The following is an 87,822-nucleotide window of genomic DNA, read 5'->3' as shown; positions in this document are numbered from 1 at the left end:
CTGCTGTCAGCTCTCTCCAGGCAAACAAGATAATTCCCAGTACTCCGATGATCAGGGAAGTAAGGACCGTTCCGCTGGTCCAGCCGTCACTTCCGGCTTCACTGAATCCGTACAATAGGAATCCGAAGCCAATCGTGGATAGGATCACACCAGGGTAATCAAATTTCGGCTTTGTAATTTTCGTAACGTCCTTCATCCACATCACAGCAAGAATCAAGTCAAGAACAGCAAATGGAATGACCACGTCGAACAACAGGCGCCAAGAATAATACTGTACAAGCCAGCCTGAAAGTGTCGGGCCTACTGCAGGGGCGAAAATCATGGCAATCCCCATGATTCCCATCGCTGCTCCGCGTTTTTCAGGAGGGAAGACCGTCATAAACACTGTCATCATCAATGGCATAACGATACCGGCTCCAGCTGCCTGGACAACCCGTCCGATCATCAGCATGGAGAAGGTGGTTGAAATGGAACAAATAACCGTTCCTAAAGCAAATAAGAGCATGGATGCGATAAACAAATTCCTCGTTCCAAATCTTGCGATCAGAAAGGCAACGAGCGGAATCATAATTCCATTTACGAGCATGTATCCGGTGGAAAGCCACTGGACCGTTGTAGCGGAGACACCCAAATCATTCATGATATGAGGAATGGCTACGTTTAAAAGTGTTTGATTCAGGATGGCAATAAAAGCACCGAAAAGCAGGACGCCAATCAGCCTTCCGCGATGGAGATGCTGAGGGTTTAAATCCGGTTCTTTTTGCCCTGGGGCAGAAGTGGATTCCTTAGCCTGCCCGATTTCTTCATTAACATATTCAACAGCAGATGCACTGTTTGGTGCTTCCTGCAAGGTTTCAGCGATAAGCTCACCGGCTTTTTCTTGGGGTTCAACTTCATCCTTTTTAACAGGTTTTCTGTCTGTCCCTTTTTCAACCATAGCAGGCTTCTCTTCATCTACTGCTGCAGACGCAGCTTCTGCTTTTACAGGAGTTGTGTCTATATGTGTTTCTCTTGCTTCAGCAGCTTGAAGGGTATTGCCTCTATCAATCGTGTTATTCTCTTCTACCTCGTTCTTTTGAGTCCGGCCTTTTCGAATGATTAAATTAATGATTACCAATAGAACAATGGCTATTAGAATATAACTAGCGATAAATTTTGTTGACATCTCATCACCTACTTATGAATTCGCACAGTCACATTCATACCTGGTACTAAGTCCACTCCATAGCTGTCCAATGAAATTTTTACAGGAATAACTTGTGTTTCTTTTGTATAGTTACCTGAACTGTTATTGCTCGGAAGTAAAGAGAATGTACCGGCAGTTGCTAAGCCAATGGTATCGACTTTTCCGCTGATCGTTGTATTTGGGAAAGCATCCGCATAAACATCAACGTCTTGTCCAACTTTCACGTCATTAATATCTGTTTCTTTAATATTTGCAGTTACATAAAGCTTCGTTAGATCATAGGAAACAGCTAGTGGTGAACCTGCAGCAACCATTGTGTTTTTCACAGCATTGTTTTGAACAATCGTACCATCTGTTGGCGCTGTAATGTTTATAGATGAAGGCTGTCCATTGGAACCCATTGTTTGAACTGTACCAATTTTGTCGCCTTTGCTGAATTTGTCTCCTTGTTTTGCATTCCAGTCGGTCAATTTACCCGCTGCAGGGGAAGCGATAGAAACCTGTTGTCCGGAAACCATAGCGTTGTCAGTAGATAAATAAGTAGCAGATTGATTATAAAAGTAGTATCCGGTAAATCCGCCGCCTACTAATATAATTAGTAAAATTACGTTAATTAAAATCATGCGTCTCGCAGTCATAGATGGATTAGTCCTCCTTGTTAATAAGTACATTTAATATTGTTTGGTGGAGAGTTAAAAGATGTCGTATTTCTTCTTCAGGCATCTCCAAAACCTTGTTTAATCGTTCAACCAGAACAGATTCAGAATCAATGAGGTTAGCTAGCTTATTACGCCCCTCATCCGTTAATTGCAGGGAAATAGCTCTGCGATCCTGCGGTGAGGTTACCCGGTCAACAAATCCGCCTTGAACCAGCCTGTCTATTACACCGCTAACAGTGCTATTTGTCAGCCTTAAATGCTCTGCCAGTTCTCCAAGCCCAATATTGGGACAGATAGAGATTTCATGAAGTACTTTAAGCTGGACAACAGTAATGCCGATACGATCAGCGTCTGATTTAACCAGCCTAAATATGGCTTTATTGATTGCATAAAAAGAATCTAACACTTCATTGCTCAATGCATTCATTATTCACTCCCCTTATTTTTCTAAATATTTACGATAATGAATATTTCCTATACGAAATATGTTAACGAGAAACATTTTCACATTTTTTTTTTAGTATGTCAATTAAAAAACATTAAAATTCCTTTTTAAATATTGCCCTATGAAAAGAACTTTTCATTTTCGGGCTTGAACTGCCTGAGTGTTTGCGTTTTCACATTCTCTCAAAAAAAACAAAAAAAAATACGCTGCTACGCGTAATTCTGTCTTTCTTTATAAGGCTTTGTTAAAAGAAGCTGCTGTTTTTCAGCTCATTCCGTATAGAAACTAAACTTCTAAAGGTTTATTTATCTAATAGATTTTGCCCTTCTTCACTTTCCAGCAATACTTTTTTACACCTTTGTGAATAGTAAAAGAAAAATGCCGCTGCACTTAATGTAATGATAGTTCCAGCCATTAATACATTTGTTTTATGATCTGTTTTCCCTGCAATTGGCATTACGGTGCCAAGATATAAGAATGCTGTTAATGCAAGAAGCATAAAGCCGAAACGTTTAAAGTCATTCATTTTCCCGTATAGGTTTTTAGCTGTATTCATCTAATCACCTAGCCTTTCAGTAATGTTCCCATACATACACTTTAACATAGAAACCAAGGAAATTTGGCATGTAAATAGAGCCAGTCATGGAAGATTGGGGAAACTACTAGGGGTCAGACCCCTTTAGCGCTTTACCGGTTAAAAGCTGTCTATTCCATGCCTGTCCTTCCACTGTTTTTAGCAATTACAGGACCATGGAAAAAGGGAAGTCTTTCCCCTTCCCTTTTTAGATAATCTTATTCAAGATGATTGACGATATCCATAACCAGATTGGCGGAATGTAATGCCGCTTTCTCTAAGTATTGTTCAAAAGAAATTCCGGAATCCTGGCCGGCAATATCAGATAATGAGCGGATAATGACAAATGGGACTTTGAACTGGTATGCTACCTGTCCAATGGCTACTGCTTCCATTTCAACAGCCTGTACACCCGCAAATTGTTTTCTGACAAATTCCACCCTTTCAGGATCGCTCATAAAAGAATCACCCGTTGCAATCAGTCCATTCACCACTTGGATTCCTTCAATTGATTTCGCACACTGTTCTGCTAGCTTAACAAGTTTTTCATTTGCCTTAAAAGATGGCGGCATTTGAGGAACCTGCCCATATTCATACCCAAAAACAGTAGCATCTACATCATGATGGATGACTTCTGTTGAAATGACCACATCGCCAACATTCAGCGCAGGATCGAATCCTCCAGCTGAGCCTGTGTTAATAATCACATCTGGGTGAAATTGTTGAAGCAATATAGCTGCAGACATTGCAGCATTTACTTTTCCAATGCCTGAACGCAATAGAATAACTTCTTTGCCATTCATTTTTCCAGTTGTAAACTCATAACCCGCAATTACTTCAACCTGAGGGTTCACAATATTTTTTCTTAATAAAGCGACTTCTTCTTCCATTGCTCCAATAATAGCTGCTCTCATTTCAATACCTCTTTCATGTTTTCTTTACAAGTAACCATTATAAAACAAAACTCGCTTAAATACTATTTGCCACTTGTCGATACTGTTTTGGAATAGGTACAATAAAAATGGAGGGATAAAAATGAATTTCCAATTTGAGATGATTGAAGATAAAATAGAATTTTTTGAGGGAACTGATTTAAAAATGATAGAAAAGAAAATAAATGACCAAATAGAATATAACAGGGCCATCATGCTTGGTGTCCATTCCGTTTCACACCAAATGCATATGGATGAAAATGGAAAAACCTATTATACAGCTGTTGTACACTTTAAAATCAAAAAATAGAGATGGGAATCCCATCTCTATTTTTAACCTTTGCTGGCTGTTTTTACATAGATCTACAAAGGTTTAAACCTTTGTCCATCTTCTCAGCATCTTTTCAGGAGAATTCACAGATATTACTGCAGGACCTGTAAATTATTTCGGTTAACTAGCTGTGAAAAGAGCATTACCTTTTATCATTATGATCGAGCACTTGTACCTTGCTTGGTTTCCAGCCCTGACCGTCCACCCAGTCCAGATACACTCTATATACCTTGTCAGGGTGATTTTTAGGTGTAATAGTCCCAATTGCCTGATTGTCGGAATCACCATGTTCCAAATACCAGACCGTCATTTGAGAAGGGGCCAGACCAACTGCATAGCCTAAAGCTTTCAACTTTTCCTGCCAATCCGGGGAACTGCTGTCTGATGAATAATTATGCCCCGAAGTTTGGGATGTACCAACAGGCTTCCAATCCGAATTCGTGATGGTTTCCTTCACGTTTGGCTCGCTGCTTTGTTGCACCGAAGCGTTTGGACCGTTAATACTGGCATCGCTACTGTTTGTATTGCCATTAGAATTATTTTGTGAATCATTATTAGAGCTGCTATTTGAATCACTTTTTTGATTAGCTGCACTATTTTTATTTGAGGAGGCATTCTTTTGAACGTTCTCCGTTTTCGGCTTATTCGCAGCGCTTTGGTTTGAATTTCCGCCTGCAATAAAGATAAAATAGGCAACAATTACAATGAGCAGCAATATCACAGCAATTAATGTGTTTAAAATAAGATTCGTTTTCCGCCGTTTTGATTTTCTCTCAGAACGGGAATTGGATTCGCTATTTAAATCTTTCGCCATGTGTACCCCCCATTTCATTGACCCTATCATAACATTTTATGATTATATGGGAAAGTCTAAATTAAGTTTTAGTGTCTGATAGGATTACTTTCTTATTTATTGGCTCTGTTAATGCTGCATGTTGATTTCCGATGAGGGCACACTCGCTTCCTGCGGGCGACAGGTGAACCTTCTCGTCACAGGCTCCTGCAGGGTCTCATTTAGCATGCTTTTCTCTTAAGAGTCTCGTGCCTTACTCTACTATCAACTTTGGGATCAAATTTACATTGGATGTGGCAGAGAATGGGAAGTGCCCTGGTCATCCTCCTGGTTGATTTCCACTACAGACACTCGCTTTCCGCAAGCTGGAGAGAAGTCCACCTGTCCTCCTGCAGGATTTTCGTGTATACTCTCTAATTAACATTGTTCTCTTACAGAAACTATTCATTAGCCTGTTTGTGGCTGTACTCGTAAACCATTTTTACTATATCAGAAAATAATGGGTTTATCCCCCGTGTTGCCTCAGGTACTTCAAGATTCACTACCACCAAGGCGTATTGCGGGTTTTCAAACGGAAAATACCCTGCAAACCATTTATTGTGAAGCTGTACATTTCCTTTATAAATGCCCGTTTCAGCCGTTCCAGATTTCCCCGCCACCTTAAATGGCAGTGTTTGAAACATATTCCCTGTACCTTTGCTGCTTGTCACCACTCTTCTTAGCATTTGCTGCAGCTTCATAGCTGTTATTTTCGAAATGGAATCACCCTTTATTTTTTTCATAGGAAAGGTCTCCATTGTCGAACCATCCTGATATTTTATCGCGGAAACAGTTCGTACCATGTATGGCTGCCCTCCTCGCGCAATGGAAGCCATCATATTGGCAACCCCGAGCGGAGTCACTCTTACCTCCTGCTGGCCGATTCCTGTGTGAGCAGCAAGATTATCATCTTTTTTGCTTTCACCTCTGATAAAAACCCTCCCTGAATCCATATTTAATTGCTGAAAGTCAGGAAAGTGATAAAGAGGTCCATGCCAGCCGATTTCCCCAATTAATCCAAGCTTTTCGGCAAAGCTCTCTAAGAGGACAGGATTTTTCTCTTTAAGCCTTTTAGCCAAATCTCCAAATGTGCGATTACAACTTTCGGCAAAACTCTCTTTAAAATCAAGAGTGCCTAGCTTTCTCTTATCCGGATTCCCATATAAATCTTCGTTACATGAGAATGAATCTGAATTTTCTACGCTTCCTGTTTGAATTGCCGCAGCAGCTGTCACCGTTTTAAAAATGGAACCAGGAATTTGCTGTGTCGTCATCATATTAGTAGCTGATCCGTTTTCAAATGGGTTGGCAGAATTTAATTGTGGACGGGATACACTTGCCAAAACCTCATTATTTTTAATATCTAATAAAACAGCCCCGCCTTTTTTTATGTGATAACGGTCAACAAGCGACTCCATCTGTATTTGCAAATTTTTATCAAGAGTTGTTTGAATCTTCACAGGATAATAAGGATTGGCAGGACCTTTATACTTTACATTAACTCCAAAAAGGGGATCGCCAAGACCGTCTACATGGTACACAAGCTTGGATTCACTATCAGGAAGCAAAAACTCGTCAAACTGTTTTTGAAGGCCTGTAATACCCATTTTTTCATTTTGCAATCCCTTTTTTTCAGGATACCTTTCTATAAAGGTATCCGCATCCTCCCCTGTTATGCCAATTAGCTGTCCAGCGATATCTGAGCGCATCTGCTTCTCCCTTATGCCAAAAACTCCTGGTATTTTCAATGTATTAATCTGATTGATCTGCCGCTTAGTTAGTAAGTACGGACGTGTCCCCCCAAACACGAAGGGTTTAGATGCACCTTTTACTGCATCCTGCAGGTTTTTAGGCTGAATGTCCAAAATGGCTGCTACCTTTTCCTCATTCCATTTCATATTTTTTAAAAAAGGAAATAATACAAGCACAGGTTTTTCAGAATAGTTAAGAGGCAGTCCAGTACGATCGGTAAATTGTCCTCTTCCGTCATCAATGACCATTTCTTGTGTACGCTGAGAAACACTGGATTTTAAAAGATTTACATGATGATTCGAAAAGTTTTCCGTATTGATTAATTGTATTTGAGCAAGTCGTCCTTCTAATGCAATAAATAATAGTAAAAGGATACAGGATATAAAAAAGTAGCGTTTCCTTCGAATAAATACTCCACCCTTCTTGCTCATGCCTGCTTTTCTTCTTATTTTAGACTCATCATGCTTATCTTAATCCTTGTGATCTTAAAACTTTTACGAGAGGAAACAGCCTAAAATACACCACACCCAGAAAAAAGACAAAAAAAATACCGAACCAGAGATTCGGCACTTTTGGAGACTATCCACTATTATTTTATAGATGTAATTCTTACTTTCATTTCTCCGCCTGGTGTTTGAACAACTACTTCTTCATTAATTTTGCGTCCAAGGAGGCTTTTCGCAATAGGTGAGTCATTTGAAATTTTCCCTTCAAATGGATCAGCCTCGGCACTTCCAACGATTGAGTAGGATTCCTCTTCACCATCTGGAAGCTCTACGAATGTTACCGTTTTCCCTAAGGCTACAGTATCTGTGCTTGTACCGTCATCTTCAATAATCTTGGCATTTCGGATCATATTTTCAAGTGTAGTAATACGTCCTTCCACAAATGCCTGTTCTTCTTTCGCTGAATCGTATTCAGAGTTTTCAGAGAGATCTCCGAAGCTTCTTGCAATCTTGATCCGTTCAACTACTTCTTTACGTTTTACTGATTTTAAATATTCTAATTCCTGTTCTAATTTCTCTTTTCCTGCATGGGTCATAGGAAATACTTTTTCTGTAGACATATCCCTTCACTCCTCATATTTTTCTATTTTTCTTTGGATAAAAGCATTTTCGAGATGTGAGGTTAAGGTTATAAAAATGCCGATAATTGGAACTTCTCAACCCTATACTCTTCCATTTGAGCCAATTTTATACTGCGAAGGATGATTTATTTTCAATCCATCAGGCGTTTAGCTAAAAATTCAACCTCAACTTCTTTTACTTTCTCCTCAAAATACACCATAGCGCGTCCTTAGGTCAGGGCGCGCTGTATGCTATATAATTATTATCTATGATATCGTATTACAAAATTGATTTTTGTTCAAGAATTGTTTGAATTTTAGTGACCACTAAATCAATGGCCACATGATTTTGGCCGCCTTCCGGAATGATTACATCGGCATACCTCTTTGTCGGCTCAATAAACTGATTATGCATCGGCCTGACCACATTGACATATTGATCAATAACAGATTGGATTGTACGGCCACGATCTTCAATATCACGAACCATTCTTCTTATAATCCTCAGGTCAGCATCCGTGTCAACATAAAGCTTAATGTCCATTAAGTCACGCAATCTTTCATCTTCTAATACCAGTATACCTTCTAATATAATGACATCCTTTGGTTCCACGTGGATGGTATTCTCTGAACGGGTATGAATTGTATAGTCATAAACCGGTTTCTCAATCGCTTCATATTTTAAAAGCTTTTCAATATGCTCAATCAATAAATCGTTATCAAAGGCGAGAGGATGATCGTAATTCGTTTTTAATCTCTCCTCAAAGGGAAGATCACTTTGGTCTTTATAGTAATAATCCTGTTCCAACACCAAAATGGAATGTCCTTTAAAATGCTCATAAATAGCATTTGTTACACTCGTTTTTCCGGAGCCTGATCCTCCGGTTACACCAATAATCGCTGGTCTTTGTTTCATTCTTGCCCAGTATCCCCTTTCCTATCGGATCCATGCCGTTATCGATGGATTTCAGCTTATATCTTTTGACTTATCGCTAGTCCATCACCTACTGGTAAAATGGCCGTAACATATGCCTCATGGCTCATTAACCACTCATTATAATGCTTAATTTTGCTGACAAGGTTTCGAATTCTCTTTGATTCAATTTGTTCCTCTGCTACTAATCCCTTGAATAATACATTATCTGTGTAAACAAATCCGGACACTCCCAGCATCGGAGTGTATAATTCAAAAAATTTCAAGTATTGTCCTTTAGCAGCATCAATGAAGAGACTGTCAAATGGTCCGTATTTTTCAATTGTTTCAGCAATATCCAAAGCATCCCCTTTAATTACTTTGATTTGAGATGCACAATTGGATCTTTCAATAAAATGCAATGCCTGCTGATAGCGTTCATCGTCCCTCTCAATACTCACAATACTACTGTCCGGCAAAGCTTCTGCCATCCGGAGGGCAGAATAGCCAATCGCTGTTCCAATTTCAAGAATTCTCTTAGATTTTTGTATTCGCAAAAGCTGTAGCAGCGCTTCAATACCTGCTAAATCCATAATCGGAACGTTATGCTCTCTAGCATATTCCTCCATCTCATTCAGCAGAGGATTTCTAGCTTTAATTAAAGAATGAATATATGAAATGACTTTTTCATTCATCGTATAATGCCTCCACTCATGTTAAAAGGAGCAGACAAGAAAAGAAGAAAGCTATTTGACCAGCTTTCATCTTCTCTGCCACTAATATCTTTATAAAAACTGCATAATAGGATTTATTTACTCTATTTCAAACACATACTTTTCCTATATTATCATATTTTCAACATGAAAGCGACTCTTCAGCAGAATCATTTCTTTGCCGTAATATATTTTTGTTTCAAAGCATTGTGCTCTGAGAGAGTCTTTGCAAAATACACCTTTCCCGTTCCCTTTGCTGCAAGGAAATATAAATAATCCGTTTTGGCTGGATGCAGCGCTGCTTCTATTGAAGCATTACCAGGACTTGCTATAGGGCCTGGCGGCAGTCCCTTATTTATATAGGTGTTATAAGGAGATTTCACTTTAAGGTCCTGATAAGAAACCTCTTGTTTATGCTTATTTAATGCATAAAGAACTGTTGGGTCTGTTTGCAAAGGCATTTTTGCCTTTATTCGATTATAGAATACGCTGGCAATATTATGGCGGTCAGCTTGAGCAGTCGCTTCCTCTTCTATTAGTGAAGCCATTGTTAAAAGCGTGTTGGGCTTAATTTTTTCTTTTTTCATATCTGTTTGATATTTAGTCATAACATAGTTGGTATGGCTTAGCACTGTTTCAATGGTCGTATCAATAGACGGTTTTTTATTATAAAAAGAATAGGTTGCCGGAAACAGATAGCCTTCCAGTGGATGCTTTACCTTAGGATTTAAGATCTCCGTGCCTAATATTTTCGGATATTTTTTTATCAGTATCTTTACAAATGTCCGGTCATCTAATCGATTTTCTATTTGTGCGCTGCTATAACCCGTTTCTTTTGAGATTATGGACGCAATCTGAACCAGCTGCCATCCTTCAGGAATGGTAAATTTCACCACTGCATTGTCAACAACTTTTCCTGTTTTCAAGCTTTTGATAATTTGATCAAAATTCATCGATGGATTTAATTCATATTCACCTGCTTGGAAGCCGGTTTCTTTTTTGAATTTGACGTAGTATTTAAATACAGACTGGCTTTTAATAATATGTTTTTCCTCAAGCGCCCGCGCGATTGTATTGATATTTGAACCAATCGGAATGTTAACTGTCCTAAGCCTATGATCATTTGGGTCAACGGGCTTAAGTGCAGATTTGACATAGAAATAGCCAGAAATTGCACAAATCAAAACCAGCAGAACGAATCCTATACATACAAATATGACAATTTTACGTATCGTATTTGTGTCATTCGGCTTTTCTAATAAGTTTATGTAACTTTGCTGATTTAATCTTTCCTTATTGTTTTTATCCTTATTTTTTGACAAACATCTTTCACCCTTTCAACAAACCGCAATCCAATAATTAAAATAAAGATAAAACATGAACCATCTTTATTAAAATGCGTTCCTTTCGGACAAATATGTAATGAAATACAAAAGTAAATATATCATTTTTCAAAACAATATACTACAAAATTCACCACATGTAGGCGTTTTGTAATATTTCAAGGGCACGTCATTCTTTTGTTTCTTATAAAATTTTTGATCTTATAGTAAAATAGAAAGGCTCTTTTCGTAACTTTGTTGCTATTGACCACAGTAATATCATTATAAATATGTGTTCAATAGTAAAACTTGTAATGAGCATACGAAAATATGCCACGAAGACAGACAACACATGGATAAATCCTTTCTACGTAAAGCAACATTTTATGCGAAAACAGACAACACAAAAAAACTGGCCCGAAATCTCAGGCCAGAAAATGTCCTACTTAGTTTTCCTCTTCTTCATCAAGGAAAGTATTAAGCATTTCTTCAATCATATCCCATTCTTCTTCCGTTTCAATCGGCTGAAGATCTCCTTCTTCACCATTTTCTTTTTGTGTATAAGAAGAAGCGTGAATTTCAATTTCTTCATTTTCGTCTTCATCTGCACCGATTGGATAGTAAAGCACATAGGATTTTTCGAATTCATCAGATTCAAATGTAAATAGAACCTCAAATAATTGTTCGTTTCCATCCTCATCTACTACTGTAATATGCTGATGATTTTCGTGTTCGTTTGCCATATTTTCCACCTCATTATTTTTGGCTGTCCAAAAAGCCTTGCAAAATCATAACGGCAGCCATTTTATCAATTACTTTTTTTCTTTTTTTTCTGCTGACATCCGCCTCTAAAAGGACTCTTTCAGCGGCCATTGTACTTAGACGCTCGTCCCACAAAATAACAGGCAGATTAAGCAGTTCTTTTAACATATTGCCATAGGATTTTGAAGCTTCGCCTCTCGGACCAACAGTATTATTCATATTCTTAGGGAAACCAACAACAATTTTTTCAACTTGATAGCTTTTCACAAGCTCTTCTACTCGTTTAAACCCAAATTGTCCTTTTTCTTCATTAATTGAAATGGTTTCGATCCCTTGAGCTGTCCATCCAAGTTCATCACTGATTGCGACTCCTACGGTTTTTGAACCAACATCAAGCCCCATTATTCTCAATTAGTATCCCTCACGATGCTGTTTTAAATACGACTTCACCAATTCTTCGATGATTTCATCTCTTTCTAATTTCCGAATAATGTTCCGGGCATCCTGATGCCTAGGTATATAAGCCGGATCTCCTGAAAGCAAATATCCGACAATCTGATTAATCGGATTATACCCTTTTTCCTGGAGCGCCTCATAAACCTGGAATAGCACTTCTTTTACCTCGTGTTCGAATGGTTCCTCCGAAAAATTAAATCGCATGGTTTTGTCATAAGAACTCATACTTCAGCACCTCTCTCTCTTTAGGGCTTGTCTAATAGACGAGCATTAATTCATATACATTCTGTTAGTTCCTAAATAGAGAGCCTGCTCCGCTTTGGGAGCCATGCAAAAGGCAGATGCCCATGAGACAAACGCCTAAACAGTGAAAAGAACTAACAGGGTTTTCACTTTTATTCATTTTACACTACTTTACGTAGGTTTTAAACGGATTTTATCCATTCTTCAACATAATTCAAAGCACTTTCCAATTTTTCCGGGTCTTTTCCGCCGGCCTGAGCCATATCTGGACGGCCGCCGCCGCTTCCGCCGCAGCGTAAAGCAACTTCTTTAATGAGCTTTCCTGCATGATAGCCTTTTTCAACAAGATCCTTCGTTACACCAGCAATGATACTTACTTTATCATCCTGAGCCATGCCCAGAACCACAATACCGGAACCTATTTTTTGTTTCAGCTCATCCACCATATTACGGAAGCTGTTCATATCCGCTGCCTGAACCGTACTAGAAATAAATTTAACGCCATTCACTTCTTGTACAGAATCGCTCAAGCTTCCAGCTTCAATGTTAGAAAGCTTTGCAGATAAAGATTCATTTTCTCTTTGTTTATCCTTTAATTCAGTAAGCAAACCATCTATACGTGTCAGAATATCCTTTGGATTGGCTTTTATTTTTTCAGCTGCTTCTTTTAACAGGTGTATTTGCGAACTCATCTCACGGTATGCTGCTTCTCCCGTTACCGCTTCGATCCTTCTTGTTCCTGCCCCTATTCCGCTTTCAGATAGAATTTTAAAGACTCCAATGGAAGAGGTGTTTGGAACATGGCATCCGCCGCATAATTCAAGGCTGTAATCACCCATTTGTACAACGCGGACGATATCACCGTATTTTTCACCGAATAAGGCCATTGCTCCCATTGCTTTTGCTTCATTCAGATTTTTATTCGTGATGGATACCGGTATGCTTGCCCAAATTTTTTCATTTACAATCGTTTCAATTCTTTCTAGCTCGTCCAGCTTAATTTGCCCGAAATGAGAAAAGTCGAATCTAAGACGGTTGGGTTCTACCAATGAACCGGCCTGATTAACATGTTGCCCCAATACATCCTTTAAAGCTTGGTGCAGTAAATGAGTTGCCGAGTGGTTTTTAATGGTTTTGTTACGCTGCTGCTGGTCCACAGACGCTATTACCTCAGCATTTTCTTTGAGTATACCCTCCTTGACAATCGCTCTATGAAGGTTCTGTCCATTAGGAGCCTTTTGAACATCCTTTACAGCAACAACCACTCCTTCTGCTGTTAATAGACCCTCATCTCCAATTTGTCCTCCGCTTTCAGCGTAGAAAGGCGTTTGGTCCAAAATGAATTGTACTTCCTGTCCCTCTTTTGCTTCTTCAGCTTTTTCACCATTAATCAAAAGTACTTTAACAGTTGCTGGCACGGAAAGTTTGTCGTAGCCTACAAATGTGCTTTCTACCTTGATATCCCCCAGTATACCGCCTTGTACATGCATGGAATCAACATCTTGTCGGGCACTTCTCGCTCTCTCACGCTGATTTTCCATTTCTCTTTCAAAGCCCTGATGATCAACCTTCATACCTTCTTCTTCAGCGTATTCTTCTGTAAGCTCCACTGGAAATCCGTAGGTATCATATAAACGGAAAACATCTTCACCCGGCAGTGTATCGCTTCCCTGTTCTTTGGTCTTTTTAATAAACGATGAAAGGATGGACAAGCCTTCATGAAGTGTTTCATGGAATCTTTCTTCTTCATTCTTAATAACTTTTTGTATAAAATCTGTTTTCTCCGTTACCTGTGGGTAAAAATCAATCATGATTTCACCAACTACCGGTACTAGCTTATACATAAACGGTTCTTGAATTGTTATGTATTTTGCATATCTTACTGCTCTGCGAAGAAGACGGCGGAGCACATAGCCCCGTCCTTCGTTGGAAGGCAGCGCTCCGTCGCTAATAGCAAAAGCGACTGTCCTTATATGGTCAGCAATAACCTTGAATGCCGTTTCCTTTTCTTTGTCATTGCCATACTTTTGCCCTGAAATTTCTTCAGTTGAACGGATGATCGGCATAAACAAATCTGTGTCAAAGTTAGTAGGAACTTCCTGGATAACAGAGGCCATCCTTTCAAGTCCCATCCCAGTATCTATGTTTTTCTTTGGAAGCGGTGTGTAGGTTCCATCAGGATTATGGTTGAATTGCGAGAACACAAGGTTCCATATTTCTAAATACCTTTCATTTTCTCCGCCTGGATACAATTCCGGATCGTTCTCATCATTACCATATTCCGGCCCTCTATCATAAAAAATTTCGGTATTCGGTCCGCTTGGGCCTTCACCAATATCCCAGAAGTTTTCTTCCAAGCGGATAATGCGGTCTGAAGGAAGTCCAATCTTTTTATTCCATAGCTCAAACGCTTCATCATCTTCCGGATGGATAGTCACAGATAATTTCTCAGGGTCAAAGCCAATCCATTTCGGGCTTGTAAGAAATTCCCATGCCCACGTAATGGCTTCTTCTTTAAAATAGTCCCCAATCGAAAAGTTTCCCAACATTTCAAAAAAGGTATGGTGTCTTGCAGTTTTCCCTACATTCTCAATATCGTTGGTACGAATAGATTTTTGAGCATTTACAATCCTTGGATTTTCAGGAATGACGCGGCCGTCAAAATATTTTTTCAGTGTTGCGACACCACTGTTGATCCAAAGCAAGGAAGGATCATCATGCGGGACCAGCGAAGCACTAGGCTCGACCTTATGTCCTTTTTCCTGAAAGAAGTCAAGATACATTTGGCGTATTTGTGCACCAGTTAATTTTTTCATATAAACTCCCTCCAATAATTATGTGTGATTTTTGCGATAGAGGCTAAAAACCGCTTTCGCTGTTCCTTATGTAGCTTCGGCTCCTTGCTTCTCGTGGTCACAAGCTAATCCCTGTGAAGGCTGAACTGCGCCTTCTCCGGGCTTCTTCTTGTGCTGGTCGAAGCAGAACAGTCGCCTCCGCTTTTAATCAAAAATCGAAGAAAACAAAAAAAGCCTCCATCCCTGGAACAGGGACGAGAGGCTTCTCGCGGTACCACCCTGATTAAAGGCAAACAAAATTTGCCCTTCTCTTGGGTGTCTGTAACGCGACAAAACGGCAGGAATTAGCTGCACTCAGGATTAGCTTTCTGTTATCCTTCATTTAGAATTTCTTTCAGCCAGGGAAATTCCTCTCTTCTGCTGCTGCAGATAAATGGACTATAACATACTCGATCCTTCTTCGATTTCCGATCTTTACTTATAGTGGCATTATAAAAATATTCTTATCGTTTGTCAATCTGTGTCCGTTTAAATGTTAAATGATTTTTTAAATGTATGATTAACACCCGCAGGACAGCCATTAACGGAACAGCAAGGATTAGGCCGACAACACCGCCAAAGGATTCTCCTAATAAAAGTGCCAGGATGATGAATAATGGGTGCATGTGCAGTGATCTTCCAACAATAAAAGGGGATAATAAATTTCCCTCAAGGAATTGAAGAACAAAGATTACAATAACAACATACACCACAAATTTACCAGATATCGCAGCTGCGATGATGACTGCCGGCACTGCCCCGATAATAGCTCCAAAATATGGAATGATGTCTGTGATACCAATCACAGCCCCAAGAAGCACAGGGTATTTCATCCCCATAATCCAGAAAGCAACTGTAGACATCAAGCCGATAACCAAGCAAACCAGTAATTGTCCTCTTATATAGCCTCCGATGGTAGCATCAACATCTTTTAAAAAATGCTGTATTCCTTTGCGCCATTTTTGAGGAGTAACGTACCATGCACTTCTTTTCACCAGTTCATAATCCTTAAGAAGGTAAAAGGAGATAAACGGTATGACAGCTAAAACAAAGACGAAATTTAACATCTTAATTAAATTATTAACTACTTTTGCCAAAAATTCATTTATCCAAACTTCAAAATGATCAATTCGTTCATCAATTTCCTCCTGGATTCCATCGGGCCAATGTGAGGTTGATGTATGCACATGATCCACCCAATATCGATATTGGGCAGCAAATGCCGGAAGATGATTCGATAAATCTTTAATCTGTTCAATCAGTACCGGAATCCCAAGGTAGAGGGAATAACCGGCCAGGCCAAAGAACGAAAGATAGATGATCGCTATGGCAATTCCTCTGTGCATCCCCTTCCTGTAAAGAATTTCAACAAGGGGGTGAAGAAGATAGGAGATAAATGCAGAAATAAAAAAAGGAATAAATGCAGCCTTAATAAAACCAAAGATTGGAATCCACAAAGGTTTTATCAGCATACAAACATACAGAATAGTGAGCAATACAAGTATTAAACCCAATCTAAAAAGCCATTGCCATCTATGTTCTTTCATGGAAGAACCCCTCCCCTTACTAGTATTACTGAGAAAGGGAAATATTATTAGCAGGTGCAAAAGAAAATGGCCTGCATACTAAATTGCTTCTGCAGGCCATTCATTAAGTTTTAGCTGTATTCAATCCCTATGAAGGGTTAAAGGAATGTTTTTCGTAAACGTTTTGCTGTCTTTTTCATCTGCCGTGTATCAAAGTATCCCTGTTTTTGATAAAAAGCAGTTGCGGCAACCCCTGCTCCAAATCCAAGCAGGGACACAATTGTTTTATTCAAAACAATCCTCTCCTTCCATCAGCTAAGTTTACGTGTGCTTTCGTCAAATAAGTCATCAAGAGAACTAAGAGTTCCATCCTCTTCGACTTGATGGGTGTAGATTGTTCCTTTTGAAACAGATAGCTCAATAAAACAATTCCAGCAATAGAATTGGTTAATGCCTATTTTACCGATATCCTTGCTTTGGCAGTTTGGGCATTTCATCATGGATTTTGCCACCTCGCATATTATTACTCACATACGATGATGGCAGCCTCCTCCATTTTAGGCGGAATAACGGTATTTATTACTTTTTTGCCTTCCGTAATGTCGGAAAAGAAGCCATCCGTTAGCTCGTACCCTACAATGGTGCCCAGTCCTTCCAAAAAGTATACATCTTCCAGTAAACCCAGCTGTTCTCCTCCTGGGGAGACAGCCATTTTTAATAGCAGCGGCCGGCAGTGTACCATAGTATATTCATCTTTGCCGCTCTTAAATCTCTCAAGGTCTTTTAAGGAACCTATGGAAAGGCTGCTCTCTCCATATGAAACCACTTTTTCCACAGGCAGCCGATACAATTTACCAAAGAAGCTATTTGTTTTTAAAAGAAAGCTGTTTAATTTCCCGCTATCAGAAATACAAATGTCACATATTGCACCTTGTGTTTCCCCATTACAATCCAACACCTGCATTCCTTTTAAAAGAGAAAATGTCCGCAAAAGCCACCCCACCTTTACTGAACATTTATAGTCTCTTCCTATTCAAGAAAATCATAAGGTGTAACGTTTTCCATTCCGATCATGGGGTCAACCTTCATCAGACTATCTGCTGTCATATAGGCGAAGTCCTGAGTTTCCGTATCCTCTTCATTTATCGGATGATTTGCTACTGTTTTACTTTCAACCAGTTTGTCATAGAGAGTCGTTTTTCTTTTTTGGTCATCCTCGCGTTCTACACCCATTCGGAACGCTGATTCTTCACCGCAGAGAATAAGAAATTCCTTGCTTCTTGTTATGGCTGTATACAGCAGATTGCGGCGAAGCATGCGATAATAACTTTTCACAACAGGTAAGATGACGATTGGAAATTCACTTCCCTGGGATTTGTGTATGGAGCAGCAGAAAGCATGCGTAATTTGATTGAAATCCTGACGAGTATACGTCACTTCAATGCCTTCAAAGGATACGATGATGAGATCCTGTTTTTCCGTATTTTCCTTGGCATAGAAGATAGAAATAACTTCACCAATATCCCCGTTAAAAACATGCTGTTCAGGCTGGTTTACAAGTTGGAGAACTTTATCGCCTATCCTGTATTTCACATCGCCAAATGTAAGTTCTTTTTTTGAACCTGTATTGGGATTAAAAATTTCCTGAAGCATCAAATTCAGCTTATCGATTCCAGCCGGCCCGCGGTACATAGGTGCAAGTACCTGTATATCCTTCGCCGTGTACCCTTTTCGTTTAGCACTGGTAACCACTTTTTCCACTACTTCTGCTATTTGAGCGGAAGAACAGCGGATAAATGAGCGATCTTCTTGCTGCTTAGCTATATCATCAGGAACCTTTCCATCTTTAATGTTATGAGCAAGGCCGATAATAGAAGAGCCCTCCGCCTGGCGGTAAATGTCGGTCAGCTGGACTTTAGGAATAACATTTGATTTAAGCAGATCCTTTAACACCTGTCCCGGACCGACGGAAGGAAGCTGATCTTCATCTCCCACGAATATCACCTGGATCTCGTCAGGAAGGGTTTTTAATAATTGATGAGCAAGCCATGTATCAACCATAGACATCTCATCAACAATCAACAGCTTTCCCTCAATTTTTTTCTCATCATCCAGTTCCTGATTGTCTTGTCCTGTCATTCCCAATAGCCTATGAATCGTCATTGCAGGCAGGCCAGTGGATTCCGACATGCGTTTTGCCGCGCGACCAGTTGGGGCAGCAAGCAAAATCGGAAAGACCTCCTCCTTTTTATAGGATTTTGGATCCAGTGAACAACCATGAAGCTCTGCGTAAATCTCTACAATTCCTTTAATAACAGTCGTTTTTCCCGTTCCGGGCCCGCCTGTCAGTATCATCATCGGCGACATTAACGCCTTCTGAATAGCTTCCTTTTGAGAGGGAGCATAATGCACACCAATTCTTTCCTCTAAAGAGCCAAGAGCAAGCAAGAATTCTGATTCAGGAAATTGATCCCGGTATTCATCCTGTGACAAGACCCTTTGAATGTTGGTAACAATGCCTTTTTCAGAGAAATACAAAGAAGGCATATACACTCTTTTTTCCTCGACCACGATTTTGTCTTCCTTTTCAAGTTTTATGATCTCATCTGCAATAGCTTGAAAAGGAATTTCTACCGCTTGATATTCTTCCAGAAGTTGTTTGACTTCAGGCAAAAGATCATCTGCATCGACATAAACATGCCCATTTTGCAGGCATTGCAGTTCCAGAGAGTATTTGCAGGCTGCTTTAATCCGGTCAGGATGATTGCCTATAATCCCAAGCTGCTGGCCCAGTTCATCCGCACGGCCAAAGCCAATGCCTTCAATATCTTCAACTAATTGAAAGGGGTTTTTTTGAATGGTTTCCAGCGCTTGTTCTTTATAAACCTGATAAATTCTCATAGAGATCTGCGGACCAAAGCCAAGTTCATTTAATCCAATCATCACTCTTTCTAAGCCCTGATGTTCAATAAGTGCCTCATAAATTCCTTTGGCTTTTTCAGCAGGCAGCTTTGGAACTTTATCGAGCAGCGATGGATCGCTCAAAATCTTTCCAATGGCGTTTTCACCCAGCGTCTCTACAATTTTTTCAGCCGTTTTTTTTCCGATGCCATTAAACAAATCGCTTGATAAATAGGTTACAAGCCCTTGCTTTGTATGTGGAATTTCTTTTTTAAAATGCTTCGCTTGGAATTGCATACCAAATTTAGGATGATCCTGAAAACCTCCATAAAAAATATAGGTTTCTTCTTCATGGATTTTAGGAAAATACCCCGTGATGATGGCTTCTTTATCCTCAATATTTTCATTTGTTTCCTGAATTCGGACACGGATAACGGAATATAAATTTTGTTCGTTATGGAAAATCGTAACGAGATGCTTGCCCTTTATAAATTTTTCTTCTTGCTCAAATAAATCCATTGAATTCTGGCGATCCATGCCTATACCCCCTTAAAAACGGGAAACTACTTTTCTTCATTTTCCAGCTTTTGAATCATTTGTTTACCATAGTGGGCTAATTGATGATCCGGCTGGGCATCAATGGCTTTTTCAAAAAAAACGAGGGCTTTTTCAGCATCATTATACATGCTTCCATAGGCAACCCCTAAATTATAATAAGCATCAGCATGGCCAGGATCCTGATTCACTACCATCTCCAGCTGTGCAATTGCCTGCTTGTACTCCCCGGATTTAGCCAGAGCCAATCCATACTGAAATCGCGCTTCTGTATCTTCTGGTCCAAGTTCTACACTTCTCATTAAATAAGGGATAGAAAGAAGAGCATTGCCAAGCTGAACAAAGCACATACCCAGCATAAAATAAACATCCTGATCCTGAAGCCCGTTTTTTAAAGCTTTTTCAAACATGGCTGCAGCTTCTTCATAATGCGCCTGCTCATAGAACAAACTGCCCAGCGAATAATAAGCCGCCGGCTGCTCTTCATTCAGCTGAATGGCTTTCTCAAAAAATTTGATAGCCTTTTCTGTCTCGCCAACAGCAGTCAAGACATTTCCAAAGTTTATATATGCAACGGCATCATTTGGTTTTTCTTCAATTGCTTTTGTAAAACATTCCAAAGCTTCTTCATATTTACCTTGTTGTAACAGTTCAATTCCTTTTTGATTATGATCCATATTTACACACTCCGAACTATAAGGTCTTATCAGCAGTATTCGGTCTTACTTTGCCGTAAGCCCAAAATATAAGGAAATTATACCATAACCGGTTAAAGGGCTAAAGGATTCTTGCTGGTGTTTGCTGATCTCTGTCTTGCAGCGGGAATTCTTTGCTTTGGATTAGTTGAGCTTACTTTATTGGCTGGTTTAAGAGGGCTATTTGGGAATTGTATTTTGGAAGTAAGCGTTATGTAATATCGGCATACAGCTCTGCAATAAATTATTTCAATCACAGCCTGCTTTTTCACACAGTTTAATCGTTTTAATACTACAAAGGCAGGAATTTCATATTGTAAACATGTAATGAAGTGGTTTGAAATGGAGAACAACAACTTGTACTGCCTTAATCCGGAGAAAACTGAACGTTTTCGGGTAAAACAAGAGTATAAACGGGTTAAAACGATGACTAATCGGGTTAAACAGGTAAAAAGAACCGATTCACTTAATTATTTTAGCCCATTAAAGCGCTAAAAGGGTCAGGCCCCTTTATTGCTTTAATGGGTTAAAACACAACAGAGACTACATTGGTTGCATCCTGTTTTCAATAAAAGCTTTTATACTTAACTGCATAAAAAAGCCGACTCCCGCAATCTGCGGTGATCGGCTTTTTTTGACCTACTTTGTTTTAGCCAACATACATAAGTTGTTCGTTTTTGCTAAACACTTTATCAATCGTTGCTCCGCCAAGACACTCGTCTCCGTTATAGAATACAACAGCTTGTCCTGGAGTGACAGCGCGGATTGGCTCAGCAAAGATGACTTCCACTTCGTTGTTAGGAAGAACCTTCACTGTTACGTTATTGTCTGGCTGGCGATAACGGAATTTTGCCGTGCATGTAAATTCCTGTGGTACTTCCCTGTTGGATACCCAGCTGGTATTTACAGCTGTAATGGAATCGGAATAAAGAGATTCATGGTCGAATCCTTGTTCTACGTATAGAACGTTTTCCTTTAAATCTTTTCCAACAGCAAACCATGGCTCTCCTGAACCGCCGATTCCAAGGCCGTGCCTTTGGCCAATCGTATAATACATCAAACCGTCATGTGTACCCATTGTTTTACCGTCTAATGTTTTCATCGTTCCTTGCTGAGCTGGAAGGTATTGGCTGAGAAATTCCTTGAAGTTTCTTTCGCCGATAAAGCAAATACCTGTACTGTCTTTTTTCGTTGCAGTGGCCAAGCCTGCTTCTTTGGCAATTTCCCTTACCCTTTTCTTATCCATGTCTCCAATTGGAAACATAACTTTTTCTAATTGATGCTGTTGAAGCTGATTTAAAAAATAGGTTTGATCTTTATTTTCATCAAGGCCTCTCAGCATTTTCACTTCGCCATCGCGTTCTTCCACGCGGGCATAATGTCCTGTAGCCAGATAATCGGCTCCAAGATTCATCGCATGCTCTAGAAATGCTTTGAACTTAATTTCTTTATTGCACATTACATCTGGGTTTGGTGTTCTGCCCGCTTTATATTCATCAAGGAAGTAAGTAAATACTTTATCCCAATATTGCTTCTCAAAATTCACGGCATAATAAGGGATACCGATTTGATTGCAGACCCGGATGACATCATTGTAGTCTTCTGTAGCGGTACAAACCCCAAACTCATCTGTATCGTCCCAGTTCTTCATAAAAATGCCGATAACATCATACCCTTGCTGCTTCAGCAAATATGCTGCTACAGAAGAGTCGACACCCCCTGACATTCCTACAACCACCCTTGTATCTTTAGGTGCTTTTGTCATTTATCTTCCCTACTTTCGATTCTTGCTTTGAAAACGCTGAACAATATTTGCCACTTGATTGGCAGCTGTTTCAATTTGATTCAATGTATTATTTAATCCGAAACTAAAACGGATAGAATTCCTTAAACGATCAGATTGCTTTCCAAACATGGCCACAAGGACATGTGATGGTTCAATCGAGCCTGCCGTACAAGCAGAACCGCTCGATACTGCTATTCCGGCCAAATCAAAATTGACTAGCAAAGATTCAACATCTGTACCAGGAAAGCTTACATTTAAGACATGAGGCAAGGACTTGCCGATATCACCATTAAGGAGGAACTCAATATCGTTCTGTTCAAAAATTTCTAGCATCCTGGCTTTAAAATTTCGGAAAATCTGCTGTTTTTCGCCCATCGTTTCTTGGGCAATTTTCACAGCTTCAGCGAAACCGGCTATGGATGCAATATTCTCTGTGCCTGCCCTCCGCTTCAATTCCTGTTCACCGCCAAAAATCCTCGGAGCTACTTTTGTTCCAGTCTTAAAGTACAAAAATCCAATTCCTTTCGGCCCATTAATTTTGTGGGCAGAGACAGATAGAAGATCCACACCTAAATCGTTCACATCCAGCTTTTCAATTCCATAAGCCTGGACTGCATCAGTATGGAAATAAGCCTGGTGACTTTTTAAAAGCTCTCCTATTTCTTTTATTGGCTGTATACTGCCTACTTCATTATTGCCATACATGACGGTTACCAGAACTGTATCTTCTCTTAAGGCGTTCTTCACATCTTCAACAGACACAAAACCTTTATCATCCACATCAAGATAGGTTACCTCATAACCCTGTTTTTCAAGATACTCACAGGTATGAAGAACTGCATGATGCTCAATGGCAGTTGTAATGATATGCTTTCCTCGGGACTCCGTCGCTTCCGCCACCCCCATGATGGCATAATTGTCAGCTTCTGTTCCCCCGCTGGTAAACACAATTTCATTGAAACTTGCTCCTATGCTTGATGATATGGTCATTCTGGACTCGTCCAACAAACGCCTTGCATCTCTCCCATATGAATGAATGCTTGATGGATTGCCAAATGACTCATTTAATACAGAAACGATTGAATCGATCACTTTTGGATGAACAGGCGATGTTGCCGCATGATCAAGGTAAATTCGTTCCAATCGGAATCACCTCTATTTCTAAATATCTTAAATGTAATTATCCTATCTTACTCCTATGCAGGTTAAATGTAAAACATATAGCCTTCTGTTTCACCATCATCCTGGTAGTTAGCCAGATCTTCTAGTGTCGTGCTGTCCAAAACGTCTTTTACAGCATCCCGTATCCGCATCCACAATGACCTTTTTACAGGCTCCTCATCCTCAATTCCTTCAACAGGACTAATCGGCCCTTCCAGTACTCTTATCACATCACCCGCTGTAATATTTGCGGGCTCATCCGCAAGAATATAACCGCCATATGCACCCCGTATACTCCTTACCAATCCTGCATTCCGCAATGGAGCAATAAGCTGCTCTAAATAATGCTCAGATAGATCGTGAATCTGTGCAATTGTTTTTAAAGAAGTAGGCCCTTCACCATATCTCTTTCCTAATTCAATCATAATTGTAAGCCCATAACGGCCTTTTGTAGATATTTTCACAACATTTCACCCCGATTGATAACTTTCTTTTCTTTTCGTTTTTCAGCCATGGCAATGCACGCATCTGTAGCCTTTTGGGATGCCGGCAGCGTATATCCAATAATAGTCCCTGTTACAAGAGAAACAATGATGGTTCCATATGAGACAGGTCCGCCCATGAGCCATCCAATCATCAGCACAATGATTTCCATACCGCGGCGGACATGGGAAATTTTCCAGCCAGTCTTTAAATGAACGGCCAGCATAAAACTGTCTCTCGGCCCTGCACCCAGCTGTGCTGAAATATAAATCCCCATTCCAATTCCATTAATGATCAAACCGGAACCAAACATAGCAAGCTTTCCCTCAAATGAAGGAGGTGTCGCCATGAAAGGTAATCTAAACAAGAGATCCATAAATATTCCAACAAGAAGCATATTTAAAAACGCGCCCAGTTTTGGCCATTCCTTCATTAGCGTAGCAGATAACACCAAAATAAAAAAGCCTGCAATAATCGACCAGGAGCCAATACTTAAACCGAAATGGTGAAAAAGACCAACGTGGAGCACATCCCATGGACTTGCACCTAAATCAGAGGTTATAAACAAGTCAAGACCAAATGCCATCACCAGCAGGCCAATTCCAAAAACAGAAAAGCGTATCCGTAAATTGCCCTTGTTTTTCATTTATCCCGCCCCGTTTTTCCTTTTATCATTCATCAATGTCCCTATCCCGAAAGGAAAAGCTCATCATATAGATATTTTCATTTATGTGCCTCTTCATGATTCTATCGTTAAAATGTTTGATAAATACTCTTTTTGTAAACTTTGCGCTAAAAAAGTGAGTGAAACAAAAGGTTCGTTTACGAAAAAATGCCACGAAGACTGATAGCATACTGATTTATCCAATGTACAATAAGCAACAATTTTTGCGAAAACAGCCTTAAAAATAATAATTGTAATGTACCCCCTCGTTTGAGGAATTCAATTAATATAAGCCATCTATATGAATTTTTAAATCACGGAAAAAACCATTCGTTCATTTCCATTTGCATGGATTTAACTTTTGACATTATAGCATAGAACACGAGTTAAATGCATAACGGCTCCCAATTTGATATGATGAATATACGATTAATGTTACAGTTTGGAGAGAACAAAATGAGTGTACAGCCATTGGCATACCGTATGCGTCCAAAATCCATTGAGGAAGTTGTCGGGCAGGAGCACCTGGTGGGAGAAGGAAAGATTATTCACCGCATGGTAAAGGCAAAACAGCTCTCTTCTATGATATTATATGGACCCCCTGGAATTGGAAAAACCTCCATAGCAAGCGCGATTGCAGGAAGCACGCAATATGCTTTTCGGAAATTGAACGCGGTGACCAATAATAAGAAAGACATGGAAATAGTAGCAGCTGAAGCAAAAATGTCAGGAAAAGTCATTTTACTGTTGGATGAAGTTCATCGGCTGGATAAGGGAAAACAGGATTTTCTGCTGCCTTATTTAGAGAATGGCATGATTATCCTAATTGGGGCAACCACCAGCAATCCGTACCATGCAATCAATCCGGCTATCCGCAGCCGCTGCCAAATATTCGAGTTATACCCTTTATCTACCGAGGATATGGAAAAAGCACTGGTCAGAGCGCTGAAGGATGAAGAAAGAGGCCTTGGAAAATATTCTGTAGAGCTGGAACCAGGTGCTTTGGAGCATTTTGCACAGGCAAGCGGAGGAGATGTGAGAAGTGCTTTGAATGCCCTTGAATTGGCCGTTCTTTCGACGGAACCAAATGATAATGGCTCCATTTATATTTCGGTTGAAATAGCAGAAGAATGTCTGCAGAAGAAAAGCTTTTCTCATGATAAGGATGGCGATGGCCACTATGACGTCATGAGCGCGTTTCAAAAATCGATTCGGGGAAGCGATGTAAATGCCGCCCTTCATTATCTTGGGAGGCTTGCTGAAGCTGGGGATCTGCCTACAATAGCCAGAAGGCTTTTGGTTATTGCGTACGAGGATATCGGCCTTGCCAGTCCCCAGGCAGGTCCACGTACCCTTGCTGCCATTGAAACAGCAGAAAAGCTTGGTTTTCCAGAAGCGAGGATTCCGCTTGCCAATGCAGTTATCGAGCTCTGCTTATCACCAAAATCGAACTCTGCCATTGTGGCCATAGACAAGGCGCTTGCGGATATCAGAGCAGGCAAAAGCGGTGAAGTTCCCCTGCATCTAAAAGATGCACATTATAAAGGGGCTAAACAGCTGGGGAGAGGAATCGAATACAAATATCCTCATGATTATGAAAACGGCTGGGTTGCACAGTCCTATTTACCAGAGACGTTAAAAGGAAAAGCCTATTATGAACCGAAGAAAACCGGAAAGTTTGAACAGGCTCTTGCGATTGTTTATGACAAACTGCTTAAAAATAAGAATCGATAAGCTTTTTTCCTAAGCTTTTAAAAAAGAAATATTACAGGATAAGGGGATTATAACTTATTGATTACGAAAAGATGCCACTAGTACAGATAAACATACGGATTTATCCTATGTTCGAGTAGCAACACTCTATGTGAAAACAGCCGCTGATCTCCTTCAGCGGCTGTTATTTGTTCATATTCGGTTACGCGGCTACATCCCTCTTCGTGAAAATCCCGAATGCAAGAAGATGGAACACTACAAAATAAATGATAAGCATGACAATGGAAAAGCCCATGGTCATTCCGGATATAATTGGATTGCCATCAAAATACTGTGTTAAGTCTGTATTGGCAAATAGGATGTATTTGGCCCAATCGTATTTTTGTGCGATGGCTACAGTGACTGTCGTTCCCATAAACAAAAGAAAAATGGAAATTCCGATTGCAAGGGAGCTGTTCCTGAATACTGCAGAAATCATAAACGCCATCGTAGCAAGCATAACAATATCGATTGATTTTAATAAATATGTTTTTATAAGAAAAAGAATAATATTCTGTTCTTCTACATGTCCATTGACATATGCGAGGTGAGTATTGCTTGCAGTCCCTCCTCCAAAAAGAATGGCTCCTATAATTCCCGAAAAAACAAATAAAACAGCTAACAGCAGAAGCCCGAATAGTATAACGGTTATGTATTTTGATAAAAGGATACGAAACCTTGAAACCGGGCGTATCAGCAATAACTTAATGGTCCCCCAATTAAATTCGCTCGCTACAATACCCGCAGCAACTATGATGGTAAATAGGCCTGTAAAGGAAATGAGCGTAATGTTAGCATTGATGAAGGTCCAGACCGAATTCTCATCCGGGGACATATTATGATCCAAACGATATTGATTGAGCTCCAAATCCTTTTTTGCATTCTGCAATTCATCCTTGGGTACGGAAGAAGGATTTTTTTGACTTGCAGTAATAAGATCTTGATCATTTTTTACTTGCTCAATAGCATCCTGTTTCCAGGCATCTGACTGTGTATGGCTGGAAGCATACATTTTTGTAAGGATTCCTGTACCGATTACCCCGAGTATAATCAACGTAATCATGACATAGGTGCCGGGACGTTTAAAAATTTTGATCCATTCGTTTTTCACAAGATTAAGCACTGTGTTCTCCCCCCTTTTTTGTTACCTCTAAAAATCTTTCTTCCAGTGTTTTTGATACGGCTCTTACTTCATACAGATTCAGTCCATTTTGAACAATCAGGCGGATTAGGTCCGGCACTTTCTCTTTTTCCATTTCCACTTCTATTCCGCTTTCTTTTTTTACAAAAGGAAACTCTGTTAAAAATGAGAAATCAGTCTCTTGCTGAAACTCTAATTCAATATAATATTTTTGCTTTGAGTCCTGAACAAACTCCCTAATATTTTGAACTTCTACAAGTTTTCCAGATTGGATAATCGCTATACGGTCGCACATCATTTCCATCTCTGAAAGCAGGTGGCTGGATACAATGACGGCCATTCCCCTTTCCCTTGTCAAAAAGCGTAAATGATCACGAATCTCTCTAATGCCTGCAGGATCCAAACCGTTAGTGGGTTCATCAAGGATTAATACCTTTGGATCGTGAAGCAGGCATTGGGCAAGTCCCAGACGCTGGCGCATACCAAGGGAGTAGGTTCTTACTTTGTCGTGAATACGCTCCTTCAATTGCACCAGCTCGACTACCTCATCAATTTTTTCCTTAGTGATGCCTTTGATCATTCTTGCGTACTGCATGAGATTTTGATAGCCTGTCAGGAATTTATAAAGCTCCGGATTTTCTACAATCGCTCCAACATTCCCAAGCGCTTTTTCAAAGCTGCTTTTTACGTTATTGCCGCAAATCAGAATATCGCCTTCCGTAATATTCATTAAGCCGACAATCATCCGAATCGTGGTCGTTTTTCCGGCTCCGTTCGGTCCAAGGAACCCAAATACTTCTCCTTCATAAATATCAAAGCTCAATGAATCAATAATTTTCTTTCCTTTAATGACTTTGGTGACATTTTTTAGTTCTACTACAGGCTTCATTACTCTCTCCCCTATTCTTTCCCACATCATGAATGGGTGTTTAAAACCTTACAATACCCTCTTTAGACTACCTTAAGACTTCACGTCTTCTCAAGTGTTTAGCTCCACCCATTACAATTACTCCGATATCTTTCTGAATGAGACCTGGTTCAGGACCACATGAAACATGGTACAACACTCTAAAAATACACGTCAACAATTTTTTCCTTTTTTTCCATTTCATCCAATTACAGAATGGTTTATCGCTTTAAAGCACAGAAGGGGTCTGACCCCTTTTGTGCTTTAAAGTAAAAAAGCGAATAGACAATGAGAGATAAAATCAACCGCCCAGTTTCAAACCCAATAAAAAAACCGCCAAAACGACGGTTTGAGTAGGCAGCTTGCAGCTCCTATTTATCTTTTACACGTTTAATTTCAATTTCTTTAAGAAGGGTGTTAATAACATGGCTTGCCATAAATAAACCTACTGTCGAAGGAACAAAGGCATTGGATGATGGAGGCATCTTCGCCTTGCGTATCTCCGCGTTTTCGTTTCCAACAACCTTTCTGACATCTTCACGAATCACAATCGGGCTCTCATCAGAGAATACGACAGGAATGCCCTTTGTAATTCCTTCTTTACGGAGCCTTGTCCGAATTACTTTAGCAATAGGATCTGTGTGAGTTTTTGAGATATCTGCAATCCTTAAACGCGTTGGGTCAGTCTTATTGGCAGCACCCATGCTTGAAATAATCGGTATGCCGCGTTTTAAACATTCCTTCATTAAGTGGATTTTATACACAATCGTATCAGATGCATCCACGACAAAATCAGGTTTTAGGTCAAAAAATTCTTCATACGTTTCTTCCGTATAAAACATTTTTAACGCAATAACTTCGCAATCCGGATTAATATCCTTGATTCGGTTTTTCATAAGGTCAGCTTTTGGCTGTCCTACTGTAGAAAGAAGAGCAGGCAGCTGACGATTGATATTGGTGATATCAATATCATCCTTGTCAACAAGGATTAAGCGGCCGATACCGGTACGGGCAAGGGCTTCGACTGCAAAAGAACCTACACCGCCTATCCCTAATACGGCAACTGTTGTATTGCTCAGAATATCCAGACCTTCTTTTCCAATCGCTAATTCATTTCTTGAAAACTGATGAAGCATATGTATCATCTCCAAACTATCTATTTTACCTTGATAAGAATAAACATAATCAACGGAAAATTCAACACGCTCTCCTTTACGTGTTCCTCTTCCATTTAAATAATGAGGAGCCTTTTTAATTAGCTTCTCGATAAGAAGACATCCATTTTTTATTTTGGCTCCGTTAGTCTTGCCTGTTGAATCCGCTGCAGGCACTCGCTTTTCTAAGCAGGAGGCTCTCGACTCTGCTTCAATCAGCATAAATCTTTAACAGAGACCGTCATGCTAATCAAATTCGCACCATTGCACATGAAAATATGTTCGTTCTCCTATAGTAGCTTTTTTTGAAAGAAAAAATCTTAAATAAAAAACTTTTAATAACACCTATAAGGAAAGCTTGTTTTTATTTTCCCACTTAAACAAAATAAAACCCTCTATATAAAGAGGGTGTGAAAGGCAAAAAAAATGACAAGACCCAATCGTGCCGTTGCAAACCCTAGTGTTTTGAACCCGCTCTTCAGCAGGTGGGTGTTCTGTTTCAGATGTTATACGTCCTCTTAACAAAGGCATGTATGCGATCCAAAAACTCCAAACTCCCGTATACACCATGTTCGGTCAAAACAATTGGGTGTAAAAAACGTACACATCAGGACTCGTCGTCTTAAAGATATATTACCACTATTTTGTCCCGTTATCAACCTAAATTAACTGAAAACTTTCAACCAATCTCGACAAACAAAAGATTGCCTGAATTGAGCGGTTTATCTTAACAGTTTTGCTTTTGCTCTTTTTTAATCGCAAGAGCTAAATGTAATTCGTCTAATTGTGCCCCGCTCACTCCACCTGGTGCCTCTGTCAGCATACAGCTTGCACTTGCCGTTTTTGGAAAAGCAATGGTGTCGCGGAGATTTGAACGGCCTGCCAATAACATAACAATCCGGTCAAGGCCAAGAGCAATTCCTCCATGCGGCGGTGTACCATACTCAAATGCTTCTAACAGGAATCCAAATTGCTCCTGTGCCTGTTCTTTCGTAAATCCTAAAACGCTGAACATTTTTTCTTGAATGTCACGTTCATAAATACGGAGAGAACCTCCACCAAGCTCATATCCATTTAATACTAAGTCATAAGCCTGTGCCTTTACATCCTGAGGATTTGTTTCAAGCTTGTCCAAATCTTCTCTTGCCGGCATTGTGAAAGGATGGTGGGCTGCAAAGTAACGGCCTGCATCTTCGTCATATTCCAATAGCGGCCAATCAGTCACCCATAAGAAGTTAAATTTCGTTTCATCAATGAGGCCCTGTTCCTTCGCTAATTTCAATCGCAATGCACCTAGTGCATCTGCCACAACAGACTTTTTATCAGCGACGAAAAGGAGAAGGTCACCGGCTTCTGCGCCCATTACTTCTCTTAAATGCTTGAGTTCTTCTTCTCCAAAGAATTTGGCAATCGGTCCTTTTAACTCATGAGCTTCAGCTTTTAACCAAGCAAGACCCTTCGCACCATAAACCCCTGCAAACTCAGTTAATGCGTCAATATCTTTTCGTGAATATTTATCGCTTGCCCCTTTTACATTGATGGCTTTTACTTGGCCTCCACCTGCAACAGCAGCAGCAAATACTTTAAATCCTGAATTTTTGACCAATTCAGAGAGGTCGACTAATTCCATTCCAAAACGAGTATCCGGCTTATCGGATCCATAACGGCTCATTGCTTCATCATAGGTTAGACGAGGCAGCGGAGTTGGAAGATCTATTCCTTTTACATCCTTTAACAAACGTTTCATCATTCTTTCCGTCATATCCATGATGTCTTCCTGGCTGTAGAAGCTTGTTTCGATATCAATTTGGGTAAATTCCGGCTGGCGGTCAGCGCGCAAATCTTCATCACGGAAACATCGGGCAATTTGATAGTACTTATCAAATCCTGCAACCATCAACATTTGTTTAAAAAGCTGCGGGGACTGAGGCAAGGCATAGAACTCTCCAGGATGCACACGGCTTGGCACTAAATAGTCACGTGCTCCTTCAGGAGTGCTTTTAGTAAGCATTGGTGTCTCAACATCCAGAAACCCTTCACCGTCCAGAAAACTGCGGAAGGATTTCGTTACATCGCTTCGCATTTTAAAGGTTTCAAACATAACCGGGCGGCGAAGATCTAAATAACGATATTTCAAGCGGATGTCTTCAGCTACATCGGTTTTATTCTCAATCATAAAAGGAGGAGTCTTTGCCTCATTGATGATGGCTGCCTCCTCAACCTTAATTTCAATCCTGCCCGTTTTGAGATTAGGGTTAATGGTTCCCTCTTCACGTGCTACAACGGTTCCTTTAACATCCAGAACAAACTCATTTCTTGCCTTTTCCGCAATTTTTAATGCTTGTTCTGAAACATCCGGATTAAAAACAATTTGCACGATTCCAGCACGGTCTCTTAAATCAATAAAAATAAGTCCGCCAAGGTCGCGCCTTTTTTGCACCCATCCCTTTAAAGTAACTGTTTCTCCGATATTTTTTTCTGTCACATCTCCACAATAATAAGTACGTCCAAACATCCTTATACCTCCCCAGTTGATATCTTCTTAAATTCAGAAACAAAATCACTTAATGACATTTCGGTTTGACTGCCAGTTTCCATATCTTTAAGATTGATGACATTTTTCTTGATTTCATCCTCACCGAGGATTGCTACGAACCTGGCTCCTGTTCGATCAGCCGCTTTTAGCTGGGCTTTCATTTTCCTGTCAAGGTAGTCCTTTTCTGCAGAAATGCCTGCTTTGCGTAGCTGCTGGAGTAATACAACTGCGTAATCCTTCGCTTCCTCTCCTAATGAAACAATATAACAATCTACTTTTGTTTCATCGTTAAAGGAAATGCCCTCGATTTCAAGGGCTGCAATCAGCCGCTCAATACTAAAAGCAAAGCCGATGCCCGGGGTCTCTGGTCCGCCCATTTCCTGAATCAGACCATTGTAACGGCCGCCTCCACATAGAGTAGTGATCGCACCAAAGCCTTCTGCATTGCTCATAATTTCAAACGCAGTGTGGTTATAATAATCCAGGCCGCGCACAAGCGTTGCATCCACTTCAAATGGAATTTCCAGTGCTGTCAAATAGGATAAAACTTTTTCAAAGTATTCTTTAGATGCCTCATTTAGATATTCCAATATGGATGGGGCTGTTTTCATGAGTTCGTGATCGCGGTCTTTTTTACAATCAAGAATTCTCAGCGGATTTTTTTCCAACCTGTTTTGGCAATCTCCACAGAATTCATTAATCCGCGGTTTAAAATGACTGATGAGTGCATCTCTATGCGCAATTCTGCTTTCTTTATCTCCAAGGCTATTAATAACAAGCTTAAGATTTTTCAATCCCAGTTCCCTGTAAATCTCCATTGCAAGAGCAATCACTTCCGCATCAATGGATGGTTCCTGTGCACCAAGTACCTCTGCACCAAACTGTACAAACTGGCGGAAACGTCCTTTTTGCGGTCTTTCATACCTAAACATCTGTCCATTATAGTAAAGCTTGACAGGCTGGTTCGGATTTCCAAACATTTTATGCTCGACAAAGGACCTTGCAACAGATGCTGTTCCTTCCGGCCTAAGTGTCAGGCTTCTTCCTCCGCGGTCCTCAAACGTGTACATTTCTTTTTGGACGATATCAGTTGTGTCTCCAACACCTTTTTGAAAAAGCTCTGTATGCTCGAAAATGGGGGTTCTTATTTCTTTATATTGATATCTGCGGCAGATGTCCTTCACTACTTCTTCAATATACTGCCACTTTTCTACTTCTCCAGGCAAAATATCCTGTGTTCCACGAGGAATTTGAATGGCCATGGTAATCCTCCTTCAGTATGTAACGATATAAAACAATTCTCTGTTTAGCTTAACAGTATAACATCACTGCAGGCATTCGCTATTTAGGCCGCTCAGGAGCACTGAGCCTGCCCCGCAGAAGTCTTGCGCTTTTCTGCAATGATCAACAGGCTTTAACAGCGCCAAAAACAAAAAAACTCTCAGTCCCTTGTCATTAAAACAAGGGACGAGAGTTTGAATCCCGTGGTGCCACCCTAATTGAAGCTACTGCTTCCACTTAACAGCTAACGCCTGTTCGCGTCCATCCCCTACTAAAGAAAAAGATCCTTTTTCAGGGCGAAACCTCTAAAGTGTTCATTCATTAAGACATCATGTGAAATGCTTTCAGCCTATGGCACTTCTTCTCTTTCATGTGTTTCTTAATTACTGTTCTTTGTCATCGGTTATATGTATAAGATGCCACTTTATTTATATAAATGATACGAGGCTCTAAACCTGTTGTCAACCCCTAATCATTTATTATGACCTTTCAAGCTTCTTTTTTAGCAAGCGGACTTCTGCAAGGGATAATCCAAACTCTGACGCCAGATCCAAAGAAGTCATCTGATTCTCCCTCTCTATAAAATGATGAAAGCTGGTTCCATAAAAGTGTGAGGTGCCATTGTGGACCATTTGCTTCTTTTCATTCGATCTCATCCTGCATTCTCCTTTTTCAGCGATTGGATAAATGCTCTTCCAATTTCCCTATTAGCATTGCCCATAAGACCTATTTTCTTTCATGAAAAAAGGAGTTTTGTTTTTTTTCAAGAATATATAATGGTCAAGGCTGTCATTACAATAAAAAAGGTGGTGTACCGGTGGGAAAGAAAATGCTGCATCTCCTTGTCATCATTCTGCTTGTGGCGGCAGGGAATATGTATAATTACGCCAAAACAAAAGCCGATTCCGAACAAGGAATCATCAACTCGAATGGGATCTATATCCGTACAGGTCCAGGTCTGAACTATTCAATCAGCCAAACAGCGAGTAACGGAGAGGCCGTTTCCATACTTGAACGAAAAAATGGATGGGTTAAGGTAAAATATGGTAACAATACCGGATGGATCGCGGAGTGGCTTGTAAGTTCAGCAATAAAAGGAAGCTCTTCCAATTCAGCCTCCTTCGCAACAGTAATAGCTGATCAAGTACGGGTTCGGCAAACCCCTGATCTCCAATCCAGTATTTTAACCTCTTTAAACCTAAATCAGCACGTTACTGTAATCACGGAAAATGGTGATTGGGCCAAGATTCAGGAAAATAGGATCATCGGATGGGTGTCAAAGGATTTCCTAAATATCCAGTCAGCTACTCAAATGAATACAGCAGGAATGGGAAAAAGCGGGAGTGTTACGATTTTATATAACGGGACTAATTTACGGGCTGAGCCCTCCAGCCAATCCGATGTCGTTGCCAGAGCAAACACCGGGGATACATTTCCTATGGAAAGTCAGAATAATCAATGGAATAAAATTAAGCTGCCAGACGGAAGCAGTGCCTATGTTGCTTCCTGGATTGTTTCCACATCAAGCCAACTGAATTCCCCACAATCCAAAAAAGGCATTAAAGGAAAAACCATTGTGATCGATCCGGGCCACGGCGGCAGCGACAATGGAACAACAGGAGTAACTGGTACGCTGGAAAAGTTAATGACACTGAAGACCGCTGAATTATTATCCAGCAAGCTAAAAAATGAAGGGGCAAACGTCATTTTAACGAGAAATTCGGATGAGTATGTTTCCCTTGACGCACGGGTGGCCATTTCAGTAATAAACCATGCAGATGCTTTTATTGCCATTCACTTTGACAATGATTCCGATCCAAGTGTTTCAGGCCATACTACCTATTATAATCATCAAAACCAGAAGCAATTAGCAGAAGCCATCGACCAGGGAATTTCAGCAAATGTATTAATTCCGGACAGAGGAGTCCGATTCGGAGATTTCCATGTCATTCGGGAAAACCCTCAGCCGGCTGTCCTGCTTGAGCTTGGTTATTTAAGCAATCCTGAAGATGAAAAAACGGTTAATACCGTGGAGTACCAGGAAAGTGTGACAAGCGGAATTCTTGATGGCGTCACCCAATATTTCAAATAGGATTTTTTCCTAAATAGACATCTTATGTACTCTTTTGGTATTCAGCTCAAATGAGCAATTATTACTAAGAAAAGCGCAAGGCGCACAGCCTTAGGAGAAAAACATAAGACAATCGTCTTGAATGTATGCCTTTTAAGCTTCTAGACGACTGGGCTTATGGACATTAAGCCCAGTCGTAACCCTTCAACTATAGCTAGCCAGAGACTTCTTTGGTTACATAATTAACTTAATATAACATTTTATATGTATCAAAAAAGAGAGCTGAATTTTCAGCTCTCTTTTTTGCTTTCCATAATCAATGTCACCGGACCGTCATTTATAAGGGAAACATCCATCATAGCGCCAAATTCTCCTGTTTCCACGTGGATGCCTTGCTCGCTTAACAATTCATTAAATCGATTATAAATTGAAAGAGCATGGTCAGGCTTTGCTGCATTCATAAAATTTGGACGCCTGCCCTTACGTGTGTCTCCGTACAACGTAAACTGAGACACAGAGAGAATTTCCCCAGAGACATCTTTTAAAGAATAATTCATCTTTTCGTTTTCATCTTCAAATACCCGAAGGTGAACAATTTTTTCTGCAAGATAGGCTGCATCTTCTTCCGTATCCTCATGAGTTACGCCCACTAACAGGACAAAACCCTTGGTGATTTTACCGACAACACTGTCAGCAACCTCTACCTTCGCCTCTTTGCTTCGCTGTAAAACCACTTTCATTGCAAGTAACTCCTTTAGCTCATAATACGTCTTACCGAATAAATATCCGGGATTTGCTTAATCCGGTCTACCACTCGATGAAGATGGCTGATATTGCGAATCGCAATGGTCATAATAATGGTAGCCATTTTACTGCGGTCTGAGCGCCCGCTTACTGCATTGATGTTCGTCTTTGTCTCATTAACCGCTTGAAGCACTTCATTCAGCAAACCTCTTCGGTCATATCCAGAGATTTCAATATCCACGTTATATTCCTTGCGGTCTGTAGAATCAGACTCCCATTCTACTTCAATAAGCCTGTTTTGCAAATCGTCAGAGTTTACATTAGGGCAGTCCGCCCTGTGAACCGATACACCTCTTCCTTTTGTGATAAAGCCGACAATTTCATCACCAGGAACAGGATTGCAGCATCTTGATAAACGGATTAATAAATTATCAATCCCTTTTACTGTCACCCCAGAATCCCGTTTTTTTGGTTTGGATGGCGATTTCATTTCGGTGACAATTTCTTTTACCGCTTCTTCCTGGTCACGGAGACGACGCCATTTTTCCGTTAAACGGTTAGCCACCTGTGCAGCAGTGATGCCATTATATCCAACCGCTGCATACATATCATCCTCATTGGCAAAATTAAACTTTTCCGCTACTCTTTTAATGTTATCAGGTGTCAGAATTTCCTTCAGGTCAAATTCCATCGCCTTGATTTCTTTTTCTACCAATTCGCGGCCTTTTGTAATGTTTTCTTCTTTCCTCTGACGTTTATAAAATTGCCTGATTTTGTTTTTTGCCTGTGACGTTTTTGCAAGCTTTATCCAATCCTGGCTTGGTCCATAGGAATGCTTGGAGGTCAAAATTTCTATGATATCCCCCGTCTTCAGCTGGTAATCCAGCGTTACCATTTTGCCATTGACCTTGGCCCCAATGGTCTTGTTTCCTATTTCCGAGTGGATTCGGTATGCAAAATCAATCGGTACAGAGCCGGAAGGAAGTTCAATAACATCTCCTTTTGGCGTAAAAACGAATACCATATCAGAAAATAGATCAAATTTAAGGGATTCCATGAATTCTTCGGCATTTGCGGATTCATTTTGAAATTCAAGTATTTCTCTAAACCAAGACAGCTTTTTCTCAAAGGAAGCCTTTTGGTTTACGGCTTTTCCCTCTTTATATGCCCAGTGGGCCGCTACCCCGTATTCAGCTATACGGTGCATTTCGATAGTCCGGATTTGGACCTCTAAAGGATCTCCCTTAGGGCCGATTACCGTAGTGTGAAGAGATTGATACATGTTGGGCTTTGGCATGGCAATATAATCTTTGAATCGGCCGGGCATCGGTTTCCAGCATGTATGAATAATTCCGAGAACCGCATAGCAGTCTTTAATACTGTTTACCACAATCCTTACAGCAAGCAGATCATAAATTTCGTTGAATTGTTTATGCTGAAGGGCCATTTTGCGATAAATAGAATAAATATGCTTTGGTCTGCCTGAAATATCGGATTTAATTGTAACTTCCTGAAGCCGTTCTTTTACTTCGTCCACTACATTATCAAGATACTCTTCCCGTTCTGCTCTTTTCCGTTTCATCAGGTTGACGATCCGGTAATATTGCTGGGGATTTAAATAGCGTAATGCAGTATCCTCCAGTTCCCATTTAATCTTGGAAATTCCGAGACGATGGGCTAGAGGAGCGAAGATTTCAAGTGTTTCATTGGCAATCCGCCTCTGTTTTTCCAATGGAAGATGCTTCAGCGTTCTCATATTATGCAAACGGTCCGCAAGCTTAATCAAAATGACACGAATATCCTGGGCCATTGCCACAAACATTTTTCTGTGATTTTCGGCCTGCTGCTCTTCGTGTGACTTATATTTAATCTTGCCAAGCTTTGTAACTCCATCTACAAGCATTGCTACTTCATCATTGAAGGCTTCTCTCAGCTGGTCCAGGGTTACAGGCGTATCTTCCACTACGTCATGAAGGAATCCTGCCGCAACCGTGGAAGGATCCATCTCCAAATCAGCCAAAATACCAGCTACCTGAATGGGATGGATAATATAGGGCTCACCGGACTTACGAAATTGCTCTTTATGGGCATCCCTGGCAAACTCATATGCATGCCGCACCATGGTAACATGCTCTGTATTTAAATATTCAGTTGTACGCTCTATGACTTGTTCGGCGGTTAGGATTTGGTCTTTCGCCATATATATGATCACCTTTAATTGAGTTTAATGGTTAGATACATTTAATAATGATTGACTTTATTATCGAAAAAAATCTCATTAATGTAAAGTAATTCGCCAATTTTTTATTTTTTGCGCCTTATTCTTCCGAAATCTGGAATATATAGGAGCAAAAAAACAATAAGCTTATAAAAAAAGGCTCTTTTCGTAATCTTTGTTGCTAGAAAAAATGATTAAAAATCCAGGTTCAGTTTAATACTTTTGAATAGCTTACGAAAAGATGCCACAATGACAGACAACATACGGAATCATCCAATATACATAAAGCTACAATCTATGCCAGCCTTAACAATCCAAATGCTTAGTCCAGTTCATGCCGGGTCCCCATTTCACGAAAAAGCAGGCGATAGATGCTATGTAAAAAAGCACTCTAGGAGAGTGCTTCTTTTTTACATACCTGGCAAGCATCAAGAGTACGCATTAAAATGTCATTAAAGTCAGAACATCGTAGCCCTTCAGCTTATCCTTGCCGTTAAGCTCCTCAAGCTCGATTAGGAACGCGATACCTGCTACCACTCCGCCAAGCTCTTCAACAAGCTGGATAGTGGCTTCAATTGTTCCGCCTGTCGCTAATAGGTCATCTGTTATAAGAACGCGCTGACCAGGCTTTATTGCATCTTTATGAATTGTTAAGACATCGCTTCCGTATTCAAGGCCATATTGTACTTTAATGGTTTCTCTAGGCAGCTTTCCTTCTTTACGGACTGGTGCAAAACCAACACCAAGTGCGTAAGCAACCGGGCACCCAATGATAAAGCCTCGTGCTTCAGGTCCAACAACAAGATCAATTTCTTTTTCTTTCGCATATTCAACAATTTGGTCTGTTGCATAACGGTATGCATCACCGTTATCCATTAATGTTGTGATATCCTTAAAAATAATGCCTTCTTTTGGCCAATCTGGAACAATTGTAATATATTTCTTTAAATCCATTATCTTACTTCCTCCTCATGTTTAACAGACCATTGAATCCTTTCATCAAACCATCTTTTTAAATCTTGATAAGATGAATATAATAATTCATTTTCTAGTTTAAATTGTGCTTCTTTTTTTTGATATGCAGTCGATTCAGACAAATCCCGTTTTGATTTTACAGGATGAATTGAAATAAGCCCATCCTTTATTGTAACAAAATCTAGTTCAAAAAACACCTGTGAAATAAAATCTACCGTTTCACGAGACCATCCTTTATAAGCAGCCAGCTGATCTCCATAACGAATCAGGTCAAACGATTTCCGTTTAGCGAGAAAGCCATAATACCATTTGAAATGCTCTCTTGTAGGAAATGTACTGAAAAAGTGATCCTGTTCATGATGAAAAAAGGCATAAATCCGTTCTGGTTTTTTCCCCTTTACCAAAAGGTGAAGAAGCGATTCATCTGAAGGCAAATCAAAAAGGACGATTGCTTTGCCGTCAATGTCGTGCTTACTTGCTTCGTCCTTGTCCCGAATATGGTAAAACGGAAAGCCCTCCAGTGCCTGCTTGAATGTCTCCAATGAACGTTCCTGAAACAGGATAAATTGGCTTTCTGTTTTTGGAATGGTTGAAACCCATTTTTTCCATTGCTTTATGCCTCGTATATCAAAGAGCTGCCAATCCTGCACCGTTATATCCTTCATAAAGATTTGGGGTTTCCGGATATTATTCCACTCATTAATAGCAAGCTCCCCCATAACGGAAGCTTCAGAAATCGGAGAGATATGATCTGCGAACTCCCCCATGCCAAAGCCTATTCCATCCAATATCGCGCCGTCCTGACCAAAGCTCACTTTCAAATGTTTATCACCCGCGCCAATTTTCCTTAATTGTTTAATTGGCACCCTTTCAATGACGACCTTTGGTTTAGGGTTGGCTGTTCCATATGGAGCAAGCATATCCAGTTCCCGTAAAGCCTCTAAATGAATGTCTTCGAGCTTTATTACCGCGTCTATTTCAGTGACCGGAATCAAATCTTCTTTCTTCAATACTTCAAAGGCAATCTTATTCATGCGATTCCTTAATTCTTCAACATCATCTATAGACAAAGTCATACCGGCTGCCATTGGATGTCCTCCAAAATGAGGAAGGAGCTCGCGGCAAGTACTTAAATGCTCAAATAAATTAAAACCTGCAATGCTTCTCGCAGACCCTTTTGCTTTATTCAATTCTAAATCAAAGCTTAATACAATAGTGGGCCGGTAGAATTTCTCAACCAGTCTGGAGGCAACAATTCCAACTACCCCGGGATTCCACCCTTCCTTGCCAATGACAAGTACTCTGTTTTGGTCAGTGGGGTATTGGCTTTCAACCATTTCAATTGCTTCCGTTGTCATATCATTGACAATGGCTTGCCTTTCCTTATTCATGGCATCAATTTGCTTTGCTAATTCAACAGCATCTTCCATATCTGTACTCATCAATAATTCGACTGCAGGATCCGCACTATCCAGCCTTCCGGCTGCATTCAGGCGGGGAGCTAGAACGAATCCAATCGTTTCCTCGCTGACTTCCGTCAGCTCTGTTCCAGTAACCTTGCATAAAGCCTGAATACCAGGTCGCTCTGTTTTGGCAAGCTGCTTTAATCCCGCCTTAACCAATGTTCGATTTTCACCGATTAATGGGACAAGATCTGCAACTGTCCCAATGGTCACGACATCCAGAAGATGGTCAGGAACAAATCCGTACAAAGCATGCGCCAGCTTAAAGGCAACACCCACTCCAGCCAATTCATGAAAGGGATAACGGCCTTCAGGATGCTTTGGATGTACAATTGCAAGAGCTTCCGGGAGCACCGGCCCCGGTTCATGGTGATCTGTAATAATTAGATCCATTCCCAGTTCCTTGGCTACTTGCGCTTCGTGGACGGCAGCAATACCTGTGTCGACAGTGATAATCAGTTTTTTTCCAGATTCTGCTGCATGGCGGAAAGCAGGTTCATTCGGCCCATACCCTTCGGTGAAACGATTTGGTATGTAGAACTCTGTGTCTGCACCTAAATCTGTCAACACACTCATCAGAACAGTAGTACTGCTGACACCATCCGCATCATAATCCCCAAAAACAAGGATGGGTTCTTTTTTTTCAATAGCAAATTTTATTCTTTCAACTGCTTCCTTCATGTCTTGAAGCAAAAAAGGATCATGAAATTCTTTTTTCTGATCAAATAAAAAAGCCCGTGCGGCCTCAGGGTCTGTTATGCCGCGGTTTATTAATAAACCTGCAACCAACGGAGTGATATTTACCTTTGCAGCCAATTCTTCCAAGGCGCTGGATTCAGCTTCTGTAACTTTCCAACGGGTTTTTGACTTTAACATATGCCCACCTCTTCAACCTCTCCATTATACATGGTTCATGTTCAACTGTCATCTTCTTATCTAATGGCTGTTTTCGCATAGAACGGTGCTTAAGAACAAAGATCAATCCGTATATTGTCGGTCTTCTCGGCATCTTTTCGTATACTGTACAAAAGTTTTAATACGGTACTTTGTTTTTTAAAATCAGTTTTGTGCCAAATAGCAACAATTTTTTAGAAAAGAGCCTATACAATTGAAAAAGACGAAGCAAGGGGGCTTTGCTCCGTCTTAATGTGCTGGGGAATCAGGCGTATCTGGCGAATCTGGTACTGTTTTTTGAAATGAGCTTTCCTCCATATCAGTTTCAGGCTTCTTTCCTGGCAAACCGACTCTGGTCCGCAGTTGTTTGAGTTCTTCTTCAAGCCGTTTATTTTGAAGCCTTAAAGAATACATTTTCACAAACCCAACAGCCCCTATAATGATTGCTCCTGTCACAACAGAACCCAGTATAACTAAAACCAAAGGCCATTGGGCTGTTCCAAATAAATAATGGACCTTTACTGAATCTACATTTATGACCGCAAAAATAGCAATTAAAAAAGCAAAGACAATTCCAAGAAAAATAGACCATTGGATTCTCACACTAACACACTCCCTTTATCAAATGCAGCTCAAATCCATTATTATTTGTAAAATTCCACTCACTTTGAAATCTTATGCAAAGGTACGTTCCCCTGCACACAGCTGCCTTTAGAGTAGAAACATTTTTAATATATACCCTCCAATGATGTATAATAATCCTCTTATTAAAATCCTAATCCTTTCAACAGAGCAATAATCGGTAAAATTCTATGTTGAAAACTGCTCGTATCTCATTTAACAAATCCATAAAAAACCACAGATCATTTTTAAGATCTGTGGCTTTACATCCATTATACTTGAGGCTCGTCTGACCATTTTCTTTTTTCTTTAACGGTTTTTATCGGTCCGTTCTTTCTAAGCTGCTTTCGCTTCCAAACAAACCAAAGCTGCGAAGCAATAAAGATGGACGAATAAGTACCAGAAATTAACCCGATGAGCAAAGCAATAGCAAAATTCGTAAGAGAACTGCTTCCGAAAATCAGAATAGCCAGTGTTGTGATGACTACCGTCAGGACAGTATTGACTGAACGAGTAAGTGTCTGGCGAATCGATTTATTTACGACATCTGCCAGTTCATCTTCTGTTTTAATCCGTCCCTTCTTCCTTAGGTTTTCCCGGATACGGTCGAAGGTAACGATCGTATCATTAATGGAGTAACCTGCAATAGTCAATACGGCTGCAATGAAATTAAGATCCACTTCAAGCCTTGTTAAGCTGAAAATGGCGATAATGAAAAACACATCATAAAACAGGGCTACAATTGTCGCTAAGCCCATTAAAACTTCAAAACGGAGTGCGACATAAATAATAATACCTACAGCTGCGATGATAAGGGCAGAAATTGCGTTTTTAGCCAATTCCTTTCCAACCGTAGGTGAAACGGTACTGATGGAAGGCTCTGTTCCATACTCACTGGTAAAGTGGGAGTTCACCTTCTCTACATCACTCTTCGAAAGCATGCCTTTTAAACGTACAACTCCTGTGTCGCTATGGTTCCCTGCAAGCTCAATATCATCAGGCTGCAGGCCAAGTGCTTTAAAGTCTGATGTAAGCTTGGCATTCGTTAATGTTTGTGAAGAATTGACCTGTACACGTGTACCGCTTGTATAGTCCGTTCCAAGATTAAGCTTGAAAACGAAGCAAATAATTAAGCCTGCAATAACCAGAATTGCTGAGATGGCAAAAAAGATATTTCGGTGTTTCACAAAATCAAAACGATCAAATCTAGTAGGCAGATCCAGAGTATCAAAATTCTCAGAAAGGCTGTGAATAGCTGATTTTTTCACACCAAACCAGCCCGGTTTGTTTTTAAGCGCCTTACTGTTTACCCATAAACCAAGCAGCATCCTTGAACCGTACACAGCTGTTAAGAAGCTAAGAAGAATACTGATGATCAATAATGTTGCAAATCCCTTTACAGAGCTTGTCCCATAAATGAAAAGAACAATACCGGCAATAAGAGTTGTTACGTTTGCATCCAAAATGGCAATAAGAGAGGTTTTATTACCCGCTTTAAACGCACTGTTAATCGACTTTCCAACTTTAATTTCTTCCTTAATTCTTTCATATGTGATGATATTGGCATCGACTGCCATCCCGACCCCGAGAATCAGAGCGGCAATTCCCGGCAGTGTCAAAACGCCATGGATTAAATAGAAGATCAAAAGAATTAAATAAACATAAATGGTCAAGGACACAGAAGCAATCAGTCCTGGCAAGCGGTAGTAGGCAATCATAAACAGGAAGATGATAACAATTCCGACGATGCCGGCTGTAACGGTATCATGAAGTGCCTCTGCACCGAATTTTGCACCAACAGAAGTGGAATAAACTTCTTTCAGTTTCACGGGTAGAGCACCGGCATCTAATAAAGATGCAAGGTTTTGAGCTTCTTTCAGACTGAAATTCCCTTCTATGGTGACCGTATCTGTATTAAATACTTCGTTTACATTTGGATCTGAAAGGAATTTAGGATTTTTCTTGGTCACTTCTTTCTTATAAGAATCTTTTCCAGGAACAAAGTCCATCCAGATGACTAATTTATTGTTTGGTGCCATTTTGACGATTTTTTGCGTTACGGACCTAAACTTGTTTCGGTCTTTTAACTGAAGAACTACGTTAGGATCACCATTCTGGGTAAAGGACTGCTTAGCCTTCCCTTGCACCAGATCCGATCCATTCATTAATTCTTTATCGTTCACATCACGAAAAGAGAGATTGGCTTGAGTGGAAAGAATGTTTCTTGCTTCATTTTGATTCTTGACACCCGCTAATTGAACCCTGATGCGGTTATTTCCCTCTATTTGAATATTAGGTTCATTTACACCAAGTGAATTTACACGGCGCTGTAAAGTGTCCACGGTATTGGATAATGCGGCTCTATCGATTTTTTGGCCTTTAACAGCAGGCTGGACATCATATAAAACCTCAAAACCTCCTTGTAAATCAAGGCCGAGCTTAATTTTGTTCACAATCTGTTTGGTCGTTCCCCCAAATACGCCTGCAAGCAGTATAACAATGAGGAAAAAGGCAACGATCCGGCTTCTTTTTACCATTATGTATATCCCCCTAGCAAAATTAAAAAAACAAAACATAATTCCACTTAATCATTATTGTTGATATGCCTTTTCGTGCAATCAACAGAATACCATTATTATGAGGTAGAATAAAAAAAGTGTCAATTTATCTTTTAAACAGTCAAAATTAGCGTTTTTTCTTAGGATTCAGCAGAGCTTCGAGTTCATTGCTGTCTAAATCAGCAAACCAGTTTGGCGACCGGTAAGCTTCCACTGTAGCAAAGTTCATATAATCACCAGCTTTCAGTGAAAGGATATCGGAAACAAGCTCATAGATGTGCACGTCCTCCTTTAGGTTCTTCCACCTTTTTTTTATGAAATAATTCCAGATATCCCTTACTTCCACCTTCCCGTACCCTAAAATGGATAGCTCTTCAGCTTTGCTTTTCAGGGCTGGATAAAGCAAATCAAAATTCTTTTTATGAAAATACCGCTGTCCCTTCAACCCTTTAGCTCCTTTCAAAATGAACTTGTCATGGTTTGTCCATTACGGTGCATATACTTTTTATTGTATATGAAGATACCCTTTTTGAGAAGGTAGGTTATTATTATGTCAAAGTTTCTGAGGGGGACGATGATTCTCATGGCAGCTGGGCTCGTGACAAGGGTCCTCGGCTTTGTTAACCGAATTGTAATCGCCCGTTTTATTGGACCTGAAGGGGTAGGCCTCTTTATGATGGCGTTTCCCACACTGATGCTCGTCATTACCATCACACAATTGGGACTGCCTATTGCTATCTCTAAATCTGTCGCTGAAGCAAATGCGGCAGGTGACCGTATTAAAATTAAAAAAATCATGACAGTGTCTCTTGCAGTTACGGTAACCCTTTCTGCCATCCTGACACCTGCCCTTATCGTGTTTGCACCTCTGTTAACCAAATCCCTTTTTACTGATTCTAGAATATATTATCCGCTGATTGCCATAGCACCCATCATCCCAATAGTTGCGGTTTCAGGAGTTATCCGAGGCTATTTTCAAGGAAAGCAAAATATGAAACCGTTCGCTATATCACAGGTAATCGAACAGCTTGTACGCATCTTTCTGATAGCGATTTTGACAAAAACTTTCATCCCCTATGGAATTGAATTTGCTGCAGCAGGCGCCATGATTGCTTCCATTTTCGGCGAGCTTGCTTCACTGTTTTATATGTTTACCATGTTTAAGCTGAAAAAGAAATTCAGAGTAAGAAGTAAATTTTTTCAGGCTGTCCGAACAGGAAAAGAAACACTTTACGAACTTTTCAGAGTGGCACTGCCGGCAACTGGCAGCCGTTTTATTGGAAATGCTTCCTGGTTTCTCGAACCGATTGTCGTTGCAAAAAGCCTTGCCATTGCAGGGGTAGCTGCAAGCATTGCCACAAAACAATACGGAGCTCTGACAGGGTTTGCTCTTCCATTGCTCATGCTGCCATCGTTTGTCACACAATCCCTGTCTACTGCTCTTGTACCGGCTATTAGCGAAGCGAATGCCCAAAGGAACCATAAGCTCGTGGAATCTCGTTTAAATCAGGCCCTTCGTTTTTCTCTTCTTACAGGAGGAATATCTGTCATTCTTTTATATGTATTTGCAGAACCGCTTATGGCCTTCATGTATGGAACATCAGACGGAGCCCAATTCATTAAAATTATGGCCCCATTTTTTATCTTTCAATATTATCAGGGACCATTACAGGCGACCCTGCAGGCACTTGATTTAGCAAAGGCAGCTATGATTAACAGCCTGATTGGAGCCATTGTCAAGCTGGTCGTCATTTTCTCATTAACCTCACAGCCCAATTTCGGGATAAATGGTGCAGCACTTGGTATTGTAACCAGCATGCTGTTGGTCACCCTGCTGCATTATGCAACTGTTATGAAAAGGATCCAATTCACCATAGATGCAACCAGCCTGATTCTCTTTACTATTGTTACATTAGCATCGGGTTTCCTCGGCCATTGGTGTTATAATCATTTGTTTCAAAGCTATTCGGAAAATATTCGACTCGTATTAGGATTAATTATCACTTCTCTTCTTTACCTCTTGCTTCTCTTGATAACAAAGCAAGTAAACCGGAATGATTTGAAAAGAATTCCGATCATAAAAAAATTTATTTAAACAGGTTACTTTTTTTGCAGTTTCTGAGGGATCCGAAAAAATCAGCCTGCAGGATGATCAGGGCACTACCGAGTCTCTTCCAAACCCAATGTTGGCTAGAATCCTAAGTTAATTAAAAGAGAGATACGAGTCTTCTCCAATAAAAGCGCATTAGAGGGTGATCCTGCTGGAGCTGATAACGAGGGATGTTATTCCGCTTCCGGAAAGCAAGTACCTGCAGCGAAAATCATCCTGCAGGATGAATATGACGCATCCGATGTCCCAGTTAAAGCCCTATGTCAATAAGGGGGATTACTCTTTTTCATCCCTCTTATCAATATAAAATTCTCCATCCTGATAACTGCAAAATGAAATGTTGTCGATGTGCTCATATCCTTTGGATTTCAATTCTTTTCTCAGCCATTGCTCTCCTTTTTGTGCCGTCTTCAAATTTTCTTCCTGAATCACTCCATCTACAATAAAAGGCTGCGTATAAGTAATCGGGTGCTTTTTGGAAGAATCTTTTTTAATGACGGACAACTGACCGGATGTTTCTAATATGGCATACTCTACATCTGCAATATTATTGATGTCTTTTAGCCTCAATTGTGTCAGCAAATCATCAAAATTATAGCGCTGCTCCCTCATCGCTTTTTCGTCAATTTTCCCTTTTTTAATGATAATAGATGGTTTTCCATCAAGCACTTTTCGTACCTTTGAATGACTAAGTGACAAGAATGCCAGCCCTATTTGGATCAGCAGAAGAATTCCCATCGGCATTACTGAATTTACAAGTGGCGTTCCCGGCTCTTCAATGGCTAATACAGCCAACTCACCAATCATAATAAAGACCACAAGATCCAGCACACTTAATTCGCCTATCTCTCTTTTTCCCATTAAACGGAAAATAACAAGAATTACAGCATATAAAATCAATGTTCTACCAGCAATCAACAGTATAGTTCCCACTATGTTCTCTCCTTTATGTAAAAGCAGTATTCTTACCGCTCCGCAATTTTGTCCTACACTCTAGTGTGCTCTTAAACGGAAAGAACATGTTAATAAATGATAAGAAAAATTATTCTAAAATTGAAAGAGTGCGAATATGCTTGTACCAAGGGAAGTTCAAGGGGCAATGACAGGAAGTTTTGTATGAAGGAGGAGAAATAAAATAGAAACACGAAAATTAGGAATGAGCATTTTATACGGGGTTCTTTCGATTTTTATTATCATAACCATTTCAAGCTTAATCATTTCTCTTATTTTGCGCTTTACTGATCTGCAAGAGCATTCCATTAACCTTTTTGTTACTATTTTATCTTTTGCAGCTTTATTTATCGGTGGATTTATCTGCGGCGGGAAAGGCAGACAAAAAGGCTGGCTGGCCGGCGGTATGACAGGCGTCAGCTATACCTTCCTTATCTTTCTTATGCAATATCTGGGCTATGGACACGTCTTTTCCTTTTCCCAGATTGTCTACCATATCTGCTATATCATTACTGCCATGATGGGCGGTGTGCTTGGAGTAAATGTTCTGTCTAATCGCTCTGAAAAATTTTAGACATTTTTTCAACAAGCCTGATTTCCGAAGAGTTTGCTGTTATTTACAAAGGCTCTTTTCGTAAACTTTGTTGCTATTGACACAAAAATATCATTTTAAATAATATTCAGTATTAAAACTTGTGAAAAGCATACGAAAAGTTGCCACGAAGACAGATAACATACGGAATTGTCTTTTGTAGGTTTTACAAGAATGAGCTAAAACCAACAGAGTCTTTTAACAATGCTATATAAAAAAAGAAGCCGCTTTAAAACGGCTTCTTTTTTGTCCACACAAAGTGATGTCTTCACTTTGTTCGTTTACTTTTCAGTTACAGGACTGGAAGCAGCTTTAGATTCCAGTACCTCACGAATAGCAGAACGATCGTATGTAAGACGGCTGCCATCACCACATTTCAAGACAACTTTTGTGTCATCAATAGAATCAATGAATCCATGAAGACCGCCAATGGTAACGATTTTATCGCCCTTTGACAAGTTGCTTTGCATGTTTTGGACATTTTTTTGTCTCTTTTGATTTGGTCTAATCAATAGGAAATAGAATATAACAACCATCAGAATGATTGGTAATAATCCAGCAATACCTTGTGGCATTTTTTCCCCTCCTTTCAATACTTATTAAGAGTTAGAAATTTTTGGCATCAGGGCGGTTAAACCCATATTGCTCGAAAAACTCTTCTCTAAAGTCCCCCAACCGATCTTCACGGATCGCTTGTCTGACCTTTTTCATTAATTCTAACAGAAAGTATAGATTATGGTAAGTCGTAAGACGAATTCCGAAAGTTTCGTCACATTTTATTAAGTGGCGGATATAGGCCCTAGTATAATTTCTGCATGTATAGCAGCCGCAATTCTCATCCAGCGGTCTGAAGTCGCGGGCAAATTTTGCATTTTTTATAACCAGGCGGCCTTCACTTGTCATGCAGGTACCATTGCGGCCAATACGTGTCGGCAGTACACAGTCAAACATATCAATGCCGCGGATAGCACCATCAATAAGTGAATCCGGAGAACCTACCCCCATTAAATAACGGGGTTTATTTTCAGGAAGCAATGGAGTGGTAAATTCAAGAACACGATTCATTACATCCTTCGGCTCACCGACTGACAGGCCCCCTACTGCATAGCCTGGAAAATCAAGTGAAACCAGATCCTTCGCACTCAGCCTGCGCAGGTCTTCAAACTCGCCTCCCTGAACAATTCCAAAGAGCCCCTGATCATGCGGCCGTTTATGTCCTTCAAGACACCTTTCTGCCCATCTGGATGTTCTTTCTACTGATTTTTTCATGTATTCATGTGTTGCCGGGAAAGGAGGGCATTCATCAAACGCCATCATGATATCAGAACCAAGAGCGTTTTGAATTTCCATGGCTTTTTCTGGTGATAAGAAAAGCTTGTCGCCATTTAAATGGTGACGGAAATGGACACCTTCTTCTTCAATCTTCCTCATGTCACTTAAACTGAATACCTGAAAACCTCCAGAGTCAGTCAGAATTGCCTGATCCCAGTTCATGAACTTGTGAAGCCCCCCGGCTTCTTTTACGATTTCATGGCCAGGTCTCAGCCATAAATGATAAGTGTTGCTAAGAATAATCCCAGCACCCATTTCCTTTAATTCTTCCGGAGACTGGGTTTTTACTGTTGCCAATGTACCAACAGGCATAAACATAGGCGTTTCATAGGAGCCGTGGGGAGTATGGATCATTCCCAATCTGGCACCGGTCTGCTTGTCCTTTTTAATCAATTCATATTTTATTGCTGTCAATTTGAGTTCTCCTTCCAACAAACAAACAAGGTTGTACCCTGATAAATTAGATAATGAGCATTGCATCTCCAAAGCTAAAGAAACGGTATTCTTCCTTAACTGCCGTCTCATATGCATGAAGAACATGCTCTCTGCCTGCAAGTGCACTGACCAGCATAATTAAAGTAGATTTCGGCAAATGGAAATTTGTAATCATCCCATCAATTCCTTTGAATTCATAGCCCGGATAAATGAAGATATCCGTCCAGCCGCTTGAAGGCACGATTTTCCCGTTATTTGCTGAAGCAATGGTTTCAAGCGTTCTGGTCGAAGTCGTACCAACCGAAATGATCCTTCCGCCATTTTCTCTTACTTGATTAATGATGTTGGCAGTTTCTTCAGGCATCTGGTAAAACTCCGCGTGCATATCATGTTTTTCCACATTATCGACGCTTACCGGCCTAAAGGTGCCGAGCCCGACATGAAGCGTAAGAAAAGTAATATGGACACCTTTTTCTTTAAGCAGTTGAAGCAATTCATTTGTAAAATGCAGTCCCGCAGTAGGAGCTGCGGCTGAACCGCGTTCTTTTGCATAAACGGTTTGATAGCGGTCCCTATCATCCAGCTGTTCTTTTATATAGGGAGGCAGCGGCATTTCGCCGAGTGCTTCGAGAACTTCATAAAAAATACCTTCATACTTAAACTTTAAAATTCTGCCGCCGTGTTCGTGCTCTTCCGTACAGATCGCTTTCAGCTTTCCTTCACCAAAAATGATTTCTGTTCCGGTCTTCACTCTTTTCGCTGGTTTAACCAAGGTTTCCCACTCATCACTTTCCAGCTGTTTCAGTAGTAATACCTCTATTTTGGCGCCGGTTTCGTCTTTCACGCCATAAAGTCTTGCAGGGAGTACCTTTGTATCGTTTAATACCAGGCAATCCCCAGGCTTCAAGTATTCTGTAATGTTACGAAAAACCGTATGGGTAAGTCCGCCTGTATTCTTATCTAAAACCATAAGACGGCTGTCTGACCGGTTTAATAATGGAGTTTGTGCAATTAAAGATTCTGGCAAGTTAAAATCAAATAAATCTACCTTCAACGAAGTCACCTTCAAATCATTTAATGTTGTCTTTTTCTATGTTGTCATCATTCTTTACTTAAATCGGCTGATGATATACATAATAACAGATAAGATTATACTGAGAATGATGGAGGTCATGACAGGAAAATACACTGTCATGTTTCCCTTCTTCACCAGTATATCGCCCGGCAGTTTGCCGAGCTTAATAAATTGCAGGAGAAAGCCTACGAAAAATATGATCCCGCCTATCACCATTAGAGTCTTTGCAGATCCGCTCAAGGGGAAGGTACCTCCATATTAAAATGTTCGTATACCAGAGGAGTAACAATTCTCCCTCTCGGTGTGCGCTGCAAAAAACCAATTTGCAAAAGGTAAGGTTCATAGACATCCTCTATCGTTTCGGATTCCTCCCCTATACTTGCTGCAATGGTTTCAATTCCGACAGGGCCTCCCCTGAATTTTTCAATAATGCCTTTTAACAATTTATGATCAATATGATCCAATCCTAAACGGTCAACCTGAAGAAGTCCAAGGGCATGGTCTGATACAGCTTTTGTGATGTTCCCGTCCCCCTGAACCTGCGCAAAGTCTCTTACTCTTCTCAACAGCCGGTTGGCTATCCTCGGCGTACCTCTGGACCTGCGGGCAATTTCAACGGCCCCTTCATGATCAATGCTTGTTTCGAGTATTTCGCTTGTACGCACCACAATATTGGTCAGCTGCTCTTCATTATAATATTCCAGGCGGCTTAGAACACCAAATCGGTCACGCAGCGGAGCTGAAATAGCTCCAGCCCTCGTAGTAGCTCCTACAAGGGTAAATGGGGGCAGGTCCAGCCGCACAGAACGGGCACCCGGACCTTTTCCAATCACGATATCCAGGCAAAAATCTTCCATCGCTGGATACAGAACTTCCTCAATGGAACGCGGGAGCCGGTGTATTTCGTCTATAAACAGCACATCGCCTGGCTCAAGCGCCGTCAGTATAGCTGCCAAATCACCGGGCCGTTCGATGGCAGGTCCTGAAGTGGTCCTGAAGTTAACGCCCATTTCATTCGCTATTACAGCTGCAAGTGTTGTTTTCCCCAATCCCGGAGGACCATAAAGAAGTACATGGTCAAGTGTTTCAAATCTTTGCTTGGCAGCCTGGATGAAGACGCCAAGATTATGCTTTACTTTATCCTGCCCAATATACTGGCTTAAGTTTTGCGGTCTTAAGCTTTGTTCAAATGAAAGGTCCTGGCCGTTTGCCTCACTGGATAATACCCTTTCATCCATAGCCCTTCCTCCTTTTCAAAACTCACTATCTCATCAATTTTTTTAAAGCCGCTTTAATGTATTCATCTGTTGAAAGCTGTTCTTTTTGCAGGCCAGCCGATATCTTCTTCAATTCCTTATCCGAATATCCGAGAGCTTTCAATGCCAGCATGGCTTCTTCAAAAGCAAGTGAAGCAGCATCCGATTTCGTAAATTGTTCCTCATTAAACAGGTTGGGAAAATAATCAGGCACGACATCCTGCAGCTTTCCTTTCAGGTCAAGAATCATTTGTCTGGCAGTTTTTTTTCCTACTCCAGGAAACTTTGTCAGAAACACTTCATTTTCATTTTCAATCGCCTGAATGACCTGGGAAGGCTCTCCAAATGCAAGAATAGCCAGTGCGCCCTTTGGCCCGATGCCGGATACATTCAAGAGCTTTTTAAATAATGTTTTTTCCTCAATCGACTGAAATCCGTATAATGCCATGATATCTTCACGGACATGCTGATATGTATATACCTTAAAGTCCTTCCCCTGCCTGAACACAAATGGGTTGGGCGCCATTACTTGATAACCTATCCCGTTGTTTTCCACAACGATATATTCCGGACATACGTACTCAATTGTCCCTTTTATATATTCATACACTGCTAATTTCTCTCCTCAAATTTGCTATTCTTCATTGTAACACAACTCCTGTTCAATTTGGTAGGAAAGCAGGAAGTTAATGTTTTAATCTCAATAAAAAGAGGCCATTTTCAGAGTGAACGAATACACCCTAAAAATGCCTCGTAGAATAGGTTTGAGATGTCGATTCAATTTTTTTCCTTAGGCATGGAGTATGGTTTCAATGCCTTCAGGGCACTATTAAAATCCTCCACAGACTTTACCGGTATCCCTTTTAATAATTGCGTTTGCTTTTTTCCTTCAAGCTTTTTTATATCTATTTGAAAAAAGGAATGGATAATGTCTTCATGATCCGGCTTCCCATTAAATATTGTAACAGTTCCATCATTGGTTATCCCCAAATAACCATTGGCTTTCAGCAATGGAGAAATATCATTCATATTCTTCTGAAACACCATTTTGTCCTGGCTCCTGCTTTTCAGCAGCCATCCCTTATACTTGTGGCGGATTTGCTTTGGTGTCAGCCCTTTTTGATATAAGGTCTCCTCGCTGACCTCTCCATCCACAAAGACTCTTTCCAATGTAATGGAAGTCACACAAGTATTAGGGGCCTTCTCCATTTTCGCATACGAAACATTCGTTTGGATTTGGAAGATGCCCAACATGAACGCTCCAATGGTGAATATCATGAAAATATTTTTAATAGCTAGGTTCATAATGATCACCCCTATCTAATTTTCTTACAAAAAATCTCCTGTTCTATTCATAGTGTGACCACTCTTTTAAACAATATCCTCTAAAAATACAAACTCTAGTCAGATATCATTTGTATTTCCCTCTATTATGGTTTGTTCTATGCAGACACATTCAATTGCAGCAAATTTATTATAAAGTCTCATTTCGTAAACTCTGTTGTGATTTGACACAAAAAATGAACAAAAAAATTAGGCTCAGTATGATATGAGTAAAACAGCCTTTGTCTATAAGAGAGTTGACCAAGCCCCCAAAAAAAGAGAATAACAGATCGGTTATTCTCCTTTAGGCGGATCATTGATTTAGTTGATCATTTTTGGTTTTTCAGGATATCCTTTATGTCTTTATCCGCCATGATATGCGGACCTCCGTTTCGAAGATCATTATCTAATGACCTAATTCGATAATAGGTGCCATCATCCGTAAACAAAATAAGTTTTCTTCCCTTGGTATATGGAGCTGCAGCAGCTTTTGCCTCACTCTTGGTTTCTTGCCTTTGATTTTGATTCTTCAAAATAAGTGCGACAATGATGTGGTTACGATTAACAATCGTCCTCGCACTACGAATATTCGGAACAGAACCGGCAGCCCGTGTAACATCTTCAGCAAGCCTGCCTTCATACGCATTGTAATAAGAGGAACGAGCAGCACTGTTCACATCATTTAAATGTCCATGATAATTGATATCCCGAAGATAGGGATTATGCATCGTTTTTGAATACTCTCTTTCCGGTAAGCTTGTATATTTTCCGTATGCATCAGGATGTCCTGACGGAAGAAGAAAGTTATTGTCATTTATATGATCTGCGGAGCCTGTTGAATAGTCAAGTAGCTCCTTAATTGGCCCATCGTGGTCAATTCCTTTTCCAGCATAAAACCCTACACGCTGGTAGCTGTTTTCATTATTGTTTTTTAGAATACTTTCATTATGGCTGCAAGCCGCTGTGAGAAGGACTCCAGCAGATAATAAAGCAGTTCCTAATGCCTTTTTCCACAAATTGATTGCCCCCTAAACTATAACCTTAAGCAAATGCTGCTCTTTATAGGTTGCGATTAGGAGCGATTCTCCATTCTGTTAAATTTTAGACAACGGCAAGGGTTGTATTCCTTTAAACCTATATGCAAGCTAGAGAGTTTGCAAAACCCTCTCCACAAAGGCTTTTCTTTTTGGAAATTGGGTGACAGTAAGATCATTGATATAGCTCCACTGCTCTTTTTGCACCTGTGGGGGGCTTTTAAAGAAACGGTTCCATTCTCTTAATACGTCTGTTGGAAAAATGAGTGCATGAAGAAAATCTTCGCTATTCCTGTATTTTTTCAAAGGAGGGTATTCAAACAATTGTTCAAGCGACCAGGACAGATAAGGCAGGATGCGGTTGGAGAATTGAAGGTCATCAATGATTTCCGGAGCCAGACTGATTAAATCAAAATCAATTAAATACAGTTTTTTGTCCTCCCCCTTTAAAAAATTGTGATGAGCAACATCCCCATGAATAATACAATGAGGCCGCGCTTTTAAGAGTCCCCCGACTGGTTTTATTTTCTCAAGTGACCATTCCGACCAAGAAACATAATAAGTTAACATCCATGCAGGCACAAAGGCTTGCAGATCAGATAGATGGATTTTAAATTCCTTGAGCCTTTGCTGCCATTTTACCATTTGGCAGAATACAGGGAGATAGGGTTTAAATTCCTCAGAAAAATGGCCAGTCGTATAGTGATAAGCTTTTAGGAGCATAAGTGCCTCCTTTCGAAACGCGCTGCTGCTATAAGTTTGAGTCAGAGCAGAAGGCTTTATATAGTCTATCAGTCCATACACTTTTTTATCGAATTCAAATGAATGGTCATGATGAAATGGATGAAATTGATACGTAAAAGTGAAGGAATGATCATGAAGCCTTTCAGTAAGCCTGAGCTGGTTATTGAGATAAGCAGTAGAAGGAAATTCTTTCAAAATATACGTTTTAGATTGTGAAAAAACCATCCATACCCCTTTTTTAACAAAATACATATGGGTAAAATCTTCATTTGTAGTTTTTCTTAAAAAAAAGAGGAGACGAGTTTGCTCATCGTCTTCTCCCCTTTGTTTTCCTTTATACATTTAATCCTCATCTTCTTCTTGTTGGTTCTGATATACTCCCGGGCTGTATCCGCCTTGAAAAGGCTGGCCATAGCTTGAGCGATATTGCTGGCCATATGGATTATAGGCTGGCACTTGGCCGTATTGAGGAGCTCCACTATAGCTGGCTGGAGCAGAATTCCAGCCCTGCACTGGATAAGACGGTGAGTTGTATTGTCCATAGCCTTGCTGTACATATTCTTGTGGTGCATAGCCTTGCTGTGTATATTCTTGTGGTGCATGCTGTGCATATTCTTGTGGTGCATGCTGTGCATATTCTTGTGGTACATAGCCTTGCTGTACATAGCGCTGTGGTGCATACCCCTGCTGTGGATGTCCCTGCTGATATCCATGAGGCTGCTGGTAGTGCTGGTCATAGCTTTGGCCATCCGAAATACCTGAAAATCCTTGCGGAGCAACAAATTGCTGATATTGAATGTTTTGTTGAGGATACGCATGGTATTCAGGCTGTACATGTGGATATTCTTCAATTTGATGTCCTGCATATGGCTGCTTCAACATATGATGCCCCATCATTGGCATAGAGGATGAGGAAGAAGAGGACTCCTCCATTTGATACATCCAGGTTCCGTGTTCTGCCGACTGTGTCATTGGGTCGATCATCATTCCTTGAACCTGCGGCATCATAGGTACAGCTTGCCAGCTTTGCTGCGGATATGGATACGGATATGGTGTTCCACCGCCGCATCCACAATCATTGTAGGCGGGCATTACATGTGGATATGGATACATGTCATAACACTCCTCTTGGACTGGCATCTTATACATTTCAATCGATTCGGGCTTTTCCTTTTTAGGCGGCGGTGGTGGTGGCGGTGCAGGCGGAATATATTGCGGCTGTGTTTGCATTTGTGTCATATTCGTTAAATAATAATTATTTATATCGATTTCTGGCACAATAGGCTGCGGCATCTTGGGCGTATAAATCGGCTCTTTTTGAATTGGCATTTCCTTTTTTGGTGCTTCTTTTTGAATCGGCATTTCTTTTTTAGGCATTTCCTTTTTAGGCATTTCTTTTTGAACCGGGATGGTTGGTGTTTGCTGCTGGGCATATGGATGAACAGCTTTAGGCATTTCTTTTTTAGGTATGATTGATTCTTTCTTTACGGATCCCCCTGAAGTAGGAACCTTGATCTTCATGCCGGGCATAATCATTTCAGGGTTTGATAATTGGGCATTCATTTTTTTCAATTCTTCAAAGTTAACTCCATATTTTTTTGATATGTTCCAAAGCGTATCTCCTTTTTGAACAATATGGATCTTCACTTACTTCCCCTCCTTAGACATAAGTCCATATATCCTATGTCAATCTGGGCAAAGTGCCATCGATCTTTTAAAAAATTTATGTGAATTACCCATAAAATATGCCTTTCCACATTAAAAGCACAAGCGCCTTGCTTATCGGCGTAAGGACTTCGCCGTCTTTGACTGAAAAAAAAAAATGCAGCGAGGTACAGGCTGATTTTGACTGGAAACTAGATGTTGACCTATAGGCTTTGTTTGTCCTGCTTGTTGGTTTCTGCTAAGCTCCTGCGTGGTCTCCCTTTTCCTGCTGTTCCCTCAGGAGTCTCGTACCTTTCGCTTTAGTCAACTTTGGGATCAAATTTAACATGCTTTTTAACAGTGACATTGGTTGCACATTGATCGTCCTGCTGGTTGATCCCCACTGCAATCAACGGTGAATTCAAATCAATATAGGGTCTTACTCAGATATGCGTAGTGCTTTTTGTCCTGCCTGTTCATTTCCGCTCAATCCAAATGGGAGGAAAATCCACATAGATTTTTAACAGAGACCATCATGCTAATCATTATTCGCACCATGGCACATAAAAAAGTGTTATATCTGCCTTAACAATAAGGTAATAACGCAGCAGATGTCGGAGTTACGCTTCTATCTTGTAATAAAGTCATTTTCAAAGTAACTGTATTAAAATTTAACTCTGTTAATATCCTATGTTGAAAACTCCTCGTTTTTTTCTCATTTTACACCTTTCATTTGAGCTTAAAGGCGTGTGAAACAGAGGTTTCACACGAATGAGCAAAAAAACAACTGAGTCCTCTAACAAAGCCAAAAATTTATTGGTTTCTTATCTTCATAAAAAGGAAAGGCTGTTTCAATAGTCTATTTCTTTGCCAGCATGCGATTTAAAGCAAGCATCGCATAATGAGAGGTTTCTTCCTCGACTTTTATGATATTGTTTGTTTTTCCTTCCAGGATGCTTTCAAGACTCCACAGAAGATGAGGAAGATCTATCCGGTTCATTGTAAGGCATGGACACATATGCGGATTCAACGAAATGATCTGTTTATCAGGATGCTGATCTTTAATGCGATTAACCAGATTCATTTCTGTTCCTATTGCCCACTTGCTACCCGCAGAGGCATTTTCAATTGTATCAATGATATACTTTGTGGAACCATTGTCGTCCGCGAGTGACACTACTTCCCGACTGCATTCAGGGTGCACGATGATTTTCATCTCCGGATCATTTTTCCTAACCATTTCGATGTTGGATACAGTGAATTTTTCATGGACCGAGCAATGTCCCTTCCAAAGAATTACTTTGATTTCCTGTAATTCGCCACTGTAAACCAATTCATCCTTTATCGGATCCCAAACAGCCATTTTTTCAAGAGGCACCCCAAGATCATAAGCCGTATTCCTGCCGAGATGCTGGTCTGGCAGAAATAGGATTCGTTCTTTTTGAGTAAAGGCCCATTTCACCATGGGCAGGGCATTGGACGATGTCACAGTCGCTCCGCCATTTTTCCCCACGAATGCCTTTATTGCAGCGGTTGAATTTACATACGTAAGCGGTAAAACCGTATCTCCAAATAAGTCTTGCAGCTTTTCCCACGCACGCTCAGTTTGATGAATATTTGCCATATCAGCCATGGAGCATCCTGCTCTCATATCAGGCAAAATGACTTCCTGGTCAGGACCTGACAGGATATCTGCTGTCTCCGCCATAAAATGGACACCGCAAAATACAATATATTTTGCGTCCTTGTTTTCTGCCGATAGCTGTGCAAGCTGCAGGGAATCACCTGTTGCATCCGCAAATTGGATCACTTCATCCTTTTGATAATGATGGCCGGGTATAAAAAGCTCCTTCCCTAAGCTCTTTTTTATTTCTTTAGTACGATGCTCCAACTCTTGCCTGCTCATTTTCAAGTATTTTTCCGGAATAAAAGTGCTCTTGACTTTTATCAGCTCTTTAAGCCCCATGATACGCTTCTCCTCTCGCTGCCAATTCTTCAATTTGAACACGTGCACTAATGTCAAACGCCTTTACGGAATGGGTTAAACAACCAAGTGAAATATAATGAATACCTGTTTCTGCATATTCCCGCAAATTATCAAGTGTAATGTTTCCTGAAGCCTCCGTCTCCACCCCGTTCGGCACCAGTCCGATCCAACTTTTTATTTGTCCCGGTGTGCAATTATCAAACATGATAATATCTGCTTTTGCTTCAATGGCCTCCAGGAGCTGTTCTTTAGTTTCAATTTCTACTTCTATTTTGACGGTATGGCCAATTTCTTTTCTTACCTTCTCTACGGCTCCTTTAATCGATCCTGCAAAAGAAATATGATTATCTTTCAGCATTACACCATCATATAAACCATTGCGATGATTGTATCCGCCACCTGTTCGGACAGAGTATTTGTCTAGCATTCTCAAGCCTGGCATTGTTTTTCTTGTATCACAAACCCTTGCAGCAGTGTTCTTTGTTTTATCTACTGCTTCGCAGGTCATCGTGGCAATACCGCTCATTCTCTGGAGGAGATTCAGCACAACACGCTCCCCCTTCAATAGGCTTTGGACCGGTCCTGATGCAGTTGCAAGAATGTCGCCTGCATAAATGGTGTCTCCATCTTCCACATGAGTTTGTACAGATACTGCAGGATCAAGAACCCCATAGCCTTCATGTATAATATCCCTTCCACAGAAAACACCGGGCTGCTTTGCCCTGAACGTTAATATGCCTTGCTGATTTTTTGAAAAGATGGTCTCACTCGACACATCCTTGTCGCCAATATCCTCCAAATAAAATTGTTCAAGCATGGATCTCAATTTGATACGATTCATTGTTTTCTCCCCCTATTTCCATTCCATGTATAGAGTTAATAATATGTCTGCTCTCCCATTCCTTACGGGAATTAGGAAAATCTGCTCTGATATGACCTCCGCGGCTCTCTTCTCTTGAAAGACTTGAAACCGCAATGATATGGGCACTTATCAGCATAAAAATTGTTTCAATTTGTTGTATTGGAAGTGCGTCCAGATCTGACTTTATGATCTCTAACACCCCATAACTTTCTATCCACTGAATAAATGTCTTAAGCTTTCTTCCCTCCCGGATGATTCCTGCATTTTCCATCATCTTTTGCTGAATTACCGCTTTTTCAGGCAGGACAGGAATAACAATGTCCTGATAAGAAATTGGAGATAACTTGTGCGCTGATTCACATTCTTTTCTGTTATGATTTAAATATTCTGCCAGCCTCTTTCCGTAAACCAATCCTTCTAAAAGGGAATTACTTGCAAGGCGGTTTGCTCCATGCACACCGCTGCATGCTGATTCCCCGATTGAGTATAATCCCTCCAAGCTTGACCTTCCATGGGGATCAATTTTAATTCCCCCCATAAAAAAGTGACTGCCCGGAGCCACAGGTATTTTCCCGGCTTCTATATCAATGCCATTTTTCAAGCAAGAATCTGTTATGGTTGGAAACTTGTCAGGGAAATCCGCGATCATGCTGATATCTAAAAAAACGTCCCGACCTGCCAATCGCTCTTTAAAAATTTGTTCCGCAACAATATGACGGGGTGCCAGGTCTTTTAAGGGATGAACTCCTTGCATAATCGGTTCCCCCTGATCATTTACAAGAATAGCCCCCTCTCCCCTGACTGCCTCTGATATAAGTCCATGCGTACATCCATTCACATAAAGGAGGGTAGGATGGAATTGGATAAATTCAGCATCCGTAATTTTCACACCTGCTTTATACGCCAAAGCCAAGCCATCGCCGGCAATGGTATGGTCATTTGAAGTAAAAGGATATAAACCTCCTATGCCCCCTGCTGCCAATACCGTTCCGCCGGCTCGATAAATATGCTTTTCTCCTTTTCGATCCCTTGTTTTAACTCCTATGCATCTATTTTTGTTTTGATCCAGCAACAGCTCATACACAAACTGCCCCTCGATTAATTCCACGTTTTGCGGCAAGTTTAAATGAAATTGCTCCATAATATGCTTTCCGGTGGCATCCCCGCCGCAATGCAGAATACGGTTTCGGCTATGGGCTCCTTCTTTGCCGAGGGAAAGGTTTCCATTCTTATAACAGTCGAAACGTACACCTGTGTTTTGCAGATTTTTTATCATTTCCGGAGCAATCTGTACCAATTTCATAACTTCTGAATCATTATGAAAATTTTCCCCGGCCTCTATCGTATCCTTGAAGTGCAGTTCCCAGCTGTCATCTGAAGACACAGCCGCTGCAACACCGCCTTGTGCCATAAAGGAATTACTATTCTGCCATTTTCCTTTTGTGATAATTATCACATGCAAATCCGCAGATAAATTTCTGGCTAATTGCATTGCTGCAATACCGCTGCCTATTATCAAAATATCACATTTAATCATTATTAAAACCCTCCTGTTTTAACAGGTGTCTTGACACTTATATTTACATATTATTAAACTTAAGGCAAGATATTTTTATAGGAACATGAAAAGAGAAAGAGCAAGAATAATGAATGTGGAATGTTTTGAGGAAATACTTACGCAGATTTAGTCATTTTCTTTTTTGCAAAGAGCATTTTATTCGCAGCGAATAGCTTATGCCATTCTTACAAACCCGCATTCCGGCTATTAAAATAAGGATCAGACGAAGATAATTTTTTGCAGAATAGAGGGTATAAAATGATTTATTTTGATTACGCGGCTACTACTCCTATGGATTTGGAAGCCTTGGAGATTTACAATGAAGCAGCCATTTCTGTGTTTGGCAATACACGAAGCCTTCATGATGCCGGTTCGCGGGCTGAACAAATTCTTTCAGCATGCCGGAATGAGCTTGCAGAACTTTTTTCTGCACCTCCCGAAGGGATTTATTTTACCTCTGGAGGAACCGAAAGCAATCTTTTAAACATTATTTCTCTTGCGAAAGCCCACTCTGCTAAGGGGAAGCATGTCATACTCTCTATGGGCGAGCACGCATCCGTATATTCTGCTGTGCACTATCTAAAAGATCTTGGATATGAACTTACAGAAATCCCGTTTACGAAAGACGGACAAGTAGATGTAAACATTCTTGTACAATCAATACGGCATGATACCATTCTTTGTTGTGTCCAGCATGTAAACCCTGAAACAGGAGTGATTCAACCCATTCAGGAGATAGCAGGCATTATGCAAAATAGAGGGATTTTGCTCCACTGCGATTGTGTCCAATCCTTTGGCAAGCTGCCCCTGCACAACATTACTCCTGTTGTCGACAGCCTCAGTGTGTCAAGCCACAAGGTATATGGACCAAAAGGAGTTGGGGCTGCATATATTAACCCCCGACATTCTATATCTCCGGTTTTCCCCGGCTTCCACCATGAAAGGGGCTTTCGTGGTGGTACACTAAATGTTCCAGGAATAGCGGCTTTTGTTTTTGCTGCCCAAAAACTATATGGTGAAAATGCTAAACAAGCCGAATATGCCGTACTTCGAAAAGCCTTTATTGAGGAATTAAGCGGAGAAAAGGACATAGCTGAAATTTTTCAGGCTCAAAACACTTTTCAGCTGCCTCAAATCATTGGGTTAAGGATTTTCGGAGTAGAAGGCCAATACACCATGCTTGAGTGCAACCGAAACGGCTATGCCATTTCGACCGGCAGCGCATGCCAGGCGGGGCAGACAATGCCATCCGCTGCCATGAGGGCAATGGGAATCTCTGAAAATAAAGCAAAGGAATTTATTCGAATTTCATTTGGAAAAGAAACCGTTCTCCAGGATGCAGTAGATCTTGCACGTTGTTTAAAAGCAATTGGTTCAATGAAACTCTTTCGTAATCACTGATATTGCCGAATCACTTTCGTTTGGAGCCACTCTATTATTATGATAAAATTCCGTATAAGAAATGGTTTATAGGAGGACGTCTACAATGTCGGAAGGAAAAAGGATACTAGGAGAAAAAAGGCGTGAGTTTTTACTTTCTCTACTAAAAACAAGCTCTAATCCGATAACGGGGAGTGAATTAGCTAAAAAGGCCAATGTGAGCAGGCAAGTCATTGTCAATGATATGACCCTTTTAAAAGCGAAAAATGAACCCATTATCGCAACCAGCCAAGGGTATCTTTATATGCTGCAGCCCGGGGTACAGCAAAGCTTTGAAAAAACGATTGCATGCTGCCATTCGCCGCTCGAAGTGGAAAATGAGCTTTTCTTATTGGTAGACAACGGGGTAACTGTGAAGGATGTACGTATAGAGCACCCTGTATATGGTGATTTGACTGCCTCCATTATGGTGTCAAACAGGAAAGAAGTCATCCAGTTCCTCGAAAAAATAAAGAATACGAGCGCCGCCTATCTATCAGAGCTGACAGAGGGTGTTCATCTACATACAATATCTGCAGCGAACGCCCAGAGTATTGCAGATGCAGAACAGGCACTTGAAGCAGCAGGATATTTAGTCGATGAAAATAATTAAAGGCTGATGAGCAGGGTATTGAGAAACCTCAAGGGGATAATTCCTCGAAAGGTTTCCAGCCTATTCAATCAGCCTTTTATTTATAGATCTATAAATGGAATAAAACAAGCTTCTATCCCATGCTTGAATATGCTTTCCTTGCCGTTAAATCTGCTTCATAGGAAGCATATCCGCCCAGAACCTTTACTGTGCACCCAATGGCTTCAATTTCCTGAATGGCATTTTGTACGAGCAGATTTTCCGAGTTTGCTAGAATATCTATCATAAAAAAGTAATTGCCGAGCCCAGTTTTTAATGGTCTTGACTCAATTTTACTCAAATTCAAGCTTCTCCATGCAAAAGCAGACAGCACTTGATGGAGCGCTCCTGCCCGGTCGGATGGCAATGTAACCATCACAGTGGTTTTTATGTGAGAAACATTTAGCTTAATTTCTTTTTGTAAGGTTTGAGATGATACAGCGATAAAACGGGTGTGATTATATGGCAGGTCATGGATATTTCTTTTCACTATGGACAATTGATACTTTTCTGCTGCCAATTCATTTGCAATAGCTGCTGCTTTAAGCTCAGGGTGATCGCTGACATATTTAGCGGCAGCAGCAGTGGAGGTAACCTGCCCCACGCTTGCACCTCTTAAATCGCCATGAAGAAATTTATGGCATTGGGCTATAGCATGAGGATGAGAAAAGACCTTTTCAGTTTCTCTCCAGCTCTCCTGATTTTCCGGATGGACCATCAGGTGCTGCTGAATAGGAACCGTAATTTCTGCAACAATCGGCGGATTGCTTTCATGATATAAATAATCAACCGTTAAATGAACGGAGCCCTCAAGAGTATTTTCAAGAGGAACGACCGCTACATCGACCTGATTGGCATTTACTGCATCCAAACAATCCGGAATGGTTTCAAACGGAATTCGTTCCATCCAAGGAAATGCGCTTTGTACCGCTATATCTGTAAAAGTGGCTTTTGGCCCTAAATAACCTGCTTTCAATCTGAACATCCCTTTCTTTTTATGCACCTGATCCCAGTATCTCGACCCGATTAACAAAATCAAACTCCTGAAGCTCTTTAATAAGGGTCTCCAGGGTAATGGGGATATCTGTAACGTTTAAGGAGACGGTGACATTTGCCCGCCCCTGAATGGGAATGGTTTGGTGAATCGTAAGCACATTGCAGGAATAAGACGCAATCACTCTTAATAATTCGGAAAGTGATCCGGAACGGTCTTCCAGAAAAAAGAATAATGTAACAATCTTTTCTTTCACCATGGCGTGGAAAGGAAACACTGTATCCTTATATTTATAAAAAGCACTTCTTGAAAGATCAACAAGGCGGACAGCCTCCCAAATAGAGGCTGCCTTCCCGCTCTCAAGGAGCTCCTTGGCTTCAAGTGTCTTTTTCATCGCTTCAGGCAGGACATCCTCGCTTACAAGAATAAATTTCTGTTCCTTGTTTTTCCCCACTTTCAATGCCTCCCGCATATCCATTTCCTCAGTGTCCGGAAGAACCGGCCAAACTATTCTACAAATTCGAACTCATAATCCATTAGTCTGATGGTATCACCATCATTCGCACCCTTTTCACGCAGTGCATCATCAATTCCCATGGAGCGGAGCTGTCTTGCGAATCTTCTAATGGACTCTTCATGGTTAAAGTTCGTCATTTTAAACAGCTTTTCTACTTTATCTCCGCTGACCACAAATGTTCCATCCGGATCCCTTGTAATAGCAAATTCAGCTTCCTGCTTTTCATGTCTGTAGACAACACGATTAACATCATCAGTTTCTTCCTTCTCTTCATAAAGAGGGAATTCAGGTGTTACTTCCAGTAGGTTCGCTATTGCAAAAAGCAAATCTCTGATGCCTTGACGGGTAACCGTGGATATCGGGAATATAGGAAAATCATCTTTAAGCTGTTCTTTAAATGCTTTAAGGTTTTCTTCAGATTCAGGAATATCCATTTTATTGGCAACAATGATTTGAGGGCGCTCGGTTAAACGAAGATTGTATTCCTTTAACTCCTGATTTATGGTGATGTAATCCTGGTATGGGTCCCGCCCTTCCATTGCGGACATATCTATCACATGAACGACAACCCTCGTTCTTTCAATATGGCGCAGGAATTGGTGACCAAGACCCACTCCCTGATGAGCTCCTTCAATTAGGCCTGGCAAATCGGCCATGACGAAACTTCTGTTATCCTCAGTCTCGACTACTCCAAGGTTTGGAACTATGGTCGTAAAATGGTATTCACCAATTTTCGGCTTTGCAGATGATACAACCGAAAGCAAAGTGGATTTCCCTACGCTAGGAAAACCTACGAGTCCAACATCAGCAAGAACCTTTAATTCAAGGATGATGTAACGTTCCTGTCCAGGCTCCCCATTTTCAGCAATTTCCGGTGCAGGATTAGCAGGTGTAGCAAAACGGGTATTTCCTCTTCCTCCACGGCCGCCCTTTGCCACAACTGAACGCTGTCCGTGTTCCGTTAAATCAGCAAGAACTTCCTTCGTATCATCGTCAATTACGACTGTACCCGGCGGAACCTTAACAACCATCGGCTCAGCCTTGCGTCCATGCTGCCCTTTTGACATACCATGTTCTCCGCGCTTCGCTTTAAAGTGACGCTGATAACGGAAGTCCATTAATGTTCTTAATCCTTCTTCCACTTCAAATATGACGTCGGCTCCTTTTCCGCCATCCCCGCCTGCAGGACCGCCTTTAGGAACATATTTTTCACGGCGGAATGCGACCATTCCGTTTCCTCCGTCTCCACCTTTAACATAGATTTTGACCTGATCTACAAACATAGATGTACCACCTTTTTTTCGTTATATGTAAAAACTTTTTTGTTAAATTTTGTTATACCAAGGCTTCCATGGTGAAAGAGTTTTCTGTAAGCTTCTTTACATCCATTTTGTTAATGACGTTCTTTTGCTCTTCCATCCACTCGGCTACCGTTTCCTTATTCGTTATTGTACCGCTAAATTCAAAAAAGAACCGCACACTGTTTTCGAATGTGTCAAAAGAGATGTAAAGATGATTATCGTGATAGGGTGCTACGGCATGATCCAATATATCGAATAAAGAAGTAAGCCATTGGGAAATCTTCAGATCGTCGGCCGCCAGTTCTCCTTCTTCATTCAGCATTTCATATTCAATTTGAAATTGGTGATGCTCCCAATTGAATGTCAATAAAAGCTGAGCAAATGCAGGAAGTTTTAAGTTTGAAATCCTGGACTCCTGATGCGCTTCCATAATAATTTCTTCTAAAATACGTTCTACCTGATCATATTTATTTAAAGCTACATTTCCTTTTATTAGCTGCAATTTATTCATCCAATCATGCCGAGCGTGCCGGAGCACCTCAACCACTGTCCAGTTCTTCATGTTACATAGCGCTCCCCTGTACTATTTCTCTTTATACCTTTTGATAGTATATCAGAAATACGGTGTTAATGCATTTTGAAGTCGAATAAAATCTAGTTATGCACCCATTTTCTATATCATGCTTAAATGATATCTGGACTAAGCTTTTGGAGAAATCGTTCTAAGGAGCGAGATAGAGTTAAATTAGAGGGATAACTTATAAAAAAAGCGCTAGGAGCACACTTTAAGGGTGAAGGCCATGATTGGCCCGACATTCGTTTATTACAATCTTAAATAAAGGCTGTTTTCGCATCGATTGGTGCTTTCCGTACAAGGCATCTTTCCGCATGTTGTCTGTTTTCGCGGATCTTTTCGTAAGCAATTCACATCTTTTAAAATTAAATCATCAATTCAAATCATTCTTTATCTCATTTAGCAACAAAGTTTACGAAAAGTGCCTAAAATAAAAAAACTCTAATCGCATTAACGATTAGAGTTTTTTATAGTATATCTCCATCATAAAGGTGAAGATATACAAAAAGCTTCGTTATTAAGCTTCTTTTGCTGCAGGGTATACGCTGACTTTTTTCTTGTCACGGCCTAGACGTTCAAAACGTACTACACCATCAACTTTAGCGAAAAGTGTGTCATCGCCTCCACGGCCTACGTTTTCACCTGGATAGATTTTTGTACCGCGTTGACGGTAAAGAATGGACCCGCCAGTTACGAATTGGCCATCAGCACGTTTTGCACCTAGACGCTTCGCGATAGAGTCACGACCGTTCTTTGTAGAACCTACTCCTTTTTTAGACGCGAAAAATTGAAGATCTAATCTTAACATGTATTCCACCTCCTATCGGAAGTTTATTTTAATGTATTCACCATACTCTTGTTCAATCGTTTGAAGGGAAATAATCATCCCTTGCAATAAAAGCTGAACTTTTTGATCCTGCTCCTCAGGCAGCCCTTTTGGAATAATACATTCCAGCATGCCGCTCTTGGATTGCTTAATCACTGGTTCAACCTGTGCTATCGCCATAATTGCATTAATGGTACCAAAGGATACAGCTGATGCACCTGCACAGACAATATCCTGGCCATGCTCAGCAAATTCTGCATGTCCGTCCATCTTAAAAGATAATATCCTGTCGGATGACCGGTTAACTTGAACATGAATCATGCAAGTCACCTTACGCGTTGATTTTTTCAATTACAACTTGTGTGAATGGTTGACGGTGACCTTGTTTTTTGTGATAGTTTTTCTTCGCTTTATACTTGAAAACAACCACTTTTTTAGAACGACCTTGCTTTTGGACTTTTGCTGTAACAGTAGCACCTTCAACTACAGGGCTTCCTACTTTTACAGATTCGCCGCCTACGAAAAGAACCTTGTCAAAAGTAACTGTTTCACCTTCAGCAACATTCAATTTTTCGATAGTGATAGCTTGGCCTTCTTCAACCTTGATTTGTTTACCGCCAGTTTCGATAATCGCGTACATAACTGCACCTCCTTATAAACTCAGACTCGCCAAATGCAGGCGTTTTGCTTTTAAACAAAAGCTTAGTACCTGAATTGTGCGGTTGTAGCACGGGTGCTACAAACATAACATAAAAATTCTATCACACGGCCTAGACTGTGTCAACACAGGTTTTTGAATTACACGATATCTTTCGACAGCTCTTTTTCCGTTCCAAACTTACGAATATGACAGCAGGGAATATTTTGTTTTACGATACTAAAAAAGATTTTTACATTTAAACTTTTTTCAATTCGTTCAAGATGAAGATTGTCATTACCACAAAAAGCGGTTTTGACATCCTCTGTCATTTCAATCAGAACGCCCTCATGTTCACGAAAAGGCTTTTCCCACAGTTCTCTTTCCAAACGAAAAGCCAGTGTCTCCGGACTCTCAACCTTACCCTTTCCCTTACAGACAGGGCATGGCATTAATAGAGCTTCAGAAAGGGAGCTTTTTGTTCGCTTCCTTGTGATTTGAAGGATACCAAGTGAAGTGAACCCTTCAATTCTGAACTGCTTGTCTCCTTTTTCCAGCGCATGCTGTATCGCATTTTTTACTTTTTGCTGGTCTCCCTGGTTCTTCATATCAATAAAATCAATCAATATCATTCCGCCATAATCCCTTAAAACAAGCTGCCTCCCAATTTCCTTTGCAGCAGCCAGATTGGTTTTTAACACCGTATCCTCCAAGTTTTTGGTACCGGAGAATTTGCCTGTGTTAACATCGATAGAGACAAGCGCCTCTGTTTCATCTATTACAAGGTAAGAGCCATTCTCAAGCCAAATGATTCGTTTTAATGCTTTATCAAGCTCTGTCTCTGCTTTATAATAAGAAAAAATATTTTCATCCCTCTGGTACAGCTCAAAATTCCACTTGAACTCCGGCCAATCCGCCATACGCTCCTTAAATCCTTTGAGAACCGCTCCATCATCTGAATAGATCAATCCATTCTTTAATCGCTGCATTTCTTTAAAAACAGCTTCTTCTAACGCCGATTGATCAAATAGACAGGCAGGGGCTTTACTGTCAGAAGCCTTTACCATCAGCTTTTCATATGTATGCCTCAACCTTTCAAGCTCATTCAGCCACTGTTCTTTATCTGAATGAAAGCTGCTTGTCCGAATAATAAAACCTTCATTTCCTCTTTGCTGATCCTTGGCAAGCTTTCTCCAGACTTCTTTTACACCTGATTCTCCTTTTTTGGAGACCGCTATATATTTACCTTGGGGCAAGTACACCATCTTTTCCCCCGCAATTTCAATTACAGCAGTCAGCATCGGCCCTTTTATGTCCGTTTCATCTTTTTTTACCTGTACAAGGAGCTGTGCCCCCTGTGAAATAAATTTACTAACAGGAAAAAGATGTTTGTTTGGTTCTTCATTATGTAAATAAGAGGGAAGCTGATCGCGATGTATATAGCCATGTTTCCCCTCTCCAATATCAATAAAGGAAGCGTTCATGCCTGCCTTCACATTTGCCACTTTTCCTAAATAAATATTGCCTACTTTTGATTTTTCCTGGGGTTGCTGAATCATAAGCTTGGTAATTTTTCCGTCCTCGATAATCGCAGCCCTTTTCTCGCGCGTTATGCTATTTATGATAATTTCATTCATTATAATCCACCACCTGCTCAACCAATAAGCTGCCTAAAGTTACTTTTGTTAGGCTTTTTTAAATTTATACGCTAATAACTATACATAATATCTCTGACTTGTGCATCTGTTTGCTTTTCGGCAAAGTAGGCATGCAGAACCTCATTTTCATCCAGCTTTCCTATTTCTCTCCCATCCTTCATAATTATGACGGGGTGTTTACTCCCTCTCTGGAATCTTTCCAAAACCTCATATAAATATTCCTCGCCGTCGACCTGGATTGGCTTAAGACCCTTAAAAATGGTTTTTTTTCCATAATAACGCTCCATTAAAAAACGCATAAACACGTAATGCTTTTGTTTCCGCTCCATCCACAGCGAAAGGTATAAATAACATGCTACAATCCAGGCATTTAAATTCAAAGGATTCGTGAGTATGGTAAAAAAATGAAAGAGCAGAAGAAAAACAAAAGAGCTTATAAGGCTAAATTGCACTGCCCTTAGAAATGGCATATAGGAAGAAACAAAAAGATGAACAAGCTTCCCCCCATCTAAAGGCCAAATTGGCAATAGGTTAAATAAAAAAACCATTATATTAAAATTCATAAAGAGATCATAGTAATCTTGAGAAAGAAAGCCATTTTTCATTAATAGGTACACAAAGGCCCCCATCCACACGTGCTGGAGCGGTCCAGAAATGGTGACTAAAAGTTCTTCTTTTAAAGGACGGTTTCCATGTTCGTCCACTTCTGCAACCCCTCCAAAAGGAAGAATCGTAATCCTTTTTACCCTCCAAGAAAAAAAATGGGCCATAATCGCGTGTCCCATTTCATGGATAAAAATAATGACGAACAGGGTGAGTACTTCTGTAAATCGGGCGGTCATGATTGCTACTGCCGCCATCAGCCATAATAAAGGATGAATGCGGACCTTATTAAAGATGGAAATGAAATTAGTCAATGTGCATCACCTGCTGGGGATCCACAAATTTATTCCCCTTTTTAAAAGCAAAATAAAATTCTCCCTTATCTCTTTTTGCATTGTTCGTAACGGTCCCTACTTTTTTCTCTTTATCAACTTGTTCGTACTCACTTACATTGATGGTTTTTAAATTGGCATACCACGATTCTGTAGAATCAGGATGCTGAATAATGACGGTATTGCCAAGATCCGCCTTTTTCCCTGCAAAAATAACGGTTCCTCCGTTTACCGCTTCTACATCCGCATTATTCTTGGTTTGAATCATTATTCCTCTTCCATCAGAGGAAAAGTGAGTCAGTACCTTCCCTGATGCTGGGATTGCATACCCCTGTTTATCTGCATTGGCTTGCTGTACCGGCTCCTTTTGCTGTAATTTAAACGGGAGAAAAGCCAATGGCTTTCCAAATTGCTTTTCATACCAGTTTGAAATGGCCGCAAATTGAAATTCAGATTTCATGGTACTGGAAACAAAGGCTCTGCTTTGATTGAAAACAGGAGAATTTGTTTTGAACATAATAGCAACTGCCAATACCAATATAGCTGAAGCGAGGATTTTAAAAATAAAAACCTCTTTCTTAAATAAAGGATGGATATGGTCTGAAGGACCTGTTTCATAAACAAAAGTTTCATCATCTTCTTTCCATTCCAAAGAGGACACAGGGCTTGAGACCTGTTTTTTTCCAGGAATCGCTTTGGTTTTTCTCCGTTTTTCTATTTCTCGCCTAATATCATTTGTTCGATTTCCCATCCTTTCACCAATCCCCTTTTACCGTTTGTACCCATTTTATGCATGTCCTATATGTATATGACAAGCATTTGGCAAAGGGGCATATGTATCTTTTTGCATACGCGAAGAGCTTTTAATATTTCCACGTTAAGAAAAGCGCCTTGCTAATTGGTGTACGGATTGCGCAGTCTTTGACTTATATCAGGGAGAAGGCGTAGAATTCATCATCCTTTAGATGCTGGAGCTAAATAATTTAATCTTATACAACAAAAAAATGATGGAACTGCTTGAGCAAGTACCATCACTTTAAGAACGGCGAACATTCAAAAAGGCTGTCTGCACCTTTTTACGATCCACCTAAAATTCATATATTTTATGCTTTAACACCAAATAATTTTTTAATCTTTGCAAACATACCTGTTTTAGGATCCTCAAGTGGCTGAAGGGGCACCGTTTCACCAAGAACTCTTCTTGCGATATTCCTGTATGAAATAGACGCACGATTATTTGGATTCAAAGCAACAGGCTCTCCCTGATTGGAGGATCTGATAACTTCATCATCATCAGCTACAATTCCGATTAAATCAATGGACAAATGTGCTGTAATATCATCAATATCCAGCATATCCCCATTGGTCATTAAATGATTGCGTATACGGTTAATAATGAGTTTCGGAGACTCAATGTGTTCTTCTTTTTCAAGCAAGCCAATAATACGGTCAGCGTCCCTAACAGCAGAAACTTCAGGGGTCGTAACGACTATTGCCTGGTCAGCACCGGCAACGGCATTTTTATACCCTTGTTCGATACCGGCAGGACAATCAATGATGATGTAATCATAATCCTGTTTTAATTCACCAATTAATTTTTTCATTTGTTCTGGAGATACAGCCGACTTATCACTTGTTTGTGCAGCAGGAAGCAGGAAGAGCTTGTCCTCAAACCGCTTATCCTTTACAACTGCCTGATGGACTTTACAACGCCCTTCCACTACATCCACTAAATCATAAATGATACGATTCTCTAAACCCAGCACAACATCCAAGTTTCGAAGTCCAATATCCGTATCAACCAGACATACTCTTTTGCCTTGAAGGGCTAAAGCTGTTCCTAAATTGGCAGAAGTGGTGGTTTTCCCTACTCCTCCCTTGCCGGAAGTAATGACGATCGCCTCACCCATGATCAGAATCCTCCTTTAAATCTAGTAATATTTGGTCTAAGATGCTTTAAGACTTGTAATCGGTCTATCACAATTTGGTTCGATTCATCTATGTATGCACACTCCATTTGGTGCTGTTCATCTTCTGGGTATTTGTCTGGAGCCCTATTAAAGCATTCTGCAATTCTTAATTGTGAGGGTGTCATAAAAGAAGCAACAATTGCCGCTTCATGATTTCCTGTGCAGCCTGCATGCGCAATTCCTTTTAAAGCTCCCAATATAAAAATATTGCCGCTGGCTCTCACGGTACCTCCCGGGTTTACATCTCCTATGAGCAATAAATCACCAGAAACCTCAAGTACCTGCCCTGATCGGATAATCGCAGCGATGGAATGAACTTCTGATTCTTTTTGAAGTTTTGAAGCTTCTTCTTTTGCAACAACATTACTGGATACTTCTTCTACAACCAGGTTGCGCTTGTCCCGTACCAGCTCCTTTAATTCTTCCTGCTGGCCGCTGGTTAAATAACGGTTTCCCAATTGAATTCTTACTGATAATAAAGGACTTTCCTCCTGGTCCATATGATGGACCGAAAGCTTCTCATCCAGTTCTTTTTTTAATTCAGCAAAAGAGCACTGATCGTTTAAATGAAGAGTCAGCCCTTCCTTTGTTCCCTTAATCATGACATTTTGTGACTTTTTCATTGCAAATTACTCACCTCAGTGGGTATTGAATTCGACAAAGCCTTACTATTTTCCTCTTTCTTTTTATGGATGTTTTTAAAGCAGTTTAAAAAAGCGCAAGCGCCTTGCTCATCGGCGTACAAATTTCATAGACTTCGACTGAGATAAAGGAAACAAGATGTTGACTTATCACAGGAAGGAGACATAGAAATCTGCTAGCCGATTGGCGCCGGAGCTAGACAGGAACATTCCACCCCGACTAAACAGGAAGAGGGACGGAACATCACCTAATGCTCCATCCTTTTATTATGGCTGTTTTCGCATAGATTATTGCTTTACGTACAAGACATCATTCCGTATGTTGTCTGTCTTCGTGGCATCTTTTCGTAACTAATACACATTTATTAATATTAAATATTAATTTCACATCATGTTTTTGTGTCGATTAGCAACAAAGTTTACGAAAAGAGCCTTTATTATTCATTCAACAGGTATCTTGACATTTTCGAGAATAAAAGCTTAAAAGGCAAGGCCATTATAATGAAAAAGATGACGTTAAGTGCCAGCGTCGGCAAAAGCCTGTACTCTAAAAACTCCGTTATCGTCATTGGAAGCTTCAATATCAACAGGTTTATTTCGTACACAAGAAATTCGACAAGGCTTATATTAAAGATAATGACAATCGCTGCAATAAATAGGTTGTTTTGCAGAATTTTCATCATTTTATCTGCAATATAAACGGATAAAGGAAATAAGAACATATATACGCCTAATATCTCTGTATAAAAGACATCAAACAACAATCCAAAAATAAAGGCAAATAGGATTGCTCTGTTTCTGGAATAGTAGACTCCCATTAACAATAACGCTACCAGTAAAAAATGCGGCACGATAATATAATTCCCGCCAAATAGTCCTTCAGGAAAGTATCGGGCAAAAATACTTTCAAAAATGAAGCAGCAGCTTATGACAAAAGGAAGAATAACACGTTTCATTATTATCCCCCCCCATTTACTTTTGCAGCATTTCGGTCTACAACCATTACATAGTCCGTTTCATAAAAGTTGGCTGAAGGTGTAACATATGCAGTTTGTGTAAGCCCATTTTCATCCGGTACCACATTGTTCACTTTTCCGATTACAAGACCTGACGGGAAAATACCTCCCAAACCTGAAGTGGTAACAAGCTCTCCCTTTTTAACAGAAGCATTGTTATCCAATTCCTGTAACTGAAGCATTTTCTTGCTTTGATCATACCCCTGAATTAAACCATAGACATTTGATTTTCCTGCTTGAACAACCGCTGACACTCTATTTTCAGGATCGGCAGCACTTAGAAGCTGAACAGTCGAATAAAATTTATTAACACTTTTAATCTTACCGATTAATCCCTTCGAAGTAATGACCGCCATGTCTTTTTGAATGCCGTTTACAGAACCTTTATTAATGATAATATTTTCATACCAGTGGTCTGGATTGCGTGCAATAACAATTGCTTGAATAGAAGAGTATTTCGAAAGGCTTGCTTTGTTATTGACAATATCCGTCAGGCTGTTGTTTTCTGTTTGCAGGTCATGAACCTGAGCCTGTAAAGAAGTTAATTCATCTAATCGGGCTTTGAGTTTTTGATTTTCTTTGTATGTATTCTCTACATCACTAATACTGCCGAAGAAATTTGCAACTCCTGAAGCAGGCCGGGAGATAACAGATTCGCCCAATCCTACTACATCATTCAAAAATTGTTCCGGCTGTGTAAGGTGGCTTCGATCTCTAATAGAAAAACCCACCAGAGCAACAAGAATAACAATACTGACAAGTAATACAATTAATCGCTTATTCAAAAAAAATTGTGGCATAATATCCACCCCTATTTCAAAACTGTGACTGTGCTATGAATGAGATTTTTTGTAGAATTAGTACTTTTTTATAGGCTCTTTTAATCATACATGATGATTCAACTGCTGACACACGCTTTTCGCGTTCGTTAAGTGAGCCTCCTCACCGCATGCTTCTGCGGAGATCCCCTAACGCTTTTCTAAACAGGAGTCTCGCGTATATGCTTCAATCACCATAGAATTAAAATTAAATTTACAGAGCCTTTTTATAAAAGGCACGTTAAAAACTTGCTGTTTTTTACAGAAAAAAAGCGTAAACGCCTTGCTTATCGGCAGTAATAAAACATTTTATACTTTTTAAATCCTCGAACAAAGGCTTAACGCGTATATGCATATTTGATCGGCTTTGCTATTCGTTGGTTACCTGTTCATTCATTTTCAAACTGGACCGATCGTTTTATTTGTTCCCCCAAAAAACAGCAGAATTAGACAAGATCCTTTCTAAAAAAGGACTTTTAAATAGGAAACTGAATATCTCCTTCAGTTTCCTAACAAAATCAGTAATTTATCTTGAATTTCTTGATTTGTTTTTGAATAAATCAATATGATCCAGAGCACTTCCTGTACCGACGGCTACACAATCAAGTGGGTTTTCCGCAATCAGGACTGGCATACTGGTTTCCTTGCTGATCACTTTATCCAGATTACGTAAAAGGGCTCCTCCCCCTGTCAGTACAATTCCGCGATCCATAATATCAGCTGCAAGCTCTGGTGGTGTTTGTTCAAGTGTGCTCTTAACAGCGTCGACAATTGTATAAACTGTATCATGCAGAGCTCTGGCAATTTCTTCAGCTGTAATTTCAATTGTTTTTGGAAGTCCTGTTAAAAGATCGCGTCCGCGTATATCCATTGGCTCAACCCCAGTAGACTCACCTGCGGAACCAATTTCCACTTTAATGTTTTCTGCTGTACGGTCACCTATTAAAAGGTTGTAGGTTTTACGGATATAACTGATAATGGCTTCATCAAGCTCGTCCCCAGCGACACGGATCGACTGGCTTGTAACAATTCCGCCAAGAGAAATGATGGCCACTTCCGTTGTTCCTCCGCCGATATCCACGACCATACTTCCTGTAGGCTCCCAGACTGGAAGATTAGCACCGATTGCAGCTGCAAACGGTTCTTCTATTGTATAAGCATCACGTGCGCCCGCCTGGCGTGTGGCATCTATAACAGCCCGTTCTTCAACTGCTGTAATGCCTGAAGGAACACAGATCATGACATATGGCTTTCTGGCAAAAGCACCTTTATTTTTTGATGCTTGTTTAATATAATATTTCATCATGGTAGCAGTTGTCTCGTAATCAGCAATAACGCCATCTTTCATCGGCCTTAAAGCTACTATATTCCCGGGAGTTCTTCCAATCATATTTTTCGCATCATTACCGACCGCAACTATTGACTTTGTATCCGTTTGTACAGCCACTACAGATGGCTCGCGTACTACGATGCCCTTTCCCTTTTGGAATACAAGAGTATTTGCTGTGCCTAAATCAATTCCAAGATCTTTACTACCAAACATGGATGTATCTCCCTTTCTAAACTGGATTGCTTCACAGTAAGTTTCGTTATGATTTTATTATGATATATTCTGGAGTATTTTTCTCCTCATTATCATGTGTATTTCATACAGAAAATATTGTAAGTTTGTTGAAATAAAGCAGAGAAAACTTTAAAAATCATAAATTATATTATATCTTATACCCCAAAAAAATAATAGTGTCATAAATAACCTTTTTCTTTTAAACTGACAAATTTTTTATCACCGATGATTAGATGGTCGAGGACATCAATTCCAATGATTTTCCCGCACTCTGCCAGCCGTTTTGATATGGATAGGTAAGGGGTTGACGTTATCTCTCCCTTTTCCCCCCATTCACACCGTACGTGAGACTTTCGTGCTCATACGGCGTTCCATCTAACTCCAATTAATCAAATTTTACATCTTACTCTTGGAATAAGCAGACTTTATTAAGTCATTTTTAACCAATAACCGACATTTGGGCTTGTTTCCTTAGTTCGTTTAACCTCTCCAAACTTTTCCCCTTAATTTGGAAAAATTTCAGGATTTCTCTAATTTTCGTCTCATCCGTCATGTGTATAAGCTTGTGTACATTTTCGTGTAGTATCACAAGATTTTGGTAGTTATCACTACCTCCCAACCTTTTAGGAGTTTTATGGTGGCATTGCCAGTCATATCTTCCTAAGTCTTGTTTGGTTATATAACATTTTCCGTATTGAGCAATGAATTTCGAGATGCGGTTATCGTTGTATTCAATACTCTGGCTTGGTATATATGATGACTGGACATATCTCAATGTTGTTCTTTCAATGCACATTAATGACTTATGAATCTTTTCTCGCCCTTCTTTAGTGTAATTACATATAACTTGCGAGAAATTAACTGCTGGTTTGTGTTTTTGTGCAAAGATTGGAGAAAAGACAGCATTTTGTATCTTGTATAACTTAGTATTGTAGCCCTTGTATCTTTTCTGTTGTGTTTTTGTCATGTCCATGAACTCTGCTTTCTTCCAATACTTATATAAACGGTTATATAATGGCTTGCGACAAGAGAATTTTATCTCGCTTAGGTCAAGGGTAATTCTGGAAGCAACCTTATAGTAGTTTTGTATTCCATGCACAACCGAATTAAAGTAATGAACCGTTTGATTGCTTGGATTTTCTTGCACTTTCTTAATGGCATTTTTAATTTTTTTGGTAGAATTATTTTTGGATTTATCTGTCATATGGCAAATTGTTGCATAGCCACGTTTTGTTTTTCCTTTCTTCTTCACTTTAATTTTAATGCCTAGAAATTCAGAATAACTTTTCTTGAGGTTAATAACCTTGGATTTTTCATCCGAGACATTTAATTGAAGCCGTGAAGATAGAAAATCTATAACTGCTTGATAAACCCTTTTTGCTTGATTCCTTGTTCGACATAATATTTTAAAGTCATCAGCATATCTAACCAAAAAGATTTCTTTCATTTTTGTCCTTTTCAGTGCTTCATATTTGTGAGAATTATCTATGATAGTTATGCCATTTTTATAAGTCCTTACTTTTGAGTAGTTATATTCTGTCTCAAAGTTTTCCCATTGCTTTGAAACCCACCAGTCTAACTCGTTTAAAACAATATTGGAAAGTAGAGGTGAAAGAATGCCACCCTGCGGTGTTCCCTTTCTCTGTATCCCTTCTCCCTGTATTTCAGCTTTTAGGAGAGTTGATATAATGGAAAGAAGTTTCTTCTCTTTTATTCCCATTGTCCATAATTGTTTAAGGAGTTTGCCATGATTGACATTATCAAAGAATCCCTTTATATCAATATCAACACAATGGTGTAACCCGTTCATGTTTATCAAAAACTGCATTCTAGCGATAGCATGATGGGTGCTTCTATTGGGTCTAAAACCATAGGAGTGCTTATAAAATTTGGCTTCACATATAGGTTCAAGCACTTGTAGGACACACTGTTGAAAGAGCCTATCCCATATGCAAGGAATTCCCAACGGTCTTTGTTTTCCGTTCGGTTTTGGAATGAACACTCGTCTAACAACTTGAGGTATATACCAATTAAACATACTTTGTATTCGACTAACTACCTGTTTATCTGTAAGTTCCTGAATGTCCTTAATAGTCAGCCTATCTACTCCGGCTGTTTTGCTTCCTGTATTTCTTTTAATATTCCTATATGCTAAACGAATATTTTCTTCACTTGCCATAATTTCAATAAGATGGTAAAAATTTTGTCCTTCTTGGCTTTTTGAGTACAATGTATCAAAAATATCTTGCATATCATAGTACTCATTGTGCCTTAGCTTCTTACGTTTCCCCAAGTCGCTTACCTCCTCGAATATTTTAAGGAGATAAAACTTTCTTAGTCTTACAAGAACCTTGATAACCGTTTTAAAAGCTATTAATAAGAAGTTGATTAACCTTCTGTTAGACTAGTGGCTATCCCTCCACGTTCATTACACGTTTCATAGGTACTGTGCCACCACTTTCACTCTCATAAAGGCAAGTTATCCAGTATGTGCTAATCTCACACTATAAGTATTTCTAGCCAACGTTTCTTAGGAAGTAAGTCCTCCACGTTGAGAGTTTACAACGTTGAAATATGTTAAGCCATTGAATAAACTTAGGTGCTTCCTCTAAGCCTGTTAGCATTCCAACACCTGTAATGTTGTATGGATTTTCATAATGTAAATTCTTACTCATCCACATCTAACATACCCTTAAGGTATATGCACATTTCTATGCATTCATCGTTTAGACTCGTACATTCGGAAGTTCGTCAGTCTTATGGCCTTTCGTTACCTTTATTAGACATTCTCACCATATTTATTCGGACACTAGCAGTATGACTTGCACCGTTCCCCTCGGACTGGCTTTCATCAGCTTTACCTGTTACGGCAAGTTCTCCCACATTGACATCGGGCTTCTAACACGCTAAGTCTTACCCCTTAGTTCGTGCTAGCCGACCTCGTGTGTTCCCTTCAGGACGTTACTCCTTCATTTGGAATCCTTAACATATTCCTTCACCCATTACTGGGTGCCTAATTTTTACGTTAATGGCGTTATCCACCTTAACTTAATTAGGAACGTTTCGCACTCACATCAATGTCTTCACGGGACGGGGACGGATCACCTGAGGGATGGTTATGGATACAAATAATAGAGGCAGCCGAACGCCGAAATGCTTCTTTGAACACCTCGCGCGGATGAACGATAGATGCATTTAAGCTTCCAATAAAAATAGTCTGGCGATGGATAACTTGATTTTTGGTGTTTAAATAGAGGCAAACGAAATGCTCCTGAGCTAGAAATCTCATATCATTCATGACAAAGTTAGCCCCATCTTCCGGACTGCGAATGATATAGCGATCATGATAAGCAAGATTTCCAATCCTTCTCCCAATTTCGACGGCTGCCATGACCTGGATGGCTTTTGCCAATCCAATTCCTTTAATAATAGTCATTTCTTCAAGTGAAGCATCCTTCAATAGCCTCAGCCCGTCAAAATGCTGAAGCAGGCGGTTTGACAGCTGAATGACGGACTCTTCTTTAGTGCCTGTCCTAAGAAGCAATGCTACTAATTCCTGATTTGACAAACTCTTGGCTCCATGGTGGATCATTCTTTCCCTTGGCCTGTCGTCTGCAGGAACATCACGAATCATTAATTTTTCCACTTCCTATTTTCCTCCTTAACAGTCTGCGCTTCAGGAGGGCAGATCCACTACCAGGAAAGCTTTAATTCTCTCAACAGCCTTTGAAGTTTTGAAATCGGCAGGCCTACGACAGAATAATAATCTCCGTTGATTTTTTTGACAAACAGTGAACCAAGCCCTTGGATTCCATATGATCCTGCTTTATCAAACGGTTCTCCGCTATCCAGGTAGCGCTCTACTTCTGCTTCGGAAAGCTCCCAAAACGCGACATCGGTTTTTTCATAAAAGGTGCTTGCTTGTCCATTTTGAATAATGGCTACGCCAGTAAAAACCTCATGTGTTCTGCCAGACAATTTCATAAGCATGTTTTTTGCGTGATCCCTGTCACTTGGTTTTCCCAGGATTTCACCATCAACGACCACTATTGTATCGGCTCCAATAATAGCAAAATCCTGATGCTGTCTAGACACAGCCATTGCCTTTCTTGTTGCGAGTTCCACTACTGCTTCTTCGGGAGATAAGCGGTCTGAAATGGTTTCATCGCTGTTGCTTGCCTTAATTTGAAAAGGAATTTGCAGCTTTTCGAGGAGTTCTTTTCTGCGGGGTGAACCTGAAGCTAAAATAAGTTTTGTCACAATGAAACCTACTTTCCAATTTATTTAGGGAGATACAATTTCATCCTACCAAAATTTGGAGTGTTATACAAATAAAAAAAGCAGGCACACCACCCGCTTTATAGGCTTCCGTATTCTTTTAAAAAATCCAATAATGCCTGTTGAGCCTGTATCAGGTTTTTTTGGTCCTTGCCTGCCTGATAGTCAGCAAGCGCTTTATAGCCTGCAGCCTGTGCTGAAATTAAGCTTTTGATATGCTTATTCTGGATGTTTTTTAAAGCATTTAAGGCCTCTACATCTTTTCCCGTTTCCTTTAAAGCATTAGAATCAACAGCTCCGTTTACAACTGCATCTGAAATAAGCTTGTTTAAGGATTGGAAAACTGCGGGCTCTTTACTCATAAAGGCTGCTTCATCTGAAGTTGCATTTGACATCTTGTTTCCTCCAAACTGGGTATCCTTTGAATAAACAGAGATATTTGATTTAAAAAGAGTCGACGCTACTTGCTTCGCATCAGCCATACTGTCAGCTACTCCAATAAATAAATACTGCTTGTTCTGCATGGGAATTGCCACGGCGGGATACCCGGAATCCTTTAATTGGGCTGCAGTCGATTCTGCAGAGCTGGCACTGCTATAGACATTATTCTGAACAACGGAGGTTTGAAGAACAGGAACAGAGATGGATTTCACTGCATTCCCATTAGTCTCCACAGCCTGGCTTTTCGGTAAAAGCCCTGTATTTTTCAGTGCCTGCTCCTGGTAAATAACCACCTTTAGCAAAACATAACCTAAAACAATTCCTACAGTTATAGCTGTTCCCGCAGCAATAACTATAGAAGACCAGCCTTTAAACGGATTCCCTCCCGCTTTCCAGGTCTTTTTCTTTTCTTTGGTGCTAGTATCAGAGTAATAAATTTTTTTAAATTCACTCACTTGATCATTTTGGATCTCCGGAAGGACCCAGTCAAAACCATCCTCTTCTATTGCTTCCTCCGAGGCTGCAGAAGCTTCCTTTTCACTTTCCTTCCAGTCATGAATTTCTACCTCTTCTTCAAATGGACGGTCTTCTCCATTTATTTTAATCTTAATTTTGGGGGTATTTTGCTGCTTGTCCATTCCTAACACTCCTCCGCTCACAATATTTGCTCAATGCTAACATATTGAAAACGAAAAAGGACAAGACTTTTGTCGTCTTGTCCCAGAAGGATTTCGCCAAAATTTTCAGCGGCTCCTGCCTATTAATTATCATGCACCCAATTAATCGATAACTCATCGAACGGAACAGGATTCTCAACAGATGTATCTCCATTATTAGTAGAACAGATGTTTTTTTCAAACCCCTTTAGACATACGCTGTCAGCGTTTAATCCATTCATGATGACATAGGAATCATTGCTTTTAGGATCAAGGAAGGTTTTTGTATATGGATCCTTAATTTCTTCAAGCAAATTATTCTGATAAAGTATTTGGTAGCTTACTTTCAGAATATCGTTATCATGGACATGCTGATCTCTTGCATAAATTTCTGCGGCTTCTTTTAATGTATAAGCAGATTGAACAAAAGCATCACTTTTTGCACGATCAATAAGGCCTCCTATTGATACAATGGCAATTGCAGCAATTATCCCTAAAATAACAATTACAGCCAGCAGTTCGACCAGCGTGAATCCCTTTTCGCCTTTGACCTTCATTTTCTCTTTCCCTCCATGCTGGACATTACGGGGTATTGGTGCCCGCAGCTATGTCAGGAAGGCCTTGAAAAGGATCATTCTTGCCGCCTGCTGCCGGTATCGCCATTTTAGGAACCTGATTCGATAAATCCACCAGACCTGGCATATAGAATGCAGAAACCGTTATTTTAAAAGTCAAAGGAGTTGGTTTTTGATTATTTGTCGTAATTTCATTAGGTCCTTTAACATCAATTTGATTGACTTCAAGTATCCGTGTAGATGACTCCAGCTGGCGAATAAAATCTTCCAATTCAAAGTATCCCGATGCCTCAAGCGAGAGTGTCACAAGAGTTGAATTCATCCCCATGGGAAGGCTTGCTGTATTCGCATTCCCATTCGCTGCATTATTCGCGACCTGAGAATTAGCAGCACTGGATGTCGTGGTACTTGTACTTGTATTACTATTATTACTGGTGCTGGCTGTTGAGCTGCCGCTGGCAGATGGAGCAGCAGCCGTGCTCGGCGCAGAGATGGATTGGCTGCTGGAATTCGTTGATCCTTCCGTAAAATCAATTTCCTTTATACTGGTACCGGAGATGGTTTCTGCCTTTTCAAAATCAAGCAGCAATTGATCCGACAATGCTTTAACAGGAACTTTCTTTTGAAGCGAAATAGTATTATCAAACGTATTGTCAGTCATATGCATGGTTTTGGTTTGCAGAAGGCTTAAACGATTCTGACTTGTTTTCAGCTCTGATTGCTTTAATTCCAGATTTTGAGAAGATGGCAGGTACATCTTAAAATAGACAAACAAAATAATCATTATGGCTATTAAAAAAGCAGCAATGACGGCGATCGTCTGCTTTCGGTTAAATCGAAGGGTCATGGATTTGCCCCTCCTGCCCGCTTTGTTTCCCCTGCCTGTACAGCAGATGGATTTAGCGTTACTTGGTATGAAGCGAGATATCTGGGTAAAACATCCTGATTTTCAGTATCTGTATTGGTTTGTGTGCCGGATTGAGTACTGTCTGTTCCCGTAACGGAATTCGAATCAGCAGTTATATCCTGTGTAGTCAATGAAAGCAGCTTAGCTTCAGAGAACCAGCTGGAGTTTGATAAGCGGCTTAAATAATAAGCAGCATCGGTTTCAGTATCAAATTGAATGCTCAGATTGATGGTGTGGTCCTGATTAAGCGTAAAGCTTTGAAAAAAACCTCGGTCAGGCAAAAAGCTAATCAGCTCATTTAAAACCGGGAGCGTCTTCACAGGATTGGAAGATGCCCATTTTACCGCTGCCTGAAGCTGAGCCACAGAATCATTGGATTCATATTGATTCACACTTTGCTGAAGAGATATATCCAGATTGTTTACTTGTTTTATTTGAGTATCGGCACTGGCAGCCATATTATCCTTGGATTTGGTTTCAACGATTAAGACCGCTGAAAGTATAATCGTTAGGCAAAGTATTCCTGCAATCATATAAAGAGGCAGCCGGGACTTCGATTCTTTTTCGGGCAATAAGTTAATATCAACTAGCATTTTCACACCTCTTTTAAAGCTAAGCCTAGAATTGTACTAAATGAATCGGGTACTATGGTGCCATCCTGGCTTTTAATGTCTTCGAGGAATATCCGTTGAATTCCTGCATCAAGACGCTGTTCAAGGCGCCTTTGAATGTGTTCCATATCCGGATGATCCCCGCTCATAATAAACCGGCGCACCTGTGCACTGCCCTGATTTAAAGTAAATTGGTAAAAAGACAGAATTTGTTCAATCACCTTAAATAGATCTTCAAACTCAAAGAGCAGGTTTGATTCGAGATCAAAGGAGGACAACGCACTTGTGTCCGGAATTGTTTGTGCCCCATCCAATGGAACCGGCCTCATGAAAACAAGGATATCCTGATAAAAAATGGAAATCGTTAAAAGGGAGTGGTCAAATTGAAGAATCATCACATGCTCTTCTTCCCTTATGTAGTCCCGCAAATGCATCAGCCTGTAAAAGGCAAGCGGAGAAATATCAGCAGCCACCGGATTTAGCTTGAGCTCCTCTAATAGACTTACATAGGATTCTACAACCTCTTCCTCTGTTGCTACTAATAAAACCTCTTTCCCCGCATTGGTCTTTGATACTAAAAACACATCAAAGAGAGGATTTTCAAACGGCAGGTGAATACTTGTTCCAATCTCCAAGAATAGATAGCCTTTAATTTCATCATCATTGACATCAGGGGGAACCGTAATTTTTCGTATCGCAATGGTTTGGTCAGGGACAATGAATCGGACATTTTTCTTCTTGATGCCCCATTCCTCTATACAGTTCTCCAGGATAAAGGCAAGAGATTTACGGTCAAGAATACGCCCGTCTTTAATCAATTCCTGATCAAAGTACCGCTCACCCCATTGCTGCACCACGAGCGGGGAGTGCTGTTTGAGTTCAAGAAAACGAATGACATGATCCGAGAATATAAGGTTAACCGTGTTGCGTCCTTGTTGAAAAAACCTTGAAGCCATTTCAACTCTCCTTTATTTAATAAGGCTGTTTTCGTTATAAATGATTGCTTTATCATTTTATTTGTACCAGTCTTCAATAAAATGGTAGATTCAAAAGAAACTCAAATCTCAGAATGGAGCTTTAACAAATCCCATCCATTTAGAAAAGTGAAAGATACCAATCTATTATTTTCTGATAAAAGAAAAACGATGTCAGCGCCCCCAGTCCAATAAACGGGCCAAAAGGGATCGGTTTTTTTCTTTTAAACACTCCAAGACATAATCCAATTATGCCTATGGCTGCACCATAAAGGGTGGCGAAGAAAAAGGACAGCAATGCAGCTTTTACTCCCATCGCAAACCCCAGCACGGCATAAAGCTTAATATCCCCGCCACCCATTCCTCCTTTGCTTGCCAGTGCGATCAGCAAAAGAAGAAAAAAGCCGGCTGCTGCTCCAATAATAGAATCCCACCATGGCGTTAGAGGATCAGCTATTCTTTCAACGATAAAAAGACCGGCAAACACAATGAGGATTCTGTCAGGAATCAGCATATAGGCAATATCAGAAACGGTGATGATCATGACAAGGGAAATCAGGGTCCAGGCTATGACGGCATCAAGGCTTAAACCAAATTGTCTGTAGGCAAAGACAAATAACACACCTGTCAATAGCTCCCCTAAGGGATAAATAGGAGAAAGCCGCACCTTGCAGTGACGGCATCTTCCTCCCTGTATGAAATAAGAAACGACCGGGATCAGTTCTGCCGGTGAAAGGACTGTATGACAATTGGAACAAGCGGAGCGCGGCTTCACGATTGACTTATGTACAGGAACCCTCAAGCCGACTACGTTGTAGAACGAGCCGAGCAGGAGGGCGTATATAAAGAGTAGGATAGACAAAGTTATAATCTCCTAGTTAATATCTCATAATACTTACTTAGCAGCAGTAACACTGCTTCTAGTTAAGTCTCCATCTGCTACATTAAATATACCTCTATTACCATTAGTTAATGTTACAGAATAAGAAAATTTCCCAGGACTTGATTGTGTAATTTCCACATAAGAACCACTTTTGTCTCCCTGACTTACATCCCCAGTCTTGTTTGAAGAACCAGCTTTATAACTACCGCCATCTGGATCTTTAATAGTATCGAGAAGATTATTATCATACAAGTCTTGTAAAGATAATACTGCTCCTGAAGTGCCTATTGAGTTTGAATTCCCTGAAACCCAAGTCTTGGCAGAGTTAATCATCTGTTCAGCATTTCCCACATGTGCATCCTTTTTAGAGTTGTCAATTAAACCGCCGATACTCGGGATTGCAATTGCCGCGATAATACCGAGGATTACAACAACAGCAAGCAATTCTATCAGGGTTAACCCTCTCTCTTCCTTTAGTCTTTGAGCCATTTTTTTAATCACGCTTCATTCCTCCATTTTTAAATTTAATAGGAAAATAGTATTATAAACCTATTATAGTTGATACGTTTTCCTTTATCGACAATATTTTCTTGTTTTTCCTAAATTTTATTTATACGTTTGTACATTGTTATAAATGTCAAACATTGGGACGATGACAGCTGTTACAATTGTGCCGACAAGCGCAGAAAGTACCACAATCATCAGTGGTTCTATTAATGATTTCAAAGCGTCTGTTGCCGTCTCTACTTCTTTTTCATAGAAGTCCGCCACCTTTGAAAGCATCCCATCCAGCGAACCGGTTTCTTCGCCAATGGAGATCATTTGTGAAACAAGGGGAGGAAATGCCCAATGATTCCGCATCGGCTCGGTCAACGACCTTCCTCTTTCAAGTGAATCCCTCGACTTTCTGATCACCTTAGCCACCACTTCATTTTCCACAATCGTTTCTACCATGGTTAATGCCTGCAAAATGGGAACTGAGCTTGA

Annotated in this window: 85 protein-coding genes, 1 other RNA gene, 1 pseudogene and 2 other annotated features (1 of these 89 running past the window's edge); of the genes and pseudogenes, 7 read left to right on the top strand and 80 right to left on the bottom strand. The window is 40.3% G+C overall.

The features are described from left to right. The 5 genes from A5N88_RS01115 to mtnN form a co-directional block, all read right to left on the bottom strand. Positions 1–1,165, bottom strand: a 1,165-nt coding sequence (locus tag A5N88_RS01115; RefSeq protein WP_232317496.1) for a DHA2 family efflux MFS transporter permease subunit, incomplete at its 3' end; no start/stop codon positions are given. A gap of 8 nt (positions 1,166–1,173) precedes the next feature. Then, on the bottom strand, positions 1,174–1,824 hold the full coding sequence (locus tag A5N88_RS01110; protein WP_066261998.1) for a biotin/lipoyl-containing protein: 651 nt from the start codon (positions 1,822–1,824) through the stop codon (positions 1,174–1,176). Between the two features lie 7 nt (positions 1,825–1,831). Continuing rightward, positions 1,832–2,272, bottom strand: a complete 441-nt coding sequence (locus A5N88_RS01105; protein ID WP_066261994.1) for a MarR family winged helix-turn-helix transcriptional regulator — start codon at positions 2,270–2,272, stop codon at positions 1,832–1,834. Between the two features lie 319 nt (positions 2,273–2,591). Then, positions 2,592–2,846, bottom strand: a complete 255-nt coding sequence (locus A5N88_RS01100; RefSeq protein WP_066261991.1) for a YrhC family protein — start codon at positions 2,844–2,846, stop codon at positions 2,592–2,594. Positions 2,847–3,082: 236 nt separating this feature from the next. Further along, the gene (gene mtnN / locus A5N88_RS01095) at positions 3,083–3,778 is read right to left on the bottom strand and encodes a 5'-methylthioadenosine/S-adenosylhomocysteine nucleosidase (protein ID WP_066261988.1); all 696 of its coding nucleotides are present in this window, start codon (positions 3,776–3,778) and stop codon (positions 3,083–3,085) included. A gap of 121 nt (positions 3,779–3,899) precedes the next feature. On the opposite strand from mtnN, the gene A5N88_RS01090 reads away from it, so the two are divergent. After that, positions 3,900–4,106, top strand: coding sequence for a YrzA family protein (locus A5N88_RS01090; protein WP_066261986.1), 207 nt, complete (start codon positions 3,900–3,902; stop codon positions 4,104–4,106). 163 nt (positions 4,107–4,269) lie between these two features. Here the strand turns inward: A5N88_RS01090 and A5N88_RS01085 are convergent, their stop codons facing one another. The 20 genes from A5N88_RS01085 to A5N88_RS00995 form a co-directional block, all read right to left on the bottom strand. After that, positions 4,270–4,941, bottom strand: a complete 672-nt coding sequence (locus A5N88_RS01085; RefSeq protein WP_066261984.1) for a DUF1510 family protein — start codon at positions 4,939–4,941, stop codon at positions 4,270–4,272. A gap of 419 nt (positions 4,942–5,360) precedes the next feature. Further along, complete coding sequence (locus A5N88_RS01080; protein WP_083952970.1) at positions 5,361–7,142, bottom strand: peptidoglycan D,D-transpeptidase FtsI family protein; 1,782 nt, start codon at positions 7,140–7,142, stop codon at positions 5,361–5,363. A gap of 158 nt (positions 7,143–7,300) precedes the next feature. After that, positions 7,301–7,777 (bottom strand): transcription elongation factor GreA, encoded by a 477-nt coding sequence (greA, locus tag A5N88_RS01075; protein WP_066261983.1) that lies wholly within the window; start codon positions 7,775–7,777, stop codon positions 7,301–7,303. A gap of 280 nt (positions 7,778–8,057) precedes the next feature. Continuing rightward, positions 8,058–8,693 (bottom strand): uridine kinase, encoded by a 636-nt coding sequence (udk, locus tag A5N88_RS01070; RefSeq protein WP_066261982.1) that lies wholly within the window; start codon positions 8,691–8,693, stop codon positions 8,058–8,060. Between the two features lie 56 nt (positions 8,694–8,749). Further along, positions 8,750–9,385: an O-methyltransferase gene (locus A5N88_RS01065; protein ID WP_066261980.1), complete on the bottom strand. Its 636-nt coding sequence runs from the start codon at positions 9,383–9,385 to the stop codon at positions 8,750–8,752. Between the two features lie 188 nt (positions 9,386–9,573). Beyond that, entirely contained in the window at positions 9,574–10,725 is a 1,152-nt protein-coding gene (gene mltG, locus A5N88_RS01060) for an endolytic transglycosylase MltG (protein WP_083952969.1), read from the bottom strand. Positions 10,726–11,171: 446 nt separating this feature from the next. Beyond that, the gene (locus A5N88_RS01055; RefSeq protein ID WP_066261978.1) at positions 11,172–11,468 is read right to left on the bottom strand and encodes a DUF1292 domain-containing protein; all 297 of its coding nucleotides are present in this window, start codon (positions 11,466–11,468) and stop codon (positions 11,172–11,174) included. Positions 11,469–11,481: 13 nt separating this feature from the next. Then, entirely contained in the window at positions 11,482–11,898 is a 417-nt protein-coding gene (gene ruvX, locus A5N88_RS01050; RefSeq protein ID WP_066261977.1) for a Holliday junction resolvase RuvX, read from the bottom strand. Further along, entirely contained in the window at positions 11,899–12,168 is a 270-nt protein-coding gene (locus A5N88_RS01045; protein ID WP_066261975.1) for an IreB family regulatory phosphoprotein, read from the bottom strand. A 200-nt stretch (positions 12,169–12,368) separates the two neighbouring features. Next, entirely contained in the window at positions 12,369–15,002 is a 2,634-nt protein-coding gene (gene alaS, locus A5N88_RS01040; protein ID WP_066261970.1) for an alanine--tRNA ligase, read from the bottom strand. Between the two features lie 482 nt (positions 15,003–15,484). After that, positions 15,485–16,567: an AI-2E family transporter gene (locus A5N88_RS01035; protein ID WP_066261968.1), complete on the bottom strand. Its 1,083-nt coding sequence runs from the start codon at positions 16,565–16,567 to the stop codon at positions 15,485–15,487. A 137-nt stretch (positions 16,568–16,704) separates the two neighbouring features. Further along, on the bottom strand, positions 16,705–16,839 hold the full coding sequence (locus A5N88_RS23975; protein ID WP_157090564.1) for a YrzQ family protein: 135 nt from the start codon (positions 16,837–16,839) through the stop codon (positions 16,705–16,707). A gap of 18 nt (positions 16,840–16,857) precedes the next feature. Further along, on the bottom strand, positions 16,858–17,046 hold the full coding sequence (locus A5N88_RS01030; protein WP_066261967.1) for a YrzR-like zinc ribbon domain: 189 nt from the start codon (positions 17,044–17,046) through the stop codon (positions 16,858–16,860). 23 nt (positions 17,047–17,069) lie between these two features. Beyond that, positions 17,070–17,537, bottom strand: a complete 468-nt coding sequence (locus A5N88_RS01025; RefSeq protein WP_066261965.1) for a PRC-barrel domain-containing protein — start codon at positions 17,535–17,537, stop codon at positions 17,070–17,072. A gap of 38 nt (positions 17,538–17,575) precedes the next feature. Further along, positions 17,576–19,984: an SF1B family DNA helicase RecD2 gene (gene recD2 / locus A5N88_RS01020; RefSeq protein WP_066261962.1), complete on the bottom strand. Its 2,409-nt coding sequence runs from the start codon at positions 19,982–19,984 to the stop codon at positions 17,576–17,578. A gap of 26 nt (positions 19,985–20,010) precedes the next feature. Beyond that, entirely contained in the window at positions 20,011–20,679 is a 669-nt protein-coding gene (locus tag A5N88_RS01015) for a tetratricopeptide repeat protein (RefSeq protein WP_066261960.1), read from the bottom strand. A gap of 667 nt (positions 20,680–21,346) precedes the next feature. Then, the gene (gene mnmA / locus A5N88_RS01010) at positions 21,347–22,462 is read right to left on the bottom strand and encodes a tRNA 2-thiouridine(34) synthase MnmA (protein WP_066261958.1); all 1,116 of its coding nucleotides are present in this window, start codon (positions 22,460–22,462) and stop codon (positions 21,347–21,349) included. Between the two features lie 9 nt (positions 22,463–22,471). After that, positions 22,472–23,626: a cysteine desulfurase family protein gene (locus A5N88_RS01005; RefSeq protein ID WP_066261956.1), complete on the bottom strand. Its 1,155-nt coding sequence runs from the start codon at positions 23,624–23,626 to the stop codon at positions 22,472–22,474. A 62-nt stretch (positions 23,627–23,688) separates the two neighbouring features. Continuing rightward, complete coding sequence (gene cymR / locus A5N88_RS01000; RefSeq protein WP_066261953.1) at positions 23,689–24,108, bottom strand: cysteine metabolism transcriptional regulator CymR; 420 nt, start codon at positions 24,106–24,108, stop codon at positions 23,689–23,691. Further along, positions 24,105–24,773 carry a YczE/YyaS/YitT family protein gene (locus A5N88_RS00995; protein ID WP_066261949.1) on the bottom strand — a complete coding sequence of 223 codons (669 nt, stop codon included), beginning with the start codon at positions 24,771–24,773 and terminating at the stop codon, positions 24,105–24,107. The genes cymR and A5N88_RS00995 overlap by 4 nt, the downstream gene beginning before the upstream one ends. Positions 24,774–25,247: 474 nt before the next feature. On the opposite strand from A5N88_RS00995, the gene A5N88_RS00990 reads away from it, so the two are divergent. After that, positions 25,248–26,525 (top strand): replication-associated recombination protein A, encoded by a 1,278-nt coding sequence (locus tag A5N88_RS00990; protein WP_066261947.1) that lies wholly within the window; start codon positions 25,248–25,250, stop codon positions 26,523–26,525. Between the two features lie 181 nt (positions 26,526–26,706). Here A5N88_RS00990 and A5N88_RS00985 read toward each other — a convergent pair whose 3' ends face one another. From A5N88_RS00985 to A5N88_RS00955, 7 genes are all read right to left on the bottom strand, one after another. Then, positions 26,707–27,606 carry a DUF2705 family protein gene (locus tag A5N88_RS00985; RefSeq protein ID WP_412733843.1) on the bottom strand — a complete coding sequence of 300 codons (900 nt, stop codon included), beginning with the start codon at positions 27,604–27,606 and terminating at the stop codon, positions 26,707–26,709. A 52-nt stretch (positions 27,607–27,658) separates the two neighbouring features. Next, positions 27,659–28,573, bottom strand: a complete 915-nt coding sequence (locus tag A5N88_RS00980; RefSeq protein WP_066261941.1) for an ABC transporter ATP-binding protein — start codon at positions 28,571–28,573, stop codon at positions 27,659–27,661. A 389-nt stretch (positions 28,574–28,962) separates the two neighbouring features. Continuing rightward, the gene (locus A5N88_RS00975) at positions 28,963–29,727 is read right to left on the bottom strand and encodes a tRNA threonylcarbamoyladenosine dehydratase (protein WP_066270101.1); all 765 of its coding nucleotides are present in this window, start codon (positions 29,725–29,727) and stop codon (positions 28,963–28,965) included. A gap of 447 nt (positions 29,728–30,174) precedes the next feature. Then, positions 30,175–30,362: non-coding RNA, 6S RNA (gene ssrS, locus A5N88_RS00970), on the bottom strand. A gap of 110 nt (positions 30,363–30,472) precedes the next feature. After that, on the bottom strand, positions 30,473–32,260 hold the full coding sequence (aspS, locus tag A5N88_RS00965; protein ID WP_066261937.1) for an aspartate--tRNA ligase: 1,788 nt from the start codon (positions 32,258–32,260) through the stop codon (positions 30,473–30,475). Between the two features lie 2 nt (positions 32,261–32,262). Then, a complete protein-coding gene (hisS, locus tag A5N88_RS00960) occupies positions 32,263–33,543 on the bottom strand; it encodes a histidine--tRNA ligase (protein WP_066261935.1) in 1,281 nt (426 codons plus the stop codon). Positions 33,544–33,741: 198 nt separating this feature from the next. Continuing rightward, positions 33,742–33,971: a binding site (T-box leader), on the bottom strand. A 70-nt stretch (positions 33,972–34,041) separates the two neighbouring features. Next, on the bottom strand, positions 34,042–34,218 hold the full coding sequence (locus A5N88_RS00955; RefSeq protein WP_066261931.1) for an RNA polymerase subunit sigma-70: 177 nt from the start codon (positions 34,216–34,218) through the stop codon (positions 34,042–34,044). Positions 34,219–34,379: 161 nt separating this feature from the next. On the opposite strand from A5N88_RS00955, the gene A5N88_RS00950 reads away from it, so the two are divergent. Beyond that, positions 34,380–35,654: an N-acetylmuramoyl-L-alanine amidase family protein gene (locus A5N88_RS00950; protein WP_083952967.1), complete on the top strand. Its 1,275-nt coding sequence runs from the start codon at positions 34,380–34,382 to the stop codon at positions 35,652–35,654. Positions 35,655–35,923: 269 nt separating this feature from the next. Here A5N88_RS00950 and dtd read toward each other — a convergent pair whose 3' ends face one another. The 7 genes from dtd to A5N88_RS00915 all read right to left on the bottom strand — a co-directional run bounded on the left by dtd (position 35,924) and on the right by A5N88_RS00915 (position 45,551). After that, positions 35,924–36,373 (bottom strand): D-aminoacyl-tRNA deacylase, encoded by a 450-nt coding sequence (dtd, locus tag A5N88_RS00945; RefSeq protein WP_066261929.1) that lies wholly within the window; start codon positions 36,371–36,373, stop codon positions 35,924–35,926. Positions 36,374–36,387: 14 nt separating this feature from the next. Next, positions 36,388–38,577, bottom strand: coding sequence for a RelA/SpoT family protein (locus A5N88_RS00940; protein WP_066261928.1), 2,190 nt, complete (start codon positions 38,575–38,577; stop codon positions 36,388–36,390). 459 nt (positions 38,578–39,036) lie between these two features. Next, positions 39,037–39,549: an adenine phosphoribosyltransferase gene (locus A5N88_RS00935; protein ID WP_066261927.1), complete on the bottom strand. Its 513-nt coding sequence runs from the start codon at positions 39,547–39,549 to the stop codon at positions 39,037–39,039. Then, positions 39,549–41,909: a single-stranded-DNA-specific exonuclease RecJ gene (gene recJ, locus A5N88_RS00930; RefSeq protein WP_066261921.1), complete on the bottom strand. Its 2,361-nt coding sequence runs from the start codon at positions 41,907–41,909 to the stop codon at positions 39,549–39,551. The genes A5N88_RS00935 and recJ overlap by 1 nt, the downstream gene beginning before the upstream one ends. A gap of 267 nt (positions 41,910–42,176) precedes the next feature. Beyond that, a complete protein-coding gene (locus tag A5N88_RS00925; RefSeq protein WP_066261919.1) occupies positions 42,177–42,530 on the bottom strand; it encodes a LapA family protein in 354 nt (117 codons plus the stop codon). 290 nt (positions 42,531–42,820) lie between these two features. Beyond that, positions 42,821–45,085 (bottom strand): protein translocase subunit SecDF, encoded by a 2,265-nt coding sequence (secDF, locus tag A5N88_RS00920; RefSeq protein WP_066261917.1) that lies wholly within the window; start codon positions 45,083–45,085, stop codon positions 42,821–42,823. A gap of 148 nt (positions 45,086–45,233) precedes the next feature. Beyond that, complete coding sequence (locus A5N88_RS00915) at positions 45,234–45,551, bottom strand: post-transcriptional regulator (protein WP_066261914.1); 318 nt, start codon at positions 45,549–45,551, stop codon at positions 45,234–45,236. 105 nt (positions 45,552–45,656) lie between these two features. On the opposite strand from A5N88_RS00915, the gene spoVB reads away from it, so the two are divergent. Then, positions 45,657–47,201 (top strand): stage V sporulation protein B, encoded by a 1,545-nt coding sequence (gene spoVB / locus A5N88_RS00910; RefSeq protein WP_066261911.1) that lies wholly within the window; start codon positions 45,657–45,659, stop codon positions 47,199–47,201. Between the two features lie 291 nt (positions 47,202–47,492). On the opposite strand, the gene A5N88_RS00905 is transcribed toward spoVB, so the two are convergent. Then, positions 47,493–48,149 (bottom strand): DUF421 domain-containing protein, encoded by a 657-nt coding sequence (locus A5N88_RS00905; protein ID WP_066261910.1) that lies wholly within the window; start codon positions 48,147–48,149, stop codon positions 47,493–47,495. 223 nt (positions 48,150–48,372) lie between these two features. Between A5N88_RS00905 and A5N88_RS00900 the strand changes: the two genes are divergently transcribed. Further along, entirely contained in the window at positions 48,373–48,741 is a 369-nt protein-coding gene (locus A5N88_RS00900; RefSeq protein WP_066261905.1) for a TIGR04086 family membrane protein, read from the top strand. A 299-nt stretch (positions 48,742–49,040) separates the two neighbouring features. On the opposite strand, the gene yajC is transcribed toward A5N88_RS00900, so the two are convergent. From yajC to nadB, 13 genes are all read right to left on the bottom strand, one after another. After that, positions 49,041–49,334: a preprotein translocase subunit YajC gene (yajC, locus tag A5N88_RS00895; protein ID WP_066261899.1), complete on the bottom strand. Its 294-nt coding sequence runs from the start codon at positions 49,332–49,334 to the stop codon at positions 49,041–49,043. 31 nt (positions 49,335–49,365) lie between these two features. Beyond that, on the bottom strand, positions 49,366–50,505 hold the full coding sequence (tgt, locus tag A5N88_RS00890; protein ID WP_066261897.1) for a tRNA guanosine(34) transglycosylase Tgt: 1,140 nt from the start codon (positions 50,503–50,505) through the stop codon (positions 49,366–49,368). A 46-nt stretch (positions 50,506–50,551) separates the two neighbouring features. Further along, positions 50,552–51,580 carry a tRNA preQ1(34) S-adenosylmethionine ribosyltransferase-isomerase QueA gene (gene queA, locus A5N88_RS00885; RefSeq protein WP_066261895.1) on the bottom strand — a complete coding sequence of 343 codons (1,029 nt, stop codon included), beginning with the start codon at positions 51,578–51,580 and terminating at the stop codon, positions 50,552–50,554. A gap of 54 nt (positions 51,581–51,634) precedes the next feature. Continuing rightward, on the bottom strand, positions 51,635–51,841 hold the full coding sequence (locus A5N88_RS00880) for a DUF2905 domain-containing protein (protein ID WP_083952966.1): 207 nt from the start codon (positions 51,839–51,841) through the stop codon (positions 51,635–51,637). After that, complete coding sequence (gene ruvB, locus A5N88_RS00875) at positions 51,838–52,839, bottom strand: Holliday junction branch migration DNA helicase RuvB (protein WP_066261894.1); 1,002 nt, start codon at positions 52,837–52,839, stop codon at positions 51,838–51,840. Before ruvB ends, A5N88_RS00880 begins: the two co-directional genes overlap by 4 nt. A gap of 25 nt (positions 52,840–52,864) precedes the next feature. Then, positions 52,865–53,467 carry a Holliday junction branch migration protein RuvA gene (gene ruvA / locus A5N88_RS00870; RefSeq protein ID WP_066261893.1) on the bottom strand — a complete coding sequence of 201 codons (603 nt, stop codon included), beginning with the start codon at positions 53,465–53,467 and terminating at the stop codon, positions 52,865–52,867. Positions 53,468–53,634: 167 nt separating this feature from the next. Next, positions 53,635–54,162 carry a BofC C-terminal domain-containing protein gene (locus A5N88_RS00865; protein WP_066261891.1) on the bottom strand — a complete coding sequence of 176 codons (528 nt, stop codon included), beginning with the start codon at positions 54,160–54,162 and terminating at the stop codon, positions 53,635–53,637. A 347-nt stretch (positions 54,163–54,509) separates the two neighbouring features. Then, the gene (locus A5N88_RS00860) at positions 54,510–55,196 is read right to left on the bottom strand and encodes a YhcN/YlaJ family sporulation lipoprotein (protein ID WP_066261888.1); all 687 of its coding nucleotides are present in this window, start codon (positions 55,194–55,196) and stop codon (positions 54,510–54,512) included. Positions 55,197–55,325: 129 nt separating this feature from the next. Further along, positions 55,326–56,300, bottom strand: a complete 975-nt coding sequence (locus tag A5N88_RS00855) for a phosphotransferase (protein ID WP_066261886.1) — start codon at positions 56,298–56,300, stop codon at positions 55,326–55,328. After that, positions 56,301–57,605 carry a SafA/ExsA family spore coat assembly protein gene (gene safA / locus A5N88_RS00850; protein WP_066261885.1) on the bottom strand — a complete coding sequence of 435 codons (1,305 nt, stop codon included), beginning with the start codon at positions 57,603–57,605 and terminating at the stop codon, positions 56,301–56,303. Positions 57,606–58,461: 856 nt separating this feature from the next. Continuing rightward, on the bottom strand, positions 58,462–59,568 hold the full coding sequence (gene nadA, locus A5N88_RS00845; RefSeq protein ID WP_066261879.1) for a quinolinate synthase NadA: 1,107 nt from the start codon (positions 59,566–59,568) through the stop codon (positions 58,462–58,464). Beyond that, positions 59,558–60,430 (bottom strand): carboxylating nicotinate-nucleotide diphosphorylase, encoded by an 873-nt coding sequence (gene nadC / locus A5N88_RS00840; protein ID WP_066261877.1) that lies wholly within the window; start codon positions 60,428–60,430, stop codon positions 59,558–59,560. Before nadC ends, nadA begins: the two co-directional genes overlap by 11 nt. Beyond that, positions 60,399–61,988 carry an L-aspartate oxidase gene (gene nadB, locus A5N88_RS00835; protein ID WP_066261874.1) on the bottom strand — a complete coding sequence of 530 codons (1,590 nt, stop codon included), beginning with the start codon at positions 61,986–61,988 and terminating at the stop codon, positions 60,399–60,401. Before nadB ends, nadC begins: the two co-directional genes overlap by 32 nt. A gap of 279 nt (positions 61,989–62,267) precedes the next feature. Here nadB and A5N88_RS00830 point away from each other — a divergent pair, with 279 nt between their 5' ends. Then, positions 62,268–63,410 carry an IscS subfamily cysteine desulfurase gene (locus tag A5N88_RS00830; protein ID WP_066261870.1) on the top strand — a complete coding sequence of 381 codons (1,143 nt, stop codon included), beginning with the start codon at positions 62,268–62,270 and terminating at the stop codon, positions 63,408–63,410. A gap of 85 nt (positions 63,411–63,495) precedes the next feature. After that, positions 63,496–64,041 (top strand): transcription repressor NadR, encoded by a 546-nt coding sequence (locus A5N88_RS00825; protein ID WP_066261867.1) that lies wholly within the window; start codon positions 63,496–63,498, stop codon positions 64,039–64,041. Between the two features lie 112 nt (positions 64,042–64,153). On the opposite strand, the gene pheA is transcribed toward A5N88_RS00825, so the two are convergent. The 27 genes and pseudogenes from pheA to A5N88_RS00695 form a co-directional block, all read right to left on the bottom strand. Continuing rightward, complete coding sequence (gene pheA, locus A5N88_RS00820) at positions 64,154–65,035, bottom strand: prephenate dehydratase (RefSeq protein ID WP_066270095.1); 882 nt, start codon at positions 65,033–65,035, stop codon at positions 64,154–64,156. A 19-nt stretch (positions 65,036–65,054) separates the two neighbouring features. Continuing rightward, on the bottom strand, positions 65,055–65,525 hold the full coding sequence (locus A5N88_RS00815) for an ACT domain-containing protein (protein WP_198160333.1): 471 nt from the start codon (positions 65,523–65,525) through the stop codon (positions 65,055–65,057). Between the two features lie 35 nt (positions 65,526–65,560). Beyond that, entirely contained in the window at positions 65,561–66,853 is a 1,293-nt protein-coding gene (obgE, locus tag A5N88_RS00810; RefSeq protein ID WP_066261863.1) for a GTPase ObgE, read from the bottom strand. Between the two features lie 52 nt (positions 66,854–66,905). Continuing rightward, positions 66,906–67,433, bottom strand: a complete 528-nt coding sequence (locus tag A5N88_RS00805) for a sporulation initiation phosphotransferase B (protein ID WP_066261860.1) — start codon at positions 67,431–67,433, stop codon at positions 66,906–66,908. A gap of 529 nt (positions 67,434–67,962) precedes the next feature. Next, complete coding sequence (rpmA, locus tag A5N88_RS00800) at positions 67,963–68,253, bottom strand: 50S ribosomal protein L27 (protein ID WP_066261855.1); 291 nt, start codon at positions 68,251–68,253, stop codon at positions 67,963–67,965. Positions 68,254–68,265: 12 nt separating this feature from the next. Continuing rightward, positions 68,266–68,592, bottom strand: a complete 327-nt coding sequence (locus tag A5N88_RS00795; RefSeq protein ID WP_066261853.1) for a ribosomal-processing cysteine protease Prp — start codon at positions 68,590–68,592, stop codon at positions 68,266–68,268. A gap of 10 nt (positions 68,593–68,602) precedes the next feature. Beyond that, the gene (gene rplU / locus A5N88_RS00790) at positions 68,603–68,911 is read right to left on the bottom strand and encodes a 50S ribosomal protein L21 (RefSeq protein ID WP_066261851.1); all 309 of its coding nucleotides are present in this window, start codon (positions 68,909–68,911) and stop codon (positions 68,603–68,605) included. Positions 68,912–68,923: 12 nt separating this feature from the next. Continuing rightward, positions 68,924–69,005: a sequence feature (ribosomal protein L21 leader region), on the bottom strand. A gap of 64 nt (positions 69,006–69,069) precedes the next feature. Next, a complete protein-coding gene (locus A5N88_RS00785; protein WP_066261850.1) occupies positions 69,070–70,545 on the bottom strand; it encodes an Rne/Rng family ribonuclease in 1,476 nt (491 codons plus the stop codon). A 71-nt stretch (positions 70,546–70,616) separates the two neighbouring features. Next, positions 70,617–71,483, bottom strand: a complete 867-nt coding sequence (locus tag A5N88_RS00780; RefSeq protein ID WP_232317495.1) for a M50 family metallopeptidase — start codon at positions 71,481–71,483, stop codon at positions 70,617–70,619. After that, entirely contained in the window at positions 71,476–72,252 is a 777-nt protein-coding gene (locus A5N88_RS00775; protein ID WP_066261848.1) for a M23 family metallopeptidase, read from the bottom strand. The genes A5N88_RS00780 and A5N88_RS00775 overlap by 8 nt, the downstream gene beginning before the upstream one ends. 352 nt (positions 72,253–72,604) lie before the next feature. Further along, complete coding sequence (gene minD / locus A5N88_RS00770) at positions 72,605–73,411, bottom strand: septum site-determining protein MinD (protein WP_066261846.1); 807 nt, start codon at positions 73,409–73,411, stop codon at positions 72,605–72,607. 2 nt (positions 73,412–73,413) lie between these two features. Then, complete coding sequence (gene minC / locus A5N88_RS00765) at positions 73,414–74,094, bottom strand: septum site-determining protein MinC (RefSeq protein ID WP_066261844.1); 681 nt, start codon at positions 74,092–74,094, stop codon at positions 73,414–73,416. 455 nt (positions 74,095–74,549) lie between these two features. Continuing rightward, positions 74,550–75,068, bottom strand: coding sequence for a rod shape-determining protein MreD (gene mreD, locus A5N88_RS00760; RefSeq protein ID WP_066261842.1), 519 nt, complete (start codon positions 75,066–75,068; stop codon positions 74,550–74,552). A gap of 2 nt (positions 75,069–75,070) precedes the next feature. Beyond that, a complete protein-coding gene (mreC, locus tag A5N88_RS00755; protein ID WP_066261840.1) occupies positions 75,071–75,928 on the bottom strand; it encodes a rod shape-determining protein MreC in 858 nt (285 codons plus the stop codon). A gap of 544 nt (positions 75,929–76,472) precedes the next feature. Further along, positions 76,473–77,489, bottom strand: coding sequence for a rod shape-determining protein (locus A5N88_RS00750; RefSeq protein WP_066261838.1), 1,017 nt, complete (start codon positions 77,487–77,489; stop codon positions 76,473–76,475). A 200-nt stretch (positions 77,490–77,689) separates the two neighbouring features. Then, positions 77,690–77,806 (bottom strand): annotated as a pseudogene (locus tag A5N88_RS23970) (JAB domain-containing protein); the annotation flags it as partial. A 143-nt stretch (positions 77,807–77,949) separates the two neighbouring features. Further along, a complete protein-coding gene (gene ltrA, locus A5N88_RS00745) occupies positions 77,950–79,761 on the bottom strand; it encodes a group II intron reverse transcriptase/maturase (protein ID WP_066270092.1) in 1,812 nt (603 codons plus the stop codon). Positions 79,762–80,562: 801 nt separating this feature from the next. Beyond that, positions 80,563–81,156 carry a RadC family protein gene (gene radC / locus A5N88_RS00740; RefSeq protein ID WP_302466987.1) on the bottom strand — a complete coding sequence of 198 codons (594 nt, stop codon included), beginning with the start codon at positions 81,154–81,156 and terminating at the stop codon, positions 80,563–80,565. 47 nt (positions 81,157–81,203) lie between these two features. Further along, on the bottom strand, positions 81,204–81,770 hold the full coding sequence (locus A5N88_RS00735; RefSeq protein ID WP_066261836.1) for a Maf family protein: 567 nt from the start codon (positions 81,768–81,770) through the stop codon (positions 81,204–81,206). Positions 81,771–81,868: 98 nt separating this feature from the next. Next, on the bottom strand, positions 81,869–82,867 hold the full coding sequence (locus A5N88_RS00730) for a hypothetical protein (protein ID WP_066261834.1): 999 nt from the start codon (positions 82,865–82,867) through the stop codon (positions 81,869–81,871). Positions 82,868–82,989: 122 nt separating this feature from the next. After that, on the bottom strand, positions 82,990–83,442 hold the full coding sequence (locus A5N88_RS00725) for a prepilin-type N-terminal cleavage/methylation domain-containing protein (protein WP_066261828.1): 453 nt from the start codon (positions 83,440–83,442) through the stop codon (positions 82,990–82,992). Positions 83,443–83,467: 25 nt separating this feature from the next. Further along, complete coding sequence (locus tag A5N88_RS00720; protein ID WP_066261826.1) at positions 83,468–84,307, bottom strand: hypothetical protein; 840 nt, start codon at positions 84,305–84,307, stop codon at positions 83,468–83,470. Beyond that, on the bottom strand, positions 84,304–84,960 hold the full coding sequence (locus A5N88_RS00715; RefSeq protein WP_066261825.1) for a PilN domain-containing protein: 657 nt from the start codon (positions 84,958–84,960) through the stop codon (positions 84,304–84,306). Before A5N88_RS00715 ends, A5N88_RS00720 begins: the two co-directional genes overlap by 4 nt. 2 nt (positions 84,961–84,962) lie before the next feature. Continuing rightward, positions 84,963–85,934, bottom strand: coding sequence for a type IV pilus biogenesis protein PilM (gene pilM, locus A5N88_RS00710; RefSeq protein ID WP_066261820.1), 972 nt, complete (start codon positions 85,932–85,934; stop codon positions 84,963–84,965). A gap of 139 nt (positions 85,935–86,073) precedes the next feature. After that, on the bottom strand, positions 86,074–86,814 hold the full coding sequence (locus A5N88_RS00705; protein WP_066261818.1) for a prepilin peptidase: 741 nt from the start codon (positions 86,812–86,814) through the stop codon (positions 86,074–86,076). Positions 86,815–86,847: 33 nt separating this feature from the next. Next, positions 86,848–87,336 carry a type II secretion system protein gene (locus A5N88_RS00700; protein ID WP_328006942.1) on the bottom strand — a complete coding sequence of 163 codons (489 nt, stop codon included), beginning with the start codon at positions 87,334–87,336 and terminating at the stop codon, positions 86,848–86,850. A 105-nt stretch (positions 87,337–87,441) separates the two neighbouring features. Further along, positions 87,442–87,822: the 3' portion of a type II secretion system F family protein gene (locus A5N88_RS00695; protein WP_066261813.1), read on the bottom strand. The gene runs 834 nt beyond the window's last position; the window shows 381 of its 1,215 coding nt (coding positions 835–1,215); its start codon lies beyond the right edge, outside the window; its stop codon occupies positions 87,442–87,444.

Origin of the sequence: Heyndrickxia acidicola (assembly GCF_001636425.1) — a bacterium.
Classification (GTDB): domain Bacteria; phylum Bacillota; class Bacilli; order Bacillales; family Bacillaceae_C; genus Bacillus_AE; species Bacillus_AE acidicola.
Note: the sequence above shows the minus strand (reverse complement) of the source record. Positions and strands in the feature narration are given on the sequence as shown.

Excerpts from the sequence above, each read along its gene's own strand:
- A5N88_RS01110 (WP_066261998.1), bottom strand. The coding sequence starts at position 1,824 with ATGACTGCGAGACGCATGATTTTAATTAACGTAATTTTACTAATTATA.
- A5N88_RS01105 (WP_066261994.1), bottom strand. The coding sequence starts at position 2,272 with ATGAATGCATTGAGCAATGAAGTGTTAGATTCTTTTTATGCAATCAAT.
- A5N88_RS01100 (WP_066261991.1), bottom strand. The coding sequence starts at position 2,846 with ATGAATACAGCTAAAAACCTATACGGGAAAATGAATGACTTTAAACGT.
- mtnN (WP_066261988.1), bottom strand. The coding sequence starts at position 3,778 with ATGAGAGCAGCTATTATTGGAGCAATGGAAGAAGAAGTCGCTTTATTA.
- A5N88_RS01090 (WP_066261986.1), top strand. The coding sequence starts at position 3,900 with ATGAATTTCCAATTTGAGATGATTGAAGATAAAATAGAATTTTTTGAG.
- A5N88_RS01085 (WP_066261984.1), bottom strand. The coding sequence starts at position 4,941 with ATGGCGAAAGATTTAAATAGCGAATCCAATTCCCGTTCTGAGAGAAAA.
- A5N88_RS01080 (WP_083952970.1), bottom strand. The coding sequence starts at position 7,142 with ATGAGCAAGAAGGGTGGAGTATTTATTCGAAGGAAACGCTACTTTTTT.
- greA (WP_066261983.1), bottom strand. The coding sequence starts at position 7,777 with ATGTCTACAGAAAAAGTATTTCCTATGACCCATGCAGGAAAAGAGAAA.
- udk (WP_066261982.1), bottom strand. The coding sequence starts at position 8,693 with ATGAAACAAAGACCAGCGATTATTGGTGTAACCGGAGGATCAGGCTCC.
- A5N88_RS01065 (WP_066261980.1), bottom strand. The coding sequence starts at position 9,385 with ATGAATGAAAAAGTCATTTCATATATTCATTCTTTAATTAAAGCTAGA.
- A5N88_RS01055 (WP_066261978.1), bottom strand. The coding sequence starts at position 11,468 with ATGGCAAACGAACACGAAAATCATCAGCATATTACAGTAGTAGATGAG.
- A5N88_RS01045 (WP_066261975.1), bottom strand. The coding sequence starts at position 12,168 with ATGAGTTCTTATGACAAAACCATGCGATTTAATTTTTCGGAGGAACCA.
- alaS (WP_066261970.1), bottom strand. The coding sequence starts at position 15,002 with ATGAAAAAATTAACTGGTGCACAAATACGCCAAATGTATCTTGACTTC.
- A5N88_RS01035 (WP_066261968.1), bottom strand. The coding sequence starts at position 16,567 with ATGAAAGAACATAGATGGCAATGGCTTTTTAGATTGGGTTTAATACTT.
- A5N88_RS01030 (WP_066261967.1), bottom strand. The coding sequence starts at position 17,046 with ATGATGAAATGCCCAAACTGCCAAAGCAAGGATATCGGTAAAATAGGC.
- recD2 (WP_066261962.1), bottom strand. The coding sequence starts at position 19,984 with ATGGATCGCCAGAATTCAATGGATTTATTTGAGCAAGAAGAAAAATTT.
- A5N88_RS01015 (WP_066261960.1), bottom strand. The coding sequence starts at position 20,679 with ATGGATCATAATCAAAAAGGAATTGAACTGTTACAACAAGGTAAATAT.
- mnmA (WP_066261958.1), bottom strand. The coding sequence starts at position 22,462 with ATGACAAAAGCACCTAAAGATACAAGGGTGGTTGTAGGAATGTCAGGG.
- A5N88_RS00995 (WP_066261949.1), bottom strand. The coding sequence starts at position 24,773 with ATGAAAAACAAGGGCAATTTACGGATACGCTTTTCTGTTTTTGGAATT.
- A5N88_RS00990 (WP_066261947.1), top strand. The coding sequence starts at position 25,248 with ATGAGTGTACAGCCATTGGCATACCGTATGCGTCCAAAATCCATTGAG.
- A5N88_RS00985 (WP_412733843.1), bottom strand. The coding sequence starts at position 27,606 with ATGATTACGTTGATTATACTCGGGGTAATCGGTACAGGAATCCTTACA.
- A5N88_RS00980 (WP_066261941.1), bottom strand. The coding sequence starts at position 28,573 with ATGAAGCCTGTAGTAGAACTAAAAAATGTCACCAAAGTCATTAAAGGA.
- A5N88_RS00975 (WP_066270101.1), bottom strand. The coding sequence starts at position 29,727 with ATGCTTCATCAGTTTTCAAGAAATGAATTAGCGATTGGAAAAGAAGGT.
- aspS (WP_066261937.1), bottom strand. The coding sequence starts at position 32,260 with ATGTTTGGACGTACTTATTATTGTGGAGATGTGACAGAAAAAAATATC.
- hisS (WP_066261935.1), bottom strand. The coding sequence starts at position 33,543 with ATGGCCATTCAAATTCCTCGTGGAACACAGGATATTTTGCCTGGAGAA.
- A5N88_RS00955 (WP_066261931.1), bottom strand. The coding sequence starts at position 34,218 with ATGAGATCGAATGAAAAGAAGCAAATGGTCCACAATGGCACCTCACAC.
- dtd (WP_066261929.1), bottom strand. The coding sequence starts at position 36,373 with ATGAAAGTGGTTTTACAGCGAAGCAAAGAGGCGAAGGTAGAGGTTGCT.
- A5N88_RS00940 (WP_066261928.1), bottom strand. The coding sequence starts at position 38,577 with ATGGCGAAAGACCAAATCCTAACCGCCGAACAAGTCATAGAGCGTACA.
- A5N88_RS00935 (WP_066261927.1), bottom strand. The coding sequence starts at position 39,549 with ATGGATTTAAAGAAATATATTACAATTGTTCCAGATTGGCCAAAAGAA.
- recJ (WP_066261921.1), bottom strand. The coding sequence starts at position 41,909 with ATGTTAAAGTCAAAAACCCGTTGGAAAGTTACAGAAGCTGAATCCAGC.
- secDF (WP_066261917.1), bottom strand. The coding sequence starts at position 45,085 with ATGGTAAAAAGAAGCCGGATCGTTGCCTTTTTCCTCATTGTTATACTG.
- spoVB (WP_066261911.1), top strand. The coding sequence starts at position 45,657 with ATGTCAAAGTTTCTGAGGGGGACGATGATTCTCATGGCAGCTGGGCTC.
- A5N88_RS00900 (WP_066261905.1), top strand. The coding sequence starts at position 48,373 with ATGAGCATTTTATACGGGGTTCTTTCGATTTTTATTATCATAACCATT.
- yajC (WP_066261899.1), bottom strand. The coding sequence starts at position 49,334 with ATGCCACAAGGTATTGCTGGATTATTACCAATCATTCTGATGGTTGTT.
- ruvB (WP_066261894.1), bottom strand. The coding sequence starts at position 52,839 with ATGGATGAAAGGGTATTATCCAGTGAGGCAAACGGCCAGGACCTTTCA.
- A5N88_RS00865 (WP_066261891.1), bottom strand. The coding sequence starts at position 54,162 with ATGAACCTAGCTATTAAAAATATTTTCATGATATTCACCATTGGAGCG.
- A5N88_RS00855 (WP_066261886.1), bottom strand. The coding sequence starts at position 56,300 with ATGTATAAAGGAAAACAAAGGGGAGAAGACGATGAGCAAACTCGTCTC.
- nadA (WP_066261879.1), bottom strand. The coding sequence starts at position 59,568 with ATGGGGCTTAAAGAGCTGATAAAAGTCAAGAGCACTTTTATTCCGGAA.
- nadC (WP_066261877.1), bottom strand. The coding sequence starts at position 60,430 with ATGAATCGTATCAAATTGAGATCCATGCTTGAACAATTTTATTTGGAG.
- nadB (WP_066261874.1), bottom strand. The coding sequence starts at position 61,988 with ATGATTAAATGTGATATTTTGATAATAGGCAGCGGTATTGCAGCAATG.
- A5N88_RS00830 (WP_066261870.1), top strand. The coding sequence starts at position 62,268 with ATGATTTATTTTGATTACGCGGCTACTACTCCTATGGATTTGGAAGCC.
- A5N88_RS00825 (WP_066261867.1), top strand. The coding sequence starts at position 63,496 with ATGTCGGAAGGAAAAAGGATACTAGGAGAAAAAAGGCGTGAGTTTTTA.
- A5N88_RS00815 (WP_198160333.1), bottom strand. The coding sequence starts at position 65,525 with ATGCGGGAGGCATTGAAAGTGGGGAAAAACAAGGAACAGAAATTTATT.
- obgE (WP_066261863.1), bottom strand. The coding sequence starts at position 66,853 with ATGTTTGTAGATCAGGTCAAAATCTATGTTAAAGGTGGAGACGGAGGA.
- A5N88_RS00805 (WP_066261860.1), bottom strand. The coding sequence starts at position 67,433 with ATGAAGAACTGGACAGTGGTTGAGGTGCTCCGGCACGCTCGGCATGAT.
- rpmA (WP_066261855.1), bottom strand. The coding sequence starts at position 68,253 with ATGTTAAGATTAGATCTTCAATTTTTCGCGTCTAAAAAAGGAGTAGGT.
- A5N88_RS00795 (WP_066261853.1), bottom strand. The coding sequence starts at position 68,592 with ATGATTCATGTTCAAGTTAACCGGTCATCCGACAGGATATTATCTTTT.
- rplU (WP_066261851.1), bottom strand. The coding sequence starts at position 68,911 with ATGTACGCGATTATCGAAACTGGCGGTAAACAAATCAAGGTTGAAGAA.
- A5N88_RS00785 (WP_066261850.1), bottom strand. The coding sequence starts at position 70,545 with ATGAATGAAATTATCATAAATAGCATAACGCGCGAGAAAAGGGCTGCG.
- A5N88_RS00775 (WP_066261848.1), bottom strand. The coding sequence starts at position 72,252 with ATGGGAAATCGAACAAATGATATTAGGCGAGAAATAGAAAAACGGAGA.
- minD (WP_066261846.1), bottom strand. The coding sequence starts at position 73,411 with ATGGGTGAGGCGATCGTCATTACTTCCGGCAAGGGAGGAGTAGGGAAA.
- minC (WP_066261844.1), bottom strand. The coding sequence starts at position 74,094 with ATGAAAAAGTCACAAAATGTCATGATTAAGGGAACAAAGGAAGGGCTG.
- mreD (WP_066261842.1), bottom strand. The coding sequence starts at position 75,068 with ATGAAACGTGTTATTCTTCCTTTTGTCATAAGCTGCTGCTTCATTTTT.
- mreC (WP_066261840.1), bottom strand. The coding sequence starts at position 75,928 with ATGCCACAATTTTTTTTGAATAAGCGATTAATTGTATTACTTGTCAGT.
- A5N88_RS00750 (WP_066261838.1), bottom strand. The coding sequence starts at position 77,489 with ATGTTTGGTAGTAAAGATCTTGGAATTGATTTAGGCACAGCAAATACT.
- ltrA (WP_066270092.1), bottom strand. The coding sequence starts at position 79,761 with ATGCAAGATATTTTTGATACATTGTACTCAAAAAGCCAAGAAGGACAA.
- A5N88_RS00730 (WP_066261834.1), bottom strand. The coding sequence starts at position 82,867 with ATGGACAAGCAGCAAAATACCCCCAAAATTAAGATTAAAATAAATGGA.
- A5N88_RS00725 (WP_066261828.1), bottom strand. The coding sequence starts at position 83,442 with ATGAAGGTCAAAGGCGAAAAGGGATTCACGCTGGTCGAACTGCTGGCT.
- A5N88_RS00720 (WP_066261826.1), bottom strand. The coding sequence starts at position 84,307 with ATGACCCTTCGATTTAACCGAAAGCAGACGATCGCCGTCATTGCTGCT.
- A5N88_RS00715 (WP_066261825.1), bottom strand. The coding sequence starts at position 84,960 with ATGCTAGTTGATATTAACTTATTGCCCGAAAAAGAATCGAAGTCCCGG.
- pilM (WP_066261820.1), bottom strand. The coding sequence starts at position 85,934 with ATGGCTTCAAGGTTTTTTCAACAAGGACGCAACACGGTTAACCTTATA.